This window comes from Acinetobacter suaedae (genome assembly GCF_008630915.1).
Lineage (GTDB): Bacteria > Pseudomonadota > Gammaproteobacteria > Pseudomonadales > Moraxellaceae > Acinetobacter > Acinetobacter suaedae.
This window is the reverse complement of sequence record NZ_CP043909.1, coordinates 2,190,340-2,305,682: the sequence shown is the minus strand read 5'-3', so window position 1 is coordinate 2,305,682 and position 115,343 is coordinate 2,190,340. Positions and strand designations below refer to the sequence as shown.

The window sequence follows — 115,343 nt, the reverse complement described above, 5'->3', positions numbered from 1 at the left end:
CGGACAAAATATCTACGGTGTGGAAGCTGCTGCACAATTTTATTATGGCAAAAGTGCGAAAAGTTTAACGCGCGAACAGGCAGCCTTTTTAGCTGCATTGCTACCAAACCCTAAATATTATCAAAACAACCGTAATGATCGTAAGTTACAATACCGTAAGCGTGTTATTTTGAAATATATGAATGGGACGCAGAAGCCTTAAATGTTTATTTGGTGATAGATGAATAAAATCTCCGCAGATTAGAATTATTTTATAAAAGAAAAGCTCAATATTTTTGGGCTTTTTTACCAAATTGACATAATTTTGCAGCATACTTAAATCATCACTTGATAAATGATAATGCAACAAGGTTCGGTATGAATACTGCAGTGACGACAACAGCGCCAATAGAATACAGTTACAACGATCGTTATATTAATCGTGAACTTTCAATTCTTGATTTCCATCTTCGTGTATTGGAACAAGCAGTTGATCCACTTCATCCCCTGTTAGAGCGGATGAACTTTTTGCTGATCTTTTCACGTAACCTTGATGAGTTTTTTGAAATTCGTGTCGCAGGGGTCATGGAGCAATTAACATTAGGCAATGAAAGTCGTACTCCTGATGGCTTAACCCCAAAGCAAGTGTTGGAACAAATTTCCAAAACAGCGCATGCTGCAATTGAGCGCCAATATCGTATTCTTAACCAAGAAATTTTGCCGAAGTTACGCGAAGAAGATATTTGCTTTTTACGTCGTGGTGAATTAACACCAGCCCAATCGGCATGGATTAAGAAATATTTCCAAGAACAAGTTGCACCTGTACTGACGCCAATTAGCCTTGATCCTGCTCATCCATTTCCACGCTTAGTGAATAAAAGTTTAAACTTTATCGTGACTTTGGAAGGTAAGGATGCGTTTGGTCGTCAAATTGATCTAGCGGTTGTACCTGCACCACGCTCTTTACCTCGTGTTGTTCGATTACCTGATGAATTAACAGATGGTAAAGAGCATCATGTGATGTTATCTGCCATCATCCATGAGCACGTATCAGATTTGTTCCCTGGTATGACTGCGACAGGATGTTATCAATTCCGCGTCACCCGAAATGCTGACTTGGCACTGAATGAGGATGTTGAAGATTTAGCCAAAGCTTTAAAAGGTGAATTAAGTTCACGTCGTTTTGGTCGAGCGGTGCGTTTAGAAGTCACACATAATTGTCCACAGCATATCTATAAATATTTGTTAGATGAATTTGATCTAAATGAAGAGCAGCTTTACCGTGTGGATGGACCGGTAAATTTAGCGCGTCTACTTTCTAATTTTAAACGTCCTCATCTACGTTATGATTCACATACCCCTATCTTGCCTAGAGCGTTTAAAAAGTCTGAGAATATTTTTGCTGCGATGCAAAAGCAGGACATTCTTCTGCACCATCCTTTTGAGTCATTTGCACCAGTGATTCAATTATTACGCGAAGCGGCGCGTGATCCTCAAGTTTTGGCGATCAAACAAACCCTTTATCGTAGTGGTGCTGACTCAGAAATCGTGCAAGTGCTTGCTGAAGCGGCACGCAATGGTAAAGAAGTGACGGCTGTGATTGAGCTGCGTGCACGATTTGATGAAGAGTCAAATATCGAAGTGGCAAACGTTTTACAAGAAGCGGGAGCGGTGGTTGTATACGGTATCGTTGGTTATAAGACTCACGCAAAAATGATTTTGGTTGTGCGCCGTGAAAATAATAAATTGGTACGTTATGTGCACTTAGGCACAGGTAATTACCATGCAGGCAATGCACGTATTTATACTGATTATGGTTTGATGACCACTGACAAAGATATTTGTGAAGATGTGCATCGGATTTTCCAAGAGCTCACGGGAATGGGCAAAATGGCAAAACCGAAAAAGCTTTTGCATGCACCATTTACTTTGCACGCGCAGTTGATCAACTTTATCGATGATGAAATTGCAAATGTAAAAGCAGGAAAAGCAGCCCAAATTATCATTAAAGTAAATGCATTGACGGAAGTGCAGTTGATCAACAAATTATATGAAGCTTCTCAGGCGGGGGTGCAAATTGATTTGATTATTCGTTCTATCTGCTGCTTACGTCCAGGTTTGCCAAATCTGTCAGAAAACATTCGTGTGCGTTCGATCGTTGGTCGTTTCTTAGAACATACTCGTGTTTATTATTTTAGCAATAATGGCAATCCTCGTATTTATTGTTCAAGCGCAGACTGGATGGATCGTAATCTATTTAATCGTGTGGAAGCGTGTTTCCCAATTGAAGATCCTGCGTTGAAGAAATCAATTTATCAACTTGGTCTGTTAAATTATCTTAAAGACAATCAACAAGCATGGTTGCTACAAGGTGATGGTGTCTGGGTACGCTCCCAGCTTGCTGAAGGGGAAACCCCTCATAATGCACAGCAGAAGTTATTAGAAGCGATTAAATAATTGAGTAAAAAAATCGACCTAATTAGGTCGATTTTTTTGTGGAAATTTAGCGTGTGGTCATTTCTACAATCAGTTGATTGACTAAATCGGCTGCTTCTAATTCGCGAATCTGTGACACATTACTTCCTGCCCAAAATGCACCATAACTATAATCTTGATGCTGACTTGCGATGCTCATTAATTGTTTTGCCAAATCATAAGTATATGGATAAGCAGGGACCTTTGGTCGATTCGGTGCATCGATTTGCGTATGCCATGTGCCCAATAAACCACGTGCTGGGCGACCAGATAAACTCGCACTTATTTGTGTAATGCTTTGGCTAAACAGCGCTTTACGATATGCAGCATTTGCACTTGAACTTTTACATTGTACAAATGCCGTCCCCAGTTGTACTGCACTTGAGCCACGTTTTAGCATATTTTTTGCCTGATCACCATTCATGATGCCTCCAGCAGCAATGATCGGTCGTGAACAGTGTTGGGTAAGTAATTCGACCAAATCACTGGTTTTGATTGCCGCATCAAAATGTTGATTAAAAATACCACGATGTCCACCAGCTTCAATGCCTTGCGCAATGATTAAATCAATACCAGCAGCTTCTATGGCTTGGGCTTCTATCAAATTTGTTGCAGACACCATCGTAATAATGCCTGCATTTTTGAGCGCTTTAATTTGATGAGTATGAGGAATCCCAAAATGAAAACTGACAGCTTTAGGTTTGGTCTCTAATACCACATTTAAAAAATCGTCATTTTCTAGAAAGCTGGGGTAAATACACTTGAGTTGAGTTGGTGGCTGAGCATCAAATTTTTTGAATGCTGGGGTTAAATATTCAATCCACTGTTGTTCATGTTGTGGATTTAATGGTTCTGGTTGATGACAAAAGAAATTGACCTGAAATGGATGGTCACTGAGCTGTTGAGTTTTTAAGATGAGTTCTTTTGCTGATTCCGGTGTATTGGCACCAAGACCTAGAGATCCGAGTGCACCTTGATTGGAAACTTCGGCCGCAAGTTCAGGTGTAGACACACCAGCCATAGGTGCTAGAAAAATAGGATGTTTTATTTCTAATAATTCTAAAATCGACATATTGGATTCCTCATCTCTTTTCATCCAACATAGCTTAGATTTTTAAAAAATAGCAAATAATAATGGTTATTTAATTGCAGAATGAAATATGGAGCAGTAATGTAAAAAGGTGTTTGACTCATGAATAGTCAAACACCCAAAAAGAACTTAGAGGTTATTGATAAGCCAACATGAGCAAAGCCTTAAAAAGGCCAGCGATAATTGCCAAACCTAAAAAACCAACTAACCATAATCCGATAAACCATTTGATTTGTGATTTTTTCATTGGATTTTACCTCAATGATAACCTTCGTCACCGATACGTACTTTATCTCTAAAGATCCAGTATCCCCAGAAGGTGTAGACCCAAATGATTGGGATCATAATCGCAGCACCCACTAAAGCAAAAATTTGGCTTTCTCTTGGCGCCGCAGCATCCCAAATCGTGACAGACGGTGGAATAATGTATGGCCACAAGCTAATGACAAAGCCTGAGTAGGCAAGAAACATCAGCATTAAAGTATAAATAAAGGGCTTATATTCACTTCTATTTACACAAGCACGCCATGCCAAATAGCTAAAAATCAGTACTAAAATTGGAACAGGGCTAAAGTAGATCAGTTGTGGCACAGTAAACCATTTTTCTGCAATGGCAGGTTGACTATATGGGGTATATAAGCTTACCGCAATGAAAATTGCCAATAGTGTGAAGATCAGTTTTGGCATCAGATCATACATTTTGTTTTGTAGTGCTTGGTCTGTTTTTAGAATTAACCAGCCACATCCCAACGCTGCATACATCACGACCACACCTAGACCAGTAAACAGTGAAAAAGGTGTTAGCCAGTCCAAACTTCCCCCAACATAGATACCATTTTCCGTTTTTAAACCTTGAATATAGGCACCTAAAATTACGCCTTGCAGGAAGCTGGCAAGTGTAGATCCCCAAATAAAAGCCATATCCCAAAGTGCTTTGGAGCGATTCGCTTTAAAGCGGAACTCAAAAGCAACGCCCCTAAAAATGAGTGCAATCACCATCAGGGTAATCGGCATATAGAGTGCGGATAATACGGTTGCATATACGATTGGGAAGGCAGCAAACAAACCAGCGCCGCCAAGCACCATCCATGTTTCATTGCCGTCCCACACGGGTGCAACGGTATTCATCATCACATCACGTTCTTGCTGACCTTTGATGAAGGGAAATAGAATCCCGATACCGAGGTCAAACCCATCTAGTACGACATAAATTAATACGCCCAAAGCAATAATCATTGCCCAAATAAGAGGAATATCGAACATGTTATTCTCCTTTCTTCTGGTCGTTGTTATCGAGGCTTTCATCAACAGCACTCAGCGGACGCATTGGTGTTTTAAAATGCCCAACACCACCAGAATCTTGGACTGGGGTATGAATGAATTGTGGACCTTTGTACATGAGCTTGAGAATGTAATAAATCCCAGTACCAAATACGATGGTGTATACCACCACGAAGATGATCAGGGTGAGACCAACTTGACTTGCAGAAACACTTGATAACGCATCTTCTGTGCGTAACACACCATAGACCACCCAAGGTTGACGACCTAATTCAGTTGTGAACCAACCTGCCAGTAAGGCGATATAACCTGTCGGTCCCATGATGAGGGCAAATTTATGGAACCATTTTTTCTCATAAATTTGATCTTTTTTGCGGAGGATTAACCCGATCACGGCAAGTAAAACCATGAGTGTGCCTAGCCCCACCATGATGCGAAAACTCCAAAATACCAGCGTTGAATTTGGACGATCTTTGGGAGCAAACTCTTTCAATCCTTTAACTTCACCATCAAGGCTATGGGTAAGGATCAAGCTTCCTAAATATGGAATACCTACTGCATATTTAGTGGTTTCAGCTTGCATATCGGGGATACCAAATAGATAAAGCGGCATAGGTTCGTTGACATTGGTTTCCCAGTGTCCTTCCATTGCAGCTAATTTAGCTGGTTGATGTTTTAATGTATTCAAACCATGATGATCGCCAATAATGACTTGTGCAGGTGCTGCAAATAAGATCATCCACATTGCCATGGAAAATGATTTTTTTACCAATGCATCACGACGACCACGTAATAAATGCCATGCTGCTGTTGCGGCAACGACTAAAGCAGAAACTAAAAATGCAGCGACAGCCATGTGTGCAAATCGGTAAGGGAATGATGGATTAAAAACGATGGCAAACCAGTCTTTGGGGACAATAATGCCATTTTCTATTGCAAAGCCTTGAGGGGTCTGCATCCAACTATTGGATGATAGGATCCAAAACATGGAAATACAGGTGCCGATTGCGACCATTAAGGTGGCAAAGAAATGAGCTCTTTCGCTTACACGCCCCCATCCAAACAGCATCACCCCGAGAAATCCAGCCTCTAAGAAAAAGGCAGACAACACCTCATAGGTTAGTAATGGACCAGTGACACTTCCTGCAATTCGTGAAAATTCACTCCAGTTTGTACCAAACTGATAGCTCATTACTACACCTGAAACGACCCCCATACCAAAGGTCACAGCAAAGATTTTGAGCCAGTATTTATAGAGATCTTGGTAAATAGGGTTATGAGTTTTCAGCCATTTCCATTCTAAAACGGCAAGAAAGCATGCCAGTCCAATCGATGTTGCTGGAAAAATAATATGGAACGAAACAGTAAATGCGAATTGGACACGTGCCAACTCTAATGCGGTTAAACCTAAGTCCATCACGAAGCCTCCGATACAGACCAAAACGGTTGTTGAAGAACACTGAGATACAGAGATTTATCTGCGATAAAAATCGCCAGTTTTTGCTGCCAAACAACAAAACAAGTTTTAAAAAACATAGGTTACTCACTTTTCAATAAATCGTACTAAACGCTAATTAATTGAAAAGGAGAGTGGTGGTGCTCGCCCTTGGGGCAGCAGAAAAAGACGTTGTAAATCGAAAAAGAAGCTAAGGAAAAGCTGTTGTAAATGCACGTAACGCACTTGTATACGGACAAATACTTCTTTGACACCTAATGTTGGTGGTACGACCAGTTGTCCATAGAAGAAACAAAACGGGCATTGATGATTGATATCATGTTGATGAGTGTGATCTATAGCATCGGATGTGACATGATCAACCGTGCTGCTATGATGGTGTTCAGAATGAGATCGAGAAACGATTGATGAGTTTTGTATACCGTGATGATGTCGAGACTGGGTTGACAAATGCACGACAGTCTCACATGCAGGAGAAATTTGAAATTTCTCTGGCAAAAGAGGCTGCAGAAAAACAGCAATTTGTAGTGTGATGGTCGCAAAAGCAAACCATATCCCAAGTCGATGTATCAAAACCGCTCTCTACATTGGATATTTCCAGACTTTATTCATAAATTGGCCTTCGCTCATTTTATGATGTCGAGTTCTCTTTGATCATACATCCAAATGGTAAAAAAAGCTTTAGACTTGTGAGGAATATTTTGCTTTTAGATTTTTATGTTAATTAATTAACATTAGCTAATAAGTGTTTGAACAAAGAAATGATCTAAGAGAGTACTCAAAGTGGATGAACATTAAACAGTGAGCCGATCCAACTTGAGAACAACATAGCTAAAATCCCCCAAATGGTAATCCTTAAGCTGCTTTTCAACATTGATGTTCTCGCAACATAGCCTGAAAGTGCACCTAACAATGCTAAAGACAAAATGCCTGTGAACATAACGGTTTGCGAGACATAATTTTCAGCACTTAATAGAATTGCGAGCATCGGTAAGGCTGCACCGCATGAGAAAGCAGCTGCAGAAGAAAGCGCAGCTTGAATTGGGTTTGCGGCGGTATTTATATGAATACCGATTTCATCTCTTGCATGTGCTGCGAGTGCATCATATGCAGTGAGTTGTGTTGCTACTTGTAATGCCAATTCGGCGTCCAATCCTCTGCCAATATAGATTTGAGTAAGCTCATTTAATTCAGCTTGTGGGTTTTTTTTGAGTTCTTTTGCTTCAAACTTTAAGTCGGCTTTTTCAATATCCTCTTGAGATTTTACAGAAACATATTCGCCAGCAGCCATTGATGTTGCACCCGCAATTAAGCCTGCTATGCAAGTGACTAATAATGTCTGGTTATGTGCGCCACTCGCTGCCATACCCATGACTAAACTAGTGACGGAAATAATGCCATCATTTGCACCCAAGACTGCAGCTCTCAACCAACCTGATCGTTGAATCACATGGGGTTCTGTATGATGTGAAAATGACATAGTTGTGCTCTTTGATGAAAAAGTTAAAAAGTGTTTATTTTCTTATGCGGCATACTATTTTTATCTATGATTCATATGCTGAATCGATTTATAAAATAACGTATTTTAACGACATGATAACAATGATTTAGTTATAATGTGTGAATAAATTAACATTTTAAATTGATTTAAGCTGACGATTATATCCACTTATAACTGGCAACATTTACTTGAGATATGCGATGAAAAAATCAAAAAAACAATTACTCAGTCATACCATGTTTACATTAAGCCTTTTGTTTCCATTACAAGCGGTTATGAGTGCTGAAGCTGACTTTGTGAAAGAGGGGGATGCGGCTTATAAGCCTGGCAATCCAATATATGATCGATGGGATCAGTTCTATAAATTAGAACAACAGCAGCCTGAGCAGGCGGAAAAAATTTTGCTCGAACTTGCTGCGCTTACCCCACAAGATATTAAAGTGTGGAAAAGTCTGACTTATTTACAAATTCGTCTGAATAAACAAGATCAAGCTTTACAAAGTGTTCGTAAAGCATCGCAACTTGCACCTCAGGACGATCAGCTTAAACTACAAGAAGCATATTTGTTGAATCAACTGAAGAGAGATAAAGAAGCTTTACCAATATTCAAAATGCTGACCCAGTCAAATGATGTAGAAATCGCAACTAAAGCGCAGCAAGCAGTACAGAATTTAAGTGGTGGGACAGTCAAACCTGTATTCAAAGATATTTATTTCGCACCGTCTTATGAATCTCGCTACGACGATTTTATTTTTCCGTTAAAAATGCGTTATGGACGTAATCTGGACAATGGTCGTGCACAGGTTTATGGCTTTATGAATCTAAATCGTGATACCAAATCACGTGGTGGAGTTCGACCTGAAATCATTGATGAGAATGCAGTGACGGTTGGTGTAGGGGCAAATTATCAGCCTTGGCTAAATATACCGATTAGAGCCTATTTAGAATTAGGTGGTAGTTATGACTTAATTGATCGTAATCGAGATAAGTTCCGTGAGAGTGTTGTTGGTGGTGTAACAGGTTATCAAGAATGGTACGCAAATCCGAGTGTAGAAAATCGCACGGTTTGGAATGATTATTTTACCGATCTGTATGGTAACGTGGCTAGTTATTCACGCGAAGATTATAACGTCATTGCAGATTTAAGATTACGCTCAGGTTTTAATGTTTACCGAGGTGAAACGGGTACGGTACAAGCTTATGCCAAATTACATGCTTTGGCAGATTCTGAAGGTGAAAATTATAATAATTTATTTGAATACGGTGCTGGTGTTGCGTGGCAACCGTTTAATTATGTGCCTGTAAAAGTACGTGTCGAGCGTTTATATGGTCACTATTTCAAAGATGCGTTGGCGAATGGACAAGATCGCTATAATAACACTCGAACGGAACTGGTATTTTATAGGAGTTTCTAAGATTTAGGCTGTCTCAGTGAAAACAGCCTTGTTTTATGAGCGATATTTAAGCCTATACCATAAGGCAATTGTGTATACATTGATGCGATTCATATAATGAGGACCATCAAAGATATAAACTTTTTGTCCCTCGTAGGCCTTTAATTGCTCGATAATTTCCCAAGGATAGGCTGCTCGAAAGTGTCCATTTGGGGTTGCTCGAAATGCTTCTAAAACAATAATAATTCTGTCTTTACCAAATTCATGTTGTAGTTCATCTAAGATGATTCGTGCTTGTTCAGGTGAGCGAGTGCCGACACCAACGCCATCTTGGAAAAAAACATTGGTATGTTCAGGCAACCAACTTTTTAACCATACATCGTAATGTGTTGGCATTTCATCTGCACTATAAATGCTCACCCATAAAGGTTTTGGGAGTTGCGCTAACGCTTGAGCTAATATTCCTACGCCTAACCACGTTGGATCGGCTTCAACTGGAAAATAATATCCTTTGAGTGGAGTAGATTGAGTATGTGCAATGAGTTGTTTAGAGTTCTGAGCAAGTAACATGACTTGGGAGCGTGCCAGCTTTTCATCATATTCGCCAGCTAAACCTAAGATAATCTCGGACGCCCATGCATTTTGGTTTAGCTGTTGAAGATTTATATTCTTATCCCATTTTGCAAAACCTGTGTCATGATCAAGCCAAGATTTGGATTGAACAATTGACCATTGCGGAACAAATGTTGAAACGCCAAGGAGATCCCAGTTGCCTTTGGGAGGGGTGGTATCTAAATCTGGTTGCCAAAAGATTCCTTCAATATGAGCAGGCTGCATTCCAGATTGAGAAAAATGTATGCAGCCGCCCAAAAAAATTATGGTTGAAAAAAAGAAAACAATAATGAGTTTGAAATTATTCTGCCTTATTTTTAGCATTCGGTTTTTTTCGCCAGTACCAAAGCAAGATTGCCAAAATCATAATAGCAGAAATGATAACAACCAAGATAAAGAAAGATGATTGTTGAACCAGAGGTGCTTTTTGATTACCGACAATAATTTTTTGTAAAGTAAAGACTTGACCGTTTTGCGTTACTAAAATCTTACTAGCATTGTTAGGAATGTTTTGTTGAATTTTCTCCCAAAATTTAGTGAAATTTTGAGCACCTTCAATGGAATCTGTCAATATGTCAAAACGCTGTTCATGAAAACTCACTAAAAAGCCCTTAGCTGCAGCAGGTGCATAAACAGTATCTCGATGCATAGAGACTTGCTGGCGATAAATATTAGGATTGACTTGAACATTAATTAATTCGGGCTTTGCTGGATCAAATTTGACGAAATTCAATGGCACTGGGTCATTGGTCAGGAGCATCCGTTTGGCTGTTTGACTCAAAATTAGCGCAATTTCTAAGCTACCAGGTTCGCCATCAATCGCAATGGTTGGATGTGTGGCAAATGCCATCGATAGTGATGCCACACCATTTTTGAGTTTATGCGGTAATTTGACTGTGGATTTTTCAGTGTCAATCCATAAAGAGCCTTTTGCCGTAGGTAAACATTGCGAGTTTACGATGACAGAATTTTCAAGTTTTAGGTGAAATGAGGTGCTATTAGAAATGGTTTTTGCAAAATAGTTAAATTGACGATTTACAGGATCTGAATCTAATCCAGCAGTTTTCAAACTGCCTGCCAATCCACCATCAATCCAAGTGGTGATATTAGAGCCTTCCAATAAACCACTTTGAACACGTAATGCAATTTGGCCTTGTAAAATATCTGTCGGTTGCCAAACAGCAGGGAAGTTGAGGAACAGATTTTTTTCTGCTTGGTTCAAACGGAAATCACTGATGCCTAAATCTGAAAGCGTATTGATTTGTTTGATTTTAGCCCAAGTTGGTGCTGCGAGTTTATCTGGTAGAAAAGTGGCTGAAGTATTTAGTTGTTGTAAGTAATTTGAATTGAGTAAGCCGTTAATGGCTGCAGCAAGTTTTTGTGGATGATCATATTTGATTTGTAATGTTGGAACATTATTCTCAGAACTAATCTGAACTAAGGTTCCTTGAGGTATTGGCGTGGTTGATTTCGAAATTTCGATTGTGAAGTCAGCAGCTTGATCTGTTGGTGGGTTTTGTTCGTACCATTGGACAGGGGTAACAGATCCCCATGCATTCATTAGACGACCAAGCATCGAGGCTTCATTGACATTGGCTGGGTTGAATTTGAGCACGCCTACAAAAGGTTTCGGTCTAACGACCTGTGGATTAAATAGTGCATCAGGTAAATCTTTTAAGCGATAAATTGGTCGATGTCTTGCATAGTCAATTTTTGAATTACTTAAATAAGTGACTTGATCAACATCTTCACTACAGAAGGTTGTACGATCAGCTGCCGGTGAGGTGCGTGGTGAATATTGCTGTAAAATAAAATCTAAACGATGAAAACCACTTTCAGCAGCTGGGATATTAAACTCGAGTTGGCCATCTCCATTTAACACCGTGTTATAAATCAGCTTATCGTCGTATTTAACCAGTAGAGTGGTGAAATGTTCAGTCGAATAGTCACTACTAAAACGAATACTTTGCCATTCGGAACCTTTACCAACATAAAAGTAGTGTGGTTCGATTGTGTATTTGTTTGACGTATTAATATTATCAAATTGCCACGTATTCCATGAATCTGCTAGAGCAAATACGGGCAAAGAGAGAGTCGCACTTGCTAACAGGATTTTGAAAACAGGATGGTTGAGTCGATTTTTTTTCATTTATTTTCTCTCTTTGCTACGTTCAGTTTTGTACCATTGCAGTGAATTCCCTTGAATCTTATTTTTTAGCATGTCATAGCCTGCTTTAAATACAATGAATAAAAAGATTTGTGAATAAGTGATGTAAGATAAAACTGAAAAGAAATAAAGTTGGGGTTTAACTCTTTCAAGCGATAGGGTGAACCACATTTGTGCGACATATAGACAAAATGACAATGCCCATAACACTGTAAATGGTCCGGGTAAGGTGATTCCCGCTATGCCAAGTAAGCCAAGTGTTAGAGTGATATGACTCCAAATCAGCGCAGGTACGAACAAGACATAACACATAATGTTGTTGAAAATTTCGATACCAATTGGAAAAGGTTTCCTCAATGCAATCGGTAGATATTTACTGGTTACATAGAAATTACCTTGAGTCCAACGCGACCGTTGTTTAACAAAAACACTCAGTGATGGAGGATCTTGTTGCCAACCTACAGCATAAGGTACCCATTTGATTCGCTTTTGCCCTAGAAAAATTCTGAAGCTCATTTCAGTGTCATCAACCAATGATTTTTCATCAAATCCTCCCAATGTTTCTAGTGCATCACGCCATATGACATAGTTGGTTCCCATCAAGGTCGATAATTCAAAACGTTGCCATCGACCACCTTGGAAGATCCATTGAAAGAAAATAAACTCGATGGCAATAAAGCGAGTCAAAATACTATCCCGCCAGTTTCGTGTGCGCACTTTGCCATTGACGGCAACTAGTTTTTTATCTGCCAATAAGGTTTGAGCCAATAGTCGAACGCAATCTGGTTCGGGTGTACTATCCGCATCATAGACAATAATTAATTCACCTTTTGCATGTGGCAAACCATTGTTTAAGGTCCGAGATTTACCTTTGCCTCCCATCCCCTTAGGCACATTCACAATTTTAATGCACGGATAAATCTCCGCCATGCGTTCAGCGATCTCAAGGGTATTGTCTTTAGAGCCGTCATTGATTAATAACACCTCATAGGCATGTGCAGGGTAGTCTTGTTGTGCAATGGCATGCAGTGTATCTTCAATCACCACACCTTCGTTATAGGCTGGGATCAAGACGCTGAGCATTGGCCACTCGGCGGGCACAGGCAAATTTTCTAACTCTTTGGCTGCATTTTTTGAGTATTTCCATGCTTGATAACTTAACCATGCCCAAAAAGCTTGAGGAATCCAGATACCAAGAAAACCAAATAAAAATAGAATATCAATCGCGGGCATTGAGTCTTCTCCTACGAATGATAGAGATGATTAAAATCAAGAGTAATGACCCACCAAGTAACAGTGAAATCCAAGAAACAGAACTACCAAAACTACTTAATAAACTTGGGAAATGGGTTGAAAAAAGATAGTCAAACGGAATCACAACAGTACTGATTGCAATTAAGAAATAACCGAACAGATTCGTCTCAACTCCGTCAGGGGTGCTGGTGTAATCAACACGACCAAAACGCCATGATATTCCCAATTGGGGATATTCTATGGTACTCACAGGCAAGTGTGCTGGAGGATTAATTAAAATTTGATAGCCAGAGGTCTGAGTATAGTTATGATTGGCTTGATAAAAATAGTGCTGATGATGCTGGATCTTACGCGCAGGTATTGGCAGGATTTGTTTGTTATCCGATTGAATAATATAACTACCTGCAGGTTGTGAAATTAAGTTTTCATCCCAACCTGTTTCAATCAATGTGGCTAATGGTCTTAAACCTATTGCAGTAGAAAAAGTTGCTTTGGCAGAAAAGTACTTCGTATGTTCCATTTGAAAGAGGGCGATCGGAATAGCGCCATCATTGACTGCTTTTTTAATTCGATAGTAGGTTAAAAAGCTAAAATACTCATCAGGTAAAATAACGCCTGGTTTCACGCCTTTAGCGATGAGTTCTTTAAAACTATTCGATTGGAGTTGATCTGCTGTAAAAACAGGCCACCATGTTGCAGGCTGAGCAAAGATCTCTGAAATCATTTCAGAAGATTGAATGTGTGGACTTGACTCAGATTTTGCAGGTTGAATCGAGCAGTGATAATACTCCTGATAAAGTTGTTGTAGAGTCGTATCTGGATAATACTCAGTTGCAACCAGCAGACCGCAAATATTAAGAAGCACTGACATCAGGGCACCTCTCGGTCTATTGGTGATAAGTATTCTGTATGTTGTTCGATTTTAAGTTTTAAAACACTCAGCTCTTGTAGTTGTTGTATAAAGTGTGGCGTAGGGTGTTGCTCATCCATTTGATTTTCATGAATTACGATACTTTTTATTTCACTTAATTCTTCATTAATGAAATGATAGATAACGCTATCACCCTCAGTGGATAGGATCGTCATAATCTTATTTTGAGTTTCTTTCCAAATATCTTCACCAAGCATTTCTCGAATGAGCACCGTGTTTGTAATTTGAATACTGATCACTTCATAATGATCTTTATGAGTCAGTTGTAATAATTTTTTAAGTTGGTCCTGAAAGTGCTTGAGTGCGGTTAACGGTAAAATATCATGTTGATAATTTCGGTCATAACTTTGAATGGCACGATAAGAGGCTAAAGCATTTTTAATATTGTGGCGGATCGCACTTAGAAAAATAGGCGCTAGGGGGGCCACAAATAACAGAAGTAGTTGTCGTTCAATATAAGTTTGATTGGCGAGATCAAGAAAGAAATAAAAGGCAATTCCTATAAATGCCACTAAACCCAGTATTAATGCCATACCGATGTTTAAGTATGCGCCAGCAATCACCAATAATAGTAAGAAAATCCAACTTCCTCGATAGGTTGCCGGTAGCCACTCATAAGCGACAACACCCATAAAGATATGGGCTGCGATAATCCATAAGACGAGTGCTGGAGCAGGATTTTTTTGCATAATAGTTTTAATTTTATTAATGGTCTTTTGTGATCAAAGTAACATTATTTTTCATTGATTACGATAGTTTTATGTAGCTGACTTTGTGAAATAGTTTTATAAACAGTAACATATAGTATTATCTATTCTGGCCGGATAGCTATTAAAATTAATCTCAATTTATTCTTTAAAAGCTGCGATTGCTTGTGCTCGGCTGCTTTTCAGGTCAACAATTGGTGTCGGATAACTAAGTTCGAGATTTACTTTAGCAGCATGAGGTTCATGGATGGATTTCGCATCTAAATGAGCAAGTTCAGGAATCCATTGCCGTAAATAGTCGCCATTGGGATCAAATTTTTGTGATTGGCTAATCGGGTTAAATATACGGAAATAGGGGGCAGCATCGGTCCCTGTTGAAGCACACCATTGCCAGCCACCATTGTTTGCAGCTAGATCACCATCAATAAGATGCTGCATAAACCATTGTTCTCCTTTGCGCCAATCAATCAACAGATTTTTACTCAGGAACATGGCACAAATCATACGTACTCGATTGTGCATCCAACCTGTGGCAAGGAGCTGCCGCATACCAGCATCGACGATTGGAATACCTGTTTGACCTTGTTGCCATTGTTGTAGCGCGACGGGATCATCACGCCAGTTGATCTTTTGGGTTGAAAGTTGAAATGGTAAATGCTTGGAAACACGTGGATAGTCAAACAAAATATGCTGATAAAATTCTCGCCACAGTAATTCATTCAGCCATGTTTGCTGACCTTCGGATTCAATCACAAAATCGCCGTGCTGTTTACGGAATAATGCCTGTAGACATTGACGGATAGAGAGAATGCCAATATTTAAATAAGCAGATAGTTGGCTGGTACCTGCTTGTGCAGGAAAGTCGCGAGTATTTTTATAATCATCTAATTTATCATGGATAAATTGATCGAGTAATGTTAATGCATAGGATTCGCCTACAGGCCATTGTTGTGTTGGATGATTAAGTTGCTGAGTATATTTAAGTTGCTGAGTATATTTAAGTTGCAGCTCTATGTAATCTTCAAGTGAGGGGCGCGGATTGATATTGATCGGTTGTTGTACTTCAGGTGCTGGATAGCATTGAGGTAAGTTTTGTTGCAGACGTTGATAACAGACTTTTTTAAACGCACTAAAAACTTGATAGGGCTGATGGCTCTGATTACGAATCGACGCTACTGGAAAAAGTGTACGATCATGAAAAAGTACTAGGTCTTTGTTTTGCTGATTTAATAATTTTTGTACTTCTTTATCTCGTTTTAATTCGTTGACCCCCAGTTCAATATTGGCATATACCTGCTGAATTGGGATATGTTCAATGAAATCCGCAAAAAACTTCGTGATATCCTTCCAAAGTGGTATATGGTGAACAAGTAAAGGAATATTAAGAGATTGCAACGCGATTCGTAACTCTTGTAGTTGACGAAGATAGAAGTCGATTTTGATGGGCGCATCATCATGCAGTTGCCATTGTTCAGGTGACAAGATTACCAAAGCAATTGTGGGGCCGGTTTGTGTCGCATGCCAAAGAGCAGCATGGTCTTGGATTCTAAGATCTTGGCGAAACCAAATGAGTTGATAAGCACTTTGCATAAGGTAAGAACCACTCAAATTATGAGAAGAAGTTGGGTGTTTTTCTTATTTTATAAAAGTGGATGTGAAGAAAAAGCAAAGCCGAGGCTTTGCTTTTTGTTGTGCTAATTCTTTTGAGAATTAGTGGTGGTGACCACCTGCACCGTGTACGTGACCATGATCTAACTCTTCTTGAGAAGCATCACGGATTTCAACGATTTCTACTTCAAAAGTAAGGTCTTGACCAGCAAGTGGGAAGTTTGCATCAACGATAACGTTGTCACCTTCAATTGCTTTAACAGTTACGATTTGTACACCATCATCAGTCTGAGCTTGGAATTGCATACCTGGTTGAATGTTGTCCACACCTTGGAACATTTGAGCTGGAACTTCTTGAACGAGGTCTGGATTGTATTCACCGTAACCTTCTGCTGCTGGAACGTTTACAGTGAACTTCTCACCTACAGTTTTACCTGTAAGTGCATTTTCTAAACCAGGAATGATGTTCCCTGCGCCGTGCAAATATGCAAGTGGTTCACCTTGAGATTTATCAAGTGTTTCACCCTCAGCGTTTGTTAAAGTGTAGTGGAATGAAACCACGTGGTTATTTGCAATAGCAGTCATGTTATTAATCCATTCAAAGAGTTCAGGTATACATCATAAAGTGAAAAGTCGTTTTTGTTGACTATTTTCCACTTTTTGAAACGATTTCGTTATAAATGGGAACGAAATTTATGTTTTCAACTCAATACAGTTTAATTTTTGGGCGAACACGACGGGTAAGCAAATCTTTCATGGTTAACATGCCTGCTTGGGTATAACCATGAATATTGGCTTGATGCAGTCGATACAAAGAAACATACATCGTTTTAGCAATAAAACCTTGTACACTCACGTCACCTAATAACTCACCCACAGCTTGATTTCGACTTAATGAAACCAATGAGCCTTTATCATTAAAAACAAACATTGGTTGTGGTGAGTGGTTTAAACGTGCTGCCATCGCATCAACTAAAAAACTCGCTTGCTGGCTGGCAACTTGTGCGCGTGGTCCTAATGGTGGTTGGCGTGCATCTAGTTGGCAATGAGCACAATCTCCAAATGCAAAAACATTTGGATCTGAATAAGTTTGTAGGGTCGCATATACCATTAAACGATTGATTTGATCGCGTTTAAAATCAGTTAATGCTTCTAATATTTTTGGTGCTTTAACACCTGCAGCCCAAACTGTAATGTCTGAATGTATGACATTGCCATTACTGAAATAGACATTGGACTCATCAACTTTTTGTACTTTGTGTTGGGTTAAAATCTCGATTCCCATTTTTTGCAATTGCTTGGCACTATGCGCTGCTGTTTTTTCATTAAGTGCAGGTAGGATACGATCAGAAGCTTCGATGAGGGTGATTTTGACTTGTTTTGGATTGATTTTCTTTAACCCATAGCGATAAAAATTCTTGGTGGTTTCAATCAACTCTGCGGCGAGTTCGACACCTGTTGCACCAGCACCAACAATTCCGATATTTAAAGCACGTTCAGCCGGTTGATTTTGTGCCTCAATATAAAGATGAAATAAATCTTGTTGGAAGATATCTGCTTGTTGACGGCTGTCTAGGAAATGACAATGTTCGCGTACACCTTCAGTACCAAAGTCATTTGATACAGAGCCAACTGCGATCACCAATGTGTCATAGCTTAAACTTTGAATAGCAGGGGTGTGTTCTTTAGAAAGCTGTGGGGGAGAAAGTGTAATTTGTTTTTGATCTTTATTGACAGCAATCAGGGTACCGAGGATGAACTCAAAATGATGCTTTTCAGCGTGGGCGAAATAATTGGTTTGTTCTTCGTGGGGGTTAAGTGAGCCAGCGGCAATTTCGTGTAGGAGTGGTTTCCAAATATGGGTGAGATTTTGATCGACTAAGGTGATTTTGGCTTTTTTATGTTTACCAAAACGTTCGCCTAATTGTGTCGCAAGCTCTAAACCACCTGCGCCACCACCCACAATCACGATATGATGTAAGGTTTTGCTCATGATTAACCTAATTGTTTTTGTGAAAGGATGGTTGGATTATGCCATCCTTTTTTCAATCTTGTATGGTTAATCTTGAGAAAAATCGTAGGTTTTTTACCCTTGATTTAAAGGATAAAGTTTGGCAGCTTTTGAATCATTTGTTGAAAAAAACGAAAACAAGTTAGAAAACCACAACATAATTTTCTGGAAAATATTCGCTTCTTCAATCTGTACTTCATTTTCAATCTGTAGGCTACGAAGTAATTGATTATTTTGATAAATAGATACAGTCGCTAAATTCATTGCTTGAGTAAGTGGTGCAGTTAAGCGTTGCTCATTGAGTTCAATATTGACGCGTGTATGCGTATTTTGGAGTGGCTCAATGATTTTTATGCCATTTTCATCAATCACTTGAAGACGTTGGGTCAGTGTATCAAACTGGTTTAAATCGATTGGTGCGGCTTGGTCATATAATGAAGTCGTCACAATTGTCGGTTGCTGAGTTTCAACTTTAAACATTTTTAAGGTTGAGCGAATAACAGGTAGTTCTGCGATTAATTGGTGTTTTGGAATCACTTCTTCGTCGCGAGTGTAAGCATAAGCCAAGTTCATTAACTTGTTCGCGACCTCTGCACGTTTAATCGCATTTGGTGTGCCAAGTACAATGACGATTAAGCGACGTTTATCGATATGTGGGTTTATGGTTGGGCGCTCTGCCGTTAGAGCTAGGTTATAACCTGCAGCTTTGGTAAAACCTGTTTTTAGACCATCAGCAGTAGGGTCCATTTTGAGTGCAAGATTTGTTGCATGGTGGAAACGATGGTTATAACTAAAACTTGGCATTTTTGAATAATAAAGATATTCAGGTGTTTTGGTCACAATCGCTTGTGCTAATAAGCTTAAATCTGCTGCTGTGGAGTAATGGTCTGGCATAGTAATACCAGCTGGATTGCTAAAATGAGTATCTTTCATGCCTAAGGCTTGGGCTTCTTGGTTCATACGTGCGATAAACTGAGGCACATTACCCGAAATTTTTTCGGCAAGTGTTAGCGCGGCATCATTGGCAGACATAACAATTAAACCTGCTAAAAGTTGATCAACAGAAATCTGTTCACCTTCTTTTAAATACATTTGTGATTCGTCCCACATTACTGTATTTACTACAGGCGTTGCTGTGAGCACATCCTCTTTACGTAATTTGCCTTCTTCAATTTCCTTCAATGCAATATATGCCACCATCATCTTCGTCAAAGATGCTGGAGCACGTTGCACATGACTATTATGCTCAGCGATGATTTGCCCTGATTGTGCATCGACAATAGACCATGCTTGGGCTTCAACCGTTTCAGGAGAGATATTGAGTAAAGTTGCATGTGCAATATTTGCAAAAAACAAACTCAATAATGTAAGGAATGAGAGGAAAAATTTCACGAGAACACCTTGTGCAGCCAATCCATGGGCATGGAATGCGGAAAAAGCATGCTATGACTTTTTCGTAGAAGAATCTAGCAACTTTTGCTGACATTTAAGACATCCGCGCATGAGTTTGTAAAAAAATGCTAAGCTGTCGGAAATTTTTTATTTTTTTAGTTTGAACTATGCTGCACTATCAAATTGAATTTGACGATTATCGTCAACATCTTATTCATGTCACGCTTCGTTTTCTTGCAAATCCAAATCAAGAGCTTTGGCTACCGACGTGGATTCCAGGCAGTTATTTAATTCGAGAGTTCTCTAAGCATATTGAATCAGTGAAAGCATCTGATGAAGCAGGGCGTTTGCTCAACATCAAAAAAACAGAGAAAAATCGTTGGCGTTTATTCAATACTGACCATGAGCTGATTACGGTTGAGTATGATGTCTATGCTTATGATTTATCTGTACGTGGTGCTTATGTTGATCAAACACGACTCTATGTCAATCCAGCCTGTGTTTGTCTAGGACTTCAGGATCAGGAACAAGCCCCATGTGAAGTTGAGCTGTTCTTGCCAGATGAGTTGAAGCATTTTCAGATTGCTACGGGCTTAACTTCTAAAAGTTTAGTCAAAGGACGTTTTACTTTAAAAGCGGATAATTATGATCAATTGATTGATAGTCCTTTTGAGCTAGCAGAACAAAGTCGTTTTAGTTTTGAAAGTCATGGCATTCCACATGAGTTTGTGATTTCAGGAAAACACAATACCAATTTAGAGCGTATGCAAGCAGATATTGAAAAAATCTGTCGAACTGAAATAGAGATGTTTGGTTCTGCGCCATTTCAAAACTATACCTTTATGACGATAGCAACAGGCAATAGCTATGGTGGTTTGGAACATTGCAATAGCACCAGTTTGATTACACCACGAGATGATTTGCCTAAGCTTGACGAAGCTGAAGAACCTTCAAAGGACTATCAACGTTTCTTAGGTTTATGCAGCCATGAATATTTTCACTCATGGTTAGTGAAGTTTATTCGACCAGATAATTTTGCCAATTATGATTTACACAAAGAAGGTTACACCAGTCTATTGTGGATCTTTGAAGGTTTCACTTCCTATTATGATGATTTAATTTTATTACGTAGTGGTGTGATTTCTCAGAAATCGTATTTAGATTTATTGAAAGGGCAAATTGATCGTTATTTGCAGAATCCAGGACGTTTCATTCAAACGGTTTCTGAGTCAAGTTTTGATGCTTGGATTAAATTTTACCGCCAAGATGAAAATTCTAATAATGCAGGTACCAGTTACTACAATAAAGGCAGTCTAGTTGCGCTGTGTTTAGACTTGGGACTTCGTCTACGCGGTTCTAGCTTAGATGCGTTAATGCGCCGTTTGTACGAAAATACTCAGCAGGGTATTCAAGTCAATGAGCGTACAATCTTTGATTTGTGCAAAGCGCTGACAGGTGATGATTGGATTGAGCAGATTAATCACTTGATCAATACCACTGATGAACTACCACTAGACCAATTATTACCTGAGTTTGGTTTAAGTTACGTGCTTAAAAACGAAAAAGCTTTGCCATTTGGTTTGAAATTAAGCGATAAAGCTGAAGGCGTTGTTGTGCAACAAGTACGTCGTGAAAGTGCTGCAGCCCAAGCAGGTTTATCCGCAAATGATGTCATTATTGCGATTGATGGGATCAAAGCCTCAGAGAAGCTTTTAGCAAATTATGCAAAACAGCAAGGTACATTTACGGTTTATGCTTTCCGCCGTGATGAGCTATTAACATTTGAGTTAAATGGTGGTGAGAACTCATTAACCACAGTTGATTTAAATGTTGAAGACCAAACGAAACTCGATACTTGGTTAGCATCTTGATCAACGGATCGTAGACACGACTTCTGATGGCGTGTTTGTAATTCTATTGTTTTAGAAAAAAATCTCGGTAAGAGTGCTGCAGCCTTCAGGTTAGATACATCGTCTAATTTGAAGGCTGCTTTTCTATCATTCAATTTTCGCAAATGTATGTATGGATTAGGATGAGATTAATTACCACGATAAGTTGAATAACCATAAGGGCTAATCAAAAGTGGAATATGGTAATGTTCAAGTTTTCCATCTATAGCGAAAATGACTGGTACTTCTGGGAAAAATGAAATCTGTTTGTGCTGTTCAAACCATTCTCCTGTTTTGAACGTAACTTTATAAATCCCTTTTTGAAGTGGTGTGTCTTTTGGATATAAATCCGTAATACGTCCTTGCTGATTAGTTATATTGTTGTTTAGAGTTTTCCATTGATTATTTTCTTGTTTTTCCAGAATAACCCTAACTCCGGCAGAAGGGAGGCCATTTTCTAAGTTGAGCACATGTACACTTAGTGGATTTTGCGCAAAACTAAAAGAGGAAAGAGTCAGAGCTGCCAATGGGACGAAAACTTTCATCATTTGTTCTATCCTGAAATAAAAACTAATTTTAATCATTTGTTAAAAAATTAAGTTTAAAAAGTGTAAATAAAACCAGAGTCGAATATCCGGATTGATTTCGATCGACTATGATGGGGAGTGACTCTGAGGAAAATGTTGAACTGAAATTGTCATCAAATCCAAGTCTTGAATTCGAACAAATAATATTCGTTTTGTAGTATTTCGTATTGAAATGTCTTTATCCTGATATCTTACATTGACTGAGAAGTGATCAGTGCTGATACTTTTATGTTTTATTTAAGCTAACCGATTTGCAGGAGATGAAACTTCAACTGGCTACTACTATTTCGTAGCGAAATGTCGTTATCACTGGATATTGCGTTGACTGAGATGCGATCAGGGCTGATACTCTCAGGGTTTTATTTAAGCACATCGGTTCTTAGGGGTTGGGCCACAAGCTCGACCCTCAAAACTCAATCCAACACAAGGGGCTATATATGGCTAGTGGGAAGTCAACAATCATTTACACACTGACTGATGAGGCGCCACTATTGGCGACCTATTCGCTACTGCCAATCATTGAGACTTTTACTAAGCCTGCAGGCATCGAGATCGTTAAAAGTGATATCTCTGTTGCTGCACGGGTACTTGCAGAGTTTTCGGATTACCTAAATGACGAACAGAAGGTAACGAATAACCTTGCAGAACTTGGTCGTCGTACTCAGGATCCTGATACAAATATTATTAAACTTCCAAATATCAGTGCTTCCGTAGCGCAGTTAACCTCATGCATAAAAGAGCTGCAGTCTAAGGGCTATGCAATTCCTGATTATCCTGAAAATCCAACAACTGAGGAAGAAAAGGAAATCAAGGCGCGTTATGGTAAATGTCTTGGTTCAGCGGTGAATCCAGTTTTACGCGAAGGTAACTCTGATCGTCGTGCACCTGCGGCTGTTAAAAACTATGCGAAAAAACACCCGCACTCAATGAGCGAGTGGAAACAATGGTCACAAACTCACGTTTCTCACATGGATGAAGGTGACTTCTACCACGGTGAAAAGTCGATGACACTTGATCGTGCACGTAATGTAAAAATGGAACTCATCACCAAAAGTGGTGAAACCATCGTGCTTAAGCCGAAAGTTGCGTTACAAGATGGTGAAATCATTGATTCAATGTTCATGAGCAAAAAGGCGCTTTGCGACTTTTATGAAAAAGAACTTGAAGATTGTCGTGAAGCGGGCATTTTGTTCTCTTTACACGTAAAAGCGACCATGATGAAGGTGTCACACCCAATCGTATTTGGTCACTGTGTGAAAATTTACTACAAAGATGCGTTTGAAAAGCACGGCAAATTATTCGATGAGTTAGGCATTAACGTGAATAACGGTATGGCTGGTCTTTATGAAAAGATTGAGACATTACCGACTTCTTTGCGTGAAGAAATTATCGAAGACTTACATGCTTGCCAAGAGCACCGTCCTGCACTTGCAATGGTTGACTCTGCAAAAGGTATTACCAACTTCCATTCTCCAAACGACGTGATTGTAGATGCATCTATGCCTGCAATGATCCGTTCAGGCGGAAAAATGTGGGGTGCAGATGGTAAACAGTATGACTGTAAAGCGGTAATGCCTGAATCAACATTTGCACGTATTTACCAAGAAATGATCAATTTCTGTAAGTGGAATGGTAACTTTGACCCGAAAACAATGGGTACTGTGCCAAACGTTGGTTTGATGGCACAAAAAGCGGAAGAATACGGTTCGCACGACAAGACTTTTGAAATTCCTGAAACAGGCATTGCCAATATCACTGACTTAGAAACCGGTGAAGTGTTAATGACTCAAAACGTTGAGGAAGGTGACATCTGGCGTATGTGTCAAGTGAAAGATGCACCGATTCGTGATTGGGTTAAATTGGCTGTTACACGTGCTCGTAACTCAGGTATGCCAGCAATTTTCTGGTTAGACCCATACCGTCCACATGAAAATGAGCTGATCAAGAAAGTCGAAAAATACTTGAAAGATCATGACACTGAAGGTTTAGATATTCAAATCATGTCACAAGTACGTGCAATGCGTTATACGCTTGAGCGTGTAGCTCGTGGTTTAGATACGATTTCAGTAACAGGTAACATTTTACGTGATTACTTAACGGATTTGTTCCCGATCATGGAGTTGGGTACTTCTGCGAAAATGTTGTCTATCGTACCGTTAATGGCGGGCGGTGGTATGTATGAAACAGGTGCAGGCGGTTCAGCACCAAAACATGTACAACAGCTTGTTGAAGAAAACCACTTACGTTGGGATTCTTTAGGTGAGTTCCTTGCGCTAGCAGTTTCTTTAGAGGAATTGGGCATCAAGGAAAGTAATGACCGTGCGAAATTACTTGCCAAAACACTTGATCAAGCGACAGGAAAATTGTTGGATAACGACAAGTCTCCATCACGTCGTACAGGTGAGCTAGACAACCGTGGTAGTCACTTCTATTTGGCATTGTATTGGGCAGAAGCTTTAGCTGCTCAGGATGAAGATGCTGAGTTAAAAGCGAAGTTTGCTCCGTTGGCTAAAACTTTGGCTGAAAACGAGCAGAAAATTGTTGCTGAGTTAGCTGAAGTCCAAGGGAAGTCAGCAGACATTGGCGGTTACTATGCAGTAGATCCTGTGAAAGTAAATGCCGTGATGCGCCCAAGCGCGACACTTAATTCAGCACTTGAAGTAATTTAAAGTCTAAATTCTGTAAGTGATATAAAAAAGCCGATGCTATAGCATCGGCTTTTTTCTTTTAAGAAGCTAACGTGCTTTCCGTCCTCTACTTTTTGTATTTGGTCGAGTTGTACCATTGGTCTTACGACGTGGCTTTTCACTTTCATCCATTTGCCAAATACGCTTGGTACCTGATTTTTTCTTATTTGGGTCTTTTTTGTCCCCTTCTTTTTTCTTTTGATGCATAGGCTTACCACCAGTCCCGCCTGGTTTCTTCACATAAGAGCGAGAACGGTAAGGCTTGTCCTCAGGCAGGTCTTTAAAATCAGGGAAAAGCAACGGCTCGATTTCAGTTTGTTCGCCCGGTTGTAAACCTAGACGGATCAAATTGATTGAACCAATTTGAGTACGGATAAGACGTAAGGTAGGGAACCCAACAGCGGCAGTCATACGGCGAACTTGACGATTACGACCTTCACAAATTTGCAGTTCTATCCAGCTCGTTGGGATGCTTGCGCGATAGCGAACAGGAGGATCACGATCCCATAACCATTCTGGTTCATCAACTTTCATCGCTTTAGCAGGTAAGGTCATACCATCAGCAAGTTCGACACCATTACGAAGTTGCTCCAAAGCTTCTTCGGTAACATCGCCATCAACTTGGGCTAAATAAGTTTTATATTTTTTATTGCTTGGATGAGTGATGAACTGATTTAAACCTCCATGATCGGTCAGAAACATCAAACCTTCAGAATCTAAATCTAAACGACCTGCAATTCGCAACTCAGGATCTTTGATAAAACTTGAAACCGTTAGATGTGCTTCATCTTCCCGAAACTGTGACAAGACATCATAAGGTTTGTTGAAGACAACTATTTTCATAGAGAAATACTACTTTTGGATTATGGGGTATTTGGTGAATATATGCTTTTATTTTATCGGGAAATGCGGTTATTTCTCATATAAATCAAAAAACATATTAGATTGGATTAAACTAATTCACAGTATAAAAAATAAAGTATGCCATAGAAGGTATACATTTACTCGCAAGTTACATGAGGGAGAACCTATACAATGGGTTATCAGAAGATCGTGGTTCCTGCAGACGGCGATAAAATCACAGTAAATGCAGACCTGTCACTGAATGTTCCAAATCATCCAATCATTCCTTTCATCGAAGGCGACGGTATTGGTGTAGATATTACACCAGCAATGAAAGCAGTTGTAGATGCTGCTGTTCTAAAAGCATACGGTGGCAAACGTTCGATTGAATGGATGGAAGTCTATTGTGGTGAAAAGGCCGATAAGATTTACGGCAATTATATGCCAGAAGAGACATTTGATGCACTACGTGAATTCATTGTTTCGATCAAAGGGCCATTAACGACACCTGTTGGTGGTGGTATTCGCTCTCTAAATGTTGCTTTGCGTCAAGAACTAGATTTGTATGTATGTGTGCGACCTGTACGCTGGTTTGAGGGCGTTCCTTCACCAGTACAGCATCCTGAATTAACAGATATGGTGATTTTCCGTGAAAACTCGGAAGATATTTATGCTGGGATTGAATGGAAAGCCGATTCTCCTGAAGCGAAAAAAGTGATTAAGTTTCTCAAAGAAGAAATGGGGGTGACCAAAATTCGTTTCCCAGAAGGGTGTGGTATTGGTATTAAGCCTGTCTCAAAAGAGGGAACGCAACGTTTGGTTCGAAAAGCAATTCAGTTTGCGATCGATAATGATAAGCCTTCAGTGACTTTGGTGCATAAAGGCAACATCATGAAGTATACCGAAGGAGCGTTTAAAGAGTGGGGCTACGAGCTTGCAATCGAGCGTTTTGGCGGTGAGCTTCTAGATGGTGGTCCTTGGGTTAAAATTAAAAATCCTAAAACGGGCAAAGACATTATTATTAAAGACGTGATTGCTGATGCATTCTTACAACAAATTCTGATGCGTCCAGCGGATTATTCAGTGATTGCGACATTAAATTTGAATGGTGACTATATTTCTGATGCTCTGGCGGCAGAAGTTGGCGGGATAGGTATAGCGCCCGGTGCAAATATTGGTGGTGCGATTGCAGTTTATGAAGCAACACATGGGACTGCACCAAAGTATGCTGGACAAGATAAAGTCAATCCGGGTTCGATTATTCTTTCTGCTGAAATGATGTTACGAGATATGGGCTGGACCGAAGCCGCTGATTTGATTATCAAAGGTGTTTCTGGGGCAATTGCGGCGAAAACCGTAACCTATGATTTTGAGCGTCTAATGCCAAATGCGACTTTATTACGCTGTTCGGAATTCGGTCGAGCGATTATTGAGCATATGGAAGATGAGTAGCCTGTTTTGATAAAAAGAGCGGTTTAGCCGCTTTTTTATTTTAGTAATTTATTTATCTAAAAGTATGCTGTGTATCGTAAATTTAGAAAAATCTGTATCTATAATTCATCAACCATTTGTTCAAAATAATTGAAAAAGTTTGAGAGTCTAAATTTATGAAAATGTACCAAGTTGATGCTTTTACCAAAGAACTTTTTAAAGGTAATCCAGCGGCTGTAATCGTTGTGAATGAGTGGTTAGATGAAACGCTGATGCAGAATATTGCTTTAGAAAATAATTTGTCCGAAACAGCTTTTGTCAAAAAACGAGATGAAGCGAATTATGAAATTCGTTGGTTTTCGCCAACAGATGAAGTTGCTTTCTGTGGGCATGCGACTTTAGCCAGTGCCTTTGTTTTATTTAAAGATTTCACTACTGTAAAGACGATTCAATTTCATGTGAAGGATTTAGGGATTTTTATCGTTACTCAAGATGACGACGGTAAAATTAAAATGAATTTCCCGATTCGTAGAGCAGAGTTGATCACTGACTATCCACAAGTGCTGCGTGACGGCTTAACAAAACCATTTAAGGCTGTATACCTAAATGCTCAGGCATATATTGTTGAGTATGAAACAGTGCAAGATGTATTGGATGAGCAACCCAATCTGGAAAAGCTAAAACAGCTTGGTAAAGTCCGTACAGCAATTACGGCTTCTCAACCTGATGTGGCGATTACTGCTAGAGGCGAAGGAAATTTTGATTGTGTATCTCGTTATTTTGCACCTGCAATTGGCATTGATGAAGATCCAGTGACAGGCTCAATTCATACGGCTATTGTTCCACTCTGGGCAGATAAACTGAATCAAAAGCAATTGGTTGCCTTTCAAGCTTCGAAACGAGGCGGCATTTTAGATTGCGTTATTCAATCAGAGGATCGGATTGAGATTTCAGGTTATGCAAAACTCTATATGCAAGCAGAGCTTAATCTCTGAAAGTTTACCTAATCTTAAAAGAAATAAGGAAAAAAGCTGTTTAATTAAACAGCTTTTTTCAAAACATAACTATTAAAAATGCGAATCGTTCTCTACTATAGTTTTTTTATTTAAATCACCAAAAATACTTGGATAAATTATGTTAACGCGGTTTAAGCAGCTTACTCTCTCTCTTTGTTTAATCGGGTTGAGTGCGTCGTCTTGGTCTCAAGCGGTACTCGTAAAAAGTGAAAGAAATATTGAAGAATATAAATTAGATAATGGTTTTAGAGTTATTCTTGCTCAAAATGAAAAAGAAAACAAAGTCTATGTAAATACAGTTTATATGACGGGTTCATTGAATGACCCAAAGGGAAAAGGTGGTCTAGCACATTTGCTAGAGCATTTGGCATTTAAAGGTACGGTCAATGTTAAAGGCGATGAATTCCAACGCCGTTTGGATCAATACACGCTAATGACCAATGCCAGTACTGATTATTATTCAACCAAGTATATTAATATTGTTCGTCCTGAAAAAAATGCACTGAATGAAATTCTATACCTTGAAGCTGAGCGTATGGATAAGTTGGTTTTACAGGAAAAATTTGTTCCAGCGGAAATCGAGATTGTAAAGCGTGAACGTGAGATCCGTATGGATCAACCTTTTGCGGTGTTGATGGATCAAATGTTGAAAGCTGCTTACGGTAATCAATATCTTGGTCGTTTGCCGATTGGTGATCTTGCTGAGTTGAAATCAATCAATATGAGTGAGTTGAATCAGTTTTATAAAACTTGGTATGCACCAAACAATGCCATTATGGTGATTTCTGGAAAATTTGATAAGGCCGAGGTACTGAAAAAAATTGACCAGCATTTCAATGCAATCCCAGCAAGACCTGTACCTGCTCCAGTGCAAGTTCCAGCATTAGATAGTACCAAGATCAAACAACGTCAGTTCAATGTGGAAAAGGGAAGTGATCTCGCTAAGTTTCATATTTATATGAATGGGAAAAATAGTGATATTGCACCTGCTTTAGCACTTGCACCAGGATTATTTACTTTACAGCCAAGCGGTAGTCTATATAAAAGTATGGTTGAAACAGGAATCAGTACTGCTGTTCAATCAACAACATGGCTTGATCAGGATTTTAATCTCGTGTTTATGGGTGCAATTTATGCACCGAATCATGATGAAAAGCGAGTGAGTGAAGCCTTAACAACGGGCGTTGAAAAGAAACAAGCATTTAGTGAAGCTGAACTACAACGTCTCAAAAATATTACACAAAATGCAGCTGATACCATTGCCAATGATGCGGTCGCTTTAGGCTCACGCTTAAGCGATTATGCAGTCACCTCACATGGTCAGTGGGATCGTTATTTTAAAGATTTACAAGCGATTCAAGCACTCAAAGTTGATGAGTTAAATTCAACTCTGAAGCAATTTTTAGTGCCTGAACATCGTATTTCTGGTGATATTCGACCTACACCAGAAGATCAGAAAAAGGCGATGACGCTCAGCGAGGAACAGCAGCCTAAGACTTTAGATCAGGCAAATGAAGTGGCTGAGCCGCTTAAAGATGTTAAAGTCTATCAGCAAGAAGTTGCGCAATTTGTTGCGCAGTCATCACAGCAATTGCAAAAAAATGAGCAAAAGATCCAACGTGGTCGGTTGAGAAATGGTATTCGTTATGCACTCTATCCAACGTCAACACGTGATGATAAAACCTATGCCACCATTAGTTTAGATTTTGGTGATGAAAAAGCGTTATTTGGAAAAGCGACTACTTTAGATTTAGCCAGCTATTTGATGCTGCGTGGTTCAGAAAAACATACTTTGCAAGACATCACGGATAAGGCGATTGCTGCGAGTGGCGGGGCATCCGTAAGTTCAAATGGCAATGGTTTGACTATCGTCATACAAGCGAAAAAAGATAAATTTGAAGATTTTTTTAGTTTTATCGTCGATGTGTTAAAGCAACCAAAGTTTGCCCAAACAGAGTTTGACCTTGCTAAAAATCAAAGCTTGTCAGCACTAGATCGTCCGTATACTGAACCTGCAGTCGTGGCATCGATGACCTTATCTCGTGTGTTGGAAATCTATCAGCCGGGAGATTTACGTTACCACTTTGAGCCTGATCTTGCGAAGAAGCAGTTGAATGAAGCGACACAAGCACAAGTTAAGCAGTTTTACGATCAGTTCTTTGAAACGAACTACGCGCAAATTGCGATCACAGGTGACTTTGATGCGAAGAAAATGAAAAAGACTTTGCAGAAAACGTTTGGAGGGTGGAAAGCAAAACAGCCATACCGCAAAGTAACAGGGCAGTATACTGAATACAAGGCACAGAAAATTCATGCTTTATCTGAACAGCGTGAGTTCGGAAGTTACCAAAGTATTTTAGCGATTCCAGTTGGCTCTTATCATCCAGATGCACCTGCTTTAATTGTGCTTAGTCATATTTTAGGTAACTCGCAACTTTCTTCGCGTTTAGCGCAAGAATTACGAGAGAAAAATGCATTGGTCTATGGATTTGGGAGTGGTTTAGACCTAAATCCTGATATCGATGATGGTACTTTAAGTATCACAGCCAACTATACGGCAGGTCGTTCTGGTCAAGTGTCTCAGTCAGTTCACAAGGTATTGAATGATTTACTCAGCAAAGGTGTAACAGCGCAAGAAGTGGAAGCAGCTAAAGCTGATATCATGAAAAAGCGAGTGACGGCATTAGAAGATGAACGCCGTATTCATGGTATGTTGACTTCACAATTAGAACGTAATAAAACGCTATTGGATCGAGCTGTAAGAGATCAAGAGTTTGCCAAATTAAGCAAAGATGATGTTGATCGTGTCATTAAAAAATACATTAAACTTGAGCATTTTGTTGAAGTGATGGCTGATCAATATGGTCAAGCACAAGATCATCGTTGATTTGAGTAGGCCTTAGTCTGATGGTGATAAATCATTTAGTTTCATCGGTTACGTTCTGCTTGAATTTACATGTTTGGATCTCTCTTGCTAGTAAAACCGTAAGACATGATCGATCAATTTCGATGAAGCATTTTCATTGATCAGAAAAAGGGGAGTAGCATGGCTTTTGCTGTGATCGCGGTGATTGTTGGACTGATTTTATTGGTCTGGAGTGCCGATAAGTTTATTGATGGCGCTTCAGCCACTGCAGGTCACTTGGGTATGCCTCCCTTGCTGGTCGGGATGATTATTGTTGGGTTTGGTACATCTGCACCCGAAATTGTTGTCTCGATTATGGCTGCTATTGATGGAAACCCGGGGCTAGCATTGGGGAATGCTTATGGTTCAAATATCGCGAATATTGCTTTGATTCTTGGGGTAACCGCATTAATTCATCCAATTATGGTGCAATCGGCGGTTGTACGTAAAGAATTGCCAATATTATTGTTAGTCACCGCAATCTGTATCTTACAAATTTTTGATGAGATGCTCAGCCGAATTGATGCAGTGTTAATGCTTTTGATGCTGGTCTTATATATGGGCTGGTCGATTTGGCAAGGCATGCGAAGTCAAAGTGATGTATTGAGTCATGAGTTCAACACCGATCTACAAAGCAAACAAACATCATTAAAGACTTCGATTTTTCAGCTTTTATTTGGTTTGATTATCTTAGTGATTAGTTCACGCTTATTGGTTTGGGGGGCGGTAGAAATTGCACAAGCCTTTGGTGTGAGTGATTTGATTATAGGCTTAACCGTGGTTGCAATTGGTACTTCTTTACCAGAGTTGGCTTCTTCGATCGCAGCGGCACGCAAAGGTGAGTTAGATATTGCGATAGGTAATGTGATCGGCTCCAATATGTTTAACACGCTCGCTGTTGTCGGTTTAGCAGGGGTGATCCATCCTACAGTCGTGCCACAAGAAGTGTTACATCGTGACATGGTGGTAATGGGTGCACTGACTTTAAGCCTATTGATATTTACACTGAGCTTTAAAGGAAGAGGGCGAATCGGACGTGTTAAGGGCGGAGTGTGGTTATTTAGCTTCGTTGCTTATACCGCATATTTGGTGAATACCGCATTCTAATTAAAAAAGATAAAGGCATTGAGATACTCAATGCCTTTTATCGATTCGACCTACAAAGGATTATTTGTGGTCATGTTTATGTGTGTGGAAATCTTCGTTTTTGCGGAAACGTAAATAGTTATCAAACTGCTCACAATATTCGTCAAAGTTATCTTCTAACATCATTTGAAATTGTTGCAGTAAATAAGACATGACTTGCTCTTTTGCTTCTTGCATTTCATTGCCATCTTTAAAATTATTTGCTGCGACCCATGTGTTAAAACGGGCAGTGGCAAATAGCATTGCAGCACTTACTTGACCACGTAACTCTTCGGGTTTTGCTGGTTGTCCTTTTGGTGGACGGCAAAATTCATTGGCGAGTTTGATGAATTCATCTGCACGCTCAAAAAACACCGCATTTAAAGCTTCTTCTTCAGTTACATCAGTCGCATTAATTTTTTGAGACATGGTCTTTTCCAACAAAACTAGATTAGACATTATAGACAATGCCTTGCATAAACAAAACCGTTGTCTTACTCTAAAATAGCCTAAGTAAATTAGAATAATCAAAATGTCAGATGCAATCGAGATTCAAAGCCTAAAAACCGATATTGCTTTACTGCGTCAGCATATTCATCCACCTCAATATCTGCAGCATGTAGAAGGGCTGCCGATATATTACGGCTTAAAAGAGGAAGTGGATGAGTATTATCGTCAATGGCAACCTTTGATTGAAAGAGCACAGCAACTTTGTCAGCCATTTATGCAAGATGAGGTTGTTGATGCCATTCATTTACCGAGCCATCTGAATTTACCTCTATTTTTTTTCCATGTAGATCGGATTCGGATCAATAAAACTCGTGCAAAAGAGTCCAAAACTTTTCGAGGCGTGGCGGCATTAGTGGAAAAATGTGGGCAGTTTGATACCGATCAAATTTTTGCGATGCAAGCATGGTTAGAGAGCGATGATACAGCAGCATTGGTGGCACATCGTGAGTTTATTGATTTGCGTACTTATGTGTTTCAGCATGGGCAAAGTGAATACACGCGAACTCGTTTTTATATGAATGGTATGATTCTCAGTGTGGAGCCACATTTTAAATTGGTCGATGCGCGGGATAAGCCGCGCAAGCAGCGAAATGATAGCTATAGTGATCCAGTTGCTGATAATGGCACATGGAAGGTTTTTGGGAAATATCGGTAAATTGATCACCAAAAAATATCTTTAGCCGATAAATCTTGTAGTTTCTTTGCCGCCTTCTTAGCAACATGAGGTTGTTGCGCTTTGACCCAACCTAAAGCAAATAAAAACTGGGGTTGTTTCGCTGCATATTGTTCGAACAGATGCTCTGCAACAAACAGATCATTGTAGAAACCTAAATATTCCTGAATAGGTTGTAATTTATTCAGAAACTTTTGAACTTCTTTTTCTGGATAAAGCCCAGTAATAAAGTCGATGCAATAACGCAATTGTTTTACTCGTTTTCGTGTACGGTGTTGTTGCTCTACTGGAAGTTCTGAAAATACCGAGGTATCTTTCAAAATCTTTTGATAGAGTGAAGTTAAGCTTTTCGCAACTTGTTTCGATAACTTCGTTGTTGATTCATTTTCACTATAGATAAAGCTAAACAACGATAAAAATAGTTGAGTGGTTTTAACGTCGCTTAGATGCTTAGAAATATTGTTTTTAACTGAATTTGGAAATGTAAACTCAAAATCAGATACAGCCTTAATCAATGGAATGACGGATGTTTGAATCGCATCTTGATCTCTTGATTGACCCAATGCTTGAAAAATCTCTGTCAGGTCATTTTGCCAAGCTGGATCAAGTTGCTCTGTCCAATGAGAAAAATTTTTGAGTGCTGAACGTAAACGACGTATGCCAACACGTGCTTGGTGAATATGGTCGGCTTCGGCTACATCATCTGCAATTGCGGCAGCATTGGGTAGGATTTGATTTAAGCAATTTTCAATAATCAGTTTGATGGCTTGCTCAGCAGAAAAGTCTGATTGAAGTTGTAATGTTTTGGCTTTAGTCGCTGGTGAAACCTTTTTCCCCATTGCCAATAAATTACCTCGTTCAGCTTTACTGCGTACATCGAGCCATAATTGATATTTTTCGACTAAGTGATTCGAGAAAATAATTAAATCGCGGGCTGAACCTTGTTTTAACTCACATTCTACTTCACAGATTTTTGCAGAGTCCTTGGCGGTTCGAATTTCACCATCATCTAAACAGACTTCGATTTTTGAACCTTGAAATTCAAAGGTGTGAAAGGTGCGCTCCACATTAGTTTGAAATTGTAATTCTAATGGAGTGAGTGGATCCCCTAATAGGTCTTTTAAAATACTTTGTACGGCTGGATAATTTTCATAAAGAGATAAATCTAAAACGGGTTCTTGTTCACATTTACCCAGTTCAATGTCTTCTTCGATGCGTTGTAAATGGTTTTTGCTCGCAGCTTTAAAGGTCTGTACCCAATGCTCACCTTCTTGACGCAAACGGATTGCGACATAGTTTTTTGCTAAAGTTCGATCAGCAGTATCGTAGTATTTGGCTTGTAGACGAATTTTTTGAGCTTTCTGCTTATTTAATGCCAATAACACACTTTTTTTCTTAGATGCAGGGAGTTGAAATTTAAGTTCTATTTCCATGTGGAGATGACTCCTAACCATTTAAAATAAATAATTTATGAATGAGTATAACCTGAGTGCAAGTTGAGCAGCTATGCTATGAAAGAGATATATTTTTTAAAGAATGTTATTCAGTATAGCGTATTATTTTGCATGTCTTTATTTTGAGCAAAAAATACTTTAACGTGTGGGGTGTATTGAACGATTAGGATGATCCAAATGAATGCGCCAGCCAATATTAACAAGCCAGTGGAATTCACTTTACCGATAAAAGATTACAATGAGTTTTATCGCTTTTACTTAACTGAGCATCGCAGTATTGCCAGCCGCCGTTTGCATGTAGCAGGCAGTTCGATTGGTTTATATTTTTGGAGTAAAGCGATTCGCCAACGCAAAGCAAAGTATTTGGCATATGGATTATTGTCTGGTTATGCATGTGCATGGGTTGGACATTTTTTCTTTGAACACAATAAGCCTGCAAGTTTTAAGCAACCGCTTTATAGTTTTATCTCTGATTGGCGTATGTTGTCCGATGTGGTTCGTGGTCGCCTCAGTTTGATTGATCGTAAGTTTGATAAGATTGACTCCTAATTTTTGTCAATATTGTATAGAAATAGAATTAAAACGACATCACGCGTCGCTCAGCTGCTCAGGCAGCTTTTTTATTACCAAATGTTCAAGTAGTATAAGAAAAAACAAGAGAAATCATAAGAATGGAACAACTTAACCCATCTGATTTAAAAGCAATATTACATTCAAAGCGTGCCAATCTTTATTATCTTGAACATTGCCGTGTGATGCAAAAAGATGGGCGGGTTTTATATCTCACTGAAGCCAAAAATGAAAACCAATATTGGAATATTCCGATAGCCAATACCACGGTGATTTTACTTGGAACAGGCACGTCTATTACTCAAGCGGCGATGCGAATGTTGTGTAGTGCAGGTGTATTGGTGGGTTTTTGCGGGGGTGGCGGTACACCATTATTTGCAGGGAGTGAGGTGGAGTGGTTAACGCCACAGAGTGAATATCGTCCAACGGAATACATGCAAGGATGGATGAGTTTTTGGTTTGATGAAGCTAAACGCTTAGACGTGGCAAAACAATTTCAATTTGCTCGAATTGAATTTATCCGCAAAATTTGGGCAAAAGACAAAGACCTAAAAGACGAAGGCTTTTATTTAGATGATCAGGATATTCAACAAGCTTTAAATGGTTTTGAAAAGAAAATTTCAAATATGACTAAGGTTGGCGATTTATTGCTTGCAGAAGCGCAAATGACCAAACAACTTTATAAAGTGGCAGCAACGCGTTGCAAGCTTAGTTTTGAACGTAATCCTGAACAAGGTGATTTGGCGAATGACTTCTTAAACCATGGCAACTATTTGGCTTATGGACTTTCGGCAACCACACTTTGGGTGCTCGGTATCAATCATGGTTTTGCTGTGATGCATGGTAAGACTCGACGGGGTGCTTTGGTGTTTGATGTGGCTGATTTGGTTAAGGATGCAGTGGTTTTGCCGTGGGCATTTATTTGTGCTAAAGAGGGCATGACTGAGCAGGAGTTCCGTCAACAGCTCTTGCAGAAGTTTACAGAATATAAATGCTTAGACTGGATGTTTGAGCAAGTGAAGTTGCAGGCATGTAAAAGCTTTCCAGTAGTGGAGAGTGAATGATGATCGTCACTTTTATTTCCCAATGTGAAAAGAAAGCGATTCCTCGAACGCGTCGTGTGTTAGATGCATTTGCTGACCGTATAGGGGATAACACTTGGCAAACGGTGATTACTGAAGATGGTTTGTTAGCGGTTAAAAAACTATTGAGAAAAACAGTCACGAAGAATACCGCAGTGAGTTGCCATTGGATTCGTGGTCGGCGTAGAAGTGAACTTTTATGGATTGTGGGAAATCGTAATAAGTTTAATGAGCAGGGGATTGTGCCTGTGAATAGTACACAAAAAGAAGTATTTATGGATGTAATAACAATGAAAGCGAAGAAAGAAGAGTTTTATGCAAATACTCAATTACAACCGTTAGCAGAACATTCATTTGCCATTGGTTATTTAGCACAACAGCTGTTTAAAAAAGTTGTTGATAATGATGAACATAAAAATTTATCTAAAGTGGCATTTTTAGCAGGTTGCTTGCATGATCTTGGTAAGTTAGATCCTCATTTTCAGGATTGGGTTAAAAAAGCAAAACAACCTGATGATATGGAGGATGGACAGCATATCGAAAAAGGGAAATTTAGTTTTGATAAACATCCTCGTCATAATGAAATTTCATTATTAATATTTAATTTTTTAGAGATGCAATGTAAGGGGTTGAATAATCGTCAGAAGGAAAGTGTTCAGCATATTTTGTATTGGCATCATGCTAAACCCTATCGTCAAAATGATGATTTTACGGGTAGTTACAAAGCCTATGAATATTTGATTAAAAATATCAATGCCGAACAATTTTCATTTTTAGTTAAAAATAGTATTAATGTTATTAAACGTATAAATGCAATCGCTAAAAATTTTAATACGATTGATTATATTGAACAACATTTGCCTTGGAATGATGAAAACTTAACTACACTGATTGAAAATTTTGAATATAATTTTAAAAGTAGAAATTTTCCTGAATTTAAATCTTATACGAGTACAGATTCGACTGATGTATTGACTGGAAAAATTCAAATTAATGCGCAGCATAATTTATTGCGCGCTTGCATCATCAGTGCTGACCGTATTATATCAAAGCAAACAGCTCAAGATTTAATGGAATATATTGTAGAAAAAAGATTAGATGAACTGTTAGATGATCAAGAAATTTTATCCGATTTAGTAGAACATTTAAAAAATGTAGCACATAAGTTCCCAGATAGTGAAAGAACACAAAAGCAAAATCAAGTTGCACAGGAGCTTGCCGATTTACGGGACATCGCTGTGCTTGCAGGTCCTGCGGGGTGTGGTAAAACTAAAATTGCTTTGGAATGGGCAAGGCTTAAAGATGCTAAGAAAATTATTTGGGTTTGCCCACGCGTTCAAGTTTGCCAAGGAATATTTGAAGAATTAACACAGGATTATTTACCTGATGCAAAAGTTGAGATTTTGACAGGTGAGTTTAAATACTTTAATGAGAACGGAAAAATTAAAAACGAGCCAGAGCCTTTTTCAGGTGATGTGGTTGTCACTACAATTGACCAAATTTTAGGCTCAATTGTCACACATACCAATGTGAATAGTTTATTGCCTTTTATGGATGCACATGTGATATTCGATGAATATCACGAATATATTGGCATGGAGATTTTTAATATACTATTTGCAGAATTAATTGCCAATAAAAACATGCGTAGAAAGCATGAAAAAAATACTTTGTTGGTATCTGCAACGCCACATTATTATTATTTAGAAAATATTTTAAATGTGCATGAGGATGACGTACTTGAAATGTTATCTTTTAATCCGAGTGAATATAAAATTGATTTTATTGAATATGATGAATCAATATTTTTTGGGAATCCATTTTATAAAAATTACTTAGATCAAACATTCATTATTTCGAATACTGCGCAGACGGCACAACTTGGCTTTATTTATCAGAAAGATAATGAAAATAGTGTTTTATTCCACTCCAAATATAAGCGTAGTGATAAAAAGCGATGGTTTGATGAAGTCTTTGATTCGTTTAAAAAGAATGGTTCGCAAAAATATGATGTTTTAAGGAGTGGACCTATTGTTCAAGCATCATTAAATATTACGTGTAAATATATGTTAACTGAAATGACCTCACCTGAAAATATGTTACAGCGTATGGGGCGCTTAGATCGTTTTGGTGAAAATGAATTGGTTAATATTTTACAAGTTGCGATTACTGAAAATGTGAAAAAAGGAAGTTGTAAAGGTTCAATGGCTTATTTTTTAAATCAGTTAAATAGCTTGCAAACGACCAAAGCATGGTACGACTTTTTACAAGATCATTTAAATGGAAAAGTATTTAAAATTACCGAACTATATAAGTTTTATCGTGAGTTTTACAGCCAACAAGGACGATTGGGTGATAGGTCTGCTGTTATTCAAGATATGGATAAAGCATTAAAGAAAAGCATTGATCTAATCAATAAAAAAGTGACTGAACCCACCAAACTGATGAAATCTAAGACGACTGGAAGGAAGTCTAAGATTAGTAAAAACTCATTGCGAGGCGATAGTCGTTTTGTGCAATTGGCGGTTTTAAATTTGAATGATTTTAAACAACCAATATTCGAAAATAAATATGCTTATACGCCACCTTTGGATGATACAACTGAATATGACAATCTGACAGAATCTTTAAATATTATCAAAGATTTAGGGTTGATGAGCTTTATTGCACAAAAGCATGGCAATGTTGATTCGACACATCCTGTCAAAGGAATTCCTGAGAAAAAACAGCAAGCTCGTTGTGCAGTTTTGGAAAACTATGCACGAGATGCTGATTTTCCCTTGTATTTAAGTTATATCGAAGATGATCTTAATAAAGTGGGTGGAACAGGGGTTCGACATCCTGAAGCAATCTATTATGCAATAAGTGATAAACAGCCAATAGGCTCTATATCATTGGATAAATTAAAATTTTTAACAACAACACAAGAGGAAAAATAACATGGCTAAAGTAACTGGCGTAAAAAGCGTGGACTTTAAAATTACTGCATATGGTTATGGGGTAGTGAATTGGAATGGGAATGTTGCCATTCGTCATGAGGGAATGGCAAAAGATTCAACAAACCATAGTGTTCCTAAATTACGAGGATATACAAATTTAACAGGTGAAAAATCTGATAAAGGCTTCTTATATAAGAAAGATCCTAGAGAAGTCGATTTTGAAAAAAATCGATTATATATTAGTCAGAATTGTATTCGTCATCATCTCTTTAAAGATCAAACATATGATGTGAGTAATGCAAAAGATAAACCTATGGTTGATTTATTAGCATCAATTACGGGTCTTATTAGAGGGTATGTAATTCCTCAGGGTGATCAATTTAAAAGAACGAGCGCCTTATTGATTACTGATTTTGTGGATCAACTGAGAAACGGTAATTATGAACAGATGGGGCGTGCTGGTTCTAAAGAAAAAGAATTGAATAAAAAAGGTGAGGAATCAAGTAACAGTATATTTTCAAAAATTACTTTTGGAGATACTGAATATGAAGCTTATGGCTCTATTAGTATTGAGCATTTGCAATTCATTTCTCTTGATAAGAATTTTGATCGTGCTGCAATGATCGTTGATAATAAAGACAATACTGGTGATAAGATTGCTCAACGAATTCAAGATTTTATTAAAAGCTTAGATCCATCAAGAGAACCAAAAGCGATTTTTAATGAAAAATATGCACGTAAAGGATCGATATATAAGGAATATGAAGCTGGTGTTTTATTAGACAATACGGCAATAGATATTTTAGTAAATGAAATGTTAAAAATGCTTGAAGAACTAGTCATTAAACAAGCTAAAGGCTATATGTGTGTCGATACAGTAGAAGTGGATTATAACGATAGTCATAAAATGATGCGTATTAAACAACCTAAATTGCAAGGTCAGGTGAATTCCGAACCTCTAACAGACTATGCTATTTATTATGAAACAGTCTAATGAGGAGGAATTATGAAAATTATTATTGAATATGAATCCTCTTGGCGAAATTCTTTTTTGTCCGATGAAAAGGAGGATGGGGATTTAAAGCGTAATTTTATTGCTACCTCAAAACAGTTACCAAAAAATTTCAAAGAAGTTGGAATTACTCATAATACTGTTATGGGAATTTTGAATCGTCTGATAGGAGAACAAAAGAAATTATTTAAAGCTCGTCAGAGAACTGACTACTTTTTTAAAGAAATAGAAGATCAAGTTACTTTTTTTGATAAAGCTGAAGAAACTTCAGAGATTGTCTATTTAAGAAACGTAAGTAAAGATAGTGAAGATCCAAAAGCATTTACAGGTATTGTCAAGGCGGCGGATTTATCTTTTACATCTAATTATTCATTATCTTTATGGGGAATACTTTTCCTTGAGATTAATGAGGTCATCAGCTATGTATTGAATGATGAAAAAATTGATTTATCAAAGTTTGAGAAAAAAATTCATCCTATAGACATCAAAAATCGTTTATCTAGCTTTAGTGGAGCAATAAACAACGAGGGTGAAATTTTAAAACTGATTGAAAAGTTTGAAAAACATCTAATTGATTTTGAGATGAAAAATTTTGAAAATAAAGTAAATATATCTACTATATATGCTTTACTTATTTATTGGCAGTTAAATCAGTTGAGAAAAAAATATGACGTCAGTTCTGTTCTATCACCTCAAGGGAAATTAACAGGGATATCTTTATCAGGTATTTTCACAGAAAAAGATTTTATGGCTCGGTATTCGACGGGTGGTAAAAAGAAATCATGGGGCTCACCTTATGTGCTTCCCTCCAAGAAAGTTTCAGAACCCACTAAAATGCTTACAAAAGCTAATAATGGTCGGTTAGAAATTCATTTGAATATTTCTAGAGAGCAAGCCAAAGATTTAGAAGAAAAGATTGAAAATGCGGGCGTATCTTCTTTTTACTTAGGAAAAAAAGGTTTGGCTTATGTTACAGATATTCGAGTTTAGGGTAAATATATGAACTATTATATTGAAGTAACTATAATGGATAGCCCTGATTTTTCTCTATTTGAATTATGGTCAAAAGTTTATACCCAGCTTCATATTGCTTTTGCCGAACATAGTAATGAGCAGGGAAGAATATCCTTTGGCGTATCTTTCCCTCAATATCGTATGAATGAGCAAAAGAAAATTGGTTTTTTGGGTACAAAAATTCGTGTGTTTGCCAGCTCGGAAAATCAGCTACAACAGCTTAATTTAGGTAAATGGCTAGAACGATTAATCGACTATGTTCATATCATTCAACCGAGAGAAGTACCTCAAGCCAAGGTTACTGGTCATGCACACTATTATCGAGTCAATCCGAAGATGAGTGTTGAGGAGCGTATAGTTCATCAAGCGCAACGTCGAAATATTTCTTTGGATGAAGCTAAGCAACATTTTAAACAATATATTGAGCAACCTATCCTTGAGCCTTATGTGAGTTTAAAAAGTCTGAGTGCAAAACGAGAGCAAAATATAGATCGACCCTATCGTTTATATATTGGTAAATCTCTTGTTGATGAGGCAAAAGATGGAGAGTTTGGAACGTATGGGCTAAGTCGAATGGCAACAGTTCCAGAATTTTGACCCAATATTTTTTCTACTCTTTAACAGCTTAATAAAATCAATAAGTTACAATAAGTCATTTTTTGATTGGGTAAATTGCTAAAACCCATGATAAGTACTTGTTGTAACTTATATTTTTACTATAATTTTATAGTTCATGGCGGCACACGCCATTTAGAAAACTAGCTGATGCTACAGTTGAGCGCAAAGGAAGTTCATGGCGGCACACGCCATTTAGAAATGAAAGATGAATTTGTATGCTGGTGCGGTGATGTTCATGGCGGCACACGCCATTTAGAAATATGTCTACAGAATCAATTTTATTCTGTTCGTGTTCATGGCGGCACACGCCATTTAGAAAACAGATGATGGAACTTAAAAAGCGTATTGAGAGTTCATGGCGGCACACGCCATTTAGAAAGTGCGTGCTTGTTTGCTTAATAGCAATGGATCGTTCATGGCGGCACACGCCATTTAGAAATTAACTTTTTTTGATGTGCTATTTCTTGATGTGTTCATGGCGGCACACGCCATTTAGAAAAGTAAACAAGCCGACAAGAAATGCCAATACTGGTTCATGGCGGCACACGCCATTTAGAAAATAAATAAGTAAAACGTCTGTAATCGAAGTATGTTCATGGCGGCACACGCCATTTAGAAAAATCAACACGGCGAATCTTATGCCAATCATCGGTTCATGGCGGCACACGCCATTTAGAAAAAAATCATCAATAATTTGATATTGAACATTGAGTTCATGGCGGCACACGCCATTTAGAAATTCAAATCTTGATATATTTGTCGGATAAACATGTTCATGGCGGCACACGCCATTTAGAAATAGATAGGTTCCACCGCCTGAAACAGTCGATTGTTCATGGCGGCACACGCCATTTAGAAATTGTTTATCAGAAAGGAAGTTCTTCTTCATTTGTTCATGGCGGCACACGCCATTTAGAAAACCATGAGTTTCACATACAAGTTCATTCGTATGTTCATGGCGGCACACGCCATTTAGAAAACAAAACGAGATATCACAGTCGAGAACATCATGTTCATGGCGGCACACGCCATTTAGAAATTACCCTCTCGATAAAATTCTTGTGTAAATTCGTTCATGGCGGCACACGCCATTTAGAAACATTGCTTAGTGACTGAGTCCATCCCCATGTAGTTCATGGCGGCACACGCCATTTAGAAAATCTGGGTAAGCCTGTGGTGCTTGCCAAACATGTTCATGGCGGCACACGCCATTTAGAAATGACAACTTGTCATATGAAAGTACAAATACTGGTTCATGGCGGCACACGCCATTTAGAAAATTGGAATCAATAACTTAAATATACATTACTGGTTCATGGCGGCACACGCCATTTAGAAATGAAGTATCAGCGCCTAATTCCATGCTTGTGCGTTCATGGCGGCACACGCCATTTAGAAAAAATGAACACTATATGCAGTGCATGGGTGGATGTTCATGGCGGCACACGCCATTTAGAAAAATCATTTCTGATGATCCGTAATGGTGAAAATGTTCATGGCGGCACACGCCATTTAGAAAAAATGTCTTTTTACCAAATAATATCTGGCGTGGTTCATGGCGGCACACGCCATTTAGAAATTAATGGTTCTTTTCCCATCTTTAAACTGCACGTTCATGGCGGCACACGCCATTTAGAAATGTTCAGTCCAAACAACAGTCAATTCACGGCCGTTCATGGCGGCACACGCCATTTAGAAATGACGAAGAATACATCGGGTAGGCATACAGTCGTTCATGGCGGCATACGCCATTTAGAAATCATTATTTATTCATAAAATGTAAATCTGCTTGTTCATGGCGGCATACGCCATTTAGAAAATAACACAATAGAATTGTAGCGATCTTGCATAGTTCATGGCGGCATACGCCATTTAGAAAACACAGTGTCTCTCTAATATATACAACGTGCCGTTCATGGCGGCATACGCCATTTAGAAATCAACTCTACACTTGTGTAGTAATAGTGATACGTTCATGGCGGCATACGCCATTTAGAAAATAGCAATTATTAGGGATTGATAATTGCTCATGTTCATGGCGGCATACGCCATTTAGAAAATGTACTTCATATTGTCCCCACGCTATTAGCGGTTCATGGCGGCATACGCCATTTAGAAAATCTAGCCCAAGACAAGAAGAATTTTTAAAGTGTTCATGGCGGCATACGCCATTTAGAAATGATAATATTCTTTAACCCAACCTTTAACTAAGTTCATGGCGGCATACGCCATTTAGAAATTGCGAAGTGCAGCAGTGATCTTGTCCAGTGCGTTCATGGCGGCATACGCCATTTAGAAAATAAAAGGATAAAGTTGCTAAAACACGCTATAGTTCATGGCGGCATACGCCATTTAGAAATACATTTTTTATTTTAGGTAAAAATTTATTTAGTTCATGGCGGCATACGCCATTTAGAAAACAAAGTCTGGATGTCTGGTAGCAATAGAAGAGTTCATGGCGGCATACGCCATTTAGAAAAAAGTTTTGAACACATGTCAAGTAGAATTTACGTTCATGGCGGCATACGCCATTTAGAAAATAACACAATAGAATTGTAGCGATATCGCATAGTTCATGGCGGCATACGCCATTTAGAAAACATATTCAATCTCCTAATAAACAAAAATTAAGTTCATGGCGGCATACGCCATTTAGAAAGCGATTGCTGTAGCCACTGAATCCGCAATATTGTTCATGGCGGCATACGCCATTTAGAAAAATGGTCGGGACGTATTTAGCGGATAGCTCCAGTTCATGGCGGCATACGCCATTTAGAAAATGCCGACGCCCCCCGAACAGCTTTCGCACTTGTTCATGGCGGCATACGCCATTTAGAAATAGGGGGTGCCAAGCCACGCTAGCGGCTTCGAGTTCATGGCGGCATACGCCATTTAGAAATCGTAGTCCACGCTCTCAACGATCCGCTTTAGGTTCATGGCGGCATACGCCATTTAGAAAAATCCGATTTAAATTCATCAAAGTAAAGTTGTGTTCATGGCGGCATACGCCATTTAGAAATTCTGTTGTCTAAGAGCAAGCCCATCTTTCCAGTTCATGGCGGCATACGCCATTTAGAAATGAATTAATCACTTGTTTAGCAAAGAACAATGGTTCATGGCGGCATACGCCATTTAGAAAACTTAAATGTTTCAGATGCAAACACCTCTATGGTTCATGGCGGCATACGCCATTTAGAAAGATAGAGCCACCATTTGATCTTGAAATTAAGTGTTCATGGCGGCATACGCCATTTAGAAATCTTTCATGGGTAGGGTGGGGTATTTTTACAAGTTCATGGCGGCATACGCCATTTAGAAAATAACATAATGAACAATATAACCTAACGAAGTGTTCATGGCGGCATACGCCATTTAGAAAGTATGTGTTCCAATCACCAAAATCATGATTGAGTTCATGGCGGCATACGCCATTTAGAAAAATTCACAACTTCAGGATGGACGTGGTACAAAGTTCATGGCGGCATACGCCATTTAGAAACTTGACCGTTTTCCTTTACGTTGCTCAGAGTCGTTCATGGCGGCATACGCCATTTAGAAACGAACAAACATTATTATAAGCTGTTCCTAGTGGTTCATGGCGGCATACGCCATTTAGAAATATACCATCATTCGGATACTTTGCAGACATTGGTTCATGGCGGCATACGCCATTTAGAAAACTTCCACCCTTTACGTTCATTGTTGATATAAGTTCATGGCGGCATACGCCATTTAGAAATCAATAGTACGAAGCATTGAATAAAGCAGCGTGTTCATGGCGGCATACGCCATTTAGAAAATTACCAACAATTTCGATTGAGCAGTTTCTTAGTTCATGGCGGCATACGCCATTTAGAAATGAAAATGGTGCCAATAAAGGTAAACCACAGCGTTCATGGCGGCATACGCCATTTAGAAATGTATGTGGCTGAAAATATTCAGCACCTTTTGGTTCATGGCGGCATACGCCATTTAGAAACGCAGATCGAGCGCGTCTTTTGCCCCGAGTGTGTTCATGGCGGCATACGCCATTTAGAAAAACAATGGTGCATGACCTCACCCGATCGAGTGGTTCATGGCGGCATACGCCATTTAGAAACCTCGATGGGCGTAACCTTGTGCGAGTGTCTAGTTCATGGCGGCATACGCCATTTAGAAAATTAATGCAGCATCTTCCTGTTCAAATGTTGTGTTCATGGCGGCACACGCCATTTAAATAGTGTAAATGGTTATTCCTAATGCATTCAGGCACTTTAATTTTTAAATAAGAAAATATACCCTGAACCTAATATATTTTTAGTGAATTTTTCATGCGCGGTCTTTATCTCATCACCAATGATGATCCCATCCAATTATTACTTGAAAAATTAGACGTTGCTTTAGCGACGGGAAAGGTTGCGATTTTGCAATATCGCCGTAAGAAAGCGACAAAAGCAGATCAACCGATGGAAGTTGAACAGATCAAAACATTGTGTGAAAAGTACCAAGTACCATTTGTGATCAATGATGATTTGGCTTTAGCTGAAAAATTTGGTTTAGGTGTTCATTTGGGGCAGTCTGATGGAGAAATAAGCGATGCGGCTGCACGGTTACCGCAAGGTGTGATTATTGGACGTACATGCTTAAACTCATTAGAGCTGGCTGAAAAAGCAATTGCTGATGGAGTAACTTATGTGGCTTTTGGTGCTGTCTATGCTACCTCAACCAAACCAGAAGCAGGTAATGTGGGGATTGAGGTAATCAAGCAAGCTAAACAAAAGTTTACTGTACCCATTTGTGCGATTGGTGGTTTGACCGTAGAAAATTCTCAAGTGGTGATTGAGGCTGGGGCAAGCCTTTGTGCCGTAATTAGTGATATATTAGGACGATCAACAGCCGAAATTCCTGCTCGTGTAAATGCATGGGCAACGTTATTTGACTAAATTAGATGTAATCCGCTTTGCGGAACTTTCATCGTTTCTCGGAACGACAACGTTCCTCGTCCTCGATTCTAGGTTGAGTCTTTTATGAGTTTATCTCCAAAGCAAGAACAGTTATTTAAACAAGCAAATAAACATATTCCGGGTGGTGTCAATTCGCCTGTACGTGCATTTAACGGTGTTGGCGGTACGCCTGTCTTTATCGAAAAGGCAAAAGGGGCGTACTTGTGGGATGTTGATGGTAAGCGTTATGTAGACTACGTTGGTTCATGGGGACCGATGATTTTGGGTCATGCACATCCAGATATTATCCAAGCAGTACAAACAGCAGCGGAAGATGGTTTAAGTTTTGGTGCACCAACGGTACACGAAACCACTTTGGCAGACACGATTTGCGAAATTATGCCTTCAATTGAGTTGGTTCGTATGACCAGTTCAGGGACAGAAGCGACGATGACTGCGATACGCTTAGCACGTGGTTATACAGGTCGTGACAAAATTGTGAAGTTTGAAGGCTGTTACCATGGTCATTCAGATTCGTTATTGGTGAAGGCGGGTTCTGGTTTATTGACTTTAGGAGAAGGTGAGCCAACGTCAAAAGGTGTACCTGCTGATTTTGCTAAACATACATTAACGTTGCCGTATAACAATATTGAAGCGTTGAAAGAATGCTTTAGCAAATTTGGTCATGAGATCGCGGGTGTGATTATTGAACCTGTTGCAGGCAATATGAATCTGGTAACGCCAATTGATGGTTTCTTACAAGCAATTCGTGATGTTTGTGATGAATACAAATCAGTATTTATCATTGATGAAGTGATGACAGGTTTCCGTGTTGCTTTAGGTGGTGCGCAATCGGTTTATAACGTAAAACCAGATTTGACCACGTTGGGTAAAATTATTGGTGCAGGCTTACCAGTCGGTGCTTTCGGCGGTAAACGTGAAATCATGGAATGCATCGCACCTTTAGGTGGAGTATACCAAGCAGGAACATTGTCGGGCAATCCATTGGCAATGCGAGCAGGTATCGCAATGTTCAAGCATCTGCGTGAACCGGGTTTTTATGACAAGTTAGCGGCACAATTAGCAAAGTTACTTGCGGGTTTACAAGCAGCGGCAGATGAAGCGGGGATTCCATTTAAGACCCAGCAAGTCGGCGGTATGTTTGGTTTATATTTCACCGATCAAGAGGACATTACCAGCTTTGATTCAATGTTGGCTTGTGATGTTGAAGCATTTAAGAAATTCTTCCATGGTATGTTAAAGCGTGGTGTTTATCTTGCACCATCTGCATTTGAAGCAGGATTTATTTCATCGATGCATTCAGATCAGGATATTGCCGATACGATTCAGGCAGCAAAAGAAACCTTTGCTGAAATGAAATAACGCTGTGATGCCTACATAAGCCCGATTCGTTCGGGCTTTTTTTAATGGAATAGATTTAGATTGATCAGAATAAAATAGCCCTTAATTGATTTAAAATAATTAATGCTCTGAATTATATTTTTGATTTAACAATAATTTGTATAACAAGTTTCAACTTCAAAAAGCAAAAAATAAATAATCTTTACTGTACCACAATGTAAAATAATGCTTGAATAGTAAACTATATTTGCGCTGATCTTTAGCTTCCCAAAAGCCTTAACATTTTGGCTTGCGCAAGCTATAGATGGCGCTTCTATGGATCATATTTTAAATAAGCTTTTGATAAAAAACTCATAGGAATGGAGTAACAATGAAAACCAAACATTATTTAACGGCGGTGGATGTGGACATTTTGGTTGATGCAGCATTGGACTATGCGACAGCACATAGTTTTAATGTCAGTATTGCCGTGGTCGATGACAGTGGAACCTTATTAATGATGAAGCGTATGGATGGCGCACCAGTATTATCAACACAAATTTGCCAAGAAAAAGCCCATTCTGCCGCAGTCAGTCGCAGAGCGACCAAGGCATCCGAAGATATGATCCGTGATGGTAAAATCGGCTTTTTAACAATAAATGCAGCCAACGGCATGTTAGAGGGCGGTGAGCCGATTGTCTATCAAGGGCAGGTTGTGGGAGCTGTTGGTGTTTCAGGGGTACAATCTTTTCAAGATGCAGAAATTGCCCAGCATGCGATTCAACAATTTCTAGAGCAACAGACCTAAATCATCATTTAAATTTGAATCTGGATGAAAAATAGAGAGAAACACGAAAAAAATCAGTAAAAATACGTGTCATGCATTGTAATTCAGCGCCAAGCTTTTTATGATTGCCGGCTTGTTTTCATCCAGTCGTTGGAAGGCTACCTTGAGTGATTTTCTAAGTGAACATTTGATTCATCGTGATGAAGATTTTATGGTCATCCATAAACCTGCTGGGCTTCTGACAGTACCAGGGAAAACACCAGATTTACAAGATTGTCTGATCAATCGATTATTAAAATTAGAACCCAAAACTTTACTCATCCATCGTTTAGATCGTGATACCTCCGGTATTTTGGTTTTTGGATTATCTAAATTTGGGCAAAGTACTATTTCGCGTCAATTCCAAGATCGCCAAACTTCAAAAATCTATCAAGCTTTGGTTGCGGGTCATTTAGAAGGACAGGGTACAGTTGATATTCCTGTGATTTATGATCCAAGCCGTCCTCCATTACATATCGTTGATGCAACTCATCACAAACCGGCTTTAACAGAGTGGCAAGTGCTTGAGCATTTAGAGATTCAAGGGCAAGTAGTTACACGGGTCAAGTTGATCCCAATTACAGGGCGTTCACATCAGCTTCGGGTACACATGCAATATTTAGGTCATCCGATTCTTGGTGATACCTTGTATGCCACACCAGAACAGCAACAGCTTTATGACCGTTTGTGTTTACATGCGACGCAACTGAGCTTTGCTCACCCGAAAACTGGCACACAGCTGAGTTTTGATTGTCCAGTGCCGTTTTAACCGTATTTTTTTAATCTAAAGAGACGTAAAGTACGCTATTTCAGTCAGCTTTATGTCAAAATATTAGGGTTATTTACGTGGATCATTTCCCGTGAAAACCAAATTTAAAACTACATAAAGTAGCTTAAACTTTCATCAGTTTAAGGCATACAATATGTGGGCTAACATGAGAAAAGGTGGAATAAATTGCAGCCGTTTGCTATTGGTCAACGTTGGTTATCAGATACAGAAACTGAACTTGGTTTAGGTGTTCTTATTGATGTAGATGAACGTTCTATCAGTATTTTATTCCCCAAAAGTGATGAAACTCGTGTCTACGCTCGTAATAATGCACCTCTATCTCGCATCATCTTTAATGTAAATGATGAAGTACAAGATCAAGAGGGCAATAAGTGGATTGTTGAATCCATTGAAGATCGTCATGGTGTGCTACGTTACAATGTCATTCGTAACTTAGAAAATGGTGAACAAGAACGTAAAGCACTGAACGAAACGCGTATCGGTGCTCAAATCCAGTTGTCAAAGCCTTTAGAACGTCTATTGGCGAGTCAAGTCGATTATAAAGAGTGGTATGACCTTCGTATTGAAGCGATGCTGTTGCAAGCGCAAATGCAGACAAGTCCACTGCGTGGTTTTCTAGGTGCACGTGTCGGTCTGATTCCCCATCAACTTTATATCGCGCATGAAGTGGGCAAGCGCTTTGCACCACGTGTTTTATTGGCTGATGAAGTTGGTTTGGGTAAAACCATTGAAGCTGGTTTGATTATCCATCAGCAACTCAAGACAGGACGTTCAGAACGTATCCTGATTTTGGTGCCTGATTCACTACAATATCAGTGGATGATTGAAATGCGTCGTCGTTTCAATTTGCAATTCTCGCTTTTCGATTTAACCCGTACTGCTTCGATCAAAGAACACGATCCTGACCTCAATCCACTCTTAACCGAACAATGCATTATTGCCAGTGTTGACCTGATGGTTGACCATGAGGATTTGCGTGAGCAAGCACTTGAAGCTGGATTTGATTTGCTGGTGGTGGATGAAGCGCATCACTTAATGTGGAGTGAAGAAGATGGCGGTAATGATCGTTATGATCTTGTAGAAGAATTGGCAGAGCAAACGGCTGGTGTTTTATTACTTACAGCAACGCCTGAACAATTAGGTGTAGAAAGCCATTTTGCACGTTTACGTTTACTTGATCCGCAACGTTTTAGCAGTTTAGATCGCTTCCTTGATGAAGAGGAACAATATCAACAAACAGCAAAAGTTGCTGAAGTGTTGATGTCTGATGATGCATTGACAGAAGAGCATTTGGCAGCACTAGAAGGCTTATTGGGTCATCGGATTGATGATCAGCCTGAGCAGCGCATGCGAGCGATTCATGAACTCTTAGACCGTCATGGTACAGGTCGTATTTTATTCCGTAATACGCGTGAAGCGATACAGGGATTCCCAGGCCGTGATTGCCAGCCAGCACCATTAACAGCACCAGAAGATTGGTCTATGGATGGCAAAATGCGTGAGCAGATGTGGCCAGAAGAAGGACAACTGGATGGGTCTTGGATGGAGACTGATCCGCGTGTACCTTGGTTGATGGAAACTTTACGCAAAGATTTAAAACATAAAAAAGTATTATTGATTGCACGTAGTGGCCCAGTAGTTGAAGCCTTGGAAAATGCATTACGCTTACATGCTGGCATTCGCACAGCGATGTTCCATGAAGGCATGAGTTTATTAGAGCGTGACCAAGCTGCTGCATACTTTGCAGAAGACAGTTATGGTGCTCAAATCCTGTTGTGTTCTGAGATTGGTTCAGAAGGGCGTAATTTCCAGTTTGCCAGCGATCTCATCCTATTTGATTTACCGGCAAACCCTGATGTACTTGAGCAACGTATTGGTCGTTTAGATCGTATCGGTCAAGAAAACCGTATTCAAATCCACGTGCCTTATTTAATGGGGACAGCGCAAGAGCGTATGTTCCGTTGGTACAACGAAGCACTCAATATTTTCAGTAATATTTCTCCAACGGCGCAGACACTACAAGAGAACTTCATTGTTGAATTGAAAGATTGTTTGCTTGCGGATCAAGGTCAGACCTTTGAGGATTTACTTGAAGAAGTCAATGTACAACGTCAGGCTTTAGAGGCGGAGTTACAGGCAGGTCGTGACCGTTTACTTGAATACAATTCTTGTCGTCCAGTGGTTGCACAAGGCATTGTACAAGCGCTTGAAGATTATGATGACAACACCACTTTACCGATGTTTGTTAAACGTTTTATGTCATCAACCAACATTGATTTTGATGAGCAAAGTAACGGTACCGTGATCATCAAGCCAACTGATCAAATGCAAGTTCAAGGTTTAACCTTGGATGAAGAGGGTATGACAGCAACTTTCTATCGTGATCAGGCACAAATCCGTGAAGACGCGCAATACTTAACGTTGGAACACCCATTTATTGAAAGTGTGATGGAAATGATCCGTACACAATCTTTTGGTAGTACCAATGTTGCGTTGTTAAAATCTAATGCATTAAAGCAAGGTTCAGTGTTACTCGAAGTTTGGTTTAAAGTTGACGTGGTTGCGCCGAAAGCATTGAACTTACCATCTAGCTTGCCGAAGCAGTTGATTCGTGTATTACTGAGTGAAAATGGTCAGGACCTGTCTGCCAAGATTGATCCAAGCATTTTACGTCCTTACTTACACCACTTAGATGGTAATAGTTGTCGTCAAGTGGTTAAAGCGCGTCGCGAAGTGATTGAAACACGTTATGCACAAGCGTTGGATATTGCTAAATCGTCGTTGCCTGAGTTAATGCAACAGGCTAAAGAGCACTACAGTAGCAAATGGCAGTATGAGATTGATCGTTTAACTTATCTCAAGCAATTTAACCCAAGTATCCGCCAAGATGAAATTGAGCGTTTGCAAAAATTCCAACAAGAAGGCTTAGGCTTACTTGATGGTTTATCTGTAACTCCTGAGGCGATTCAGGTGTTGGTTGTCGTTAAACCTTAATTGAGATAGAAATAAAAAAGAGGACTATAGGTCCTCTTTTTTTATAGTTTGTTTTGACTCTACGACCCAATGGTAAGCACGAGGGAATGGCAAAAAAGATGAAATCAAATCTACTCATATACAGCGACTCAGTGCTGTCTAGTGATAAAAGTTTTATTTGACTCTATGAATGGTTTTGGGTAAAACTCAACTTTTGAATATTTGTGCAACAAAGTTTGTTGTTTAACTTAATCTCTGCGCAAAATTACAATTTATGATCTGCAATCATTTTTCATTCTTTTATCGCCTAAAGTTTCATCCAACATTCGTATAAAGATCTTTTGCTTTGCTTCAACCCAGTTATATGTTTCAGAATAATCAAGATTGGCAGGTATATCTTTTTTATGCGTTAATAAAAATTTATTTACCCAGCAAAACTGATTGGCATTACCTGTCGTGAAGGTATCTTCTAACAAGTACGCTCCTTTACTTTCTTTTTCGTATCTTGCTAATACAGCCATTTTAGCGATTGTCGAAAAGAGTAATTCTACCGTAATTGCATCAAGTTCTTTACTTGATGCTTTACGATATACATCAGAGTCAATTAAAAGCATTCCTGCTGCGCCATTACCTCCATCCTTAAAAGATTCACTAATATTTGGAGTATTTGCACATCCAGTCAATAAAGAAAAAGAGACAAAAAAACTAGCGGCGAAACTTTTCTTTAAACTCATTTGCCTGAACATTTTTAGGATCACTTGTGTAAATTCCTTGATCGAGTGAAATTTATAACATTCCAGCATTAAAGTCATTTTTAAATATGCGTTTGAACATGTCTTTATTAATATAGTTTAGCCACTATACAAATGTAATAAAAACTCCCCTCTGTATGAACTGACCCCAATAAGTTGTTTCAGTTTCTACAATCATTTTCCATTCTTTTATCACCCAAATAAGCGGTTAATTCTTTTTTATAGATGGTTTGCTTTTGATCTATCCAATTATATGTACTTGAAGTATCAATTGTAGGTGGGAACTCATTTTTATGTTTAAGCATAAAATTGTTAATCAAACAAAGTTGATTCAACTTCCCTGGTAGTAGACCATCTTCAATTCTGTAAGATCCTCCGATTTGCTCCTCAAAAACTCGTATAGTATCTAATTTGACTCTAGTTGACTTTAATAGTTCCCAAGTAACCGCATCTAGTTCTCTATTGGTAGCTTTAAGATAAACATTCGAATCGCTCAATAGCATACCTATTGCCCCTGAGTTTCCATGAATCAAAGCATCTTTATTTGTCATTGTGCTGGAACATGCAGATAATGCACTGATACTTAAAATACTAACGGCTAAATTTTTTATCAAACTCTGCGTATCGAACATTTTCTGGATCACCTCTATAAATACCCTGATTACGTAAAATCTGCACCATTCCAGGGTGAAAATCTTGTTTAAAAACCCGTTTGAACATTAGCCTATTAATATGCAATGGACCACCATTTAAGGTAAGATTTTCCAAATCTCTTGTAGCTTCAACAACATTTAATCTACTAACCGTTTTTTGTAAATCTTTTATTGCCTTGACGGCTCCTTTACCCTGTGCAAATGGTCCTACATTTCTCAATTCACGCAAATCATTAACAGCAAATGTACTTAAAAATCTTACTTTGAAAGCGGTTTGTTGAAATTCGCCCACAATTTTTGGAATCTCTTTTAATGAGTGTTTGAGTACATAATTATGAAATTTAATGTACATTTGGGTGTGGAATGCTGTGTCGTGTATGTATCCGTCAGGGAATGTATTAACGTCATATTCCATGCCAAACCTTACAGCCATTAATAATTCAATGCTGTTCTTTATATTAACCCATTCTTCTATACCGATCATGAAGTTGTAAGGTTGGGCTACGTAGTAATTGCGCGCTTTAATGTATTGATTGCACAATGGTTCTGTGATGACACATACTTTCTGTTCTTGAGGTGGAAACTCAAGTGAGTCAGGGTGAGTCCATCTATTATAAGAATTTCGTAAATTTTCTGACATTGTTAGCCCCACTCACTCATCGGCTTTGATAAATCGAAAGTCACTAGATCAACTTCTTTTGCTTCTTTGCCAGATTCAACAAGCTCTGTTTGCCCAGATTCATCAGTAAACCCTTCAATTACTTCACCGTTTGGGGCTGTGATTTTAAAGTAGTGTTCAATTAAAGGTTGTCCTGTTTTATCGTTGATGAACTTAAACTTAATGCCATGATCATCAGTGGGGACAAAATTGTCTTGTTTAAACTGCGTAGATGTTGGTGCAAATGTGCTTGAAGCAGCTTTAGATGAAGAAGAAGATCCATTATCTTGAACTACTAGATTTTGTTGTGGTAATAACTTGCACCCACAAGATAAAGAGTCATTCACTCGAGCAGCTGCTTTTCCAAACACTTGCATGTACGGATCACCTGAAATGATCGTTGAAACGGTCTGATGTTTAGGACAAGTTGCTTTATCACCAACACACGCGATTGCTTTACCTTCGATCAAAAAACTACTATTTCCTGAAATAACTTTACCGCCACCCGTTGTAGGACAACCAATTACAATATATGGTTTTGCCAAAATTTTTCCCTCTTTTATTTTGGCAACATACTAACAAAGTGATTAATCCGTGTACTGACTTTTATGTATTGGTTTTGATAAATCTTAAAACATGTCTTTAGTAAGTATTTGTGACCAATTTTCATATAAGTCTATTTCTTCTTTAAGTTTTTCTATAGAAGTCCAAACAGGGGCAGATATTTCATTAGGATCAACAGTAATAGATTCTTTCGAATCTAATTGTATTAATAAAGGTAACCCTACATGAACAGAACCTACATCATTAGTTTGATTGACAATAATTGAAGTCATTTGTGGAGTATCTATTGATTTAATTAAACAAAGTTCTTCGTGAAGCTCTCGTTCACATACTTTAATTAACGTTCCAAGATACCCAATATATTTATCTGTTTGTTCACTGTAATCAGCATATCAACTAAATACAAATTAGGTTAACGAATGCTTCCCTCATCCAAATGTCGAGCACCTTCTAAGATCATTCGAATCATGATCATAGTCTGTTCTGCAACCTCGGTTCGTTGTTCAACAGGGAGGTCGAGTACTTTAGCACCCATATTAAATACCAATTGAGTGATCGCTTTGGCTGCAATGTCGGCATGACTCATTTTACTATTATTCATTTGTTCTAAACGAATCAAATCTTCTTGTAATTCTTGTTGAAAGAAATTGAGTTGACGATCAACCGCAGCTTTATACGAGGTTGAGCCAGTATAACTTTCACGTAGCAATAGACTGAGATTTCCTTCATCGGCATCTAATTGTTGAATAAAGACTTCAACAGAGCTGCGAATAATGCTTTGTTGTAAAACTGCCTTTAATCGAGCTTCACGAATAATTTTACGTAAAACTAAACCTGCGCGATCGATTAATGCAATTGCAAGTTCGTCAATGTCTTTAAAATGACGATAGAAACTATTTGGTGCAATACCAGCTTCACGTGCAATCTCTCGCAAACTCAATGAAGCAATACTTTTTTGCGGGCCAATGAGATTGAGAGTTGCTTGAAATAACTCTTCTTTTGTAATCGTCGCTTTTCTACCTACCGAACGCACAGGAGCTTTCATTGGAATGACATCTTGTTCATTTATTGTGTTAGAGCCGAGCGTTAAAAAAGAAGAATGAACCATTGTTTTCAAAATATAAGTGAGCTAATTCAGAGTATAGCGGTTGTATTTGAACTTGTGAAACATAAATTATTATACAGTTGTATATATACAAATAAATATACATGTGTATAATAAATGCAAAACAACCAGAGTACCTGCTCATGTATGCAATCGAAAAGAGAAATTCTCTATTCAATTCATTGGCTAACAGCGTAATGAACAGCCATGATGCCAATTTTTGGTTACAGAAAATCAATCCATTATGGTCTGTAAATCAATCTTTAGCCCAAATCATAAAAAAACAAATAGTGGCAAAAGATACGGTCAGTCTAATTTTAAAATGCAATCGTCATGTTCAACGTGGGGTAGCAGGACAACATCATCCAATTACAGTTGAAATTGCTGGACGTCATTACGAGCGTACTTATAGTTTGATGCATGTGGATGCAGAACATCTTTGTTTGACAGTGAAGAAAGTTGATCAAGGGCTTGTCAGTTCATGGTTAGTTGAACAATCTCAAATAGGCGATATTTTGCATTTGGGACAACCTTATGGCGATATGCAACAGCATATTCAAAGCCCAAACTTATTGTTACTTGCAGCAGGCAGCGGGATTACACCGATGTTGAGTTTGATTGAAGCCTTATGCCAATCAAAGCAATTAAATACGGTTCCTGTTCATCTGATGTACTGGGTTAAAACGCATGATGATGCTGCGTATGCAGAGTATTTCAAGGAAGTTTCCGAAAATTTTGCAAATTTCAGTTATCAGATTTTTTATACGCAAGAGCAAGATCAGCGTTTAAATCAGAATCATGTTGATCAGTTTACCAAGCTAAATCAAACCACAGTTTATGCATGTGGTCCTTCTGGCTTTGTGGCAACAGCAGAGACATTATTCGTAGATGCTGCATTTATCCAAACAGAAGCATTTAGCTTAAGTCAATTTGAACATGATGCGACAGATACAGGTTTTATTAATGTCACATTAACTCAATCCAATAAGACTGTTGCAATCCCGAAAGGTCAATCGATCTTAGCTAGTTTAGAACAGCAAGGCATCAAACCAAATCATGGTTGTCGTATGGGAATTTGTAATAAGTGTGCTTGTAATAAAGCGCAAGGTGCGACAAAAAACTTACTTAATGGTTCAGCCAATCATGAGCCATCTCAGTTATTAAAAATTTGTGTAAATTCTGCCCAATCTGATCTTGTGATTGATCTGTAAGCGAGAAAATGATTATGAACATGCCTGTTAAAATTCAATATTTTAAAAACCCTAAAAATCGTGATTTAACTGCCGCAGAGTTAGAAGCTTTTGCACGCGAATTGGATCAAATCAAACAAGAGGTATTAAACGATTTGGGCGAAAAAGACGCGAAATATATTCGTCGTGTTTATTCAACCATTCGCTATAGTAGTTTTTTAGGGCGCGCACTGTTATTTGCAGGTTGGTTTCCGCCAGCATGGTTATTGGGAACAGGTTTATTAGGCTTTGCCAAAATCATGGAAAACATGGAGTTGGGACACAATGTCATGCATGGTCAGTATGACTGGATGAACGATCCGAAATTCAATGGTCAAACCTATGAATGGGATACGGTGGGAACTTCAGATAATTGGAGACAAACACATAATTATAAGCATCATACTTATACCAATATCAAAGGTATGGATGATGATGTCGGATATGGTGTATTTCGTTTATTTCCAGAGCAGCGTTGGACGAAGTCTTCAGTAATTCAGCCATTATATATTTTGCCTTTTAGTTTGTTATTCCAATGGGGGGTTGCAATTCAAAATCTTGAATTGGGCAAGCTGCTGTATAAGCGTAAAACTATGTCTGAGTTTAAGCAGGAATGGCGACCTGTTAAAAAGAAAATAGGCAAACAATTATTTAAAGATTATGTGTTTTTCCCATTGATTGCAGGGCCATCAGCAATTCCTGTATTTGCAGGAAATTTGGTTGCCAATGGCATACGTAATGTTTGGACATTTAGTATTATTTTCTGTGGTCACTTTACCAAAGACGCAGAAGTTTTCCCGAAAACAGTTTTACAAAATGAGAGTCGTGGTCATTGGTATATGCGCCAAATTCGTGGGTCATCAAATCTGACGGGATCAGAGGCATTTCATATTTTAACAGGTCATCTTAGTCATCAGATTGAGCATCACCTGTTTCCAGATATCCCTGCACGTCGTTATCGTGAAGTCGCACCAAAAGTGGAAGCTGTATGTAAAAAATATGGCCTAAATTACAACAATGCGAGTTTCGTAAAACAATTCGGTGAAGTAGTTGGTCGTATCTTTAAATATGCATTGCCATTTAAAAAATAATCTTTAAATGTGAAAAGCCCCGCACTTGTAGAGTTCGGGGCTTTTTTTATTTTTTCTTTTTAGAAATCCACATTGTGATCTTTGCATGGAACACTTTTTCATTGGCTTTATCAAATACGTCAACATTCACAAGATATTCGCCCGCTTTGTCCCAATCATAATTTTCCTCAACAGGAGTGGCTATTGCGATTAGATCGGTTTCTGCTTTCTTTAAGTATTCAACTGTCATGCCTTTTGGTATCCAACGGTGGCTAGAAGGTACCGTAACTTCTGTCATCGTTCCGCCTGCTAATTCAGCCATGTTGCACATCGCAATCGCATGCACAGTACCAATATGATTGAGTACCGAACGTTTTTTCTTAATCGATATTTTGCAGTAATTTGGTTTTAGTTCTTCAAATAATGGAGCAATACTACTGAAATAGGGGGCTTTAAGACAAAGCATGCGTGTAAATGTCCATTTTCCAGCAGGAAAAGCAGAAGCTTTATTCCATAAGTCTAAAGTTGAAGTCATTTGATATTATCCTAATTAAACAAAATTTAATTCTTTTACAGAATATAATTCTGTTTACAAGTTGTGGTCAAGTCATACACAATAGTTCCGACGATCGGCGAACTTAAATTGAATATGGAAACGGCTCAGCAATTATTGGAAAGATTGTATCCTCAGCGAAGATCTTTATTAAAAAGACAGATATTGTTGGATGCATTGTCCTGTTTTCTTGACTATGGATTAGATGCAACCAGTATTGAGATGATTCGAGAAAAGTCTGAAAGTAGTGTAGGTGCGATTTATCATCACTTTAAAAATAAAGAAGGTGTGATTGCAGCATTGGTTTTTGCCGCTTTAGAAGATCAGGCCACTTTAAGAGAGCAATATTTAGAAAAGGCATGCTCATTAAAAGAGTTTATATATCGATTAATTTATAGTTACGTAGATTGGGTAGCAGATCAGCCAGAATTCGCGAAATTTTTACTGCTTGCTCATTACAGTGTGATGCAAAGTGAACATCGCACGATATTAATTGAGAAAAATAAGCTTAGAAATAAAACTATACGTCACCATATTTCGAGATATAGCGATGCTAGTTTATTGAAATCAACACCTTCTGAATTGATGATGTCATTGGTGATTGGTGCAACCGAAAATTATTGCCGTGCGTGGTTATTTGAAAAAGTCGAGACAAATCCAAAGACATATAGAGAAGCACTGGCGAGTGCGGCGTGGGACTCTTTGCAAAATCTTGCTAAAGATGCATAAAACAAAGATGGGTTTGTTTTAGTTTTGAATTCTACTGTGGATTAAGAAAAGTTATACATCCTAGTAATATGCCGATACAGCTAAACCATGAGGATAAAAAAGATGACATTAATGAATCAAAATAAACTATTTACAGGTGCTTGTTTGTGCGGGGAAGTCGGTTTTGAATTCCATTTAGAAAAAATAAAAATGATTTATCATTGTTTTTGTAGTTTATGTCGTAAGCAATCTGGGGCAGGCGTCAATGCGGCAACCTTTGTGCAAGCTTCTTCTTTTCATTGGCGACGTGGACAGCAATTGATTCAGACCTTTAGTAAGAAGACAGGATTTACGAATTGCTTTTGTCGTCAATGTGGTTCACCTGTTCCAAATGTATTGGCTCACAATCCGAACATTGTTTGGATTCCTTTGGGGCTGATTCAGGAGGACTTTGTGCCTGAGCAAGTACTAAATTTTTGTATAAAATCAAAAGCCAGCTGGACAACTTCTGATGTGTCATTCGTTTTATTTGACGAGTTACCAAATCGTACGGAGCTACAACACTATTTTGAATTAAATCAATAAAAAGCAGAAAACATGGTTTCTGCTTTTCTTAATTTAAGTACTTATTTAGAAGTCAAAAGATGTTTGCAAGAAGAAAGTACGCGGCTGTCCAACATATTTACCGCCCGTTGAATCAGATGAACGAGTAAAGTATTGCTTATCGAATACATTCTTCACACCTCCAGCAACTTTTAAACCTTTTAGCTGATGGCTAAAATCATAGCCCGCTCTTACTGCAAATGTTGAATAACCTGGGATGTCGCCAATACGACCATCTGCGGTTTCTTGTGTTTGATAAACATCACCAGAACCCGGAGCATGTTGTTTTGATTGTGCAAACATGTCTGCATTAATTGACCACTGATCAACTTGATACGCTAAACCAAGGTTACCTAAGTGTCTTGAATAATAGGGTAAATCTTTGCCTTCAAACTTGCCTGCTTCTGAGGTTGCTTTGGTAAAGGTATAGTTTCCGTAAACTTTCAACCCCTCTAAGGCATCTGCGAGTTGACCAAAATCATAACTAAGCCCAGTTTCTATCCCTTTATGACTGGTGGCGCCTAAATCAGTCCAAATCCCTGTACCGATATTGTCGGGACGTTCCAAGAAAAGTTCTTTATCAAAGTCCAAGTAAAATAAGGTGAGCTCAGCACTTAAACCATTCCCTAAATATTTGGTGCCGATTTCATAGTTTTTCGACTTTTCTGGATGTAAGCCATCAAGTGTCGAAAATGCTGTATTTTTACCATCAACAGTTTTCGCCGTGACTAGTTGATTGTATTGTTGTGGTCCAAATGAAACGCCTGCATTGGCAAAGATATTCCAGTTTTCATTGGCTTTATAAAGCACTGAAAGACTTGGCAAGAACTCTTCTGATTTGATTTTTGGATAGATTGTGTTGGTTGGTAGGCCGTTGTTATATGCGGTGAAGTGATTATGTGTATCAATCGATTCAAATCGAATGCCTGGGGTGATGACCCAATTGCCGATACCAAAGCGGTTATCAATATAAATTGCATGTGCTTTGGTGCCACCTTCACTGGTTGTGTTTGCGATAGATTTACCAGGAGACCCTGTAGCCGTGTCATATTGCGCTCGTCCTGAAAATTCAGAGCTTTCTTCTTGCAAATAACGATAGCCCACAGTCACCTCGTTATCCATACTTGCCCATTGATAGGCACGTGAGTAACGTGGTTCAATACCAAAGTATTTGTAATCACGCGGTGAACTGCTGAGCGTGCTTATGCCTTTATTGCCAATTGATTCTAAGTCACTGGTACGAAATGAATCAACGTAATAACCCAAAAGTTCAAAGTTGTTTATTTCATCTTTATGGCTATATTTCACAGAAATATCTGACCGACGACCTGCGAAATAATTGCGACTTTGATTAGATTGATAAGGATTTTCTACAAACTTTTCGGCACTTAACCCTTCAGGCATTTCTCCGCGCCCTTCATAGTGATGTAGGTTAATGGCAATTTGATCTTGGTCAGTCCATTGATAAGCTGTTTTCAACATAACATCATCAATGTCAATTTTATTATTGGCTTCTCGATAACCGTCACCTTTTGTACCTGAATAGAGCAGGGCTAAGCCTAAGCCATTATCTAAAGTACCACCAATAAATATGTGAGGTGTGTATTTAAGTTGATTAGTCCCTGTTGCAAACTCTGTGGTTAGGCCAATCGAGCCTGAAAACTCTTGTGGAATGCTGCGCGTTGTAAAGTTTATGATTCCACCCACGTTTTGTGGCCCAAAACGAACAGAACCTGCACCACGAACCACATCTACAGATTCAATATTACCCATTGATACTGGGGCTAAAGATAATTGTGGTTGACCGTAAGGAGCGACTGCAAGTGGAACACCATCCATTAATACAGTTGAGCGGGGTGATAGACGTGAGGTTAAACCACGAACACCAATATTTAATGAAACATCACTTCCTCCAGTACCATTGCTGTCTTGAACTTGGACGCCAGGAATTTGTTTTAAAGCATCACGAATAGAGGTTGTTGCGATTTCATCGAGTCGGTTTAGGTCGACAATTGTACGTGCACCAGCATGGTGTTGTACTTTTTCAGCATTGGCATTTTCTAGCCAATTGCCTTGAGCTTGTAGTGTAATGGTAGGCAGTTGCTGAGATTCAGTAGATGATATTTCATTTGCAAAAGAGGTTTGCGCTATTCCACTCAATATCGAGGTGATCGCAAAACTTAGAAACTTAGGCTGAAATTTTAAGTGAAAGATTGTTGTGTAGGATACGGATTTCATAAAACGATAAAAATGCTTTAAATTTCTCGCATCTTACTGGTTGATTTATGAAATTCAAATAATAATTATTATCAATTATAACTATCGTTTATCCTAACTTAATTGTTTTTTACATGGTTTATCTGAAAAAACCGCGCATTGGCGCGGTTTTGGACTGAAGCAATACTTATTTAAACTGAATAGTACCATTTGCATTGACCGTAATTTTTGATTCGCCTGCTGCCATATCTTGAGCTGGGGCGGCTTCAGCCATCGCAAATTTTGCCATCCCACCACGCATCACAGGTTGAGGGAAATAGTTGCTGGTATTTAAGTTTAAACTTACCAAATTATATTGAGCTTTGTTCCATGCTTGAGTGATGGCTTGCGCACGTTGCTGGAAATTTTTAGATGCTTCAATCATCAATTCATTTTCAACTTTTTTACGTTGTTCATCTGAAACAGTAAAGTTGATGGATTGAGTTTGGAAATTTTGTTGTAACTCACTAATGAGCTGGCTAGCTGCTTTAAAATCTTTACTTTCCAGTTGAATTTCGGCACGAGCACGCCATTCTTTCAATTTTCTACTGTCATTGTCGTAGATTGGATAGGTACTTTGTGCACCCGTTTCCACTTTAACTTGTGTGTATTTACGAGCAATTGCTTGTGCTTGATTCATTAATTGATTGATTTGATTGGAAAGTTCAGCAGGCTGCTTGTGACTTTTTTCAATATAAAGCACAGCACGCATTTCATCATTGGCAACTTGGCGTGAGGCATCAGCTTGAATATTAACAATATTATAGTTTAGTTTTTCTGTTTCATGGGCAAAAAGTGTAGGACTCAATGTTGCTCCAAGTATCATGGTTGTGAGAGCTAGAGTGCGCATAGAAAATTCCTTAGAATTTGATACAAGAATTTATTTTTTCAACTTTGATATTAAAAAGAAGTTGTGAGAAACATCAGCATATTTTGTGGTGGATTTGTAATAACTTAGTGTGATCTTGCAATTGCTAAATAAAATAAAAAAGAGATAAAAATCAGGTTTGTATATTGTGTAATTTGACCATTTATCTAAAAAAAAAATTGATATTAAAAAAAGCTTACTTTCTTTCGCTTGTCACATAGTATGATGATAATCCATCATACTTAATTGAAAGAATTTTTTTTTCAAAAAGATTAGATGAATCTAAGGCATAAAATTGTTTATTTTCTTTGAAAATTAGGTATCATCTCGCTCCTAGTTGAAAGATATAAAATTTTGTGTCTGCGCTAGATTCAAACAAGCACCGAGTCAAAGGACCAAAAGTCACCAGACTTATTTCTTCTACCCATATCAGAGATGGTAATTCGATATGAGCGTTACTTCCGTAAATCCTGCCGCTAATGCAACCAACGAATATTATTTGACTCGCCAAAGTCAGATGGAATCGAATGTTCGTAGTTATCCTCGTAAACTACCGTTGGCAATAGCAAAAGCGCAAGGCTGCTGGGTTACTGATGTTGAAGGTACAGAGTACCTTGATTGTTTAGCTGGGGCAGGAACATTGGCTTTAGGTCATAATCATCCTGCGGTGATTCAAAGTATTCAAGATACGTTGGCAAGCGGTTTGCCATTGCATACTTTAGACTTAACGACTCCTTTAAAAGATGCGTTTACAGAAGCACTTTTGGCATATTTGCCAGGTGGTAAAGAAGAATATTGCTTACAATTCTGTGGACCTACGGGTGCAGATGCGACTGAAGCAGCGATTAAACTTGCCAAAACATATACTGGCCGTAGTTCGGTGATCAGCTTCTCTGGCGGCTATCATGGTATGACGCATGGTGCGTTATCAATGACTGGTAACTTGAGTGCGAAGAATGCAGTCAATGGTTTAATGCCAGGCGTGCAATTCATGCCATATCCACATGAGTATCGTTGTCCGCTTGGTTTAGGTGGAGAGGCTGGTGTAGATGCCTTAACCTATTATTTTGAAAATTTCATTGAAGATGTTGAAAGCGGTGTAACCAAACCAGCTGCTGTTATCCTTGAAGCGATTCAGGGTGAGGGTGGTGTCGTAACTGCGCCTGTTAAGTGGTTACAAAAAATTCGTGAAGTGACTGAAAAGCACAACATCGTTTTAATCTTGGATGAAGTTCAAGCTGGTTTTGCACGTTCAGGTAAAATGTTTGCCTTTGAACATGCGGGGATCGAGCCTGATGTTGTCGTGATGTCAAAAGCTGTTGGTGGTAGCTTGCCGCTTGCAGTATTGGGTATCAAGCGTAAATTTGATGCTTGGCAGCCTGGTACACACTCAGGTACTTTCCGTGGCAACCAATTGGCGATGGGTACTGGTTTAGCATCACTACAAGTGATTAAAGAACAAAATCTTGCACAAAATGCACAAGAGCGTGGTGATTTCTTACAAGCAGAGCTTAAAAAACTTGTACAAGAATTCCCGTGCATTGGTAATGTCCGTGGTCGTGGTTTAATGATCGGTATTGAGATTGTTGATGAACGTAAACCAGCGGATCATATGGGTTCTCTACCTGCTGATGCACAGTTAGCTGCAGCGATTCAGACAGCCTGCTTCAACAATAAATTATTGCTTGAGAAGGGTGGTCGCAATGGTACAGTTATTCGTTTACTTTGCCCATTGATTATTAATCAGGACGAATGTGTTGAAATTATTGCACGTTTCAAAAAGGCAGTTGCGGAAGCATTAAAAGCAGTACGAGGCTAAACCATGGTTGATTTTGCAGAACATCGTAAAGCGTTACTCTGCAATGATGCTCAATCCATTGCTGACTATCAGTCAGCAATGGGCGAAGCGGTTCAAGCCGTTTCAGCATGGTTGCAAAATGATAAAATGTACACAGGTGGAAGCATTAAAGACTTGCGCGCAGCCATTTCTTTTAATCCATCAAAAGAAGGTTTAGGTGTACAACAGTCATTACAGCGTATGGTTGAGTTATTCCTCAACAAAAGCTTAAAAGTACATCACCCACATTCACTTGCACATTTGCATTGCCCAACGATGGTAATGAGTCAAATTGCGGAAGTATTAATCAATGCAACCAACCAATCGATGGATTCATGGGATCAAAGCCCAGCGGGTTCATTGATGGAAGTACAGCTCATTGATTGGCTTCGTCAAAAAGTGGGTTATGGCGCAGGTCAGGCGGGTGTGTTCACTTCGGGTGGTACTCAGTCAAACCTAATGGGCGTATTGCTGGCACGTGACTGGTGCATCTCGAAAAACTGGAAAGATGAACATGGTAATCCATGGTCGGTTCAGCGTGATGGTATTCCAACTGAAGCAATGAAAAACGTCAAAGTCATTTGTTCTGAAAATGCACATTTTTCTGTGCAAAAGAACATGGCAATGATGGGGATGGGCTTCCAGTCAGTTGTAACTGTTCCTGTGAATGAAAATGCACAAATGGATGTGGATGCGCTAGAAAAAACCATGGCACATCTTCAATCAGAAGGCAAGATCGTCGCTTGTGTAGTTGCAACAGCGGGTACGACAGATGCTGGCGCAATTGATCCACTTAAGAAAATCCGTGAAATTACCAATAAATTTGGTTCATGGATGCACATTGATGCAGCTTGGGGTGGTGCACTGATTCTTTCAAATGACCATCGTGCAATGTTAGATGGAATTGAATTATCAGACTCAATCACGCTTGATTTCCATAAGCATTATTTCCAAAGCATTAGTTGTGGTGCTTTCCTGTTGAAAGACGAAGCAAACTATCGCTTTATGCATTATGAAGCGGAGTACTTAAACTCTGCTTATGATGAAGAGCATGGTGTCCCTAACCTTGTGTCTAAATCATTACAAACGACTCGTCGTTTTGATGCATTGAAATTGTGGATGACAGTTGAAGCATTAGGTGAAGAGCTTTATGGTTCAATGATCGATCACGGCGTGAAATTAACACGTGAAGTCGCAGACTATATCAAAGCAACAGACGGTCTTGAGCTGTTGGTTGAACCACAGTTTGCGTCAGTGCTGTTCCGTGTCGTGCCAGAAGGTTATCCAGCTGAGTTTGTCGATAGCTTGAATCAAAACGTTGCAGATGAATTGTTTGCACGTGGTGAAGCAAATATTGGTGTGACCAAAGTGGGTAATGTTCAATCTTTGAAGATGACCACGTTAAGCCCAGTTGCAACGCTTGAAAACGTTCAAAATTTACTTGCACTTGTGCTAGCAGAAGCTGATCGAATCAAAGACTCAATTGTTGAAGGTACTTATGTACCACCAATTGTTTAATTGCAGTTTGGTTTACTAATAAAAACGAGGTCTTTAATGACCTCGTTTTTATTTATGAATGTTTGAAAAATAAAATCAGGCAGCAAAAATTGGACTAAATCCCATTTTTCGGAGCAGTTTACGGTACATGCTAGAACTACGATCTGCTGGGAAATGTGCTTCCATAGATAGGTCTAGTGGTAGATATTCAGGTTTTTGAGTTTCTACAATGAGGCGATCTTCTTCAAAAATTTCTAAATTGAATTTATAGGCATCTTCGACAGGTAAGTCTTTATCATAGTTACGGCAGATTGGTGCAAATAAACGCGTTTGACGCGCAGACACAGGACTAGCAGCATTCATAATCACTTGCTTGCTATCATTCGGAAAATGGATCGTCAGTGTTGCGGTAAAGGGAAGGCTGATTTCAAAATGCCTTAACCACTGAAAGCCTTCTTGTCCACGCTGATCCATACCAATCGGGTAACGACCGACACTACTTATATAATCTGCATCAAAACCGTAAGTGGTCTCTGTCGTCGTGTAATCTGGTACTTCAACATTGTCTGGGTCTCCAAAAGTATCAGGATGTACCCAAGCAAAATGAGCCACATCAATAAAACCTTCAAGCTGTCTTCCTGCAAAACAATTGAGCTCTACAGACGGACAGACCAATTGTTGAAAGTCTAGATGATCCCAATAAGGCATGTGTGGAATAGCGGGTAACGCATCTTTATTCGCTGTGAGATTGCACCAGATCAGGCCATATTTCTCGATAGCAGCATATGTTTTTAGATGAAAGCGTTCAGATATTTTATGTTCTGGATGGGCGGGAATACGATTACATTTTCCATTTTCACCGAAACGTAAACCGTGATAGCGACAGACCACACCTAATCCATCATTACGGCCTAAACTCAGGGGAACACCACGATGTGGACAGGCATCTTTGGCAACAACAAGTTGGTCTGCCATTTTGTAAATCACCAGTGGCATATCGAGTAACATGGTGGCTGTGGGCTGTTCTGTAATATCACGGGCTAAGGCGATTGGATACCAATGCTGTGCAAGCAGATGCCAATCATGCTCTGAAAATGTCATGTGAATGGGTAAATCAGGATTGAAGGTTGCGATGGCTTTAGTATTCATGATCTCTTCTTTCTATTCGTTTAAAATGAATATAGATCAATACACTGTTCTAAGAAATTTCAATAAACTGAATGATGTGTTAATACTTTTAGAACGCAAATAATAATGTTTAATAAAATATAATTTCTAAAAAACGATATGCTGTAAGACATTCTTCTAAAATTTTAATAGAAAAATGGCAATCATCGTTGTTTCTCAGTATACAGGTTCATTTTAATAAATGTGTCATACTATTGAATAAGGGAAAAATTGACTGGTATTCTATTGATCATATTTTCTTCGCGATTAAGGATGACATTGCTCTAAAAAATTAAAGATAAGTTGCAATAATCGAATGAGATATTACAATTTCGATTGTCGTTGCTCTAGCTGTAAAGATATTTTGTCTTTGCTTACATATTGATATTTAATAAAATTTAAATAAATTTGATGCAATATCTCAATTATCATCAAAGCGTCACAAAGTTGTAACTTATTTGTCATATTATCTAATCAAAATGCAGTTAACCAAAGTACAACACTTCAATTTAAAAGAGTTGTAAATCAAATTGTATAAATGAGAGAAAACAAAATGCGCTTAAACCCACGTAATCTCGCAATTGCATTAGCTGTAACTGGGGCAACTGTAGCAACGACTGCAAACGCAGCTCGTGATACGATCCAAATTGCTGGTTCTTCAACTGTTTTGCCTTTCGCAAGTATTGCAGCAGAAGAGTTTGGTAACACTTTCCCACAATTTAAAACGCCTGTTGTTGGTTCTGGTGGTTCTTCAGGTGGTTTAAAACAATTCTGTCAAGGTGTGGGTGATAACACGATCGATGTTGCAAACTCATCTCGTAAAATTAAAGATTCTGAAATTGAAGTTTGTAAAAAAGCTGGTGTTAATCAAATTTTAGAAATAAAAATTGGTTATGACGGTATCGTATTTGCATCAAATATTAATAAAGCAGCATTTAAATTAAAGCCTTATCATGTATTTACCGCGATTGCAGCTGAGTTACCATCAAATGGTAAGTTAGTGCCAAATCCGTATACACGTTGGAATCAAATTGATAAAACTTTACCGAATGAGCCAATTACATTGGTAATTCCTGGCTCTAACCACGGTACACGTGAAGTCTTCCAAGAGAAAATGGTAGATTCAGGTTGTGAAACTTATGAATATATCAAAGGCTTAGACAAAGACGCACAGAAAAAAGCATGTACTAACTTCCGTAAAGATGGTCGTGTAATTGAAATTGCAGGTGATTACACAGAAACGCTTGCACGTTTAAGAACAAATCAAAGTGCTGTCGGTGTATTTGGTTTGAGTTTCTACGATCAAAACCGTGACAAACTTCGCGTGGCGACAGTGAATAACGTTGTTCCTTCAGAAGCAACAATTTTAAGTGGTAAGTATCCTGTTTCACGTCCTTTATATTTCTATGTGAAAGGGGAACATTTGAAATCAATCAAAGGTTTACCTCAATATGTAGAATACTTCTTGAATAAGAATGTGACAGGTAAAGGTTCTAAATTAGAGCGCGCTGGTTTAATTCCAATGTCGGATAGCGAGCGTGCAAAAATCTTGGCGGACTTTAAAGCAGGTAAAACTGTTAAATAAGATCGACTAAATCGGGCTGGTGATATTTATATCATCAGCCTTTTTTATCAGGCTAAGTTTTTTCAGATGAAAAGAATTGAGAAAACAGTGGAGATTGCATGAATCTGCTAATTATCGGTGTGTTGTTGGCCCTTGTGGCAATCGCATATCAAATTGGGCTGAGAAAAAGCCGTAACCTAGCAGGTAAGGGAAATAACTCGGCTGCATTGCATTCGCGTCCCGGCTATTATGGTGCTTTGGTTGCTTTGTGGTGTGGTATTCCAGCTTTTTTAATTTTGTTGATTTGGAATGTGGTTGAGCCAACAGTATTAAAACAAATTGTATTTAATCATATTCCTGCCACTGTGAATGCGAGCCTAGATGAAAGTGGTCGTTCAGTTTTATTTAGTCGTGTACAAGCAATTGCTTCAGGCTTTGGGGTAACTGATCAAGCTGCAACTTACGAGCTTGCAGCAGCTAAAGAGCTGGCTAAATTTCAGAGTATTGGTACCTTTGCTAAAGTAGCAGTTGTGATTAGTGCAGCACTGGCGGGATTAGTTTGGGCCAAAAGAACAATCAGTCAACAGTTTCGAGCGCGTAATCAAGTTGAACGTGCGATTAACGTTGGTTTAATTTTATGTTCTGGTGTTGCGATTCTAACCACGATTGGAATCGTATTGTCGATGTTCAGTGAGGCTTTACGCTTTTTTAGTTTTGTTAGTCCATTTGATTTCTTCTTTGGAACAGAATGGAATCCTGGTTTTAGCACTTCTGGTACTGCTGAAGGAAGTTATGGTTTATTACCATTGCTTTGGGGTACGTTAATGGTCAGTGGAGTTGCACTTTTAGTTGCAGTTCCTGTTGGATTGATGATTGCGATTTATTTGGCGGAATATGCCTCACCACGTTTACGCTCTTGGGCAAAACCAACGATTGAAATTTTGGCTGGTATTCCAACGATTGTGTATGGTGTCTTTGCATTAATGATCATCGGACCATATTTCCGATTGTTCGGTGAGGCGATAGGACTCAATATCAATGCGACCAGCGCGCTTACTGCTGGCTTCGTTATGGGGATTATGATTATCCCATTTGTATCGTCTTTATCGGATGACATCATTACACAAGTGCCGAGATCGTTGCGTGATGGTTCTTTGGGCTTAGGTGCGACTAAATCAGAAACGATTCGTCGAGTGGTGATGCCAGCTGCGCTACCAGGGATCGTTGGTGCATTCTTACTGGCTGCTTCGCGTGCGATTGGTGAAACCATGATCGTGGTGTTAGCCGCAGGTAATAGTCCAATATTGCATGCAAATCCATTAGAAGCTGTATCTACTGTAACGGTAACTATTGTAAATCAATTAACTGGAGATACCGACTTTGCAAGCCCACAAGCACTTGTGGCATTTGCACTTGGTTTGACCTTATTTGTAATTACATTGGGTCTCAACATTATTGCACTTTATATCGTGCGTAAATATCGTGAGCAATACGAATGACTTCATCCAATACATCTCCTGTGGATCAGAGTCCTGCATTTGACCCGCAAGCAGCGCAAGAATTACGTGAAGAGCGTAAAGCAAGAATTGAAAAGTCACTTGCGAAACGTCATCGCAAAGAAAAGACCTTTCGTTTCTTTGGGTTTTCAGCCGTGATGCTTGGCTTAGCGTTTGTTGCATTGCTTTTCGTGAGTATTTTATCGAAGGGGCTTCCAGCTTTCTGGCAAAATACGATGACGATTCCAGTGTATTTTGATCCGACTATTATCGATGCGGGTGCACCTCCAAAGCGTCAAGCTGGTGAGAGTCCAGCGCGTTTTGAAGAGCGTTATATTGAGTGGCAAACGCAAATGGGAATGGTCGATTGGGATGCTTTAATTGCAAATGCGATCATTACAAAAGATCCTGCGGTTGAATCTCAACGTGATGAGTTGAGAGGTCTATATACCAGTTCAGAAGCATACCGTTTACGTGACATGGTATTTGCCAATCCATCACTGATTGGTAAAACACAAGATATTAAGATTTTGGCTGATGCAAATGTAGATGTTTGGTTGGCAGGTAATATTGATCGTTCTCTTCCAGATGAACAGCAGCAATTAAACCCAGAATTACGTCAGTTAGCGGATCAATTAAAAGCAGATGGCGTGATTAAAAATAGTTTTAATACGAACTTGTTTGTTAATCCAGATTCGCGTAGTTCTCCTGCAACGAGTGGTTTGGCAGGTGCATTCATGGGCTCTTTGTTCATGATGCTTATCGTGATCTTGATTTCGATTCCAATCGGTGTGGCAAGTGCGATTTACTTAGAAGAGTTTGCACCAAAGAATGTGATGACTGATATTATTGAAGTCAATATCAATAACTTGGCAGCAGTACCTTCGATTGTATTTGGTTTATTAGGTGCAGCAATCTTTATTGGCTGGATGCATTTACCGATCTCAGCGCCATTAGTGGGTGGTTTGGTCTTGAGTTTAATGACGCTTCCAACAGTGATTATTACAACACGTGCATCACTGAAAGCCGTTCCTCCTTCGATTCGTCAAGCTGCTCTAGGCTTGGGTGCATCGAGAGTTCAAACCGTTTTCCATCATGTTTTACCGTTGGCTTTGCCTGGTATTTTGACGGGAGCAATTATTGGTGTTGCACAAGCACTTGGTGAGACAGCACCACTCTTGTTAATTGGTATGAGTGCTTTCGTCGCGAGTGTACCAGCTTCGCCATTAGATCAATCTACAGCGTTACCTGTACAAATTTTCTTATGGCAGGGCAATGAATTGCGCAACTTCTTCGAAGGGCGTACCGCAGCAGCGATTATTGTGTTGCTTGCTCTGATGATTGGTTTAAACAGTCTTGCAATTTGGTTACGTAAGAAATTTGAAGTACGTTGGTAATCGGAGATAACATGATGAATACTATAGATACCACGAACTCCTTAGAAAAGGATAAATCAGTGAATCCACAGCAAACTCAATTTACATCGTCAGAAACATCAGCACATCAAGAAACAGCTTTTGTTGCGCAGTTTGAAACTTCTGTCAAAGCAAAAAGCTCATTGCAAGGTGATGTGAAAATTAGTACTCAAGATGTTCATGTGTACTATGGTGAAACTGAGGCAATCAAGGGGATTGACCTTGATATTTACCAAAATGAAGTCATTGCATTTATTGGTCCATCTGGGTGTGGTAAATCAACCTTTCTTCGTACACTGAATCGTATGAATGACACGATTGATATTTGTCGTGTAACAGGCAAGGTGACATTAGATAATCAAGATATCTATGATCCAAACTTAGATGTGGTGTTATTGCGCGCACAAGTTGGCATGGTATTCCAAAAACCAAACCCATTCCCAAAGTCAATTTTTGACAACGTTGCATATGGTCCTAAACTTCACGGTTTGGCACGTAACAAATATGACTTAGAAGAAATTGTAGAAAATAGTTTACGTAAAGCTGGTCTATGGGATGAAGTCAAAGATCGTTTAAATCAACCTGGTACAGGTTTATCTGGTGGTCAACAACAGCGTTTGTGTATTGCACGTACGATTGCGGTCAGTCCAGAAGTGATTTTAATGGATGAGCCATGTTCAGCACTAGATCCGATTGCAACAGCAAAGATTGAAGAGTTAATATCTGAGCTTTCTGAACAATATACAATTGCAATTGTAACCCACTCAATGCAACAAGCAGCACGTGTCTCTGACCGTACAGCGTATTTTCACTTAGGTGATTTGATTGAAGTGAATTCAACAGAAAAAGTTTTCACTCAACCTGATCATCAATTAACTGAAGCTTATATTACGGGTCGTTTTGGTTAATTCCTCCGATCCAATCATCTAAGCGATGGTTCTTTGAAAGCACTTTGCAAGTATTCATGAGCAAAGTGCTTTTTTGTATATAGATGAAAATGAATCTATTTTGCAAATTCACTATTGAATTTTTATTGAACAGACCGCATCTTAGAGCAATAAAGCCGAACTAAAGAGCACTTATTTTATGTTATTCCATTTACCTAAATTTCCTGCCGAAATTCGTATTAGCCATTTAAACGCGCGTGTAAATGAACAAAGAAAAAAGATTGCGCAAACCACAGCTTCTCGTTTGGAATTATTGCAACTTGTTCAACAGCTTGCAAAAGAAGCAAAAGCACGTAAAAAGAATGATAAGAAAATATATGTTCTAGATTTTAAAGGGGATATGCAGGCTTCTGCTGTAGACACTATTCGTGAAGAAATCACTTTGATTCTTGCAACTGCAAAAGCAGGGCATGATCGTGTTGTGGTACGCTTAGAAAGCCCAGGTGGTATGGTTCATGGTTATGGTCTTGCTGCTGCACAATTGGTTCGTTTACGTGATGCTGGTTTTCATGTGACAATTTGTGTGGATAAAGTGGCTGCCAGCGGTGGTTATATGATGGCATGCATCGCGAATGAAATCATCTCAGCGCCTTTTGCGGTCGTTGGATCGATTGGTGTGGTGGCGCAAGTTCCAAATTTTAATCGTTTGCTTAAACAACATCATGTTGATTTTGATCTTTATACAGCCGGTCAATATAAACGTACAGTAACCATGTTTGGTGAAAATACACCTGAAGGCAAAGCTAAATTTGAAGAAGAATTACAACAGACACACGTTCTCTTCAAACACTTCATCGAAAAATATCGTCCTCAATTGGATGTTGAAAAAGTTGCAACAGGTGAGCACTGGTATGGTGAAGATGCACGTCAGTTAAATTTAGTGGATAAGCTTCAGACCTCAGATGAATATTTACTTGGTTTGTTGTCGCAACATGATGTCTATGTCATTAATACGCGCAAGCGTCCAACTTTTGGTGAAAAGCTTGGATTACAAGCAGCACAAATGGCTGAAAATCTTATTCCAACTGTCATGGGTAAGTTGGCTGATAGTTTAGCTAAAGCAAATAGCAGTTTGGTACAAATGCGTGATCCTAAGTTCTAATGTAGTGTTGATTACATAGGATCTGTATTTCATAGATGCGAATAACCAGTCTAAGATAAGGCTGGTTTTTTATGGGTAAATTTAATTGTTTTCAAAAATAAAACTTTAAAGATTTTAACAAATGGTCAATTAAGTAAAAGCGAAAAACTTTCTTAGATATGATTGTTCTTATGGTGATCATTTGATACTTTAATTGCTAGATTAATAACTTAATTATTCATTAATCGATAAGTCCTTAAAATTATAATGGATCAGTGAGCATAATAATGACGAACGTTGTCGTTTCTTCAAAGAAAAATTTAATGACTTTACAAGATGCACAAATGAAAGAAGTGATTTTAAATCAACCTTCGATTGTTCAGATTGGTGTAACTCAAGCAGATATAAAATCAGTTTCAAAACAAGGTAATGACCTTGTCATTACACTGAAAAATGGAGAAAAAATCGTAATTAGTGGCTTCTATAATGAAAATAATACTAGTGAACACAGTCTAGCACTTGCTAAAGCTGATGGATCGTATGAAGTCGCACAGTTTGATCAATCTGGTCAATTGATCCGTTATGTACCTGCAACTCAATTGTCTCAATTTGCTTATACTCAACCACCAACACAGACTCCATTAAATCAAGATGGATCGGATGATTATGGAATTACGAAGTCGCAACTGATGAAGGCTGGTCTAGTTGCGCTTGCAGCAGAAGGGATTTACCTTTGGGCTGTTAAGGATGATGATGACAATAAAAAGAGTGATAACTCACCTAAAGATATTACACCACCAGCGACCCCTACAGCGACTTTAGCCAGTGATGCATTAACGATCTCAGGTAAAACTGAAGCAAAAGCTAAAATATTAATTCGTGATGCAACTGGTAAGGTGATTGCAAGTGGTCAAGCTGATGATCAAGGAAACTATACGGTAAAACTTGATCAGGCGTTGACTGATGGTAATAAGGTGAGTGTTGTAGCTGTAGATCGTGCGGGCAATGTTTCACAAGGTACCTCTGTGACTGGTACGAAAGATACGATTGCACCTGATGCACCAACTGCTCAGCTAAATGCAGACGGTACGATCGTAACCGGTAAAACTGAAGCAAATGCCAAAGTATCTATTTTTGATTCTGATGGAAAATTATTAGGAACAGTTAAAGCAAATAAAGAAGGTTTGTACTCGATACAGGTTTCGCCACCATTAACTAGTGAAAAAGGTGGGACTGTGATAGCCGAAGATGCTGCTGGTAATAAGTCTGAAGCATCTAAAGTGATCGCAGGTAAAGATACAGTTGCACCAGAACAACCCTTAGTTGAAGTGAATAAAGAAGGTTCAGTGATTCAGGGGAAAGCGGAAGCAAATGCAAAAGTACTGATTAAAGATGCCGATGGAAATGTGATAGGAAGTGGTACGGTTGATGCCCAAGGTAAATTTGAAGTAAATATTTCCCCTGCGCTGGGAGATGGAGAAAAAGGTACGATTATTATTGAAGATGCAGCTGGTAATCAGTCTAAACCCGTCGAAATTAATGCGGGTAAAGATACGATTGCACCTGATCAAGCAACCGTACAAATTAATGCAGCAGGCGATACCATAACGGGGACAGCTGAAGCCAATGCTAAAATTGAAATTAGAAGTGCAGATGGAAAAGTGATTGGTTCTGGTACAGTTGGCGCTGATGGTAAATTCACGGTTACAGTGACACCTGCTTTAACAGATAAAAATATTGGTAAGGTTTATGTGATTGATGCGGCTGGTAACCGTTCAGTTGAAGCAAATGTTGTTGGGAACAAAGATACCATTGCACCAACTAAACCTGTATTAGAAAAAGTTATGGATGATGTTGGGGCGGTAAAAGGTCCAATTAGTACAGGTGGAAGTACGGATGATGCCAGACCAACATTGTCTGGAAGAGGGGAAGCCAAAGCTGTATTAACCATTTATGACAATGGGCAGCCGATTGGGACAGTTAAGGTTGGCAATGATGGAAAGTGGAGTTTCGAAATTAGTCAAGATTTAGCTTTGGGATCTCATAAAATCACGTTAACTCAAACAGATGCCGCTGGAAATACCAGTGAAATTAGTGATGCATTTAATTTTACAGTAGTTGCCCCTGCAACGACCAACACATTGGCTCAAACAGAATCATTTGAAACGGAGTACACTGAAGTCTCACTGATAGATTCAGTGAGTTTAGAGGAACTACTTGCCAATACTGAGGCAAATGCACAGCCTTTTGAGCAACTCGAAACGATAGCATTAGATGAGGTCTTGATTTCATCTGATCAACATTCTAATCAACTGGATGATGTGCTGGATCAACTCGCTCCAGAACAAACTGTAGCTCCAACAGAAACAAGCGTATCAGATACTGGATTTAGTACAGTACATACAGATTTTTCACAAACGATCAAATCTGATCCTTTTGCATTACTTGATACGGTTCAACATCCAATCATTTAAATCATGGCGTGTATTGTGTAAAAACTGCTTATGCCGAGGGGGGATAAGCAGTTTTAGTTTGGTAAAGATAGCAGATACCTATTAATAATGCGCCGATAGTCGCCAAGAACATATCTTTATGGGCATCCCACATATCACCTTGTTGCCCATTATAATTTTCTGCATCTTCAGGAGATAGTCCGATGGATAGTCCCCATTCAAGTAGCTCATAAACCATACTGGATGCCATGACAAATTGGAGAACCAATAAAAATAGGACGAAAGGTTTTGCAGAAGGAATCCAAACTTGAAAACAACGATAAAAAAATGGATAAAGTAATACGCCGTAAGCAAAATGGACTAGTCGATCGTACATGTTACGTGACCACCCCATACTTTGATTTAAATCAAAAGCAAAGAGGTCTAGGATCCATTGATTATATGGAACATAAGAATATAAATAATGTGCTCCAATAATGTGAATAAATAGAAAAACTAAATATAAACAAAAGCTAAAAAAGCTGATGCCGATTTTTCTCATTGTAACAATGAGAACGACCAGCATGATGATGGTACCTGCTTGGTGTAATAAATAAGACTCAAACTCTAATGGATTGATGCTTGCAATGATGATAAAAAGCAGCACTATTGCAAGGGCAACATAATGTTTTAAATTAAGTTTTTTTTCGATCATGCCATGTCTCAAATGAGGTCTAACACTGAGTTTGGATCTTATTCAGCATCATCTATGCGGATGGTTTGTTTCGCTGAAGAGATACCACCAAGTGCCTGACACGCTTGTTTATATAACTGATATTTTTGTTGTACAACTTCATCTAAGGGGATGTCAAAGAGATCTTCACCATTCTTATATTGTTCAATATAAGAACGAGCTTTTTCTTTATTCACTGCAAGTGATTGCTGATGAAAGCTAGAAATTGATGATGATGCCAATTGACTTGTTTCAATGTTGCTACATTCAAAATTTTGAAAAATTTTCTCTGCGCGTTGTAGTTCATTTGATTTTCCAAACAGACAGCCAGTTAAACTTAGAGCAGCAACGATCAAGAAAAAAAGTTTCATATTATTCAGGATAAAATTCTAAAGAGCGTATTATTGTATATAATATTCATTTTATAAAATAATAGTTTATGTCTAACATGGTGAAAATTATTTAAGACATTATGCTATCTCGACTCATGATCTCACATATTTTAAATTAATGATGCAGTTTTTTATTTGTGGACTTCTTTTACTTTGCTCTTGTTACACGTATGCAGAAGATTATGATTTTTTTGCAGAAGTAAAAGATGACACGGAAGCATTGTTTGATTCAGCTTATCCGCAGCAAATCAAAACAGATTATTCAATTATGCATAATCTGTTTTTTCAGGATGAGCGTTGGCGTATCTATAATTATACTGCTTATCAGACCAATCAATTCGACTATAAAATGCTGACAGGTGATACACAAAGCATTTCCCTTGATGATTTTTCTATTTCATTGGGGTATGGCGTTGTGTATCAGTTTAACCCAAGCAATCGGATTGGCTACGAATATTTGTCTAGCTTTCCATTTGATCGGGGACAGTTAATTCGTTTTTTTTGGTTACGCCTGTTTTAAATTTTCTTTTGGTATAACGCTGCTCGCACTAATCCAGCTTTGGTTTCCTTTATTTTTTGCCATGAAACTGGTAATTGGATTTGAGATAACTCACGGTCAGCTTCGACATAAATATAAGCGTTTTCTTTGATCAAGGGGTCTGCCAATATTGATAGCTCTTGCCATAAATCTAGGCTATAAGGAGGATCGAGGAACACAACATCAAATTGATCATTTAGTTTTTTCAGTGCTTGTTGAGCAGTGCTAATTATCAATTGGCAATTTTGTGCTTTCAGCACTTGAATGTTGTCTTTTAAATAACGTGCTTGAGTTGCATCTGGCTCAATCATGACAACTTTTGCTGCACCGCGTGACAGTGCCTCAAAAGCAAGTGCGCCTGAGCCACTGCATAGATCTAACACTTGTGCATTTTGAATATCCCACATTAACCAATTAAATAATGTTTCCCGCACACGATCTGGTGTGGGGCGTAAACCATCGATACTGGCAAATGGCAAAACGCGTCGTTTCCATTCTCCACCAATAATACGTAGCTGATTCTTCATTATTCTGAAATTCCATCGGCAGGTTGAGTTGGCTGTTCGGTTGACGTTACAGGTGCAGTAGTGGATACATTGCCACTTGGTAGTTCACCAGGTTTGATACCAGCAGTCATCAAGCCTCCGCTGATTTGATGATTGGCTGGCCGTAAAGGTGCAGTTTTGCGTTTGAGTAACCAATAATCAAAGATCGGGCGCGCGATTTGTGTTGCTGCACCACCACTTCGACCGTTTTCCCAAACCACAGCAATCGCAATTTCGGGGTTGTCAGCGGGAGCAAAACCAACAAATAGACCGTGATCGCGCTGACGTTCAGAGAGTGCTGCTTCGTTATATCGTTTGCCTTGGGCAATGCTTTTAACTTGGGCCGTACCTGTTTTACCAGCAATTGAATATTGTAAACCGCTTTTGATACCTCGACCTGTACCAGATTGAATGACATCGACCATTGCTTCACGCATTCTGATCCAATCATCTAATGTGCCATTGAATTGAATTTGTCCATCTGGTGCATTATGAACATCGAATTGTTTTGTGCCTTTTGTTTCACGTAAGACATGAGGGGTAACATGTGCACCCTGATTGGCAGTAATCGCAGTTGCCATTGCTAATTGCAGTGGTGTCGCTGTAAAGGCACCTTGTCCAATACTCACAGAAATGGTTTCACCTTTTAACCATTTGGCATTTCGGGTTCTCATTTTCCATTCCGGGCTTGGGTATAAACCAGAGCTTTCACTAGGTAAATCAATTCCTGTTTTCTCACCAAAACCGAATTGGCGCATCCACTCATTCATTTTCTCAATGCCCATACGATAAGACAAGACATAGAAATAGGTATCACAAGAAACGATTTGAGCTTTGTGCATATTGACCAGTCCATGACCGCTTTTCTTATGGTCACGGAAGCGGTGGCTATCTCCCGGTAGTGAGAAATAACCAGGATCGGAAATTGCTGTGTTCCAGTCTACTAAACCATAATGAATGCCGCCCAGGCCAAACATTGGCTTAATGGTTGACCCAGGAGGATATACACCTTGTACTGCACGGTTAAATAATGGTTGATCAGGGTTGTCACGTAATGACCCATAATCGTTGTAACTAATGCCGGTGACGAACAGATTAGGGTTAAAGCTTGGGCTAGAAACGAGAGCTAAAATCTCACCAGTACGAGGATCCATGGCGACAATAGCACCACGTCGCCCAGCCAATTGTTCTGATGCAATGGTCTGTAAACCATAATCTAAGGATAAATATAAATCATTGCCGCGAGTCGGATCTTTGCGGCCTAGCTTACGAAGCACATTCCCGTGTGCATCAGCTTCGACTGATTCATAGCCAGGATGTCCGTGGAGAAGCTCTTCATAGCTTTTTTCTACGCCGATTTTTCCAATTAGATTCGTCCCCGCATATAAGTCTTTATCGATCGCTTTTAGCTCTCGGTCATTGATACGTCCAACATAACCTATGACGTGCGCAAATAATTCGCCAAACGGGTAATAGCGTGTCATTTGCGTTTCGATTTTTACCCCAGGAAATGCATATTTGACTTCACTAAATTTTGCAATATCGGCTTCGTTTAAATTGAGCTTGATGGCGATACGTTCAGTTTTTCGGGCAGTTTTGACACGGCTTTTAAAACGATCCACATCTTCTTGTGTCAGACTTAATACAGGGATCAGACGTTCTAAGGTATCCTCAATGTCACTGACATCGGCTCGACTGAGTGTTGCTGTAAAGACAGGGTAGTTATCTGCCAATAAAATGCCATTACGATCATAGATATAACCGCGCGCAGGTGGTAGGGGTTGCAAACGAATTCTATTTTTGTCTGATGCTGTTGTAAAATCATCGTAATGAATGATCTGTAAATATGCATAGCGACAAAGTAATAATAATAAAAAAGTTGCAACGACAAACATTGCAAAGAAAATTCGACCCTTATAAATGCGCTTTTCTTGTTGCATGTTTTTTAAAGGAAAGTGCTGTTTCATAGGGAATCGACTTAATTACAAGATTGAGAGAATACAAAGACTGAATATTTTAACGTAAGTTGCATGATCTTACTGTAGAATTTTCAGCGAATCATGCAAATGTTCGACTGACCGTTTTTGACTTTGCAGACATTAAAATTGTACGGTCTTGTATATTAGAAGCAAAATAATTCTGTTAAAGTCACAAACTGCTTGAGATAGGAAAGACCAATACACACTCTTAGGGAAAATGGAGAAAATAATGAGAAAAATTTATCTTTTACTCGCGGTTACGGCATTTAGTGGTTTGGTACACGCTGAAGGAAATACATTTCTTCCAGAAGCAAAATTGACAGGGGCAAATGTTTCAACGTGGAATGTTGGAGCAGGTTTTACTAAGAAATTATTACACGCCAATTTGGAATGGGTAAACCCTTATGGAATCGCCTATGCCAAAGCAGGCGCATTTATGAATGATGACAATCCAGCAGGTGGACAACTTGGATTTCGTTATCCATACCATTTAACGGGTACAGATAAAAATGGTTATTACATCGGTGCATATGTTGGCCATATTGAAAGTAAACAGATTGATAATGAAGAAAAAGCGCGCCTAGGCGCGGGTGTAGATCTTGCGTTCGTGTGGTTGAATTCGGAACGTATCAGTACCTTTAGTGTGGGAATTGGAGCAGGTGAGCGTATGAAAAATGCGAAAGGTGATCTCATAGAGAAAACAGAGCCTACAATTCAATTCTCTTATACCTTAAGTTTTGGCTTATAAGTGTGAACAAGTTGTTTAACGCCGATGAGTCATAATGTATCAATAATTCTGAGAGTCATGCATGTTTGATTACGTCAATGAATTGTGGCAGATTTTTTTAGCTCGTCCAGATTTTTGGGCAGTCCTCAGTATTATACCTGTAACTGCTTTTGTGACTTGGGCACACGTGTGGATGGCTTTGAAAATGGTGTTTTACCCAATTAATTTTTGGGGATTTCACTTAGGGCCGTTGCCCGTAGGATGGCAAGGAATCGTGCCACGTAAAGCGGGGCGTATTTCAGGCATTATTACTGACAATACACTGTCAAAGTTAGGTTCATTGCGTGAATTTTTAGAAGCGATGGATCCTGAAGACATGGCAATGATCATTGGTGAACAAGTTGGATTTGAACTTGAACACTTAATTGATGAGGTCATGATTGATCGAAATGCGGTGCTATGGGAAAACCTCCCGTATTCGATTAAGCGTCGTATTTATGCCCAAGCACATAAACAGTTACCAAATACGCTTAAAGAGTTAGTGACTGAACTGACCATGAACGTTGAGTCATTGGTTGATATGCGTGAAATGGTCGTGAGCCAGATGGAAGGTGATCGCCGTTTAATGGTGCGTATGTTCCTCAAAGTTGGTCAAAAAGAAATTAACTTTATTTGGCATATCAGCGCATTAATCGGAATGTTCTTTGGTATTTTCCAAATGATTGTTTGGTTCATTGTGCCTTGGCATTGGACAGTTCCATTTTGGGCGGCAATTTGGGGCTTCTTGACCAACTGGATTGCGATCTGGATGGTATTCAATCCGATTGAACCACATCCGATTCGTTATCCTCAGATTTTCCGTTTAACCAAAGACCGTAAATTCCCTTGGATAGTGCCTGTACTTAAGATTGGTACTTACAATGTGCAGGGTGCATTTATGAAACGTCAAGAAGAGGTTTCGGATGTATTTGCCAGTGTCGTAACAGAAGATCTGATTACATTGAAGTCGATTATGACTGAAATGATGTATGGTAGTAAAAAAGATAAAACGCGCCGTATCGTTAAACGTCATATCAATGAAATTATGGAAACACCTTTGGTGCGAACATCATTGCAATTATCTTTAGGTCCAAGAGAGTATGCTAGACTAAAGACCGACTTGATTGATCGTTCGATTGAAATTACCATGGGTCCAGTATGTGATCCAGCCTTGAATGCAAGCCGTGCACAGAAAATCTTTCAAATGTTTAGAGATCGAATTCGTGAACTGACGCCGAAAGAATTCCAGAACTTATTACGCCCTGCATTCCAAGAGGATGAATGGATTTTAATTGTACTGGGTGGTGTAACTGGTTTCTTTGCTGGTTTAATTCACTTATTTGTCGCTTTCTTATAATTAATTTGATGTTGGTTGAGCGATAAATCTGTATGATATTGCTCAATTTAAGATTTATTGTTTTTAGATGAGGATGTTCTTTATGCGCATTATTTTACTCGGACCACCTGGGGCAGGCAAAGGTACCCAAGCTCAGTTGATCTGTAAGCGCTACAATATCCCACAAATTTCAACCGGTGATATGCTCCGTGCTGCAATTCGTGAAGGTACTGAACTTGGCTTAAAGGCGAAAAGCGTAATGGAGTCAGGTGGTTTAGTTTCTGATGAGCTAATTATTGGCTTAGTTAAAGAACGTATTGCTCAGCCTGATTGTGAAAACGGTTGTATTTTTGACGGTTTCCCTCGTACCATTCCACAAGCTGAAGCATTAGAAGCGGCTGGTATTAGCATTGATCATGTCATTGAGATTGATGTACCAGACGAAGAAATTGTTCAACGTCTTTCTGGTCGTCGTCAACATCCTGCTTCTGGTCGTGTGTATCATATTGTTTACAATCCACCGAAAGTGGAAGGTAAAGATGATGAAACTGGTGAAGACTTGGTACAACGCCCTGATGACCAAGAAGAAACCATTCGTAAGCGTCTAGGTTCATACCACAGCGAAACTGAGCAATTGGTTGGTTTCTATCAAGGACGTGCTGCTTCGGGTGAAAATGCACCGACCTATGATAAATTAAATGGTCTACGTGCAATCGAAGACGTTCAAAAAGATTTGTTCGCAATTTTAGACAAGTAATCTAAGTTGTTGATGATAAAAGAGCTCTGAATATAGAGCTCTTTTTATTTGGGAGAAAAGCAATGCTAAAGTTTATCTTGATTATTGTCGTGGTTTTGAGTTTTGCATTATTGCTTTTTTTATTGTATCAAAGTCAAAAAATGCTGCGCCATGTGCAACAACAACAAGCTTTAGAAAATAAAAAACATGGTAAAGCGCGTCAGCTTCATCCTAAATTACAGCAGCAAAAAAAATCTCAAGATTAATTGAGATTTTTAACTGTAATCGCTTTGTTCGCCCCAAACTCAAAACGGTCGGGCCAATGACATACATCTGAAACAATACATTCGCCACATTTGGGTTTACGTGCGATACAACAATAGCGTCCATGCAAGATTAACCAATGATGTGCATCGATGATAAATTCTTTCGGAATGACTTTAATCAGTCGATCTTCAACTTCTAACACGTTTTTTCCAATCGCTAAGCCTGTACGATTCCCTACTCGGAAAATGTGTGTATCCACAGCCATCGTAGGTTGACCAAATGCGGTATTCAAAACGACGTTTGCAGTCTTGCGTCCAACACCGGGTAGGGCTTCAAGTTCTTTACGTGTTTCAGGAACTTGTCCTTGATGTTGGTTGACCAAAATCTGACAGGTCTTGATCACGTTTTCTGCTTTGGCATTATAGAGACCGATCGTTTTAATATATTCTTTTAAGCCATCAACACCGAGATTTAAAATCGCTTGTGCCGTATTTGCAATTGGATAAAGCTTATCGGTCGCTTTATTGACGCTTATATCTGTCGCTTGTGCAGAAAGCATGACAGCAATCAGTAGTTCAAACGGTGAGCTGTAGTTGAGTTCAGTTTGAGGGTGTGGGCGTTGCTCTCGTAGACGTTCAAAGAAAATCTGAATTTGCTTTTTGGTCATATTTTTGACAGGCATTTTTAGATTCCTTGCAATTCATTTAAACGTTGTTGGAGAGCAATGAGTTGTGTTTGTTTTTGTTCATCCGCACGTACACTGAGTTGCTTTTCTAATTTCTTGATTTGAGTACGGATCTTGGCAAGTTCAATCGTGGTTTTTGCATCTAGTGATGGCTTTTCTTTTGGTTGTTCAGCGAGTGTAATGACAGGGACATTGTTCACTGTCTGAGAAAATTGAGCAAAAAACTCGACATCAATTTCTGCACGTACAATTGGACCTTTGCGATGAATGCGCCGTTTTTCTTCACGTTGGATATGTGCGTAGTAACGATGTCTTAAATCGTCTTGTTCTGTTGTACGTTGCACTTCGGTTGGCAATGGTTTGGTATCTGGGATCAAATCAATACAGTCAACCGGACAAGGAGGAATGCATAATTCACAACCTGTACACAAGTCGGTCAAAATACTATGCATTAATTTACCACTTCCAATAATGGCATCAACAGGGCAAGCACTAATGCATTTGGTGCAGCCAATACATTCATCCTCGCGAATGATTGCTTTCATACGTTGTGGACGACCATCGGCTTGAACCTCCCAGACACTTGGTTCAGCAACCAATCGAGGACGTTGCAGGAGTGTTGCTAAAGCATCTGCAACTGGTTGTCCGCCTGGTACACATTTATTGGCATCTTCACCTTCTACAATGGCTTTAGCATAAGGTAAACATCCGTCACGATGCCCACACAAACCGCATTGTGTTTGGGGTAAGTGTTGGTCTATTTGGACAATAAGCGAATGTTGTGAGGATGGGGACATGAACATAGGAGCAGCAAAAACAGGATCGATAGTATAGCAATAATCACTGTCTACGACGAGTCATCTCGATAGAGGAGTTGACTTTTGCGCCAGATCTATAACATTAAATACATAGACGAACTTGTATGTTTCTTATAGAATGCTCGAGATTTTAGGCGATATTTTATAACAAATGTTAAACAACATATTCAAAGCGCTTGACCAATTAGGTCTTACCGCACAAAAACGTGCGATACACATACAATTTGCCAATCCGAGCTTAAATCAACAAGTCTTCCTCCAAAAAATTCAAGGTCAGCATGCCATTAATCAGGGCATGACTGCAGAACTGATCTGCCTATCCACTAACGCCCACATCCCATTAAAACAATTCATCGGCTGTCAGGCAGCGATAGACCAAGTCACCGATACAGGTACACTGTTTAGAACCACAGGGATTATCACAGAAGCCGTACAAGGACAATCTGACGGTAGCCTCACGCTGTATAAACTCAAACTACAAGATGCAACCGCGCTGTGGCATAAACGCCGAAACAGCCGCGTGTTTATGAATAAAAATGTACTCGACATCGTACAGACCCTATTCAAAGAATGGCAACAACGCAGCCCACTATTTGCATCGAGTCTTACACTCGACCTTGGTGGGATCAAACAAGACTATGACATCCGTCCCTTTGTAATGCAAGCCAATGAAAGCGACTACGACTTCATTACCCGCTTACTCCGAAGCGAAGGCATCAACTGGCTGATCGACGAAGCACAGCTCACTGTTGCCAACAGCAACAGTCCAATCCAAGCCCAAAAACTCCGCTTGATCGATGACAACAGCCAATACCAAGCCCTAGATCGAAGAACAATTCGCTACCACCGCAGCAGTGCCACCGAACAATACGACAGCATGACCAGCCTCATTGCAGAACGTTCGTTACAACCAACGGCAGTCCATATCCAACGCTGGCAAGCTGATGCCCTAGAACAAGAAGATGGGGCAGGTAGCGTCCAAAGCAAACACCAACATAGCCAACAACACGACAACGCTAGTCTAGGACTCGAAGATGCATGGCACTTCACTCCCGCATGGATGCAAGACCTGAATGGTGAAGATGGTGCAACCGCTTCAGGCAACGCCCAAATCGAAAAACTGAACCAACACCTCAGTCATTACCACGATGCCCAAGCCAAACAATTTATCGCTAATACCACGGTACGAGACACCCAAGTGGGCTACTGGTTTAAACTCAACGAACACCCAGAGATCGACCAACACAGTGGTGCAGACCAAGAATTTCTAATCACTGCCAAAAGCTACTACAACCAAAACAACCTCCCAAAAGACTTACAACAACAAATCCATCAGCTGATCACCCAAAGCCAATGGCAAGATAACCAAAACACAAACCCAGAAGAACGCCAAGCCAACCAACTGACGCTACAACGCCGCAACATCAAAACCGTACCCGAAATACCACCCACTGCAACACCGTCCAACTGCTCACCCACAACGTGCCAGAGTGGTGGGACCCGAAGGCGAAGAAATCCATGTGGATGAATGGGGACGAATCAAAGTTCGCTTCCTATTTACCCGCAATGACGACCATAGCCACGATGGTGGTGCTGGCAGCAGCAACAATGACACCGATTCAGCTTGGGTGGATGTACTGACCCCATGGGCAGGCGAAGGCTATGGCGCACGCTTCCTCCCCCGCATTGGTGAAATCGTCATCATCGACTTCTTTGATGGCAACATTGACCGTCCCTTTGTCACCGGACGACTGCACGAAGCACAACGCAGCCCAAGCAAATTCGACAATGCAGGACAATTACCTGATACCAAAAAACTGGCAGGGATCAAATCCAAAGAATACCAAGGCTCAGGCTACAACCAACTACGCTTTGACGACACCACCGGACAGATCAGTGCCCAACTACAAAGTAGCCATGCAGCCAGCCAACTCAATCTCGGCAAACTGAGCCATCCCAAAGCCCAAGCAGAAAGCGAAGACCGGGGTGAAGGCTTTGAACTACGCACAGACCAATGGGGCGCGATTCGAGCAGGCGAAGGCTTACTGATCACCACGCATGTACAAGCGCAAGCTGAAGGTGATCATCTCGAAGCGCAAACAGCCAAACAGCAACTGGAAAGCAACCAAAACAATGCCAAAGCCTTGAGTGAAGTGGCAAAGAACCAACAAACGGATGAACTCGAAGCCTTAGAACAACTCAAGAGCTTTGCAGAACAGATCCAAGAGAAAATAGCCCGCTTTGAACAAGCGATGCTGTTACTCAGTTCACCGAATGGCATTGGACTCAGCACCTCAGAAGACATCCATCTATCCGCAGATGGACAACTGAACCAATTTGCAGGGGACAGTATTAACCTGACTACACAGAAGAACTTGATTGCCCAAGCCAGTCAAAAGATCAGTTTATTTGCTGCTCAAAATGGAATCAAACAAGTTGCAGGCAAAGGTAAGGTTGAGATACAGGCACAAGGTGATGGGGCTGATCTGATTGCTCGGAATGCTTTGCAAGTGACTTCAACAGAGGGACGCATTGAAATTACGGCGAAAAAGAAAATTGTGATCTTGGCGGGAGGTTCACAACTTGAAATCAATGGTGGTGGAATTTTCCCAACCACTGGTGGAAAGTTTGAGGCAAAGGCAGGGCAGCATTTGTTGAAGAGTGGAGCATCTGTCAGTGTTCCTGCGATTGATTTACCTGATTGTTCGGCGAAGCAACATTCAGCAGCAACAAACGGTGCAGCATTAGTTGAGATCTAAAATGTCAGATTTATTTGAATTATGCGAACCTATTGATAAGGTTGATGCTGACTTACTTCTAGCTCGATTTGAAGCAATTTATAAAACGGATGGTGAGATTGATTTTCTCATTGATCGTACCGTCGATATTGATCTCTTCAGTGAAGTTATTGATGATTTTGATCCGCTTGTTGCTGTTGAGAAATTTTTTATTGCACAACCTATTAGTTCTAAACAAGCCAAGCAACCAATAGCATTGCTAAGACTAAGAAATGATAAAAAATTTAATGAGTATGTACCTCAGTTGATTGAACTTTTATTGGAGCAAAAAGGTTATGACTCAACTCGTCAAATCGTTTGTGGCTGGGGGAATAGTACAGAATCACTCGACGTCATAAAAACTTCATTTATGAAGAACTCAGTCGCTCAACTTGAAAACTCTAAAAAATCTTATCTTTTAAGATGGTATGATCCGCGAGTTCAATATGTATTTCAAAACCTCGCGCAAGAGGTTTTATATCTACATCATCTCAAAGCATATAAGTCATGGGAGCATTTACATCCTACAGGACTTTATCGTAAAACCTTTTTTGAAACAGCATTTAAATTCAACAATGTTTATCCTAAGTCAGTGATTGATTTTTTAATGATGTGCGAAGATGTGAATAGTATTAATAAATATTTAATCAATAAAGATATTCCATCAAATCAAATTGAACCGATGCGGACTTATGAGCACCTGATTTTGATAAGAGGAAACTCAGCCAATATTGAATTTGGTGTTATTAGTGAGCTTGTATATTGGTTTTATATGATCAGCCCAAATTTGATTGAACATGAAGAAATCAAAGCCTTGTGGCATAAAGAAGATTATGAGCAAATCCTTGAGACGCTCAATACATATTCGGATTTAGAAATTGAAGTTTTAAAAAGAGATGTGGTAAATGGATAATAAAAATTCTAGTAAAAAAGCGCCTCCTTATTTGCAAAATGCAAAAAGTAGTCAGGGAAATCAAAATATTTCTTGGGGACAGAATTTAAAAAAATATGATTTGGCTAAGGTTGAACAAAAGAAAGCTGAACTGAATCCAAATGCTCACAAAGTAGTACCTAAGAAGATCCCAATACAGCCGACGCCATCGGGTGTTGTCAATGAGCAAAAAAAGGATTGTCCTTTTTGTCATGCGGAAGATGATAGTTTTTATCTATTCCCTGTGCGATACGCGATTGCCAAAAAAAATGATTCAAAATTTCCATCACTTCCAACCCAGCTCAATGGCTATGTGAGTGACAAAAGCATTCATTACTCGAAGTACACTTTGAAATATTTAAATGTAGGTTATCTATATGCTTTAGTGGAATATGAAAACGGAATGCATAGATGGTTAGCCTATCGAGTGAATGAAGAAGGTTTTTTAGCGAAAATTAAAAATCCTCTTGATCCTGATTGTGCGCCTACACCTTATGGCTGTGCCAATGAGAAGCACTTTGCCAACAGTTCTATGATTTGCCTTGCGCCATACCAAAAATCAAAAGCTAAAATTGCTTATCTTTTATTTTCTAAAGGTTTTCTTACCCAAGCACGACTACAACTCTATCGAAAAAATAAAGCATTATATGCGACAGAAAAGAAATGGCAAAAAATTGATATTAATCAATGGCGATCTGCTCAAAAGTCTAACCATTGTTTTAATCAACAAGTCTTTGATAAGCATGTACCTACACCAAACTTTGAAAAATATAGTTCGAAAGTGAATTCAACTCGAAAACAGAAAATTTCCGAAAAATTTGCTGTGTTTCCTGAAGCCGTCTGTGGGGTCGCCATTTATGATGCTTTAGGAATAACCATTGAACTCAATGAACGTAGAAATGATCAGTTTATTGAACTTTCAGCTTATATGAATAGCTATAAAGATGGTATCAGCAACCATCAACGTTTCAATAGTATTCCTTTAATTGAATCTATTGAGCAAGGTTTAAAAACAAAAGCAATTCAGGAAGCAAAAGATTGGGCAAAACGAATTGGAGATCAACAAAAGAAGTTTGCAACTGCAATGGGAGATCAAAAGTCTCAACAACAGATGATGGAGAATTTAAAAAAAATTAATAAGAAAAGTTCTACATTTTCTCAAAATAATACATCTCAGAGATTTATCGTTGATCCTGCAATGTATCCGATCAATAAGTCATCATCAGATTGGGTAAAAGGGCGACATGAAACAACAACGGTATTCAATACTGATCCGAAAGTGCTAGAAAAACAGCGTATAGAAGAAAATACCACCAAGGCCGCCGATGAATGGGTGAAAAAGTATGTTCCGTTATTACATCTTGACAAGCTGGATGAAGTTAAAAGAAATGTAGCATTACATACCCAAAATGGTATGAAAAATGCCGCTGCGCTTGCTAAAGATCATTTAACTTGGTTGCAATCAAAACAGTTGGTTGATGAGTTACATGCTTTCGACCCCAATCATAAAGAAAGTGGTTTCGTTTTTTATGAATATACGATGCAAGCGATGGAAGGTACTGGTGTTACCGAACAAGGTCAAAAATTCATAGATCAATGGATTCAAACGAAAACGATTACACTTGAAAATATTTTTATGCGGAGTGTGTTGTTTAATCATCATTCTGCAATACAGCATTATAATCAGGGAACACAGGACTTTTTTAGTACAGTCACAAATTATACAGATTGGAACACCTCACAAAGTACTTATAAGCAATTTATCGTGACGATTGCGGCGTTAGATGCGGCATGGGATGATTGGGTTTCCAACAATGCCAATAAACATTATATGTTGCCGAACTTTGATAAAACCTTTGTAGGTCGTATTGGTCGTTGGAGTGCCGAGTTTATTCGAGTGGCGACACAAAAAGCGAAAGCTGGTGGTACTGATCGTTTAGTGGCAACTCAAGTATGTACTTTCCTTTATGCGCGTACAGGTGTCTTAGATAAAGGGATTAACTTAAAATCTCTCATGTTTTTTGCTGTGCCAAGTTTAGACCCTAACTATAAACCACCAACTGATGTGTCTAAACAAGTCACTTCAATTTTAAATGATGCCAAGAACAAAGGTGCGACCCGAACTGCTTCTCTAGTTATGGCGTTAGAAGCAGTTAATTTAATATTCCAACTGGATCGGCCGATAGATGCACAACAAAAATTACAGATCTTTGGTGGTGCATGTGGTTTGATTACTGCCAGTTTGGAATTGGTCGGTGTCTTTACAGCAGCTACTGAACATGCAGCACACAATGCAATTAAACTTGCCGCTAATAGTTTTGCAATTATTGGAAGTGCTTTTTTTGCGATTTATGATTTTAGGCAGATGAATGATAATTTAAAAACAGATACTTTCTTGGGGGTTATATATGGTGCACGTAGTGCTACTTATGCAGGTCTAGCCTTTGGATATACTATAGTATCTATTAACTTTTTGCAGAAAATTGGAGATTTAACAAAACGCCCTACATTAATTCGTTTATCAGAAATATTAGTTCGAACTAATGTTTATCGTTTTTTCTCATTTTTGGGCAGTGTAGTTTGGCTAGCACGCCTTAATTTAATCATATTAGGTGTAACTGCAATTGAGATCACCTATAAAGCCTTTTTCATGCCAAATGAATTGGAAAAATGGTGTAAAAAATCAGCTTTTGGTATAGATGCAGTAAAATTTCAAAATGAAGGTAAAGAGTTGGAAGCGTTTAATCAAGCATTTGCAGAAGTCATAGGAATATAATTTAGATGAAAGTTATCTTCGGAATAGTGAGAAATATTGAGTCTGTTAAAGCCATTGTAGGTCAACTCCCAAAGCTTAGATCACAAGCAAGTGCTACAGCGTTAGTATCATTATTTTCAGAATCAGGTGGTATGGGAGCTGCTGCAACTTTGGGCGGGATTACTGGTTCATCGGGATACTACATTCATTTTTATATTGATGATATTGAGTTTTATGCGGCTTTTACAGGGATATTTTTTAAAGAAGGTGAAGAGGTTTATGTTGTCTATGATGAAGATATAGAACAAAACTTTAATGTACTTGCGATCATGAATAAAAATAATAAATTACTAGGTATGGCTGTTCCTTTTGGACAGACAGTGATTATGTCCGATAAGTCTCATAATAGAACAAGTATAAATATGGGAATTGCAATTTCAATATTTGGTTTAATCGCAGGTCTATTATCAGGTGTAAAAGATATATATATATATATATATTACACAATGATTGCCTTTATTATTTCATTATCAGTTGGATACAGTGTTAAAAAACAATTTAGAGGATATGCAGAAGAGTCTGAACGAATTTATAAAATACTTGGGATAACTGATCTAAAAGATCTAGAAAAAACAGGAATGAAAGCCTATATAGATGAAAACAATCGTATGTATGACGATGTTTATAATTATACACAGTTTTTATCTTATGACCCTCAGCCACTAGTAGATGTAAAAATTGATGAAAGTCATCTACGGTAAAGTCCAAAATCTCCAATTTGTCGATGCAATAGTTGGCGATCTACCCAAACTGAGATCACAGGCGACAGCAACTGCTTTGGTGTCGATGTTTGCTGAATCAGGTGGTATGGGAGCAGCTGCAACATTAAGTGGTATCAATGGCTTTCCTGGCTACTATATTCATTTTGAGATTGATGGGGAAGCATTCTACGCTGCGTTTACAGGGATATTTTTTAAAGAAGGTGAAGAGGTTTATGTTGTCTATGATGAGGATATAGAACAGAACTTTAATGTACTTGCGATCATGAATAAAAATAATAAATTACTGGGTATGGTTGTTCCTTTTGGCCATACTGTGGCTATCTCCGATAAGGCTCATAATAAGAATACTGTATTTATGGGGGGGGGGCAGCGATAGGTGGCTGTATAATGGCTTATTTTGTTGGCATGGATAATATGGAATATATATATATATAGTAGTTTTTTCGATGGTATTAATGTTTTCAATAGGACATAGTATAAAAAAACAATTTAGAGGTTATGCACAGGAGTCAGAGCGAATTTATAAAATACTTGGGGTTACAGATATAGATGCACTAAATAAAATGCTTATAAAAAATAATCCTCAGCCATATGAGGATAAAGAAACAGATCGTGTTTATGAGGAAGTGCATGATTATACACAGTTTATAGATTATGATCCACAGCCTTTAGTTGATCGATAATGAAAGTCATCTATGGCATAGTTCAAAATCTCCAATTTGTCGATGCAATAGTTAGTGAGCTACCCAAACTAAGGACACAGGCGAGAGCAACTGCTTTGGTGTCGATGTTTGCTGAATCTGGAGGTATGGGAGCAGCTGCAACATTAAGTGGTATCAATGGCTTTCCAGGCTACTATATTCATTTTGAAATTGATGGGGAAGCATTCTACGCTGCGTTTACAGGGGTATTTTTTAAAGAAGGTGAAGAAGTTTATGTTGTCTATGATGAGGATATAGAACAGAACTTTAATGTACTTGCAATCATGAATAAAAATAATAAATTACTGGGTATGGCTGTTCCTTTTGGCCATACTGTGGCTATCTCCGATAAAGCTCATAATAAGAATACTCTATTTATGTATGTTGGAATTAATACGCTTATGGCTTTAGGATTAATTTTTTTAGGATTTGATTTATTTTTATTTTTATCAGGATTAATTATTTTTGCAATAATAATTTCTTTTCTTGGAGAAAGTATAAAAAAACAATTTAGAGGTTATGCACAGGAGTCAGAGCGAATTTATAAAATACTTGGGGTTAAAGATATAGATGCACTAAATAAAGCGCTTATAAAAAATGATCCTCAACCGTATGAGGATAAAGAAACAGATCGTATTTATGAGGATGTGCATGATTATACTCAGTTTTTAGATTATGATCCACAGCCTTTAGTTGATCGATAATGAAAGTCAGCTATGGCATAGTTCAAAACATAGAGTCTGTTAAAGCCATTGTAGGTCAACTCCCAAAGCTTAGATCACAAGCAAGTGCTACAGCGTTAGTATCATTATTTTCAGAATCAGGTGGTATGAGCTGCTGCAACTTTAGCAAGTATAAATGGTTTACCAGACTATTTAGTGTCATGGAATATCGAAAAAATTTAAAAGGTCCAGATCCCTATCCAGAAGATTATTTTGATAAGAAATGAGAAAGATAGAAGGTCGTGTAAGAAATTTAAATAAAAAGATCCGATGAAAACATCGGATCTTTTTTATAACAATGTATTACGGCTTTTTAACAACTTCTTGTTCAACAACCATATCTAATACATCAGCTAGGCTTGATTGGTCTGCTGCTGGGTTTTTAACTTCAAAACGCTTAACACGAACGATTACACGTTGATTTGGATTATGTTCAAATCCTTCAATTTGACCATAGTAAAGTGACCAGTCTTTATCAGCATAAGTTTTGATGCCTTTGTCATCATACTTAATTTCACGAACTTGCATACAAGTTTGTGGTGCTACGCCAACACATGATTTTGTTTCTGGCGCGATTTCCAAAAATACTGTTTTTGGCTCAGTTTGGTACTTCGCTTCAGGTGTCATTTTACCAACAAATGTATAAGCTTGACCTTTAGTATCACGTACCACTAGAGTCGGTTGATCCAAGTCGCTTACATTCATTTCAAATGGGATTTGGCGCTTTTGTAAAAGATCGCCAGCGAATTGTTCTTGTTTCATCAGTGTAGGTTCACACGCCATAAGTGTAGAAGCCAAATCACCTGTAACAATCACATCATTTTCAACTTTCCAAGAAGTATTTTGACGGTTACAACCAGTGTCTACAGATAAACGATTGTTATCCAAGAAACTTAAAACGATTGGTTTTTTAGTTTCAGTTGATTGGTAAGACCAAGTATAGTTCGTTAAAAGCTTACTATCAGTCATTTTAGCGCCTGTAAATACGTGTTTTTGACCTTTACTATCGGTTACAGTCAAAATTGCTTGGTTATCTGCTGTACTGACTTGGAATGGTACTTTTTTCTCACTAAAAATATCTGCTGATAAGCGTTCTTGCTGCATTAAATCATCAGAGCACGCCATCATCGTTGATACAAGTGCTGACGTTACGATGGTATTGCCGCCTTCAACCTTCCATGTGCCGCCTTGGCCATTACAGCCAGTTTGGATTGATAGTTGTTGGTTATTATTAAAGTTTAGTACCAATGGCTTAGATGCTGTTGATGCTTGATAAGTCCAACGATAATCAGTAAGTTTTTTTGCAGCAGCATTGTTGACTTCAGCGCTTACATGATCTGCAACATTTTGCACCGTTTGACAAGCCATCAAAGAAAAAGGGAGTAAAGCAAGGATTAAGTATTTGATTTTCATTTTTTAAACAACACATAAAAAATAGCAGGTATTAGCTTAAAGTATTCTTAAATGAAGCGCATGGCAGCACGTTATGCATTAAGTTTGTTAAATGTGTCAATTTGTAAAATATGATAAAAGTATAGAAGTTTTAGTGGATTAACTAACATGAAAAACCACTTCTTTAGAGTAATTGTTCAGAAATATGAATTTGGATAAGTTATATGATTAGCGAACTAATCAAAGCGATAAATATCCATTCCTAAGGATCCCATGGAGAAACTACTATGGACGATGTTGAAACGGTTACCTGTTCCCATCGCAAAAAATAGTGGTGCAAAATGTTCGAGTGTTGGATGGTTACGCTGTACATATGGTAATGATGGCCAATCGAGAACTGCATCATAATTTTGATGGGAAAGTCTATTCACAACAGCATTACGGAAAGTACTTGCCCAAACCGGTATATCGGCATCTGCTTGCCATGACAGTTCAGCAAGGTTGTGGGTAATACTACCTGAACCAATCAGTAAAATTTGTTGTTCTCTCAAGGGAGCAAGGATTTGCCCGATTTTATAAATATCATCGGAACTCATCGAGATCGGAAGTGAAATTTCAATTACAGGAATATCTGCATCTGGATACATATGCAACAAAGGCATCCAGACACCATGATCTCGTGGCCGTGTACTATTTGCATGTGCAGATATTCCAGCTTCTGCAAATAGTGCCAGTATTTTTTCTGCTAAGTCAGGTGCACCGGCAGCAGGGTAACGAATTCGATATAGCTCTGGAGGGAAACCTCTAAAGTCATGCCAAGTTTGTGGTCGTGTAGATGTGCTGACTTCCAAAGCCTGACTTTCCCAGTGAGCAGACATGACAATGATCGCTTGTGGTTTTGGAAGATTATGACTCAGGCGATGTAAAGCTGGTCCAACTTGCTCAGGATCAAGTGCAAGCATTGGTGAACCATGAGAGATAAATAACCCTGGTAATGTTTGCAGATTCATAATCAAGCACCTGAATGGAAATATACGCCTATGGTGACAAAGATCAGCACAATTTAAAAGTTGATAGGCTTCAACAGATTGTTCTTAAATCAGAACACTGTTTAAATCAGGCGCGATGATAGGGGTGATTGTGATTGATACTCATCGCTCGATACAACTGCTCGATTAATAAAATACGTACCATTGGGTGGGGCATGGTGAGCTTTGATAACGACCAATGCCAAGCTGCAGCCTTGCGTACGGCATCAGAATGTCCATCGGGGCCTCCTATGGCTAGCACGACATCATTGCCTTCAAGCATCCATTGTTTCATGGTATCTGCGAGTTTTTCAGTGCTTAATTCACGGCCACCTACTTCTAGTGCGATCAAGGTTTCATTGGGTTTGATCGCATTTAAAATACTATCACCTTCAATTTGACAGTATTTTAAAATATCTGCTTCTGAATCATTTTTTCCGCGCTTCGCCATGGGTAACTCAACCACCTGTGTTTGTACAAAAGGTTGAATTCGCTTGAAATAATCCTCAAACCCAGTAATCACCCATGCAGGCATTTTTTGACCAATCGTCAGAATGCGAATTTTCATAGTTTCGTTTCATTTATAAAATTAAGTGCATTATAAAGCTTGCAGTCATGCCATGGGGGAGTACAGTGGTTTATCTTGTCATAAAAAAGACAAATTAGAGAGTTATCTTGACCATAAAAAACGCAGCTCAAAACGCGTATGAGCTGCGATCAAAGTATCATCTGTCTGGAGTTCAGATGATACTAAAAAATGAGTTGCACATGAGCCAAACTTAGCCTTTGTTTTTATCGACTCTATTTTATTATGCAATATGCGGGTTATTTTTCAACCAAATTATGTAACAAAAAAAGAGAGCTGTAGCTCTCTTTTTTATTGATAAATAATTAGTGACGTGCTGCTTTTGCATCTTCCACCGGTTTTACAATCGGTGTTTTTGGCAAAGGCTTAGGCGTATCAGTCAAAGCAAGAGGTAAGATTTCATCAATGCTTTTCACCGCTTTGATTTCTAAGCCTTCTTTGACATTGTCTGGAATCTCATCTAAGTCACGAACATTATCTTGTGGGATAAATACTAACTTAATGCCACCGCGATGTGCTGCAAGAAGTTTCTCTTTTAATCCCCCAATGCGCATGGCTCGACCACCTAGACTAGTTTCACCTGTCATGGCGATGTCTGGACGAATTGCAATGCCTGTAAATGCAGAGACTAGAGCAGTTGTGAGCGCTAAACCAGCAGACGGTCCATCTTTTGGTGTTGCGCCTTCAGGTAAGTGAACATGAACATCGGTCTCTTCAAAACGAGAAGATTCGATACCTAATTCATCTGCCCGAGTACGGACTAATGTCATCGCGGTTGTAATAGATTCTTTCATTACATCACCGAGTGAACCCGTCGTAATGAATTTACCTTTACCTTTTACTGCCGCAACTTCAATCGTCAATAACTCACCACCAACCGAAGTCCAAGCCAAACCATTCACACGACCGACTTGAGCTTCTTCTTCTGCCATACCAAAGTCAAATTTATGTGGACCTAAGTATGTCGGAAGATTAGCAGAGGTCACATCAACTTGTAAGTTTTTAGACTTTTTGCTGACTGCTTCTTTTACAACTTTACGTGCAATTTTTGATACTTCACGTTCTAAGTTACGCACACCAGCTTCACGAGTATAGCGTTGTACAATATCACGAATTGCTTCTTCATGAATTGTTAACTCTTTTGTACGTAAACCATTGTTCTTGATTGCCTTAGGCACAAGGTAGCGCTCAGCAATGTTTACTTTCTCATCTTCGGTATAACCCGGTAGACGGATCACTTCCATACGATCTAGTAAAGCTTCAGGAATGTTCATGCTATTCGCTGTACAGATGAACATCACTTCTGAAAGGTCAAGATCAAGATCTAAGTAGTGGTCGTTAAATTTACTATTTTGTGATGGATCAAGAACTTCAAGCAATGCAGAAGCTGGATCACCACGATAATCTTGTGCCATCTTGTCGATTTCATCGAGCAAGAATAGTGGATTCTTTACGCCAACTTTCGTTAAAGACTGCACAATTTTACCTGGCATCGCACCAATATAGGTACGACGGTGACCACGAATTTCAGCTTCGTCACGGACACCACCGAGTGCCATACGAACAAATTCACGACCTGTTGCTTTCGCAACTGATTCACCTAGTGATGTTTTACCTACACCTGGAGGACCCACTAGACATAGAATCGGACCTTTGAGTTTTTTCACGCGAGACTGGACTGCGAGATACTCTACGATACGATCTTTGACATCATCTAAGCCATAATGGTCAGCATCAAGAATTTCTTGTGCTTTTGCCAAGTTAATACTGACTTTGCTGGCTTTATTCCAAGGTGTATCTAAAATTACTTCTAGATAATTACGCACCACAGCTGCTTCGCTTGAAGCAGGTTGCATTGCTTTCAGTTTACGAAACTCAGCCTCCGCTTTTTTGCGTACATGCTCAGGTAAATCTGCTTCAGCAAGACGTTTCTCAATTTCAGCAACGTCATCTTCAGCGCCACCATTCATATCAGAAAGTTCACGCTGAATAACTTTCATCTTTTCATTGAGAAAGTATTCACGCTGATTCTTTTCCATTTGACGTTTTACGCTGTCATGTAGCGTTTGCTCAATTTGCTGTTCAGCAGATTGATTCATCAAATAGCTCATTAACTCTTGCAAATGTGCTTCAAACTCATCGTGCTCTAAAAATTTTTGTTTCACTTCAATATTTAAAGGCACACGAGTTGCAACGAAGAACATAAGTTGTAATAAGTCTTCGATTTTATTTGCTGCTGCAACCAACTCACGCGCATTACGTAGTTTTGCTTCAGCATATTGAGCAAATAGGGTGCGTAATTCATTTAAGCGAGTTTCTTGAGTCTCTTGATCCAATGCAACCGTCATTGGACTAAGGTGATGCTCAGCAGTTAAGTATTGTTCCCCGTCAATAATACGTTCTAATTTAGAACGATGTAGGCCTTCAATCAGCACCTTAATACAGTTTTCATCATTTTCATGATTTACAACCTGTACGATTTTAGCCACGGTTCCATATTGATAGAGATTATCGTGATCAATTTCTTCTGTAAGCGAATCTTTTTGCGCAACTACAAATACTAAATTGTCACTGTTACGAGCCACATCCACTGCATTGATCGATTTTTCACGACCCACGAAGAGCGCAATTTGCATGTGTGGGTAAACCACAACATCACGTAACGCCAATAGTGGTAATACACTTGGAACCTGCGGCTCTAAGTTAGTTTCATTATTCATAATATATTCAGACATGGGCACTCCTAATGAGTGACAACGGTGTTGCCATGTTTTTATAGTGATGTGCATTTTAAAAATTACAAGGGGTTTTATCTAGAAAATATAAAAAAAAGACTAAATTGGTTGGGATTTGGGCGAAATTGTATAAAGATGATGTGTTTAGCGTTTGAAAAAATATTTTTGCGTTGGGGTGATCAATGCATCTAAAGGTTGATCCCATTTTTGGCGTGACAAGGGAAAGTGCAAATATTGGAATGTATGCGCTAAACCAAGTCGAAAAGGCCGATGTGGGGCTGTAGCTAAAGTTCGATCATAATAACCACCTCCCATGCCGATTCTTGTACCAAGGTGATCACAAGCAAGTAATGGCATGATGAGTAGATCTAAATTTGAAACCGATTGACCACGTCCAGCCATGGGTTCTTTCATACCAAGAGGATGATGGGAAAAACGTTTGTTTTTATATTGGTTGGCGCTGATTTTTACCCAAACCAGTTTTTGATTCATATTGCATATCATTGGAAGATAAACTTGTTTTCCGTGTTGGAAGCACAGTTCTAGAAGTTTTTGTGTATGAATTTCACCGAATGCATGTAAGTAAAGACCAATTTTTTTCGCTGAATGAAATGAGTTTAGTCGTCTAAACTGATGGAGAACTTGTTGCTCAGCTTGTTTTTGTTGAAACAAAGAGAGTTGTCCTCTTCTTAGGCGGAGCTGTCTTCTAAGTGTATTCAGTTCTTGACTCATGCTGCTGAGAAATTCGTTTTGATGGATAAATCATAACTGATTTAGTATCTTAATTCTTTATCAATATTTTTTACTTGAGAAAAAGAAAATAGCAAAAAGTTTTCATACACGATCAAAATTAAAAATCATCATACTTAGTATGTTTTTTGTTCATTTATGCTTATTTTATATAGAGTTATCATTCTAAAATTAGTTGAATTTTATATCTTTTACTTAAAGTGTACAAAACTAAACATTTTAATTTTTTATCAATATTTATTAGTATTTTAGTTTCTTATTTATTTTTTAAATATGAGAAATATGTCTCATTTTTGCTCTTGGTTTTTGGGGGATTCATTTACCTCTTTAGATTATTTCATTAGCATTCGCGATCTTTTTTAACCGGCATTTGAGAAAAAATGTGATTTCACATTTTTAGTCTCTCAATAACTGTAAAAATCGTCTGAGAAGTTTTATGAATAAAGTGTTTAAAGTGGTTTGGAATGCATCAATTGGTGCGTGGGTTGCAACTTCAGAAATTGCCAAAAGCAGAACAAAAACCAAATCAAAAACTTTTAACTTATCAGCGAGTGTTTTATTGGGAGTCGTTAGTTTTTCTCCAGCAGCTTTTGCGGCGACTAATATTGATGGTGGAGTGGGCAGAGGTACATCCATTTCAGGTTCGAATATGATGTGTCGGGAAGGAACCGCAAATACAGCAAATGCTAAAGATATTGCATTAGGCTGTGGTGCTAAGACATTGGACTCGACTGCTGCAAATATTGCAAATCGCCAAAATCCTTATAATAACTCAAAGGGTGCTTTTGAAGGCAATTTGAAGCAGGGCGGAGCTGTAAGCATAGGTACTGGCGCTAGTGTAGAGAAAAGCTTAGGAACGGCTATTGGTTCATATGCAACAACACAAAATATCTCTGGCGTGGCAATCGGTACGGCTGCTTTATCTTCTGGAAATACAGCTCTAGCAATTGGTCGTCAATCTGCTGCTAAAGGAGATTTTTCTCAAGCAATTGGTAATGTAGCGGCTGCAACAGGTAAAGGGTCTCTAGCAATTGGTCACTCTGCAACTGCAGAAGGTTATCGTTCAATTGCAATTGGTTCTCCTGATATTGATAGTGCTGAGGAAGTTGCAGGTCAGGCAGGGGCCGCATATCAACCGAAAATGGCAACAAAAGCAACAGGTAAAGATTCGATTGCATTTGGGGGCGGTGCAGTTGCAACTCAGGAAAATGCTTTGGCAATCGGGGCTTTCTCTGAATCAACTGGCAAGAAGTCAGTTGCAATTGGTACAGGTGCAAAAGCGAATAAAGACCATGCAGTTGTGATTGGAGATCAAGCAGAAGCAACTTTTGAAGGTGGTGTTGCAGTTGGTAAAGGGGCACGTTCAGATGCAGAAAATAGTATTGCTTTAGGCAAAGACTCAAAAGCGACACAAGCAACGGGTGAAAGCTTTCTTACGAATCAAGTCGCGCCGAAAGGTGTGTTATCTGTGGGTAGTGCTGGCGCTGAACGTCGTATTCAAAATGTTGCTGATGGTGCAGCAGATTCAGATGCAGCAACGGTACGTCAGCTAAAAGCAGCTCGTACTCATTATGTCAGTATCAATGATAATGGACAGCAAGGTGGCAACTTTGAAAATGACGGTGCAACAGGAAGAAACTCAATAGCCGTCGGTGTAAACACTAAAGCTTCTAGTCGTGATTCGATGGCAATAGGTGGTAATGCTCAAGCCGTTGGTTCTGGTGCCATTTCAATGGGTAGTAGTAGTGAAACGGTTGGTCGTGGGGACGTTGCGATTGGTCGCAATGCGTCTACTAGAGGTGCAGAAGGTGTTGTACCTGGTTACAGCAATCAATCAGTTGCGATTGGTGACCAAACTAAAGCGATTGGTGATCAATCAGTTGCGATTGGTGCTGATGTAATCGCTCGTGGTAATTCATCAGTTGCAATTGGTGGAGATGATGTTGATAAAATTGCCCAAGATGCTGAGTTGAGTAAAACCTATACTGAAATTACAGGTGGTGTGCTGAAGGCCGGACACTATCCAACAACAGAAGCAAATCATGGTTCAACTGCTGTAGGTGTTCAAGCGGTTGGTACAGGGGCATTTTCTTCGGCTTTTGGTATGACATCTAAAGCAACTGGTGATGCATCATCGGCATTTGGTGTTATGGCAAATGCTTCTGGAAAAGGCGCTGCTGCTTTTGGCGCTGTGGCTCAGGCTACAGGTGATGGTGCATCAGCCATGGGTATTAACTCAGTTGCTTCTGGGACTAACTCAACAGCAATTGGTTCGGGCAATAAACCTGGTCAAGGTGCAAAGGCAACAGGAGATGGTGCAGCTGCAATCGGTAGTGGTGCTCAAGCTACAGGTAAAAATTCTGCTGCGATTGGTGGTGGAGCCGTTGCTGATCAGGAAAATGCTGTTGCAGTCGGACAAGACGCCCGATCAATGGTTACTGGTGGTGTGGCATTAGGTGCTCGCAGTCGTGTTGAAGCGGAAAATAGTGTGGCATTAGGTCAAGATGCTGTTGCAACTCAAGCAACAGGTAATTCTTTCCTGACCAACCGTGATGCATCAATGTCTAATGGTGTTGTGTCAGTAGGTTCAGCTGGAAAAGAGCGTCGTATTACTAATGTTGAAGATGGTTCTGCTGATTCAGATGCAGTGACTGTACGTCAGCTCAAGAATGTTGATACTCGTGTGAATCAAAATGCGAAAAACATTACCAATCTAGATCAGAAAATTGATAACACCAAAACTGATTTGGGCAATCAAATTGCAGATACCAATAAAAATTTGAATGATGCCAAGAAAGACTTGGCTAACCGTATCACAGATACCAACAATAAGTTGAATGACACTAAAGATCAGTTAACGACTCAGATTACCGATACCAAAACTGAGTTAAACAACACGATCAATAACACCAAGACTGAGTTAAACAGTAAGATCGACAATACGAAGACTGAGCTGGAAAACAAAGGTCTGAACTTTGCAGGCAATGCGGGTAAAGATGTACACCGTAAGTTGGGTGACAAGTTAAACATCGTAGGTAGCGCTGATGCAGCAACAGCAGAAGACAAGACCAGCGGTGAAAACGTGATTACCCGTACCACTAAAGATGGTATAAAGATTGAATTGTTGAAAGATGCGAAGTTCGACAGCATTACCACGGGCGACAGTGTATTGAACAACAACGGCTTAACCATCAAAGATGGCCCAAGCATCACTAAAGACGGCATCAATGCAGGTAATAAAGTCATTACTAATGTTGCTGACGGTTCAATTGCTAAGGGTTCTAAAGATGCGGTGAATGGCGGTCAGATCAAGCATATTTCTGACAGCATCAAGAACAGCATTGGTGGTAACACCACGGTGAATCCGGACGGTAGCATCACGACGAATAACATTGGTGGTACAGGCAAAAACAACATCAATGATGCGATCAAGTCAGTTGATGACAAGGTTACTAATGGTGTAAATGACCTCACCAATAAAGGTTTGAACTTTGCAGGCAATGCAGGCAAAGATGTACACCGTAAGTTGGGTGACAAGTTAAACATCGTGGGTGGTGCTGATGCAGCAACAGCAGAAGACAAGACCAGTGGTGAAAATGTCATTACCCGTACCACTAAAGATGGTATAAAGATTGAATTGTTGAAAGACGCGAAGTTCGACAGCATCACTACTGGCGACAGCGTATTGAACAACAATGGCCTGACCATCAAAGATGGTCCAAGCATCACTAAAGATGGCATCAATGCAGGTAATAAAGTCATTAGCAATGTTGCTGACGGTTCAATTGCCAAAGGTTCTAAAGATGCGGTGAATGGCGGTCAGATCAAGCATATTTCTGACAGCATCAAGAACAGCATTGGTGGTAACACCACGGTTAATCCGGATGGTAGCATCACGACGAATAACATTGGTGGAACAGGCAAAAACAACATCAATGATGCAATCAAGTCAGTTGATGACAAAGTTACCAATGGTGTAAATGACCTGACCAACAAAGGTCTGAACTTTGCAGGCAATGTGGGTAAAGATGTACACCGTAAGTTGGGTGACAAGTTAAACATCGTAGGTGGCGCTGATGCAGCAACAGCAGAAGACAAGACCAGCGGTGAAAATGTGATTACCCGTACCACTAAAGACGGCATCAAGATTGAATTGTTGAAAGATGCGAAGTTCGACAGCGTAACGACTGGCGACAGCGTATTGAACAACAACGGCTTAACCATCAAAGATGGTGCAAGCATTACTAAAGATGGTATCAATGCGGGTAACAAAGTCATTACTAACGTTGCTGACGGTTCAATTGCCAAGGGTTCTAAAGATGCGGTAAATGGTGGTCAGATCAAGCATATTTCTGACAGCATCAGGAACAGTATTGGTGGCAACACCACGGTAAATCCGGACGGTAGCATCACGACGAATAACATTGGTGGTACAGGTAAAAACAACATCAACGATGCAATCAGCAATGTAAAAGACGCTGCAACCAAAGCGAAAACCACAGTGACTGAAGGCGACAACATTGTTGTTAAAGAAACGACCAATAAAGATGGCAGTACGAACTACGAAGTATCGACCAAGAAAGACCTGACTTTAGACAGCGTAACGACTGGCGACAGCGTATTGAACAACAATGGCTTGACCATCAAAGATGGCCCAAGCATCACTAAAGACGGCATCAATGCAGGTAACAAGGTCATTAGCAATGTTGCTGATGGTTCAATTGCTCAAGGTTCTAAAGATGCGGTGAATGGCGGTCAGATCAAGCATATTTCTGACAGCATCAAGAACAGCATTGGTGGTAACACCACGGTTAATCCGGATGGTAGCATCACGACGAATAACATTGGTGGAACAGGCAAAAACAACATCAATGATGCAATCAAGTCAGTTGATGACAAAGTTACCAATGGTGTAAATGACCTGACCAACAAAGGTCTGAACTTTGCAGGCAATGTGGGTAAAGATGTACACCGTAAGTTGGGTGACAAGTTAAACATCGTAGGTGGCGCTGATGCAGCAACAGCAGAAGACAAGACCAGCGGTGAAAATGTGATTACCCGTACCACTAAAGACGGCATCAAGATTGAATTGTTGAAAGATGCGAAATTCGACAGCATTACCACGGGCAATACAGTGTTGAACAATAATGGCCTGGTAATTAAAGGAGGTCCAAGTATCACCATTAATGGTGTTGATGCTGGTGGTAAGAAAATTACCAATGTTGCTGACGGTGTCGATGCGAAAGATGCTGTGAATAAAGGTCAGCTGGACAAGCAAATCAATGATGTTAAAGACCAAATCGGTAAAGAGATTGGTGATTTGTCTGATAATGCTGTGAAGTATGACAAAGACAAAGATGGCAATGTTGATAAAAACTCAGTGACTTTAGGTGGTGGCGATAAGGGCACTAACTTGAAGAATGTTGCTGATGGTAAGGTTGAGCAAGGTTCTAAAGATGCGGTGAATGGTGGTCAATTGTGGGATGTTAAACAGAATGTTGACAAGAACACCAATGACATCCAGAACATCCAGAACAATATCAACAACATCAACAATGGTAAGTCTGGTCTTGTTCAGCAACAGGATCCGAAAGGTGAAATCACGGTTGGTAAAGACACTGGTGGTAAGAGTGTCAATATGGCAGGTAAAGATGGCGACCGTGTTGTTAAGGGTGTAGATAACGGGACCATTGCAAAAGGTTCTAAAGATGCGGTGAATGGTGGTCAGATCCATAATATCTCTGACAGCATCAAGAACAGCATCGGTGGTAACACTACGGTAAATCCGGATGGAACCATCAAAACCAAGAACGTTGGTGGTACAGGAAAAGACAATATCCATGATGCGATTGGTACTTTAAACCAGTCAAATCAGGAATTGGGTAACCGTATTACCAACCTCGGTGACCAGTTACAACAAGCCTTCTACGACACAAACCAGCGTATTGATAGCGTAGAGAAAAAAGCCAATGCAGGTATTGCAGCAGCAATGGCATTGGAAGCAGCCCCATTTGTTGCAGGTAAATATACCTATGCTGCGGGTGCTGCTTACCATGGCGGTGAAAATGCAGTCGGCGTCACCTTACGTAAAACTTCGGATAATGGTCGCTGGTCAATTACCGGTGGTGTTGCAGCTGCATCACAAGGTGAGCCAAGTGTACGTATTGGTGTAAGTGGTGTAATCAACTAAGAAACTGGCGGGGAGAGCACACGCTCTCCTTACTCAACATATGAAGAGAGTAATGAAATGAAAAAAACGATTCAATGCTTAGCAGTAGCAGCTCTTGCTGGTTTCTCAGTAGCGACTTATGCAGATGAAAATACAGCTCCTGTTCAACAAGAAGAAATCAAGTTTCCTGCGGTTGAAAAGAGTTATTTAAAACAAGTAAAGCGTTATGAATATGATGACGTTGCGCGTTTAGATACAGGTTTAACCAAAGACCAGATCCGTCACTTATTGGGCAATCCTCAATTTAGTGAGGGTGTATTCTTTGTGAAGACTTGGAATTATGTACTGGACATCCGCCAGCCGAATAGCCAAGACTATTTACGTTGCCAACTCCGTGTCGATTTTGATAAAAAATATCTATCAGAAAGATTATCTTGGAAAGGTGAAGCATGTGAAGGTTTAATGGCTTGGGGTGCAAATAATCAGGTGCCGAGCGATGCAAACGTAAATACTGCACGTTCTGGTAGCGTATTCTTTGCCTTTGACCGCTTTAATGCCAATGCAATTGAACAGGGTTCGGCTTCAGTATCAGCAATTGCACAACGTATTAAACAAAGCAATTCAACAGGTCCAATTCTTGTTGCAGGCTTTGCGGATCCATTGGGTAAATTTGCGTATAATCATCAATTATCCGCACAACGTGCCAATACAGTAGCGAAGTTGCTGGTAAATGAAGGTGTTGATGCAAACCGTATTCAGATTCAGGCAAATAGCCAGACTGACCTATATCAACAATGTGCAGGCAGCAAAGCCAACGCTAAACTTGTTGGTTGTTTGGCACCGAATAGACGAGTAAATATTAGTTGGTAATGCGGTCTAAAGACAAAATGGCTACTTTAAAGTAGCCATTTTTTTTGAGGAAAAAGAGTTGAGCGACAATATTTGTCGCAGTATGGGTTTTTTAGACACGTTTTTATTTTGTAACGCTCTATAATCAAAACATTGGAAAAATATTCGGTGAATGCTTATGGAGTGTTATAGAATTTTGAAAAGAAAGAAAAACTGATTTTTAAATCGGAAAGTAAAAAGTAAGTACAAGTTGGGGAAGGAAAGAGGACGTTATATGTTTGAAAGTATTAAGAATAAAGTAAATCAGTTGATTAATCCACAAGAGCAAAATGCTGTAGCACCAGAAACATTAGCTTTACTCGATACGATTGTTGAGCCTTTAGCGGAAGTCGATGCAGCTTTACCCAATCAAGCGCTAAACTATATTGTAAATGGAAAAAATCCAGAGTTTTTACTGAACTTAAAGCAACAAGCAACAGACCAAATTTGTGCTTTACTGGGGAGCTCCGGAACGTATGGGTGGTTTTGGCCATCTACTGACTTGACCCATACGCAGAGAAAGTTATGTAAAGCCTCGCAAAATGCACGTTATAAGTTATATATCAATATTTTCTCGACCTTAAACAGTGAACAGATTGTACGCTATGGCAAGTTTTTAGAGGCAGCGACTCAGCAAAGGAATTATTCACAGCTCTCTAAACAAACTCCGGTCTGGTTTGGTTATATCTTGGTTGATGGGTTGTTGAGCAGCTTTAAACATCAACATTTCGATGATAAACAAAGAAAGTCTCATCGTGAGACATGGTCACTTACAGGGCTAAAGCAACTTTATTTGTCTGAAGCAGAAAATAATATTGAAAGCTTTATTGCGACTTTATTTGAACGGGGTGGTGTAAATAGTTACCACTATGGTGAACTCGATCTTTTATTCAAATTGAATGATAGTATTCAATTTTTTACTGAACATGCTCAGCAGCTTCAAGAGGTTTTACCCAAACTTTCTGCTACCGCACAGGTAATTTTCCTAGACTTTATTGCTCAACAGCAGGAATTACTAAAACAGCAGGCTGAGTTGATTATCTTGCTTGCATTGAGTCCTAGTAAAACTGTGCGTGAACAGGCCACAGTACTCCTTACACAGCTAGATGAGATTGAAAGTCAGCAGCATTTGCGGCATTTTCTGATGAGTGGAGACAGTAAACAGCGTAGTTATGCGGCAGATCTATTGGCACGTTTGGGAGAGCAGAACCTTGAAATTTTGCAGCAAGCTGCTGAGAATGAAAAATTAAAATCAGTACAAAGTAATATTATTGCGGCTTTACAGCGTCTCGAATCGTTGGGAAAAGTGGTAGAAACGGATTATGCTTTACCTGAGGTCGAGATCATAGAAGCAAAAGAAATCCCTGAAAGTTTTGCTACGGTTTTACAAGAGAATTATTTGGCGTTACGAGAAAAATATCGTCAAGTTGCTGAACAAGAAATTGAAGATAATAAAGCTGTTGAAAAAGGGGGATATAAAAGCCATTGGAGACAGAATAACTATCGAGACTTCTGCAAATCATATGACAAAGTCGAAAATGTGGGAAAATTAATTCTTGGTCATTTAAATGGTCAAAAAAACTATCGTTCGTATATTGAAGAAATTGCCAATTATCAAAAAAAGTTACAGCAGTTACCAGAGTTTAGTTTGATTCATGCAGCTCGTTTGGTGCTAGGGCATGGAAACAATGATTGGATGAATTGGTATCAGTTTTTCCAATTTTTAGATGCTAAAGATTGGCAAAGTATTGAACTACGTCAGTTGGCAAAAGTTTTAATAGATGTAGGGCTTACAGAAGAAAGTAGCAAGCGCTGTATTGCTAATGAATACTTGGAAAATTATAGTGGTGAAGAGTTAAATACAAGAATTTGTGAGGATGAGCAAATCATTCCATTTTTCCTTGAGAATATTGATTTTATTGCTGAAGCTTTGGGTTTGCTCCCAAGCAAAAATAAAAACCAATGGCGTTATTATGATCCAATCAAAGCATTGGCATTACTACAACGTTTTCCACAGGTACCTAAACCGTTTATTCCTCGTTTACTCGAGTTTGCATTGGGGGATAGTAAACGTTTACGTTTTAATGCACAGGAAGTTTTGAGAAAGCTCCCCGATATCCATTTGCGTGCGATTGAAGCGTTGACAAATGGTAAACAAGAAATTCGTGTTACAGCAGTGGAGTGGCTTGCTCGTTTACAGCATCAGGCAGCTGTACCCGCGTTATATGATTTATTAAAAAAAGAAAAAAAGGAAGTGGTTATTGCAGCGGTTTTGACGGCCTTGGAGCAATTAGGAGAAGACATCAGTATTTATCTTTCACCTGAAAACTTGCTGAAAGATGCTGAAAAAGGATTAAAAGGTAAAATTGCTAGTAGTTTTACGTGGTTTGATCTAAAGCATTTACCTCAAGTGCAATGGAAAGATGGAAGCACCGTTAATCCCCAAATTATTCGCTGGTGGGTGATCTTGGCTGATAAATTGAAAGATCCGGTTCCCAATGCATTATTGCAACGCTATATGGAATTGTTAAATGAAAAGAGTCAGCAAGCACTTTCTTTACATTTATTACAAAGCTTTATTTATCAAGATACCCGTAATCCAACTTTAGAAGAAGCAATGGAATTTGCGGCCAAGGAAGCACCGAATCGCTTACAGCAATACCAAATTTATTGGCAGGATTATGGAAAAAAATACCCAGAATATTATGGGCGATATGAGCATATCACGTTAGACGAAGTGGTTGAGGAAATCAAACGAGAACGTTTGGCGATTTATTTAGGCTCTGCAATCAAAAATAAGGGTATGTTGGCACTGACTTTTAAAACGCAAGGCAGTATTGCGGTGAAATTGTTGCAAGATTATATGAAGCAACATTATCAACGTCGCGCGCAAATCGAAGCCATGTTGAGTAGTTTTTCAGTCAGCGATGATCCATTGATGATTCAATTATTGTTGAGTGTGTCACGTCGCTACCGTACCGCATCGGTTCAAAATCTGGCGAAACAATTGGTCGAGCAAATTGCTGAGCGTAATCACTGGAGCAGTGATGAGCTAGCGGATCGTACCATTCCAACAGCTGGTTTGGATGATACTGGTATTCTCACTTTAGAATATGGTTCTCGAATCTTAACTGCCTATGTGGATGATAAAGATAAGTTCGTACTTAAAAATGAAGATGGAAAAATTATTAAAGCTTTGCCTGCAGCACGACAAGGTGATGATGAAAGCTTAATTAAAGAAGCCAAATCTTTATTCAGCAGTAGTAAGAAAGAGTTTAAACAAGTGATTGATCTGCAAACACAACGTTTATATGAGGCGATGTGTAGTGAGCGAACTTGGAGCAGTGTGGATTGGCAAGAATATCTATTTGCTCACCCAATTATGAAACGTTTGATTCAAGGTTTAGTGTGGTTGGAGATTTCTTCAGAAGGTACTGTTTTACAAAGTTTCCGGCCGAGTGATGACGGTAGCTTATTAAATCTTGAAGATGATGAAATTGAATTAGCACAAGATAGCCAAATCAAAGTTGCACATGGTGTTTTGATCAGCGCTGAAGATGCAGAAGCATGGCAAGCACATTTTAAAGATTATAAAGTGAAGTTCCTATTTGAGCAGATGACACACCAGCTTCCTGTTTTTGCAGCACATGCGGAAATTATTGAGGATCGTAAAGGCTGGCTGACTGATACCTTTACTTTACGTGGTGTGATCACCAAACTCGGTTATCAACGTGCTTCAATTGAAGATGGTGGCTCTTTTGATAGTTACTTTAAACCCTTTAGCCAGATTGGTTTATCGGCAGTGATTCGTTTTAGTGGCAGTTATGTGCCTGAAGAAAATCTTGCAGCAGTGTTGTATGACCTTAGTTTTGAGAATAAAAATGTACGTTCGTGGCGTGACAGTGGGATGAAGTTGACAGATGTACCACCAGTATTATTAGCGGAAACTTATGCTGATTATTTAAAAGTTGCCGAGGCATGTTCAGGTTTTGATCCTGAATGGCAGAAGAAAACACCTTGGTAAAATGGTAAAGATATGAATCCACAAAATATTATTAAACTAAGCGCTGAACAACGTTTTGCAGAAGAACTCACCATGCTCAGTGAGCATGACCATGCACCTAAACCTCAAGGCTGGCTACGTTCACCCCGTGCAGTACGTCAATTCATTCTCGGTGATGAGAAATTAGCGATTAGCCGTAAATTTTATGGTGATGATGCTTTAGTCGACAGAGCGATTGTGACTTTACTGGGTAAACAAGGTCTCATGTTGGTTGGTGAACCTGGTACAGCAAAATCTATGCTATCGGAGTTATTAGCAGCAGCGATTAGTGGTGATTCAGGATTAACCATTCAAGGAACAGCAGGCACAACTGAAGATCATCTCAAATATTCATGGAACTATGCTTTATTGCTTGCTGAAGGTCCTAATGAGAAGTCTTTAGTTGCATCACCTGTTTATCAAGCGATGCAGCATGGCAAGATCATTCGTTTCGAGGAAATCACGCGTTGTCCACCTGAAATTCAGGATGTTTTAGTTTCATTAATGTCTGAAAAGACCATGATGATTCCTGAGCTTGGGAATCAAGGTCGTGTGTATGCCAAAGCAGGATTTAATATTATTGCTACCGCCAATTTAAGAGATCGCGGTGTGCATGAGATGTCATCGGCATTGAAACGTCGTTTTAATTTTGAAACTGTACGACCAATTGCTGATCCTGTTTTTGAACGTGAGCTTGTACTAACCCAGTTGAAACGCGAGTTAGGCGATTTATCTGATCAGATTCAAATGTCTGAATCTGTGGTTGATCTACTTGTCACAGTTTTTCAAGAGTTACGCCAAGGCACAACCAAAGATGGTACATCAATTAAAACACCTGATGCTGTGATGTCGACTGCTGAAGCGGTCAATATCGCTTATGCAGCTGCTTTAGAAGGTTATTATTTAGGTGATCAATCTTTGAGTGGTTCTGCGATTGCACGCCAGTTGATTGGCGTAGTGTTGAAAGATAATGCTGACGATGCCAAGCGGATGCGTTTTTATATGGATAATGTTGCCCGTGAACGTGCCAAACAGGATGTAACTTGGAAGGCTTTTTTTGATGCTGGAAAAACGTTTTGGCAGTAGATTTTTTGAGTCTTAACTGAGTCGTGCCGAGTTCTCATCTTATTTGAGGATAAGCCTTCGGCTCGACCTACTTTTGTTTCGACAAAAGTAGGCAAAACCATTTGTCATTCACAGAACCTGTTGACTTCTTACATTTAGTTAATCGAGTCGCAGAAACAACATTTGACAGATACCACGCAGGCTGTGAATGACGTTCCGAGTATCAGATGTTGTATGTAGTTTATATAAAAAGTGAAAATTTATTGAAATAAAGAATATGACTATACCACAACGCTTACAACAAGCATTACAACAGCAAAAGGCTTTGGCAGATAAAGGTATTCATTTTTTACCTATTCGCCATCATAGCCCAGCATGTGCTTATGCTGCTTTACAATCGTTGCAGCAATTACAGCCTAAACACATATTGATTGAAGCACCACGTTCATTTAATCGTTTAATTGCAGATTTACAGCATCCAGATAGTCAGCCACCACTAGCTGTACTGTGTCAAACCGAAATCATCGAAGCAAAGAGTAATGCTTCTACTGATGAAAAGACGGAACAGAAACAAACGCGTACTGCTTATTATCCATTTTGCGATTATTCACCTGAATGGGTTGCGCTGCGATATGCGCCAGAAATTGATGCTGAGGTTGAGTTTATTGATTTAGCGTGGACAAGTCAGATTGATCATGAATTAAAGATGATTACCAAACAAACTTGGCAAAGTCGAAGCTTACAGCAAGAGCGCTATTTGGCTCATAGTCAGTATTTACAAACCCTAGCACAGAAGTTGCACTGTCGAAATCATGATGAACTTTGGGATCACTTATTTGAGTTAAAGCCGAAGCTGGAGATGCATGATTGGCAAAGCTTTTTCCATGAGGTGCTCGTTTGGTGTGCTATGTCTCGTTTAGATTATGAGGATAGCGTTTTAGAAGCCGATGCTTCTTTAATCCGAGAACAATGCATGCTGCAAAGCATCTTAGAATGCTATGCAAATAAAAAAGGCACAATCTGTATCCTTACAGGTGGTTTTCACACCTTGGCCTTAATTGAGCAATTGGCAGCACATTTACTGGTTGAGAAACCTAAGAAAATTAAAAAAATAAAGTCAGCCGATCAGGACGACCAAGCGTGGTTGATTCGTTATAGCTTTGATCGTCTTGATGCTTTAAATGGTTATGCTTCGGGTATGCCATCACCTGCGTTTTATCAACGTTGCTGGCAACATATGATGGAGAAATCCTTTGATGATACTGAGCAACGACAAGCCTTAACTGTCGAGTTACTGTCTGATTTTTCTGTGCAATTACGCGAACAGCAGATTTTAGAAAGCAGTTTTATTACGGTTAAAAATGCAACTGAACAGGCAATTAGATTAGCAGCTTTAAGAGGACATCATTTAATTAGTCGTTTTGATTTAATTGATGCCTGTCAAAGTAGTTTTATCAAAGGCAGTTTAGATGATGGACAACAAGCATTTCAAAGCCTGTTGAAACAAATTCTGAGTGGTGCGCGTCTAGGACAAGTGGTGCAATCCACACAGACTCCACCATTATTAGCTCAAGTCTACGACTTAGCAAAAGTTCATCGTTTTAAATTGGATGAAACTACGGCCAAACGCGCAAAACTGGATGTCTTTCGTAATCATAAACATCGTTTGCGAAGTCGTTTCCTACATTTACTTGATTTCTTGCAA

General features: G+C 39.2%; 88 protein-coding genes, 2 pseudogenes and 1 CRISPR repeat array (2 of these 91 only partly in view). Of the genes and pseudogenes, 51 read left to right on the top strand and 39 right to left on the bottom strand.

All coding sequences use genetic code 11. The annotated features are described in order from the left end of the window. Positions 1–202: the end of a monofunctional biosynthetic peptidoglycan transglycosylase gene (mtgA, locus tag F2A31_RS10680; protein WP_150026367.1), read on the top strand. It extends 470 nt beyond the left edge of the window; 202 of the gene's 672 nt are visible here — the last part of the coding sequence; its start codon lies off the left edge, out of view; its stop codon occupies positions 200–202. Positions 203–357: 155 nt separating this feature from the next. After that, on the top strand, positions 358–2,436 hold the full coding sequence (gene ppk1, locus F2A31_RS10675; protein WP_150026366.1) for a polyphosphate kinase 1: 2,079 nt from the start codon (positions 358–360) through the stop codon (positions 2,434–2,436). A 46-nt stretch (positions 2,437–2,482) separates the two neighbouring features. On the opposite strand, the gene F2A31_RS10670 is transcribed toward ppk1, so the two are convergent. From F2A31_RS10670 to F2A31_RS10655, 5 genes are all read right to left on the bottom strand, one after another. Then, positions 2,483–3,526 carry an NAD(P)H-dependent flavin oxidoreductase gene (locus F2A31_RS10670; RefSeq protein ID WP_150026365.1) on the bottom strand — a complete coding sequence of 348 codons (1,044 nt, stop codon included), beginning with the start codon at positions 3,524–3,526 and terminating at the stop codon, positions 2,483–2,485. 276 nt (positions 3,527–3,802) lie between these two features. Then, a complete protein-coding gene (cydB, locus tag F2A31_RS10665) occupies positions 3,803–4,807 on the bottom strand; it encodes a cytochrome d ubiquinol oxidase subunit II (RefSeq protein ID WP_150026364.1) in 1,005 nt (334 codons plus the stop codon). A 1-nt stretch (position 4,808) separates the two neighbouring features. Continuing rightward, positions 4,809–6,242 carry a cytochrome ubiquinol oxidase subunit I gene (locus F2A31_RS10660; RefSeq protein ID WP_150026363.1) on the bottom strand — a complete coding sequence of 478 codons (1,434 nt, stop codon included), beginning with the start codon at positions 6,240–6,242 and terminating at the stop codon, positions 4,809–4,811. A gap of 153 nt (positions 6,243–6,395) precedes the next feature. Beyond that, positions 6,396–6,854: a DUF2946 family protein gene (locus tag F2A31_RS15815; RefSeq protein ID WP_171490590.1), complete on the bottom strand. Its 459-nt coding sequence runs from the start codon at positions 6,852–6,854 to the stop codon at positions 6,396–6,398. 205 nt (positions 6,855–7,059) lie between these two features. After that, positions 7,060–7,761: a VIT1/CCC1 transporter family protein gene (locus F2A31_RS10655; protein ID WP_150026362.1), complete on the bottom strand. Its 702-nt coding sequence runs from the start codon at positions 7,759–7,761 to the stop codon at positions 7,060–7,062. A gap of 221 nt (positions 7,762–7,982) precedes the next feature. On the opposite strand from F2A31_RS10655, the gene F2A31_RS10650 reads away from it, so the two are divergent. Then, the gene (locus F2A31_RS10650; protein ID WP_150026361.1) at positions 7,983–9,197 is read left to right on the top strand and encodes a tetratricopeptide repeat protein; all 1,215 of its coding nucleotides are present in this window, start codon (positions 7,983–7,985) and stop codon (positions 9,195–9,197) included. A gap of 33 nt (positions 9,198–9,230) precedes the next feature. On the opposite strand, the gene F2A31_RS10645 is transcribed toward F2A31_RS10650, so the two are convergent. The 9 genes from F2A31_RS10645 to F2A31_RS10605 form a co-directional block, all read right to left on the bottom strand. Further along, positions 9,231–10,112 carry an alpha-amylase family protein gene (locus F2A31_RS10645; protein ID WP_171490589.1) on the bottom strand — a complete coding sequence of 294 codons (882 nt, stop codon included), beginning with the start codon at positions 10,110–10,112 and terminating at the stop codon, positions 9,231–9,233. Further along, positions 10,090–11,937 (bottom strand): hypothetical protein, encoded by a 1,848-nt coding sequence (locus F2A31_RS10640; RefSeq protein WP_150026359.1) that lies wholly within the window; start codon positions 11,935–11,937, stop codon positions 10,090–10,092. Before F2A31_RS10640 ends, F2A31_RS10645 begins: the two co-directional genes overlap by 23 nt. Further along, entirely contained in the window at positions 11,938–13,188 is a 1,251-nt protein-coding gene (locus tag F2A31_RS10635) for a glycosyltransferase family 2 protein (protein ID WP_150026358.1), read from the bottom strand. Continuing rightward, a complete protein-coding gene (locus tag F2A31_RS10630; RefSeq protein ID WP_150026357.1) occupies positions 13,175–14,080 on the bottom strand; it encodes a hypothetical protein in 906 nt (301 codons plus the stop codon). The genes F2A31_RS10635 and F2A31_RS10630 overlap by 14 nt, the downstream gene beginning before the upstream one ends. Then, positions 14,080–14,829, bottom strand: a complete 750-nt coding sequence (locus F2A31_RS10625) for a hypothetical protein (protein ID WP_150026356.1) — start codon at positions 14,827–14,829, stop codon at positions 14,080–14,082. The genes F2A31_RS10630 and F2A31_RS10625 overlap by 1 nt, the downstream gene beginning before the upstream one ends. A 159-nt stretch (positions 14,830–14,988) precedes the next feature. Continuing rightward, a complete protein-coding gene (phrB, locus tag F2A31_RS10620) occupies positions 14,989–16,437 on the bottom strand; it encodes a deoxyribodipyrimidine photo-lyase (RefSeq protein ID WP_150026355.1) in 1,449 nt (482 codons plus the stop codon). Positions 16,438–16,557: 120 nt separating this feature from the next. Next, positions 16,558–17,040 (bottom strand): FKBP-type peptidyl-prolyl cis-trans isomerase, encoded by a 483-nt coding sequence (locus tag F2A31_RS10615; protein ID WP_150026354.1) that lies wholly within the window; start codon positions 17,038–17,040, stop codon positions 16,558–16,560. A 121-nt stretch (positions 17,041–17,161) separates the two neighbouring features. Then, positions 17,162–18,448 (bottom strand): NAD(P)/FAD-dependent oxidoreductase, encoded by a 1,287-nt coding sequence (locus F2A31_RS10610; protein WP_150026353.1) that lies wholly within the window; start codon positions 18,446–18,448, stop codon positions 17,162–17,164. A 93-nt stretch (positions 18,449–18,541) separates the two neighbouring features. Then, positions 18,542–19,858: a D-alanyl-D-alanine carboxypeptidase PBP6B gene (locus F2A31_RS10605; RefSeq protein ID WP_150026352.1), complete on the bottom strand. Its 1,317-nt coding sequence runs from the start codon at positions 19,856–19,858 to the stop codon at positions 18,542–18,544. 167 nt (positions 19,859–20,025) lie between these two features. On the opposite strand from F2A31_RS10605, the gene F2A31_RS10600 reads away from it, so the two are divergent. Further along, positions 20,026–21,729: a M61 family metallopeptidase gene (locus F2A31_RS10600; protein ID WP_150026351.1), complete on the top strand. Its 1,704-nt coding sequence runs from the start codon at positions 20,026–20,028 to the stop codon at positions 21,727–21,729. Between the two features lie 167 nt (positions 21,730–21,896). Here F2A31_RS10600 and uraH read toward each other — a convergent pair whose 3' ends face one another. Beyond that, entirely contained in the window at positions 21,897–22,295 is a 399-nt protein-coding gene (uraH, locus tag F2A31_RS10595; protein ID WP_150026350.1) for a hydroxyisourate hydrolase, read from the bottom strand. 476 nt (positions 22,296–22,771) lie between these two features. On the opposite strand from uraH, the gene F2A31_RS10590 reads away from it, so the two are divergent. After that, a complete protein-coding gene (locus F2A31_RS10590) occupies positions 22,772–25,003 on the top strand; it encodes an NADP-dependent isocitrate dehydrogenase (RefSeq protein WP_150026349.1) in 2,232 nt (743 codons plus the stop codon). A 66-nt stretch (positions 25,004–25,069) separates the two neighbouring features. Here F2A31_RS10590 and F2A31_RS10585 read toward each other — a convergent pair whose 3' ends face one another. After that, a complete protein-coding gene (locus F2A31_RS10585; protein ID WP_150026348.1) occupies positions 25,070–25,864 on the bottom strand; it encodes an rRNA large subunit pseudouridine synthase E in 795 nt (264 codons plus the stop codon). Between the two features lie 192 nt (positions 25,865–26,056). Between F2A31_RS10585 and icd the strand changes: the two genes are divergently transcribed. The 4 genes from icd (at position 26,057) to F2A31_RS10565 (ending at position 32,323) form a co-directional block, all read left to right on the top strand. After that, the gene (gene icd / locus F2A31_RS10580) at positions 26,057–27,316 is read left to right on the top strand and encodes an NADP-dependent isocitrate dehydrogenase (RefSeq protein WP_150026347.1); all 1,260 of its coding nucleotides are present in this window, start codon (positions 26,057–26,059) and stop codon (positions 27,314–27,316) included. A gap of 155 nt (positions 27,317–27,471) precedes the next feature. After that, positions 27,472–28,290, top strand: a complete 819-nt coding sequence (locus F2A31_RS10575; protein ID WP_150026346.1) for a PhzF family phenazine biosynthesis protein — start codon at positions 27,472–27,474, stop codon at positions 28,288–28,290. Between the two features lie 139 nt (positions 28,291–28,429). Further along, positions 28,430–31,198, top strand: coding sequence for a M16 family metallopeptidase (locus tag F2A31_RS10570; protein ID WP_150026345.1), 2,769 nt, complete (start codon positions 28,430–28,432; stop codon positions 31,196–31,198). Positions 31,199–31,357: 159 nt separating this feature from the next. Next, positions 31,358–32,323 carry a calcium/sodium antiporter gene (locus F2A31_RS10565; RefSeq protein ID WP_150026344.1) on the top strand — a complete coding sequence of 322 codons (966 nt, stop codon included), beginning with the start codon at positions 31,358–31,360 and terminating at the stop codon, positions 32,321–32,323. A 60-nt stretch (positions 32,324–32,383) separates the two neighbouring features. Here the strand turns inward: F2A31_RS10565 and F2A31_RS10560 are convergent, their stop codons facing one another. Beyond that, positions 32,384–32,770, bottom strand: a complete 387-nt coding sequence (locus tag F2A31_RS10560) for a DUF3144 domain-containing protein (RefSeq protein WP_150026343.1) — start codon at positions 32,768–32,770, stop codon at positions 32,384–32,386. Between the two features lie 103 nt (positions 32,771–32,873). Between F2A31_RS10560 and F2A31_RS10555 the strand changes: the two genes are divergently transcribed. Continuing rightward, positions 32,874–33,506, top strand: coding sequence for a hypothetical protein (locus tag F2A31_RS10555; protein WP_150026342.1), 633 nt, complete (start codon positions 32,874–32,876; stop codon positions 33,504–33,506). A 5-nt stretch (positions 33,507–33,511) separates the two neighbouring features. On the opposite strand, the gene F2A31_RS10550 is transcribed toward F2A31_RS10555, so the two are convergent. Continuing rightward, positions 33,512–34,957, bottom strand: coding sequence for a CYTH and CHAD domain-containing protein (locus tag F2A31_RS10550; protein WP_150026341.1), 1,446 nt, complete (start codon positions 34,955–34,957; stop codon positions 33,512–33,514). Between the two features lie 192 nt (positions 34,958–35,149). Between F2A31_RS10550 and F2A31_RS10545 the strand changes: the two genes are divergently transcribed. The 11 genes from F2A31_RS10545 (at position 35,150) to rapA (ending at position 53,086) form a co-directional block, all read left to right on the top strand. Beyond that, entirely contained in the window at positions 35,150–35,527 is a 378-nt protein-coding gene (locus F2A31_RS10545) for an Mpo1-like protein (protein WP_407643278.1), read from the top strand. Between the two features lie 122 nt (positions 35,528–35,649). Further along, positions 35,650–36,612: a type I-F CRISPR-associated endonuclease Cas1f gene (gene cas1f, locus F2A31_RS10540; RefSeq protein ID WP_150026339.1), complete on the top strand. Its 963-nt coding sequence runs from the start codon at positions 35,650–35,652 to the stop codon at positions 36,610–36,612. Further along, positions 36,612–39,569 carry a CRISPR-associated endonuclease Cas3'' gene (locus F2A31_RS10535; RefSeq protein ID WP_150027774.1) on the top strand — a complete coding sequence of 986 codons (2,958 nt, stop codon included), beginning with the start codon at positions 36,612–36,614 and terminating at the stop codon, positions 39,567–39,569. Before cas1f ends, F2A31_RS10535 begins: the two co-directional genes overlap by 1 nt. 1 nt (position 39,570) lies before the next feature. Beyond that, the gene (gene cas7fv, locus F2A31_RS10530; RefSeq protein ID WP_150026338.1) at positions 39,571–40,563 is read left to right on the top strand and encodes a type I-Fv CRISPR-associated protein Cas7fv; all 993 of its coding nucleotides are present in this window, start codon (positions 39,571–39,573) and stop codon (positions 40,561–40,563) included. A gap of 12 nt (positions 40,564–40,575) precedes the next feature. Then, the gene (gene cas5fv / locus F2A31_RS10525; protein ID WP_150026337.1) at positions 40,576–41,571 is read left to right on the top strand and encodes a type I-Fv CRISPR-associated protein Cas5fv; all 996 of its coding nucleotides are present in this window, start codon (positions 40,576–40,578) and stop codon (positions 41,569–41,571) included. Between the two features lie 9 nt (positions 41,572–41,580). Further along, on the top strand, positions 41,581–42,192 hold the full coding sequence (gene cas6f / locus F2A31_RS10520) for a type I-F CRISPR-associated endoribonuclease Cas6/Csy4 (protein WP_150026336.1): 612 nt from the start codon (positions 41,581–41,583) through the stop codon (positions 42,190–42,192). 132 nt (positions 42,193–42,324) lie between these two features. Further along, positions 42,325–46,432: direct repeats of the CRISPR family, unit length 28 nt; unit sequence GTTCATGGCGGCATACGCCATTTAGAAA. A gap of 91 nt (positions 46,433–46,523) precedes the next feature. Then, on the top strand, positions 46,524–47,135 hold the full coding sequence (gene thiE / locus F2A31_RS10515; RefSeq protein ID WP_150026335.1) for a thiamine phosphate synthase: 612 nt from the start codon (positions 46,524–46,526) through the stop codon (positions 47,133–47,135). An 84-nt stretch (positions 47,136–47,219) separates the two neighbouring features. After that, entirely contained in the window at positions 47,220–48,518 is a 1,299-nt protein-coding gene (gene hemL / locus F2A31_RS10510; RefSeq protein WP_004638366.1) for a glutamate-1-semialdehyde 2,1-aminomutase, read from the top strand. Positions 48,519–48,867: 349 nt separating this feature from the next. Continuing rightward, positions 48,868–49,284 carry a GlcG/HbpS family heme-binding protein gene (locus tag F2A31_RS10505; protein WP_150026334.1) on the top strand — a complete coding sequence of 139 codons (417 nt, stop codon included), beginning with the start codon at positions 48,868–48,870 and terminating at the stop codon, positions 49,282–49,284. A gap of 142 nt (positions 49,285–49,426) precedes the next feature. Next, on the top strand, positions 49,427–50,071 hold the full coding sequence (locus F2A31_RS10500; RefSeq protein WP_171490588.1) for an RluA family pseudouridine synthase: 645 nt from the start codon (positions 49,427–49,429) through the stop codon (positions 50,069–50,071). Between the two features lie 186 nt (positions 50,072–50,257). After that, positions 50,258–53,086, top strand: a complete 2,829-nt coding sequence (rapA, locus tag F2A31_RS10495) for an RNA polymerase-associated protein RapA (protein WP_150026332.1) — start codon at positions 50,258–50,260, stop codon at positions 53,084–53,086. A 251-nt stretch (positions 53,087–53,337) separates the two neighbouring features. Here rapA and F2A31_RS10490 read toward each other — a convergent pair whose 3' ends face one another. The 6 genes from F2A31_RS10490 to fabR form a co-directional block, all read right to left on the bottom strand. Continuing rightward, complete coding sequence (locus F2A31_RS10490) at positions 53,338–53,799, bottom strand: hypothetical protein (protein WP_228715633.1); 462 nt, start codon at positions 53,797–53,799, stop codon at positions 53,338–53,340. Between the two features lie 179 nt (positions 53,800–53,978). Beyond that, entirely contained in the window at positions 53,979–54,449 is a 471-nt protein-coding gene (locus F2A31_RS10485; RefSeq protein WP_228715632.1) for a hypothetical protein, read from the bottom strand. Beyond that, entirely contained in the window at positions 54,409–55,110 is a 702-nt protein-coding gene (locus F2A31_RS10480; RefSeq protein WP_150026331.1) for a hypothetical protein, read from the bottom strand. Before F2A31_RS10480 ends, F2A31_RS10485 begins: the two co-directional genes overlap by 41 nt. A 2-nt stretch (positions 55,111–55,112) precedes the next feature. Then, the gene (locus F2A31_RS10475) at positions 55,113–55,673 is read right to left on the bottom strand and encodes a PAAR domain-containing protein (protein ID WP_150026330.1); all 561 of its coding nucleotides are present in this window, start codon (positions 55,671–55,673) and stop codon (positions 55,113–55,115) included. 84 nt (positions 55,674–55,757) lie between these two features. After that, complete coding sequence (locus F2A31_RS10470; protein WP_150026329.1) at positions 55,758–55,964, bottom strand: hypothetical protein; 207 nt, start codon at positions 55,962–55,964, stop codon at positions 55,758–55,760. Between the two features lie 140 nt (positions 55,965–56,104). Continuing rightward, positions 56,105–56,800 (bottom strand): HTH-type transcriptional repressor FabR, encoded by a 696-nt coding sequence (gene fabR / locus F2A31_RS10465; protein WP_150026328.1) that lies wholly within the window; start codon positions 56,798–56,800, stop codon positions 56,105–56,107. Positions 56,801–56,940: 140 nt separating this feature from the next. On the opposite strand from fabR, the gene F2A31_RS10460 reads away from it, so the two are divergent. Both F2A31_RS10460 and F2A31_RS10455 read left to right on the top strand, forming a co-directional pair. Then, positions 56,941–58,008, top strand: a complete 1,068-nt coding sequence (locus F2A31_RS10460) for a ferredoxin reductase (protein WP_150026327.1) — start codon at positions 56,941–56,943, stop codon at positions 58,006–58,008. 14 nt (positions 58,009–58,022) lie between these two features. Next, on the top strand, positions 58,023–59,117 hold the full coding sequence (locus F2A31_RS10455; RefSeq protein WP_150026326.1) for a fatty acid desaturase family protein: 1,095 nt from the start codon (positions 58,023–58,025) through the stop codon (positions 59,115–59,117). Positions 59,118–59,163: 46 nt separating this feature from the next. Here F2A31_RS10455 and F2A31_RS10450 read toward each other — a convergent pair whose 3' ends face one another. Then, positions 59,164–59,631: a hotdog fold domain-containing protein gene (locus F2A31_RS10450; protein WP_150026325.1), complete on the bottom strand. Its 468-nt coding sequence runs from the start codon at positions 59,629–59,631 to the stop codon at positions 59,164–59,166. 114 nt (positions 59,632–59,745) lie between these two features. Between F2A31_RS10450 and F2A31_RS10445 the strand changes: the two genes are divergently transcribed. Continuing rightward, positions 59,746–60,378, top strand: coding sequence for a TetR/AcrR family transcriptional regulator (locus F2A31_RS10445; RefSeq protein WP_004638376.1), 633 nt, complete (start codon positions 59,746–59,748; stop codon positions 60,376–60,378). Between the two features lie 102 nt (positions 60,379–60,480). Further along, a complete protein-coding gene (locus F2A31_RS10440; RefSeq protein ID WP_150026324.1) occupies positions 60,481–60,942 on the top strand; it encodes a GFA family protein in 462 nt (153 codons plus the stop codon). Positions 60,943–60,987: 45 nt separating this feature from the next. On the opposite strand, the gene F2A31_RS10435 is transcribed toward F2A31_RS10440, so the two are convergent. Both F2A31_RS10435 and F2A31_RS10430 read right to left on the bottom strand, forming a co-directional pair. After that, positions 60,988–63,198, bottom strand: coding sequence for a TonB-dependent receptor family protein (locus F2A31_RS10435; protein WP_150026323.1), 2,211 nt, complete (start codon positions 63,196–63,198; stop codon positions 60,988–60,990). Between the two features lie 166 nt (positions 63,199–63,364). Next, positions 63,365–64,066: an SIMPL domain-containing protein gene (locus tag F2A31_RS10430; RefSeq protein WP_150026322.1), complete on the bottom strand. Its 702-nt coding sequence runs from the start codon at positions 64,064–64,066 to the stop codon at positions 63,365–63,367. 466 nt (positions 64,067–64,532) lie between these two features. Here F2A31_RS10430 and F2A31_RS10425 point away from each other — a divergent pair, with 466 nt between their 5' ends. Together F2A31_RS10425 and F2A31_RS10420 are read left to right on the top strand one after the other, a co-directional pair. Beyond that, a complete protein-coding gene (locus tag F2A31_RS10425) occupies positions 64,533–65,903 on the top strand; it encodes a diaminobutyrate--2-oxoglutarate transaminase (protein WP_150026321.1) in 1,371 nt (456 codons plus the stop codon). A 3-nt stretch (positions 65,904–65,906) separates the two neighbouring features. Continuing rightward, the gene (locus F2A31_RS10420; protein WP_150026320.1) at positions 65,907–67,439 is read left to right on the top strand and encodes a pyridoxal phosphate-dependent decarboxylase family protein; all 1,533 of its coding nucleotides are present in this window, start codon (positions 65,907–65,909) and stop codon (positions 67,437–67,439) included. Between the two features lie 75 nt (positions 67,440–67,514). Here the strand turns inward: F2A31_RS10420 and F2A31_RS10415 are convergent, their stop codons facing one another. Next, positions 67,515–68,567, bottom strand: a complete 1,053-nt coding sequence (locus F2A31_RS10415) for an aromatic ring-hydroxylating oxygenase subunit alpha (RefSeq protein WP_150026319.1) — start codon at positions 68,565–68,567, stop codon at positions 67,515–67,517. Between the two features lie 571 nt (positions 68,568–69,138). On the opposite strand from F2A31_RS10415, the gene F2A31_RS10410 reads away from it, so the two are divergent. The 6 genes from F2A31_RS10410 (at position 69,139) to blp2 (ending at position 77,562) form a co-directional block, all read left to right on the top strand. Continuing rightward, complete coding sequence (locus tag F2A31_RS10410) at positions 69,139–70,170, top strand: substrate-binding domain-containing protein (RefSeq protein WP_150026318.1); 1,032 nt, start codon at positions 69,139–69,141, stop codon at positions 70,168–70,170. A 98-nt stretch (positions 70,171–70,268) separates the two neighbouring features. Next, entirely contained in the window at positions 70,269–71,648 is a 1,380-nt protein-coding gene (pstC, locus tag F2A31_RS10405; RefSeq protein WP_017394959.1) for a phosphate ABC transporter permease subunit PstC, read from the top strand. Next, positions 71,645–73,042 carry a phosphate ABC transporter permease PstA gene (pstA, locus tag F2A31_RS10400; protein ID WP_150026317.1) on the top strand — a complete coding sequence of 466 codons (1,398 nt, stop codon included), beginning with the start codon at positions 71,645–71,647 and terminating at the stop codon, positions 73,040–73,042. The genes pstC and pstA overlap by 4 nt, the downstream gene beginning before the upstream one ends. A gap of 14 nt (positions 73,043–73,056) precedes the next feature. Next, positions 73,057–73,968, top strand: a complete 912-nt coding sequence (pstB, locus tag F2A31_RS10395) for a phosphate ABC transporter ATP-binding protein PstB (RefSeq protein WP_150027768.1) — start codon at positions 73,057–73,059, stop codon at positions 73,966–73,968. Positions 73,969–74,146: 178 nt separating this feature from the next. Beyond that, positions 74,147–75,109: a protease SohB gene (gene sohB / locus F2A31_RS10390; RefSeq protein WP_150026316.1), complete on the top strand. Its 963-nt coding sequence runs from the start codon at positions 74,147–74,149 to the stop codon at positions 75,107–75,109. Between the two features lie 266 nt (positions 75,110–75,375). Beyond that, on the top strand, positions 75,376–77,562 hold the full coding sequence (gene blp2 / locus F2A31_RS10385) for an Ig-like repeat protein Blp2 (protein ID WP_150026315.1): 2,187 nt from the start codon (positions 75,376–75,378) through the stop codon (positions 77,560–77,562). Between the two features lie 28 nt (positions 77,563–77,590). On the opposite strand, the gene F2A31_RS10380 is transcribed toward blp2, so the two are convergent. Continuing rightward, on the bottom strand, positions 77,591–78,235 hold the full coding sequence (locus tag F2A31_RS10380; protein ID WP_150026314.1) for a DUF2238 domain-containing protein: 645 nt from the start codon (positions 78,233–78,235) through the stop codon (positions 77,591–77,593). Between the two features lie 38 nt (positions 78,236–78,273). Further along, a complete protein-coding gene (locus F2A31_RS10375) occupies positions 78,274–78,624 on the bottom strand; it encodes a hypothetical protein (RefSeq protein ID WP_150026313.1) in 351 nt (116 codons plus the stop codon). Positions 78,625–78,766: 142 nt separating this feature from the next. Here F2A31_RS10375 and F2A31_RS10370 point away from each other — a divergent pair, with 142 nt between their 5' ends. Next, positions 78,767–79,165 (top strand): hypothetical protein, encoded by a 399-nt coding sequence (locus F2A31_RS10370; protein WP_150027766.1) that lies wholly within the window; start codon positions 78,767–78,769, stop codon positions 79,163–79,165. Here F2A31_RS10370 and rsmD read toward each other — a convergent pair. Next, on the bottom strand, positions 79,162–79,710 hold the full coding sequence (rsmD, locus tag F2A31_RS10365; RefSeq protein WP_150026312.1) for a 16S rRNA (guanine(966)-N(2))-methyltransferase RsmD: 549 nt from the start codon (positions 79,708–79,710) through the stop codon (positions 79,162–79,164). The genes F2A31_RS10370 and rsmD overlap by 4 nt on opposite strands. After that, positions 79,710–81,695 (bottom strand): penicillin-binding protein 2, encoded by a 1,986-nt coding sequence (gene mrdA / locus F2A31_RS10360; RefSeq protein WP_150026311.1) that lies wholly within the window; start codon positions 81,693–81,695, stop codon positions 79,710–79,712. The genes rsmD and mrdA overlap by 1 nt, the downstream gene beginning before the upstream one ends. A gap of 241 nt (positions 81,696–81,936) precedes the next feature. On the opposite strand from mrdA, the gene F2A31_RS10355 reads away from it, so the two are divergent. The 4 genes from F2A31_RS10355 (at position 81,937) to F2A31_RS10340 (ending at position 84,811) form a co-directional block, all read left to right on the top strand. Continuing rightward, positions 81,937–82,455 (top strand): hypothetical protein, encoded by a 519-nt coding sequence (locus F2A31_RS10355; protein WP_150026310.1) that lies wholly within the window; start codon positions 81,937–81,939, stop codon positions 82,453–82,455. A gap of 61 nt (positions 82,456–82,516) precedes the next feature. Further along, a complete protein-coding gene (locus F2A31_RS10350) occupies positions 82,517–83,830 on the top strand; it encodes a hypothetical protein (RefSeq protein WP_150026309.1) in 1,314 nt (437 codons plus the stop codon). 82 nt (positions 83,831–83,912) lie between these two features. Then, entirely contained in the window at positions 83,913–84,566 is a 654-nt protein-coding gene (adk, locus tag F2A31_RS10345) for an adenylate kinase (protein WP_150026308.1), read from the top strand. A 62-nt stretch (positions 84,567–84,628) separates the two neighbouring features. Continuing rightward, positions 84,629–84,811 carry a hypothetical protein gene (locus tag F2A31_RS10340; protein WP_150026307.1) on the top strand — a complete coding sequence of 61 codons (183 nt, stop codon included), beginning with the start codon at positions 84,629–84,631 and terminating at the stop codon, positions 84,809–84,811. Here F2A31_RS10340 and nth read toward each other — a convergent pair. Further along, positions 84,808–85,494 carry an endonuclease III gene (gene nth, locus F2A31_RS10335; protein ID WP_150026306.1) on the bottom strand — a complete coding sequence of 229 codons (687 nt, stop codon included), beginning with the start codon at positions 85,492–85,494 and terminating at the stop codon, positions 84,808–84,810. The genes F2A31_RS10340 and nth overlap by 4 nt on opposite strands. Positions 85,495–85,496: 2 nt before the next feature. Further along, positions 85,497–86,294: an RnfABCDGE type electron transport complex subunit B gene (locus F2A31_RS10330; RefSeq protein WP_150026305.1), complete on the bottom strand. Its 798-nt coding sequence runs from the start codon at positions 86,292–86,294 to the stop codon at positions 85,497–85,499. Between the two features lie 172 nt (positions 86,295–86,466). On the opposite strand from F2A31_RS10330, the pseudogene F2A31_RS10325 reads away from it, so the two are divergent. From F2A31_RS10325 to F2A31_RS15910, 8 genes and pseudogenes are all read left to right on the top strand, one after another. Then, a pseudogene (locus F2A31_RS10325) lies at positions 86,467–89,074 on the top strand (type VI secretion system Vgr family protein). 1 nt (position 89,075) lies between these two features. After that, on the top strand, positions 89,076–90,005 hold the full coding sequence (locus F2A31_RS10320) for a hypothetical protein (RefSeq protein WP_150026304.1): 930 nt from the start codon (positions 89,076–89,078) through the stop codon (positions 90,003–90,005). After that, a complete protein-coding gene (locus F2A31_RS10315; RefSeq protein WP_150026303.1) occupies positions 89,998–92,799 on the top strand; it encodes a T6SS effector BTH_I2691 family protein in 2,802 nt (933 codons plus the stop codon). The genes F2A31_RS10320 and F2A31_RS10315 overlap by 8 nt, the downstream gene beginning before the upstream one ends. A 5-nt stretch (positions 92,800–92,804) precedes the next feature. Continuing rightward, complete coding sequence (locus F2A31_RS15810) at positions 92,805–93,539, top strand: putative type VI secretion system effector (protein ID WP_171490586.1); 735 nt, start codon at positions 92,805–92,807, stop codon at positions 93,537–93,539. After that, positions 93,520–93,936 (top strand): hypothetical protein, encoded by a 417-nt coding sequence (locus F2A31_RS15920; protein ID WP_228715631.1) that lies wholly within the window; start codon positions 93,520–93,522, stop codon positions 93,934–93,936. Before F2A31_RS15810 ends, F2A31_RS15920 begins: the two co-directional genes overlap by 20 nt. Before the next feature lie 70 nt (positions 93,937–94,006). Next, entirely contained in the window at positions 94,007–94,243 is a 237-nt protein-coding gene (locus tag F2A31_RS15915) for a hypothetical protein (protein WP_228715630.1), read from the top strand. Continuing rightward, positions 94,243–94,965: a putative type VI secretion system effector gene (locus tag F2A31_RS10300; RefSeq protein ID WP_150026302.1), complete on the top strand. Its 723-nt coding sequence runs from the start codon at positions 94,243–94,245 to the stop codon at positions 94,963–94,965. The genes F2A31_RS15915 and F2A31_RS10300 overlap by 1 nt, the downstream gene beginning before the upstream one ends. A gap of 173 nt (positions 94,966–95,138) precedes the next feature. Next, positions 95,139–95,210, top strand: a pseudogene (locus tag F2A31_RS15910) (hypothetical protein); the annotation flags it as partial. A 76-nt stretch (positions 95,211–95,286) separates the two neighbouring features. On the opposite strand, the gene F2A31_RS10290 reads toward F2A31_RS15910, so the two are convergent. From F2A31_RS10290 to F2A31_RS10270, 5 genes are all read right to left on the bottom strand, one after another. Next, complete coding sequence (locus F2A31_RS10290) at positions 95,287–96,396, bottom strand: META and DUF4377 domain-containing protein (RefSeq protein ID WP_150026300.1); 1,110 nt, start codon at positions 96,394–96,396, stop codon at positions 95,287–95,289. A 215-nt stretch (positions 96,397–96,611) separates the two neighbouring features. Then, on the bottom strand, positions 96,612–97,385 hold the full coding sequence (locus F2A31_RS10285; RefSeq protein WP_150026299.1) for a DODA-type extradiol aromatic ring-opening family dioxygenase: 774 nt from the start codon (positions 97,383–97,385) through the stop codon (positions 96,612–96,614). Positions 97,386–97,491: 106 nt separating this feature from the next. Continuing rightward, positions 97,492–97,971: a 23S rRNA (pseudouridine(1915)-N(3))-methyltransferase RlmH gene (gene rlmH / locus F2A31_RS10280; RefSeq protein ID WP_150026298.1), complete on the bottom strand. Its 480-nt coding sequence runs from the start codon at positions 97,969–97,971 to the stop codon at positions 97,492–97,494. A 323-nt stretch (positions 97,972–98,294) separates the two neighbouring features. Next, the gene (lon, locus tag F2A31_RS10275) at positions 98,295–100,724 is read right to left on the bottom strand and encodes an endopeptidase La (RefSeq protein ID WP_150026297.1); all 2,430 of its coding nucleotides are present in this window, start codon (positions 100,722–100,724) and stop codon (positions 98,295–98,297) included. A gap of 144 nt (positions 100,725–100,868) precedes the next feature. Next, complete coding sequence (locus F2A31_RS10270; RefSeq protein WP_150026296.1) at positions 100,869–101,456, bottom strand: 5-formyltetrahydrofolate cyclo-ligase; 588 nt, start codon at positions 101,454–101,456, stop codon at positions 100,869–100,871. A 454-nt stretch (positions 101,457–101,910) separates the two neighbouring features. Between F2A31_RS10270 and F2A31_RS10265 the strand changes: the two genes are divergently transcribed. The 5 genes from F2A31_RS10265 to F2A31_RS10245 all read left to right on the top strand — a co-directional run. Next, on the top strand, positions 101,911–107,664 hold the full coding sequence (locus F2A31_RS10265; RefSeq protein WP_150026295.1) for an ESPR-type extended signal peptide-containing protein: 5,754 nt from the start codon (positions 101,911–101,913) through the stop codon (positions 107,662–107,664). A gap of 57 nt (positions 107,665–107,721) precedes the next feature. Next, positions 107,722–108,513: a trimeric autotransporter adhesin/peptidogylcan-associated protein TpgA gene (gene tpgA, locus F2A31_RS10260; RefSeq protein ID WP_150026294.1), complete on the top strand. Its 792-nt coding sequence runs from the start codon at positions 107,722–107,724 to the stop codon at positions 108,511–108,513. A gap of 253 nt (positions 108,514–108,766) precedes the next feature. Continuing rightward, positions 108,767–112,555, top strand: a complete 3,789-nt coding sequence (locus F2A31_RS10255; protein WP_150026293.1) for a DUF4132 domain-containing protein — start codon at positions 108,767–108,769, stop codon at positions 112,553–112,555. 12 nt (positions 112,556–112,567) lie between these two features. Further along, positions 112,568–113,659: an ATP-binding protein gene (locus tag F2A31_RS10250; protein WP_150026292.1), complete on the top strand. Its 1,092-nt coding sequence runs from the start codon at positions 112,568–112,570 to the stop codon at positions 113,657–113,659. Positions 113,660–113,915: 256 nt separating this feature from the next. Then, a protein-coding gene (locus tag F2A31_RS10245; RefSeq protein WP_150026291.1) for a DUF5682 family protein crosses the window boundary here: on the top strand, positions 113,916–115,343 show its 5' portion. It continues 1,068 nt past the right edge of the window; the window shows 1,428 of its 2,496 coding nt (coding positions 1–1,428); it begins with the start codon at positions 113,916–113,918; its stop codon lies off the right edge, out of view.

Coding starts and splice junctions, on each gene's coding strand:
- F2A31_RS10415 (WP_150026319.1), bottom strand. CDS start 68,567: ATGAATACTAAAGCCATCGCAACCTTCAATCCTGATTTACCCATTCAC.
- F2A31_RS10445 (WP_004638376.1), top strand. CDS start 59,746: ATGGAAACGGCTCAGCAATTATTGGAAAGATTGTATCCTCAGCGAAGA.
- F2A31_RS10590 (WP_150026349.1), top strand. CDS start 22,772: ATGGCTAGTGGGAAGTCAACAATCATTTACACACTGACTGATGAGGCG.
- F2A31_RS10565 (WP_150026344.1), top strand. CDS start 31,358: ATGGCTTTTGCTGTGATCGCGGTGATTGTTGGACTGATTTTATTGGTC.
- nth (WP_150026306.1), bottom strand. CDS start 85,494: ATGCCTGTCAAAAATATGACCAAAAAGCAAATTCAGATTTTCTTTGAA.
- F2A31_RS10440 (WP_150026324.1), top strand. CDS start 60,481: ATGACATTAATGAATCAAAATAAACTATTTACAGGTGCTTGTTTGTGC.
- pstC (WP_017394959.1), top strand. CDS start 70,269: ATGAATCTGCTAATTATCGGTGTGTTGTTGGCCCTTGTGGCAATCGCA.
- cydB (WP_150026364.1), bottom strand. CDS start 4,807: ATGTTCGATATTCCTCTTATTTGGGCAATGATTATTGCTTTGGGCGTA.
- F2A31_RS15810 (WP_171490586.1), top strand. CDS start 92,805: ATGAAAGTTATCTTCGGAATAGTGAGAAATATTGAGTCTGTTAAAGCC.
- F2A31_RS10615 (WP_150026354.1), bottom strand. CDS start 17,040: ATGACTGCTATTGCAAATAACCACGTGGTTTCATTCCACTACACTTTA.
- blp2 (WP_150026315.1), top strand. CDS start 75,376: ATGACGAACGTTGTCGTTTCTTCAAAGAAAAATTTAATGACTTTACAA.
- F2A31_RS10550 (WP_150026341.1), bottom strand. CDS start 34,957: ATGGAAATAGAACTTAAATTTCAACTCCCTGCATCTAAGAAAAAAAGT.
- F2A31_RS10300 (WP_150026302.1), top strand. CDS start 94,243: ATGAAAGTCATCTATGGCATAGTTCAAAATCTCCAATTTGTCGATGCA.
- F2A31_RS10375 (WP_150026313.1), bottom strand. CDS start 78,624: ATGAAACTTTTTTTCTTGATCGTTGCTGCTCTAAGTTTAACTGGCTGT.
- F2A31_RS10320 (WP_150026304.1), top strand. CDS start 89,076: ATGTCAGATTTATTTGAATTATGCGAACCTATTGATAAGGTTGATGCT.
- F2A31_RS10315 (WP_150026303.1), top strand. CDS start 89,998: ATGGATAATAAAAATTCTAGTAAAAAAGCGCCTCCTTATTTGCAAAAT.
- sohB (WP_150026316.1), top strand. CDS start 74,147: ATGTTATTCCATTTACCTAAATTTCCTGCCGAAATTCGTATTAGCCAT.
- phrB (WP_150026355.1), bottom strand. CDS start 16,437: ATGCAAAGTGCTTATCAACTCATTTGGTTTCGCCAAGATCTTAGAATC.
- F2A31_RS10645 (WP_171490589.1), bottom strand. CDS start 10,112: ATGCTAAAAATAAGGCAGAATAATTTCAAACTCATTATTGTTTTCTTT.
- F2A31_RS10480 (WP_150026331.1), bottom strand. CDS start 55,110: ATGTCAGAAAATTTACGAAATTCTTATAATAGATGGACTCACCCTGAC.
- uraH (WP_150026350.1), bottom strand. CDS start 22,295: ATGATGAAAGTTTTCGTCCCATTGGCAGCTCTGACTCTTTCCTCTTTT.
- F2A31_RS10670 (WP_150026365.1), bottom strand. CDS start 3,526: ATGTCGATTTTAGAATTATTAGAAATAAAACATCCTATTTTTCTAGCA.
- F2A31_RS10505 (WP_150026334.1), top strand. CDS start 48,868: ATGAAAACCAAACATTATTTAACGGCGGTGGATGTGGACATTTTGGTT.
- F2A31_RS10585 (WP_150026348.1), bottom strand. CDS start 25,864: ATGAAAATAGTTGTCTTCAACAAACCTTATGATGTCTTGTCACAGTTT.
- mrdA (WP_150026311.1), bottom strand. CDS start 81,695: ATGAAACAGCACTTTCCTTTAAAAAACATGCAACAAGAAAAGCGCATT.
- F2A31_RS10570 (WP_150026345.1), top strand. CDS start 28,430: ATGTTAACGCGGTTTAAGCAGCTTACTCTCTCTCTTTGTTTAATCGGG.
- F2A31_RS10625 (WP_150026356.1), bottom strand. CDS start 14,829: ATGCAAAAAAATCCTGCTCCAGCACTCGTCTTATGGATTATCGCAGCC.
- F2A31_RS10630 (WP_150026357.1), bottom strand. CDS start 14,080: ATGTCAGTGCTTCTTAATATTTGCGGTCTGCTGGTTGCAACTGAGTAT.
- F2A31_RS10600 (WP_150026351.1), top strand. CDS start 20,026: ATGCTGCACTATCAAATTGAATTTGACGATTATCGTCAACATCTTATT.
- F2A31_RS15915 (WP_228715630.1), top strand. CDS start 94,007: ATGGTATTAATGTTTTCAATAGGACATAGTATAAAAAAACAATTTAGA.
- F2A31_RS10255 (WP_150026293.1), top strand. CDS start 108,767: ATGTTTGAAAGTATTAAGAATAAAGTAAATCAGTTGATTAATCCACAA.
- F2A31_RS10410 (WP_150026318.1), top strand. CDS start 69,139: ATGCGCTTAAACCCACGTAATCTCGCAATTGCATTAGCTGTAACTGGG.
- F2A31_RS10290 (WP_150026300.1), bottom strand. CDS start 96,396: ATGAAAATCAAATACTTAATCCTTGCTTTACTCCCTTTTTCTTTGATG.
- F2A31_RS10485 (WP_228715632.1), bottom strand. CDS start 54,449: ATGTTCGATACGCAGAGTTTGATAAAAAATTTAGCCGTTAGTATTTTA.
- fabR (WP_150026328.1), bottom strand. CDS start 56,800: ATGGTTCATTCTTCTTTTTTAACGCTCGGCTCTAACACAATAAATGAA.
- F2A31_RS10380 (WP_150026314.1), bottom strand. CDS start 78,235: ATGATCGAAAAAAAACTTAATTTAAAACATTATGTTGCCCTTGCAATA.
- cas7fv (WP_150026338.1), top strand. CDS start 39,571: ATGGCTAAAGTAACTGGCGTAAAAAGCGTGGACTTTAAAATTACTGCA.
- hemL (WP_004638366.1), top strand. CDS start 47,220: ATGAGTTTATCTCCAAAGCAAGAACAGTTATTTAAACAAGCAAATAAA.
- ppk1 (WP_150026366.1), top strand. CDS start 358: ATGAATACTGCAGTGACGACAACAGCGCCAATAGAATACAGTTACAAC.
- F2A31_RS10425 (WP_150026321.1), top strand. CDS start 64,533: ATGAGCGTTACTTCCGTAAATCCTGCCGCTAATGCAACCAACGAATAT.
- F2A31_RS10350 (WP_150026309.1), top strand. CDS start 82,517: ATGTTTGATTACGTCAATGAATTGTGGCAGATTTTTTTAGCTCGTCCA.
- F2A31_RS10285 (WP_150026299.1), bottom strand. CDS start 97,385: ATGAATCTGCAAACATTACCAGGGTTATTTATCTCTCATGGTTCACCA.
- rlmH (WP_150026298.1), bottom strand. CDS start 97,971: ATGAAAATTCGCATTCTGACGATTGGTCAAAAAATGCCTGCATGGGTG.
- F2A31_RS10470 (WP_150026329.1), bottom strand. CDS start 55,964: ATGACTTCAATTATTGTCAATCAAACTAATGATGTAGGTTCTGTTCAT.
- tpgA (WP_150026294.1), top strand. CDS start 107,722: ATGAAAAAAACGATTCAATGCTTAGCAGTAGCAGCTCTTGCTGGTTTC.
- F2A31_RS10450 (WP_150026325.1), bottom strand. CDS start 59,631: ATGACTTCAACTTTAGACTTATGGAATAAAGCTTCTGCTTTTCCTGCT.
- F2A31_RS10250 (WP_150026292.1), top strand. CDS start 112,568: ATGAATCCACAAAATATTATTAAACTAAGCGCTGAACAACGTTTTGCA.
- F2A31_RS10635 (WP_150026358.1), bottom strand. CDS start 13,188: ATGCCCGCGATTGATATTCTATTTTTATTTGGTTTTCTTGGTATCTGG.
- F2A31_RS10355 (WP_150026310.1), top strand. CDS start 81,937: ATGAGAAAAATTTATCTTTTACTCGCGGTTACGGCATTTAGTGGTTTG.
- cas6f (WP_150026336.1), top strand. CDS start 41,581: ATGAACTATTATATTGAAGTAACTATAATGGATAGCCCTGATTTTTCT.
- F2A31_RS10555 (WP_150026342.1), top strand. CDS start 32,874: ATGTCAGATGCAATCGAGATTCAAAGCCTAAAAACCGATATTGCTTTA.
- rsmD (WP_150026312.1), bottom strand. CDS start 79,710: ATGAAGAATCAGCTACGTATTATTGGTGGAGAATGGAAACGACGCGTT.
- cas5fv (WP_150026337.1), top strand. CDS start 40,576: ATGAAAATTATTATTGAATATGAATCCTCTTGGCGAAATTCTTTTTTG.
- F2A31_RS10435 (WP_150026323.1), bottom strand. CDS start 63,198: ATGAAATCCGTATCCTACACAACAATCTTTCACTTAAAATTTCAGCCT.
- cas1f (WP_150026339.1), top strand. CDS start 35,650: ATGGAACAACTTAACCCATCTGATTTAAAAGCAATATTACATTCAAAG.
- icd (WP_150026347.1), top strand. CDS start 26,057: ATGGGTTATCAGAAGATCGTGGTTCCTGCAGACGGCGATAAAATCACA.
- F2A31_RS10650 (WP_150026361.1), top strand. CDS start 7,983: ATGAAAAAATCAAAAAAACAATTACTCAGTCATACCATGTTTACATTA.
- F2A31_RS10370 (WP_150027766.1), top strand. CDS start 78,767: ATGCAGTTTTTTATTTGTGGACTTCTTTTACTTTGCTCTTGTTACACG.
- F2A31_RS15920 (WP_228715631.1), top strand. CDS start 93,520: ATGAAAGTCATCTACGGTAAAGTCCAAAATCTCCAATTTGTCGATGCA.
- F2A31_RS10420 (WP_150026320.1), top strand. CDS start 65,907: ATGGTTGATTTTGCAGAACATCGTAAAGCGTTACTCTGCAATGATGCT.
- pstB (WP_150027768.1), top strand. CDS start 73,057: ATGAATACTATAGATACCACGAACTCCTTAGAAAAGGATAAATCAGTG.
- F2A31_RS10610 (WP_150026353.1), bottom strand. CDS start 18,448: ATGAGCAAAACCTTACATCATATCGTGATTGTGGGTGGTGGCGCAGGT.
- F2A31_RS10575 (WP_150026346.1), top strand. CDS start 27,472: ATGAAAATGTACCAAGTTGATGCTTTTACCAAAGAACTTTTTAAAGGT.
- F2A31_RS10330 (WP_150026305.1), bottom strand. CDS start 86,294: ATGTCCCCATCCTCACAACATTCGCTTATTGTCCAAATAGACCAACAC.
- F2A31_RS10660 (WP_150026363.1), bottom strand. CDS start 6,242: ATGGACTTAGGTTTAACCGCATTAGAGTTGGCACGTGTCCAATTCGCA.
- F2A31_RS10460 (WP_150026327.1), top strand. CDS start 56,941: ATGTATGCAATCGAAAAGAGAAATTCTCTATTCAATTCATTGGCTAAC.
- lon (WP_150026297.1), bottom strand. CDS start 100,724: ATGTCTGAATATATTATGAATAATGAAACTAACTTAGAGCCGCAGGTT.
- F2A31_RS10490 (WP_228715633.1), bottom strand. CDS start 53,799: ATGAGTTTAAAGAAAAGTTTCGCCGCTAGTTTTTTTGTCTCTTTTTCT.
- F2A31_RS10535 (WP_150027774.1), top strand. CDS start 36,612: ATGATCGTCACTTTTATTTCCCAATGTGAAAAGAAAGCGATTCCTCGA.
- F2A31_RS10270 (WP_150026296.1), bottom strand. CDS start 101,456: ATGAGTCAAGAACTGAATACACTTAGAAGACAGCTCCGCCTAAGAAGA.
- F2A31_RS10655 (WP_150026362.1), bottom strand. CDS start 7,761: ATGTCATTTTCACATCATACAGAACCCCATGTGATTCAACGATCAGGT.
- F2A31_RS10265 (WP_150026295.1), top strand. CDS start 101,911: ATGAATAAAGTGTTTAAAGTGGTTTGGAATGCATCAATTGGTGCGTGG.
- adk (WP_150026308.1), top strand. CDS start 83,913: ATGCGCATTATTTTACTCGGACCACCTGGGGCAGGCAAAGGTACCCAA.
- F2A31_RS10430 (WP_150026322.1), bottom strand. CDS start 64,066: ATGCGCACTCTAGCTCTCACAACCATGATACTTGGAGCAACATTGAGT.
- pstA (WP_150026317.1), top strand. CDS start 71,645: ATGACTTCATCCAATACATCTCCTGTGGATCAGAGTCCTGCATTTGAC.
- F2A31_RS10640 (WP_150026359.1), bottom strand. CDS start 11,937: ATGAAAAAAAATCGACTCAACCATCCTGTTTTCAAAATCCTGTTAGCA.
- thiE (WP_150026335.1), top strand. CDS start 46,524: ATGCGCGGTCTTTATCTCATCACCAATGATGATCCCATCCAATTATTA.
- F2A31_RS10455 (WP_150026326.1), top strand. CDS start 58,023: ATGAACATGCCTGTTAAAATTCAATATTTTAAAAACCCTAAAAATCGT.
- F2A31_RS10560 (WP_150026343.1), bottom strand. CDS start 32,770: ATGTCTCAAAAAATTAATGCGACTGATGTAACTGAAGAAGAAGCTTTA.
- F2A31_RS10340 (WP_150026307.1), top strand. CDS start 84,629: ATGCTAAAGTTTATCTTGATTATTGTCGTGGTTTTGAGTTTTGCATTA.